117 protein-coding genes (1 of these 117 running past the window's edge) are annotated in these 109,144 nt (G+C 69.5%); 60 read left to right on the top strand and 57 right to left on the bottom strand.

Annotated features, from left to right (window positions below):
- Window positions 1-126: 126 nt before the first annotated feature.
- Window positions 127-291, top strand: a complete 165-nt coding sequence (locus BM310_RS21235) for a hypothetical protein (RefSeq protein ID WP_177232529.1) — start codon at window positions 127-129, stop codon at window positions 289-291.
- A gap of 42 nt (window positions 292-333) precedes the next feature.
- On the opposite strand, the gene BM310_RS04630 is transcribed toward BM310_RS21235, so the two are convergent.
- The 6 genes from BM310_RS04630 to BM310_RS04655 all read right to left on the bottom strand — a co-directional run bounded on the left by BM310_RS04630 (window position 334) and on the right by BM310_RS04655 (window position 5,835).
- Entirely contained in the window at window positions 334-753 is a 420-nt protein-coding gene (locus BM310_RS04630) for a Rieske (2Fe-2S) protein (protein ID WP_089805053.1), read from the bottom strand.
- A 65-nt stretch (window positions 754-818) separates the two neighbouring features.
- Entirely contained in the window at window positions 819-1,799 is a 981-nt protein-coding gene (locus BM310_RS04635) for an aminotransferase class IV (protein ID WP_089805055.1), read from the bottom strand.
- Window positions 1,792-2,379 carry an anthranilate synthase component II gene (locus tag BM310_RS04640; protein WP_089805057.1) on the bottom strand — a complete coding sequence of 196 codons (588 nt, stop codon included), beginning with the start codon at window positions 2,377-2,379 and terminating at the stop codon, window positions 1,792-1,794. The genes BM310_RS04635 and BM310_RS04640 overlap by 8 nt, the downstream gene beginning before the upstream one ends.
- Window positions 2,376-3,989, bottom strand: a complete 1,614-nt coding sequence (locus tag BM310_RS04645; RefSeq protein ID WP_089805059.1) for an anthranilate synthase component I family protein — start codon at window positions 3,987-3,989, stop codon at window positions 2,376-2,378. Before BM310_RS04645 ends, BM310_RS04640 begins: the two co-directional genes overlap by 4 nt.
- A 60-nt stretch (window positions 3,990-4,049) precedes the next feature.
- Window positions 4,050-4,982, bottom strand: coding sequence for a helix-hairpin-helix domain-containing protein (locus BM310_RS04650; protein WP_089805061.1), 933 nt, complete (start codon window positions 4,980-4,982; stop codon window positions 4,050-4,052).
- 52 nt (window positions 4,983-5,034) lie between these two features.
- The gene (locus tag BM310_RS04655) at window positions 5,035-5,835 is read right to left on the bottom strand and encodes a shikimate dehydrogenase (RefSeq protein WP_089807016.1); all 801 of its coding nucleotides are present in this window, start codon (window positions 5,833-5,835) and stop codon (window positions 5,035-5,037) included.
- Between the two features lie 201 nt (window positions 5,836-6,036).
- Between BM310_RS04655 and BM310_RS04660 the strand changes: the two genes are divergently transcribed.
- The 6 genes from BM310_RS04660 (at window position 6,037) to BM310_RS04685 (ending at window position 11,872) form a co-directional block, all read left to right on the top strand.
- Entirely contained in the window at window positions 6,037-6,996 is a 960-nt protein-coding gene (locus BM310_RS04660) for a calcium/sodium antiporter (RefSeq protein ID WP_089805063.1), read from the top strand.
- Between the two features lie 64 nt (window positions 6,997-7,060).
- A complete protein-coding gene (locus BM310_RS04665; protein WP_089805064.1) occupies window positions 7,061-8,380 on the top strand; it encodes a sodium:calcium antiporter in 1,320 nt (439 codons plus the stop codon).
- Window positions 8,381-8,424: 44 nt separating this feature from the next.
- A complete protein-coding gene (locus BM310_RS04670; protein WP_089805066.1) occupies window positions 8,425-9,747 on the top strand; it encodes a D-aminoacyl-tRNA deacylase in 1,323 nt (440 codons plus the stop codon).
- A 180-nt stretch (window positions 9,748-9,927) separates the two neighbouring features.
- Window positions 9,928-11,085, top strand: coding sequence for a cell division protein FtsZ (gene ftsZ, locus BM310_RS04675; RefSeq protein WP_089805068.1), 1,158 nt, complete (start codon window positions 9,928-9,930; stop codon window positions 11,083-11,085).
- Between the two features lie 165 nt (window positions 11,086-11,250).
- Entirely contained in the window at window positions 11,251-11,424 is a 174-nt protein-coding gene (locus tag BM310_RS04680) for a protein translocase SEC61 complex subunit gamma (RefSeq protein ID WP_089805070.1), read from the top strand.
- Window position 11,425: 1 nt separating this feature from the next.
- On the top strand, window positions 11,426-11,872 hold the full coding sequence (locus BM310_RS04685; RefSeq protein ID WP_089805072.1) for a transcription elongation factor Spt5: 447 nt from the start codon (window positions 11,426-11,428) through the stop codon (window positions 11,870-11,872).
- Window positions 11,873-11,989: 117 nt separating this feature from the next.
- Here the strand turns inward: BM310_RS04685 and BM310_RS04690 are convergent, their stop codons facing one another.
- On the bottom strand, window positions 11,990-12,292 hold the full coding sequence (locus BM310_RS04690; RefSeq protein WP_089805074.1) for a DUF7565 family protein: 303 nt from the start codon (window positions 12,290-12,292) through the stop codon (window positions 11,990-11,992).
- 203 nt (window positions 12,293-12,495) lie between these two features.
- On the opposite strand from BM310_RS04690, the gene BM310_RS04695 reads away from it, so the two are divergent.
- Window positions 12,496-13,230, top strand: coding sequence for a PHP-associated domain-containing protein (locus tag BM310_RS04695; RefSeq protein ID WP_177232530.1), 735 nt, complete (start codon window positions 12,496-12,498; stop codon window positions 13,228-13,230).
- 21 nt (window positions 13,231-13,251) lie between these two features.
- On the opposite strand, the gene BM310_RS04700 is transcribed toward BM310_RS04695, so the two are convergent.
- The 3 genes from BM310_RS04700 to BM310_RS04710 form a co-directional block, all read right to left on the bottom strand.
- Entirely contained in the window at window positions 13,252-13,527 is a 276-nt protein-coding gene (locus BM310_RS04700; protein ID WP_089805078.1) for a hypothetical protein, read from the bottom strand.
- A gap of 54 nt (window positions 13,528-13,581) precedes the next feature.
- The gene (locus BM310_RS04705; protein WP_089805080.1) at window positions 13,582-14,115 is read right to left on the bottom strand and encodes a metal-dependent hydrolase; all 534 of its coding nucleotides are present in this window, start codon (window positions 14,113-14,115) and stop codon (window positions 13,582-13,584) included.
- A gap of 64 nt (window positions 14,116-14,179) precedes the next feature.
- Entirely contained in the window at window positions 14,180-14,701 is a 522-nt protein-coding gene (locus BM310_RS04710) for a CinA family protein (protein ID WP_089805082.1), read from the bottom strand.
- Between the two features lie 108 nt (window positions 14,702-14,809).
- Here BM310_RS04710 and BM310_RS04715 point away from each other — a divergent pair, with 108 nt between their 5' ends.
- From BM310_RS04715 to BM310_RS04725, 3 genes are all read left to right on the top strand, one after another.
- Window positions 14,810-15,919, top strand: coding sequence for a pyridoxal phosphate-dependent aminotransferase (locus BM310_RS04715; protein ID WP_089805084.1), 1,110 nt, complete (start codon window positions 14,810-14,812; stop codon window positions 15,917-15,919).
- A gap of 65 nt (window positions 15,920-15,984) precedes the next feature.
- Window positions 15,985-17,232 (top strand): ArsA family ATPase, encoded by a 1,248-nt coding sequence (locus BM310_RS04720; RefSeq protein WP_089805086.1) that lies wholly within the window; start codon window positions 15,985-15,987, stop codon window positions 17,230-17,232.
- Between the two features lie 171 nt (window positions 17,233-17,403).
- Window positions 17,404-18,732 (top strand): methyl-accepting chemotaxis protein, encoded by a 1,329-nt coding sequence (locus BM310_RS04725; protein ID WP_177232531.1) that lies wholly within the window; start codon window positions 17,404-17,406, stop codon window positions 18,730-18,732.
- Window positions 18,733-18,737: 5 nt separating this feature from the next.
- Here BM310_RS04725 and BM310_RS04730 read toward each other — a convergent pair whose 3' ends face one another.
- The 5 genes from BM310_RS04730 to BM310_RS04745 all read right to left on the bottom strand — a co-directional run bounded on the left by BM310_RS04730 (window position 18,738) and on the right by BM310_RS04745 (window position 22,291).
- Window positions 18,738-19,580 carry an SDR family oxidoreductase gene (locus BM310_RS04730; protein ID WP_089807018.1) on the bottom strand — a complete coding sequence of 281 codons (843 nt, stop codon included), beginning with the start codon at window positions 19,578-19,580 and terminating at the stop codon, window positions 18,738-18,740.
- Window positions 19,581-19,655: 75 nt separating this feature from the next.
- Window positions 19,656-20,423, bottom strand: coding sequence for an endonuclease V (locus BM310_RS04735; RefSeq protein ID WP_089805091.1), 768 nt, complete (start codon window positions 20,421-20,423; stop codon window positions 19,656-19,658).
- 3 nt (window positions 20,424-20,426) lie between these two features.
- Entirely contained in the window at window positions 20,427-21,344 is a 918-nt protein-coding gene (locus BM310_RS04740) for a rhomboid family intramembrane serine protease (RefSeq protein WP_089805092.1), read from the bottom strand.
- 103 nt (window positions 21,345-21,447) lie between these two features.
- Window positions 21,448-21,594 (bottom strand): hypothetical protein, encoded by a 147-nt coding sequence (locus BM310_RS21240; RefSeq protein WP_177232532.1) that lies wholly within the window; start codon window positions 21,592-21,594, stop codon window positions 21,448-21,450.
- 163 nt (window positions 21,595-21,757) lie between these two features.
- On the bottom strand, window positions 21,758-22,291 hold the full coding sequence (locus BM310_RS04745) for an inorganic diphosphatase (RefSeq protein ID WP_089805094.1): 534 nt from the start codon (window positions 22,289-22,291) through the stop codon (window positions 21,758-21,760).
- Between the two features lie 310 nt (window positions 22,292-22,601).
- On the opposite strand from BM310_RS04745, the gene BM310_RS04750 reads away from it, so the two are divergent.
- Complete coding sequence (locus tag BM310_RS04750; protein WP_089805097.1) at window positions 22,602-22,958, top strand: PadR family transcriptional regulator; 357 nt, start codon at window positions 22,602-22,604, stop codon at window positions 22,956-22,958.
- A 27-nt stretch (window positions 22,959-22,985) separates the two neighbouring features.
- On the opposite strand, the gene BM310_RS04755 is transcribed toward BM310_RS04750, so the two are convergent.
- Entirely contained in the window at window positions 22,986-23,594 is a 609-nt protein-coding gene (locus BM310_RS04755) for a DUF7108 domain-containing protein (protein WP_231751523.1), read from the bottom strand.
- Window positions 23,587-24,180, bottom strand: a complete 594-nt coding sequence (rnhA, locus tag BM310_RS04760) for a ribonuclease HI (protein ID WP_089805099.1) — start codon at window positions 24,178-24,180, stop codon at window positions 23,587-23,589. The genes BM310_RS04755 and rnhA overlap by 8 nt, the downstream gene beginning before the upstream one ends.
- 99 nt (window positions 24,181-24,279) lie before the next feature.
- On the opposite strand from rnhA, the gene BM310_RS04765 reads away from it, so the two are divergent.
- The 5 genes from BM310_RS04765 (at window position 24,280) to BM310_RS04785 (ending at window position 29,343) form a co-directional block, all read left to right on the top strand.
- Window positions 24,280-26,157, top strand: a complete 1,878-nt coding sequence (locus tag BM310_RS04765) for a hypothetical protein (RefSeq protein WP_089805101.1) — start codon at window positions 24,280-24,282, stop codon at window positions 26,155-26,157.
- Between the two features lie 86 nt (window positions 26,158-26,243).
- Complete coding sequence (locus tag BM310_RS04770; protein ID WP_006056503.1) at window positions 26,244-27,227, top strand: transcription initiation factor IIB; 984 nt, start codon at window positions 26,244-26,246, stop codon at window positions 27,225-27,227.
- Window positions 27,228-27,441: 214 nt separating this feature from the next.
- Window positions 27,442-28,707, top strand: coding sequence for a DNA repair protein NreA (gene nreA / locus BM310_RS04775; protein WP_089805103.1), 1,266 nt, complete (start codon window positions 27,442-27,444; stop codon window positions 28,705-28,707).
- 48 nt (window positions 28,708-28,755) lie between these two features.
- The gene (locus tag BM310_RS04780) at window positions 28,756-28,944 is read left to right on the top strand and encodes a hypothetical protein (RefSeq protein WP_089805105.1); all 189 of its coding nucleotides are present in this window, start codon (window positions 28,756-28,758) and stop codon (window positions 28,942-28,944) included.
- 84 nt (window positions 28,945-29,028) lie between these two features.
- Window positions 29,029-29,343, top strand: coding sequence for a DUF7344 domain-containing protein (locus BM310_RS04785; protein WP_089807022.1), 315 nt, complete (start codon window positions 29,029-29,031; stop codon window positions 29,341-29,343).
- A gap of 25 nt (window positions 29,344-29,368) precedes the next feature.
- On the opposite strand, the gene BM310_RS04790 is transcribed toward BM310_RS04785, so the two are convergent.
- Window positions 29,369-30,022 carry a helix-turn-helix domain-containing protein gene (locus tag BM310_RS04790; RefSeq protein WP_089805107.1) on the bottom strand — a complete coding sequence of 218 codons (654 nt, stop codon included), beginning with the start codon at window positions 30,020-30,022 and terminating at the stop codon, window positions 29,369-29,371.
- 276 nt (window positions 30,023-30,298) lie between these two features.
- On the opposite strand from BM310_RS04790, the gene BM310_RS04795 reads away from it, so the two are divergent.
- The gene (locus tag BM310_RS04795; protein WP_089805109.1) at window positions 30,299-30,499 is read left to right on the top strand and encodes a hypothetical protein; all 201 of its coding nucleotides are present in this window, start codon (window positions 30,299-30,301) and stop codon (window positions 30,497-30,499) included.
- A gap of 11 nt (window positions 30,500-30,510) precedes the next feature.
- Here BM310_RS04795 and BM310_RS04800 read toward each other — a convergent pair whose 3' ends face one another.
- The 3 genes from BM310_RS04800 to BM310_RS04810 form a co-directional block, all read right to left on the bottom strand.
- Window positions 30,511-30,963, bottom strand: a complete 453-nt coding sequence (locus tag BM310_RS04800; protein ID WP_089805111.1) for a DUF302 domain-containing protein — start codon at window positions 30,961-30,963, stop codon at window positions 30,511-30,513.
- Window positions 30,964-31,034: 71 nt separating this feature from the next.
- On the bottom strand, window positions 31,035-31,724 hold the full coding sequence (locus BM310_RS04805) for a CPBP family glutamic-type intramembrane protease (RefSeq protein ID WP_143105107.1): 690 nt from the start codon (window positions 31,722-31,724) through the stop codon (window positions 31,035-31,037).
- Window positions 31,725-31,744: 20 nt separating this feature from the next.
- Entirely contained in the window at window positions 31,745-32,032 is a 288-nt protein-coding gene (locus BM310_RS04810; protein ID WP_089805113.1) for a DUF5789 family protein, read from the bottom strand.
- Between the two features lie 156 nt (window positions 32,033-32,188).
- Between BM310_RS04810 and BM310_RS04815 the strand changes: the two genes are divergently transcribed.
- Complete coding sequence (locus BM310_RS04815; RefSeq protein ID WP_089805115.1) at window positions 32,189-33,088, top strand: DUF7139 domain-containing protein; 900 nt, start codon at window positions 32,189-32,191, stop codon at window positions 33,086-33,088.
- A 36-nt stretch (window positions 33,089-33,124) separates the two neighbouring features.
- On the opposite strand, the gene BM310_RS04820 is transcribed toward BM310_RS04815, so the two are convergent.
- The 3 genes from BM310_RS04820 to BM310_RS04830 are packed head-to-tail and all read right to left on the bottom strand — an operon-like array spanning window position 33,125 to window position 35,858.
- Window positions 33,125-33,670: a Mut7-C RNAse domain-containing protein gene (locus tag BM310_RS04820; protein ID WP_089805117.1), complete on the bottom strand. Its 546-nt coding sequence runs from the start codon at window positions 33,668-33,670 to the stop codon at window positions 33,125-33,127.
- Entirely contained in the window at window positions 33,670-35,418 is a 1,749-nt protein-coding gene (gene polX / locus BM310_RS04825; RefSeq protein WP_089805118.1) for a DNA polymerase/3'-5' exonuclease PolX, read from the bottom strand. The genes BM310_RS04820 and polX overlap by 1 nt, the downstream gene beginning before the upstream one ends.
- Window positions 35,418-35,858 carry a DUF5788 family protein gene (locus BM310_RS04830; protein ID WP_089805120.1) on the bottom strand — a complete coding sequence of 147 codons (441 nt, stop codon included), beginning with the start codon at window positions 35,856-35,858 and terminating at the stop codon, window positions 35,418-35,420. Before BM310_RS04830 ends, polX begins: the two co-directional genes overlap by 1 nt.
- Before the next feature lie 209 nt (window positions 35,859-36,067).
- Between BM310_RS04830 and BM310_RS04835 the strand changes: the two genes are divergently transcribed.
- The gene (locus BM310_RS04835) at window positions 36,068-37,417 is read left to right on the top strand and encodes an alkaline phosphatase family protein (RefSeq protein ID WP_089805122.1); all 1,350 of its coding nucleotides are present in this window, start codon (window positions 36,068-36,070) and stop codon (window positions 37,415-37,417) included.
- A 214-nt stretch (window positions 37,418-37,631) separates the two neighbouring features.
- Here the strand turns inward: BM310_RS04835 and BM310_RS04840 are convergent, their stop codons facing one another.
- Window positions 37,632-38,717: a tubulin/FtsZ family protein gene (locus BM310_RS04840; protein ID WP_089805124.1), complete on the bottom strand. Its 1,086-nt coding sequence runs from the start codon at window positions 38,715-38,717 to the stop codon at window positions 37,632-37,634.
- 76 nt (window positions 38,718-38,793) lie between these two features.
- On the opposite strand from BM310_RS04840, the gene BM310_RS04845 reads away from it, so the two are divergent.
- The 12 genes from BM310_RS04845 (at window position 38,794) to BM310_RS04900 (ending at window position 52,127) form a co-directional block, all read left to right on the top strand.
- Window positions 38,794-39,249 (top strand): DUF7310 family coiled-coil domain-containing protein, encoded by a 456-nt coding sequence (locus BM310_RS04845; protein WP_089805127.1) that lies wholly within the window; start codon window positions 38,794-38,796, stop codon window positions 39,247-39,249.
- A gap of 1 nt (window position 39,250) precedes the next feature.
- Window positions 39,251-39,754: a DUF7311 family protein gene (locus BM310_RS04850; RefSeq protein ID WP_089805129.1), complete on the top strand. Its 504-nt coding sequence runs from the start codon at window positions 39,251-39,253 to the stop codon at window positions 39,752-39,754.
- 32 nt (window positions 39,755-39,786) lie between these two features.
- The gene (locus BM310_RS04855; protein WP_089805132.1) at window positions 39,787-41,754 is read left to right on the top strand and encodes a type II/IV secretion system ATPase subunit; all 1,968 of its coding nucleotides are present in this window, start codon (window positions 39,787-39,789) and stop codon (window positions 41,752-41,754) included.
- Window positions 41,751-43,469, top strand: coding sequence for a type II secretion system protein (locus tag BM310_RS04860; RefSeq protein WP_089805134.1), 1,719 nt, complete (start codon window positions 41,751-41,753; stop codon window positions 43,467-43,469). The genes BM310_RS04855 and BM310_RS04860 overlap by 4 nt, the downstream gene beginning before the upstream one ends.
- A gap of 64 nt (window positions 43,470-43,533) precedes the next feature.
- On the top strand, window positions 43,534-44,013 hold the full coding sequence (locus tag BM310_RS04865; protein WP_089805136.1) for a DUF7283 family protein: 480 nt from the start codon (window positions 43,534-43,536) through the stop codon (window positions 44,011-44,013).
- On the top strand, window positions 43,991-44,398 hold the full coding sequence (locus BM310_RS04870; protein WP_089805137.1) for a DUF7285 family protein: 408 nt from the start codon (window positions 43,991-43,993) through the stop codon (window positions 44,396-44,398). Before BM310_RS04865 ends, BM310_RS04870 begins: the two co-directional genes overlap by 23 nt.
- Window positions 44,395-45,267 carry a DUF7284 family protein gene (locus BM310_RS04875; RefSeq protein WP_245778432.1) on the top strand — a complete coding sequence of 291 codons (873 nt, stop codon included), beginning with the start codon at window positions 44,395-44,397 and terminating at the stop codon, window positions 45,265-45,267. Before BM310_RS04870 ends, BM310_RS04875 begins: the two co-directional genes overlap by 4 nt.
- A complete protein-coding gene (locus BM310_RS04880) occupies window positions 45,267-48,299 on the top strand; it encodes a DUF7286 family protein (protein WP_089805141.1) in 3,033 nt (1,010 codons plus the stop codon). The genes BM310_RS04875 and BM310_RS04880 overlap by 1 nt, the downstream gene beginning before the upstream one ends.
- A 35-nt stretch (window positions 48,300-48,334) precedes the next feature.
- The gene (locus BM310_RS04885) at window positions 48,335-48,766 is read left to right on the top strand and encodes a DUF5791 family protein (RefSeq protein ID WP_089805143.1); all 432 of its coding nucleotides are present in this window, start codon (window positions 48,335-48,337) and stop codon (window positions 48,764-48,766) included.
- Window positions 48,767-49,675, top strand: a complete 909-nt coding sequence (locus tag BM310_RS04890; protein ID WP_089805145.1) for an SDR family oxidoreductase — start codon at window positions 48,767-48,769, stop codon at window positions 49,673-49,675. It abuts the gene before it with no gap.
- Window positions 49,676-49,755: 80 nt separating this feature from the next.
- Window positions 49,756-50,949 carry a DHH family phosphoesterase gene (locus BM310_RS04895; protein ID WP_089805147.1) on the top strand — a complete coding sequence of 398 codons (1,194 nt, stop codon included), beginning with the start codon at window positions 49,756-49,758 and terminating at the stop codon, window positions 50,947-50,949.
- An 83-nt stretch (window positions 50,950-51,032) separates the two neighbouring features.
- Entirely contained in the window at window positions 51,033-52,127 is a 1,095-nt protein-coding gene (locus BM310_RS04900) for an aldo/keto reductase (protein WP_089805149.1), read from the top strand.
- A 4-nt stretch (window positions 52,128-52,131) separates the two neighbouring features.
- Here BM310_RS04900 and BM310_RS21245 read toward each other — a convergent pair whose 3' ends face one another.
- A complete protein-coding gene (locus BM310_RS21245; RefSeq protein WP_177232533.1) occupies window positions 52,132-52,302 on the bottom strand; it encodes an HVO_0758 family zinc finger protein in 171 nt (56 codons plus the stop codon).
- 184 nt (window positions 52,303-52,486) lie between these two features.
- Here BM310_RS21245 and BM310_RS04905 point away from each other — a divergent pair, with 184 nt between their 5' ends.
- From BM310_RS04905 to BM310_RS04925, 5 genes are all read left to right on the top strand, one after another.
- Window positions 52,487-53,683 (top strand): MFS transporter, encoded by a 1,197-nt coding sequence (locus tag BM310_RS04905; protein ID WP_089805151.1) that lies wholly within the window; start codon window positions 52,487-52,489, stop codon window positions 53,681-53,683.
- Window positions 53,684-53,792: 109 nt separating this feature from the next.
- The gene (locus BM310_RS04910; protein ID WP_089805153.1) at window positions 53,793-54,893 is read left to right on the top strand and encodes a glycosyltransferase family protein; all 1,101 of its coding nucleotides are present in this window, start codon (window positions 53,793-53,795) and stop codon (window positions 54,891-54,893) included.
- Window positions 54,890-55,366, top strand: coding sequence for a DUF7109 family protein (locus BM310_RS04915; protein ID WP_089805155.1), 477 nt, complete (start codon window positions 54,890-54,892; stop codon window positions 55,364-55,366). The genes BM310_RS04910 and BM310_RS04915 overlap by 4 nt, the downstream gene beginning before the upstream one ends.
- 59 nt (window positions 55,367-55,425) lie before the next feature.
- Window positions 55,426-56,025 carry an NUDIX hydrolase gene (locus BM310_RS04920; RefSeq protein ID WP_089805157.1) on the top strand — a complete coding sequence of 200 codons (600 nt, stop codon included), beginning with the start codon at window positions 55,426-55,428 and terminating at the stop codon, window positions 56,023-56,025.
- A gap of 213 nt (window positions 56,026-56,238) precedes the next feature.
- Window positions 56,239-57,021 carry a DUF7388 family protein gene (locus tag BM310_RS04925; RefSeq protein ID WP_089805159.1) on the top strand — a complete coding sequence of 261 codons (783 nt, stop codon included), beginning with the start codon at window positions 56,239-56,241 and terminating at the stop codon, window positions 57,019-57,021.
- A 34-nt stretch (window positions 57,022-57,055) separates the two neighbouring features.
- On the opposite strand, the gene BM310_RS04930 is transcribed toward BM310_RS04925, so the two are convergent.
- Entirely contained in the window at window positions 57,056-57,592 is a 537-nt protein-coding gene (locus BM310_RS04930; protein WP_143105108.1) for a hypothetical protein, read from the bottom strand.
- A gap of 138 nt (window positions 57,593-57,730) precedes the next feature.
- On the opposite strand from BM310_RS04930, the gene BM310_RS04935 reads away from it, so the two are divergent.
- Both BM310_RS04935 and BM310_RS04940 read left to right on the top strand, forming a co-directional pair.
- Window positions 57,731-58,510: a creatininase family protein gene (locus BM310_RS04935; RefSeq protein WP_089805163.1), complete on the top strand. Its 780-nt coding sequence runs from the start codon at window positions 57,731-57,733 to the stop codon at window positions 58,508-58,510.
- Window positions 58,507-59,709 (top strand): NAD(P)/FAD-dependent oxidoreductase, encoded by a 1,203-nt coding sequence (locus BM310_RS04940; protein WP_089805165.1) that lies wholly within the window; start codon window positions 58,507-58,509, stop codon window positions 59,707-59,709. Before BM310_RS04935 ends, BM310_RS04940 begins: the two co-directional genes overlap by 4 nt.
- 6 nt (window positions 59,710-59,715) lie before the next feature.
- Here BM310_RS04940 and BM310_RS04945 read toward each other — a convergent pair whose 3' ends face one another.
- The 3 genes from BM310_RS04945 to BM310_RS04950 form a co-directional block, all read right to left on the bottom strand.
- Window positions 59,716-60,351 (bottom strand): Hsp20/alpha crystallin family protein, encoded by a 636-nt coding sequence (locus BM310_RS04945; protein WP_089805167.1) that lies wholly within the window; start codon window positions 60,349-60,351, stop codon window positions 59,716-59,718.
- Between the two features lie 2 nt (window positions 60,352-60,353).
- Window positions 60,354-60,512 carry a DUF7559 family protein gene (locus BM310_RS21250; RefSeq protein ID WP_177232534.1) on the bottom strand — a complete coding sequence of 53 codons (159 nt, stop codon included), beginning with the start codon at window positions 60,510-60,512 and terminating at the stop codon, window positions 60,354-60,356.
- A 79-nt stretch (window positions 60,513-60,591) separates the two neighbouring features.
- A complete protein-coding gene (locus BM310_RS04950; RefSeq protein ID WP_089805169.1) occupies window positions 60,592-61,188 on the bottom strand; it encodes a GNAT family N-acetyltransferase in 597 nt (198 codons plus the stop codon).
- A 111-nt stretch (window positions 61,189-61,299) separates the two neighbouring features.
- On the opposite strand from BM310_RS04950, the gene BM310_RS04955 reads away from it, so the two are divergent.
- Window positions 61,300-62,214 carry a DUF429 domain-containing protein gene (locus tag BM310_RS04955; protein WP_177232535.1) on the top strand — a complete coding sequence of 305 codons (915 nt, stop codon included), beginning with the start codon at window positions 61,300-61,302 and terminating at the stop codon, window positions 62,212-62,214.
- Between the two features lie 86 nt (window positions 62,215-62,300).
- On the opposite strand, the gene BM310_RS04960 is transcribed toward BM310_RS04955, so the two are convergent.
- A complete protein-coding gene (locus tag BM310_RS04960) occupies window positions 62,301-63,689 on the bottom strand; it encodes a hemolysin family protein (RefSeq protein WP_089805173.1) in 1,389 nt (462 codons plus the stop codon).
- 156 nt (window positions 63,690-63,845) lie between these two features.
- On the opposite strand from BM310_RS04960, the gene BM310_RS04965 reads away from it, so the two are divergent.
- Window positions 63,846-65,573 (top strand): radical SAM protein, encoded by a 1,728-nt coding sequence (locus tag BM310_RS04965; protein WP_089805175.1) that lies wholly within the window; start codon window positions 63,846-63,848, stop codon window positions 65,571-65,573.
- 39 nt (window positions 65,574-65,612) lie between these two features.
- On the opposite strand, the gene BM310_RS21635 is transcribed toward BM310_RS04965, so the two are convergent.
- The 5 genes from BM310_RS21635 to BM310_RS04990 form a co-directional block, all read right to left on the bottom strand.
- On the bottom strand, window positions 65,613-66,071 hold the full coding sequence (locus BM310_RS21635; RefSeq protein ID WP_218156417.1) for an SHOCT domain-containing protein: 459 nt from the start codon (window positions 66,069-66,071) through the stop codon (window positions 65,613-65,615).
- Between the two features lie 242 nt (window positions 66,072-66,313).
- A complete protein-coding gene (locus tag BM310_RS04975) occupies window positions 66,314-66,721 on the bottom strand; it encodes a TRAM domain-containing protein (protein WP_089807026.1) in 408 nt (135 codons plus the stop codon).
- 73 nt (window positions 66,722-66,794) lie between these two features.
- On the bottom strand, window positions 66,795-67,613 hold the full coding sequence (locus BM310_RS04980) for a YkgJ family cysteine cluster protein (RefSeq protein WP_089805177.1): 819 nt from the start codon (window positions 67,611-67,613) through the stop codon (window positions 66,795-66,797).
- Between the two features lie 36 nt (window positions 67,614-67,649).
- Window positions 67,650-68,477, bottom strand: coding sequence for an MBL fold metallo-hydrolase (locus BM310_RS04985; protein ID WP_089805179.1), 828 nt, complete (start codon window positions 68,475-68,477; stop codon window positions 67,650-67,652).
- Between the two features lie 88 nt (window positions 68,478-68,565).
- On the bottom strand, window positions 68,566-68,838 hold the full coding sequence (locus tag BM310_RS04990) for a MarR family transcriptional regulator (protein WP_089805181.1): 273 nt from the start codon (window positions 68,836-68,838) through the stop codon (window positions 68,566-68,568).
- 137 nt (window positions 68,839-68,975) lie between these two features.
- On the opposite strand from BM310_RS04990, the gene BM310_RS04995 reads away from it, so the two are divergent.
- The 3 genes from BM310_RS04995 (at window position 68,976) to BM310_RS05005 (ending at window position 71,204) form a co-directional block, all read left to right on the top strand.
- Window positions 68,976-69,368: a PPOX class F420-dependent oxidoreductase gene (locus BM310_RS04995; protein ID WP_089807028.1), complete on the top strand. Its 393-nt coding sequence runs from the start codon at window positions 68,976-68,978 to the stop codon at window positions 69,366-69,368.
- Window positions 69,369-69,493: 125 nt separating this feature from the next.
- Window positions 69,494-70,210: a class I SAM-dependent methyltransferase gene (locus tag BM310_RS05000; RefSeq protein WP_089805183.1), complete on the top strand. Its 717-nt coding sequence runs from the start codon at window positions 69,494-69,496 to the stop codon at window positions 70,208-70,210.
- Window positions 70,211-70,301: 91 nt separating this feature from the next.
- Window positions 70,302-71,204, top strand: coding sequence for a glycosyltransferase family 2 protein (locus BM310_RS05005; protein ID WP_089805186.1), 903 nt, complete (start codon window positions 70,302-70,304; stop codon window positions 71,202-71,204).
- 19 nt (window positions 71,205-71,223) lie between these two features.
- Here the strand turns inward: BM310_RS05005 and BM310_RS05010 are convergent, their stop codons facing one another.
- Entirely contained in the window at window positions 71,224-72,054 is an 831-nt protein-coding gene (locus BM310_RS05010; protein WP_089805188.1) for an amidohydrolase family protein, read from the bottom strand.
- A gap of 251 nt (window positions 72,055-72,305) precedes the next feature.
- On the opposite strand from BM310_RS05010, the gene thsA reads away from it, so the two are divergent.
- A complete protein-coding gene (gene thsA, locus BM310_RS05015; protein WP_089805190.1) occupies window positions 72,306-73,868 on the top strand; it encodes a thermosome subunit alpha in 1,563 nt (520 codons plus the stop codon).
- Window positions 73,869-73,972: 104 nt separating this feature from the next.
- On the opposite strand, the gene BM310_RS05020 is transcribed toward thsA, so the two are convergent.
- Complete coding sequence (locus BM310_RS05020; RefSeq protein WP_089807029.1) at window positions 73,973-74,590, bottom strand: trimeric intracellular cation channel family protein; 618 nt, start codon at window positions 74,588-74,590, stop codon at window positions 73,973-73,975.
- A gap of 34 nt (window positions 74,591-74,624) precedes the next feature.
- Window positions 74,625-75,161 carry a nicotinamide-nucleotide adenylyltransferase gene (locus BM310_RS05025; RefSeq protein WP_089805192.1) on the bottom strand — a complete coding sequence of 179 codons (537 nt, stop codon included), beginning with the start codon at window positions 75,159-75,161 and terminating at the stop codon, window positions 74,625-74,627.
- 169 nt (window positions 75,162-75,330) lie between these two features.
- Here BM310_RS05025 and lonB point away from each other — a divergent pair, with 169 nt between their 5' ends.
- From lonB to BM310_RS05040, 3 genes are all read left to right on the top strand, one after another.
- Window positions 75,331-77,421 (top strand): ATP-dependent protease LonB, encoded by a 2,091-nt coding sequence (gene lonB / locus BM310_RS05030; protein ID WP_089805195.1) that lies wholly within the window; start codon window positions 75,331-75,333, stop codon window positions 77,419-77,421.
- A gap of 6 nt (window positions 77,422-77,427) precedes the next feature.
- On the top strand, window positions 77,428-78,417 hold the full coding sequence (locus BM310_RS05035; RefSeq protein WP_089805197.1) for a CPBP family glutamic-type intramembrane protease: 990 nt from the start codon (window positions 77,428-77,430) through the stop codon (window positions 78,415-78,417).
- Between the two features lie 66 nt (window positions 78,418-78,483).
- Window positions 78,484-78,810: a hypothetical protein gene (locus tag BM310_RS05040; RefSeq protein WP_089805199.1), complete on the top strand. Its 327-nt coding sequence runs from the start codon at window positions 78,484-78,486 to the stop codon at window positions 78,808-78,810.
- 4 nt (window positions 78,811-78,814) lie between these two features.
- Here BM310_RS05040 and BM310_RS05045 read toward each other — a convergent pair whose 3' ends face one another.
- Window positions 78,815-79,273: an MGMT family protein gene (locus tag BM310_RS05045; protein ID WP_394328042.1), complete on the bottom strand. Its 459-nt coding sequence runs from the start codon at window positions 79,271-79,273 to the stop codon at window positions 78,815-78,817.
- An 84-nt stretch (window positions 79,274-79,357) separates the two neighbouring features.
- Here BM310_RS05045 and trpC point away from each other — a divergent pair, with 84 nt between their 5' ends.
- The 5 genes from trpC (at window position 79,358) to BM310_RS05070 (ending at window position 84,159) form a co-directional block, all read left to right on the top strand.
- The gene (trpC, locus tag BM310_RS05050; RefSeq protein WP_089805201.1) at window positions 79,358-80,140 is read left to right on the top strand and encodes an indole-3-glycerol phosphate synthase; all 783 of its coding nucleotides are present in this window, start codon (window positions 79,358-79,360) and stop codon (window positions 80,138-80,140) included.
- Window positions 80,137-81,384 carry a tryptophan synthase subunit beta gene (trpB, locus tag BM310_RS05055; protein ID WP_089805203.1) on the top strand — a complete coding sequence of 416 codons (1,248 nt, stop codon included), beginning with the start codon at window positions 80,137-80,139 and terminating at the stop codon, window positions 81,382-81,384. The genes trpC and trpB overlap by 4 nt, the downstream gene beginning before the upstream one ends.
- A 1-nt stretch (window position 81,385) precedes the next feature.
- Window positions 81,386-82,270: a tryptophan synthase subunit alpha gene (gene trpA, locus BM310_RS05060; RefSeq protein WP_089805205.1), complete on the top strand. Its 885-nt coding sequence runs from the start codon at window positions 81,386-81,388 to the stop codon at window positions 82,268-82,270.
- A 38-nt stretch (window positions 82,271-82,308) separates the two neighbouring features.
- Entirely contained in the window at window positions 82,309-83,103 is a 795-nt protein-coding gene (locus BM310_RS05065) for a 2-amino-3,7-dideoxy-D-threo-hept-6-ulosonate synthase (RefSeq protein ID WP_089805207.1), read from the top strand.
- 300 nt (window positions 83,104-83,403) lie between these two features.
- Window positions 83,404-84,159: a DICT sensory domain-containing protein gene (locus BM310_RS05070; RefSeq protein ID WP_089805209.1), complete on the top strand. Its 756-nt coding sequence runs from the start codon at window positions 83,404-83,406 to the stop codon at window positions 84,157-84,159.
- Window positions 84,160-84,349: 190 nt separating this feature from the next.
- Here the strand turns inward: BM310_RS05070 and BM310_RS05075 are convergent, their stop codons facing one another.
- Window positions 84,350-84,718: an SHOCT domain-containing protein gene (locus tag BM310_RS05075; RefSeq protein WP_089807033.1), complete on the bottom strand. Its 369-nt coding sequence runs from the start codon at window positions 84,716-84,718 to the stop codon at window positions 84,350-84,352.
- Between the two features lie 391 nt (window positions 84,719-85,109).
- On the opposite strand from BM310_RS05075, the gene BM310_RS05080 reads away from it, so the two are divergent.
- Window positions 85,110-86,294, top strand: coding sequence for a 3-dehydroquinate synthase II (locus BM310_RS05080; protein WP_089805211.1), 1,185 nt, complete (start codon window positions 85,110-85,112; stop codon window positions 86,292-86,294).
- A 114-nt stretch (window positions 86,295-86,408) separates the two neighbouring features.
- On the opposite strand, the gene BM310_RS05085 is transcribed toward BM310_RS05080, so the two are convergent.
- From BM310_RS05085 to BM310_RS05095, 3 genes are all read right to left on the bottom strand, one after another.
- On the bottom strand, window positions 86,409-86,846 hold the full coding sequence (locus BM310_RS05085; RefSeq protein WP_089805213.1) for a DUF7575 domain-containing protein: 438 nt from the start codon (window positions 86,844-86,846) through the stop codon (window positions 86,409-86,411).
- A 58-nt stretch (window positions 86,847-86,904) separates the two neighbouring features.
- Entirely contained in the window at window positions 86,905-87,591 is a 687-nt protein-coding gene (locus tag BM310_RS05090; RefSeq protein ID WP_089805215.1) for a type I 3-dehydroquinate dehydratase, read from the bottom strand.
- Between the two features lie 112 nt (window positions 87,592-87,703).
- Entirely contained in the window at window positions 87,704-88,669 is a 966-nt protein-coding gene (locus BM310_RS05095; protein WP_089807035.1) for a transcription initiation factor IIB, read from the bottom strand.
- A 310-nt stretch (window positions 88,670-88,979) separates the two neighbouring features.
- Here BM310_RS05095 and BM310_RS05100 point away from each other — a divergent pair, with 310 nt between their 5' ends.
- Window positions 88,980-89,816 carry a cobalamin-binding protein gene (locus BM310_RS05100; RefSeq protein ID WP_089805217.1) on the top strand — a complete coding sequence of 279 codons (837 nt, stop codon included), beginning with the start codon at window positions 88,980-88,982 and terminating at the stop codon, window positions 89,814-89,816.
- A 36-nt stretch (window positions 89,817-89,852) separates the two neighbouring features.
- Window positions 89,853-90,359 carry an inosine/xanthosine triphosphatase gene (gene yjjX / locus BM310_RS05105; RefSeq protein ID WP_089805219.1) on the top strand — a complete coding sequence of 169 codons (507 nt, stop codon included), beginning with the start codon at window positions 89,853-89,855 and terminating at the stop codon, window positions 90,357-90,359.
- On the opposite strand, the gene BM310_RS05110 is transcribed toward yjjX, so the two are convergent.
- The gene (locus tag BM310_RS05110; RefSeq protein ID WP_089805220.1) at window positions 90,356-92,188 is read right to left on the bottom strand and encodes a flippase-like domain-containing protein; all 1,833 of its coding nucleotides are present in this window, start codon (window positions 92,186-92,188) and stop codon (window positions 90,356-90,358) included. The genes yjjX and BM310_RS05110 overlap by 4 nt on opposite strands.
- A 251-nt stretch (window positions 92,189-92,439) precedes the next feature.
- Between BM310_RS05110 and BM310_RS05115 the strand changes: the two genes are divergently transcribed.
- Complete coding sequence (locus BM310_RS05115; RefSeq protein ID WP_089805222.1) at window positions 92,440-92,688, top strand: DUF7123 family protein; 249 nt, start codon at window positions 92,440-92,442, stop codon at window positions 92,686-92,688.
- 138 nt (window positions 92,689-92,826) lie between these two features.
- On the opposite strand, the gene BM310_RS05120 is transcribed toward BM310_RS05115, so the two are convergent.
- From BM310_RS05120 to pyk, 7 genes are all read right to left on the bottom strand, one after another.
- Window positions 92,827-93,447 carry a winged helix-turn-helix transcriptional regulator gene (locus BM310_RS05120; protein ID WP_089805224.1) on the bottom strand — a complete coding sequence of 207 codons (621 nt, stop codon included), beginning with the start codon at window positions 93,445-93,447 and terminating at the stop codon, window positions 92,827-92,829.
- Window positions 93,448-93,601: 154 nt separating this feature from the next.
- Entirely contained in the window at window positions 93,602-94,828 is a 1,227-nt protein-coding gene (locus BM310_RS05125) for an SPFH domain-containing protein (RefSeq protein WP_394328052.1), read from the bottom strand.
- A 155-nt stretch (window positions 94,829-94,983) separates the two neighbouring features.
- Window positions 94,984-95,586, bottom strand: a complete 603-nt coding sequence (locus tag BM310_RS05130; RefSeq protein ID WP_089805228.1) for an NfeD family protein — start codon at window positions 95,584-95,586, stop codon at window positions 94,984-94,986.
- A 61-nt stretch (window positions 95,587-95,647) separates the two neighbouring features.
- Window positions 95,648-96,847 (bottom strand): restriction endonuclease, encoded by a 1,200-nt coding sequence (locus BM310_RS05135; RefSeq protein WP_089805230.1) that lies wholly within the window; start codon window positions 96,845-96,847, stop codon window positions 95,648-95,650.
- Window positions 96,848-96,884: 37 nt separating this feature from the next.
- Complete coding sequence (locus tag BM310_RS05140; protein ID WP_089805231.1) at window positions 96,885-98,783, bottom strand: DUF7282 domain-containing protein; 1,899 nt, start codon at window positions 98,781-98,783, stop codon at window positions 96,885-96,887.
- A gap of 127 nt (window positions 98,784-98,910) precedes the next feature.
- Window positions 98,911-99,210, bottom strand: a complete 300-nt coding sequence (locus BM310_RS05145) for a DUF7312 domain-containing protein (protein ID WP_089805233.1) — start codon at window positions 99,208-99,210, stop codon at window positions 98,911-98,913.
- 91 nt (window positions 99,211-99,301) lie between these two features.
- A complete protein-coding gene (pyk, locus tag BM310_RS05150) occupies window positions 99,302-101,062 on the bottom strand; it encodes a pyruvate kinase (RefSeq protein WP_089805236.1) in 1,761 nt (586 codons plus the stop codon).
- A 142-nt stretch (window positions 101,063-101,204) separates the two neighbouring features.
- Between pyk and BM310_RS05155 the strand changes: the two genes are divergently transcribed.
- On the top strand, window positions 101,205-102,017 hold the full coding sequence (locus BM310_RS05155; RefSeq protein ID WP_089805238.1) for a cytochrome b family protein: 813 nt from the start codon (window positions 101,205-101,207) through the stop codon (window positions 102,015-102,017).
- A gap of 25 nt (window positions 102,018-102,042) precedes the next feature.
- Here the strand turns inward: BM310_RS05155 and BM310_RS05160 are convergent, their stop codons facing one another.
- A complete protein-coding gene (locus tag BM310_RS05160) occupies window positions 102,043-102,375 on the bottom strand; it encodes a hypothetical protein (protein ID WP_089805240.1) in 333 nt (110 codons plus the stop codon).
- Window positions 102,376-102,534: 159 nt separating this feature from the next.
- On the opposite strand from BM310_RS05160, the gene BM310_RS05165 reads away from it, so the two are divergent.
- Window positions 102,535-102,771, top strand: a complete 237-nt coding sequence (locus tag BM310_RS05165; RefSeq protein ID WP_089805242.1) for a hypothetical protein — start codon at window positions 102,535-102,537, stop codon at window positions 102,769-102,771.
- 36 nt (window positions 102,772-102,807) lie between these two features.
- Here BM310_RS05165 and metG read toward each other — a convergent pair whose 3' ends face one another.
- A complete protein-coding gene (metG, locus tag BM310_RS05170; RefSeq protein ID WP_089805244.1) occupies window positions 102,808-104,874 on the bottom strand; it encodes a methionine--tRNA ligase in 2,067 nt (688 codons plus the stop codon).
- A 334-nt stretch (window positions 104,875-105,208) separates the two neighbouring features.
- Between metG and BM310_RS05175 the strand changes: the two genes are divergently transcribed.
- Window positions 105,209-105,721, top strand: coding sequence for a CNNM domain-containing protein (locus BM310_RS05175; protein ID WP_089805246.1), 513 nt, complete (start codon window positions 105,209-105,211; stop codon window positions 105,719-105,721).
- A gap of 40 nt (window positions 105,722-105,761) precedes the next feature.
- On the opposite strand, the gene BM310_RS05180 is transcribed toward BM310_RS05175, so the two are convergent.
- The 3 genes from BM310_RS05180 to ppsA all read right to left on the bottom strand — a co-directional run.
- Window positions 105,762-106,343: a YqaA family protein gene (locus BM310_RS05180; protein WP_089807037.1), complete on the bottom strand. Its 582-nt coding sequence runs from the start codon at window positions 106,341-106,343 to the stop codon at window positions 105,762-105,764.
- A 123-nt stretch (window positions 106,344-106,466) separates the two neighbouring features.
- Window positions 106,467-107,528, bottom strand: a complete 1,062-nt coding sequence (gene mfnA, locus BM310_RS05185) for a tyrosine decarboxylase MfnA (protein WP_089805248.1) — start codon at window positions 107,526-107,528, stop codon at window positions 106,467-106,469.
- 182 nt (window positions 107,529-107,710) lie between these two features.
- Window positions 107,711-109,144, bottom strand: the 3' portion of a protein-coding gene (gene ppsA, locus BM310_RS05190) for a phosphoenolpyruvate synthase (protein WP_089805250.1). Its footprint extends 855 nt past the window's final position; the window shows 1,434 of its 2,289 coding nt (coding positions 856-2,289); its start codon lies off the right edge, out of view; it ends in the stop codon at window positions 107,711-107,713.

The raw sequence follows: 109,144 nt of genomic DNA on the forward strand, positions 1-109,144 counted from the left end.
CGTCGGGCCCGTTCGAAGAGCGACGGGGGGTGCGACCGGCGTCGAACCGACTCCCCGAACGGCACCCACCCGACATCCGCGTCCGTTACGTCAACACTTACGTCCGGCCCGACTAGAGAATCGAGTATGTCTGCAATATCAGAACGTCACGAAGTGAGAAAGAACGCGGGCATGGTGAGTCTCGGAATCGTCGTCGGTGCTGTCGCGGCGTTCCTGACCGAGATTCCGACCGCCGCCGTCTTCGTCATCGCGTTCGCGGCGTTCGCGGTTCAGAAGTACGCCGAACCGTGACCGACCGCGCGTCCGCCGGCACGAACCGCGGCGACGACCGTCTCAACTGCCGGTGAAGTCGATTCGACTGCCCGACGACAGGTCGTCGTCGCCGGACCCGCCGAGTCCCTCGAACGCGAACGCGTCGTCGGTCAGGTAGACGTCGCCCTCCTCGACGGTCACGTCGAACGTCGAGAGGATCGACCCCTCGCAGGGGCCGAAGTCGCAGTACCCCGTGTCGCGTTGGAACGTCGCGCCGTGCTTCTGGCAGACCAGTTCGCCGTTTCTGACGTACGCCCCGGACCCCTTGTCGAGGCGGACGTCGGTCCAGTGCGGGCAGGCGTTCTCGAAGGCGACGATGGCCCCGTCGTCGAGTTTCGTGAGGATGGCTTCGACTGTTTCCGACCCGTTCCGGAGCGTGAAGAGCACCGTCCCGTCCGACGGCACCTCGTCGGCGGCGACGATGCGTCGCGCGTCGTCCATACCCCGCGTAAGGGGGTGGGCGGTTCAAAGGTAGCGGTATCGGCGGTCGCTGCGCCTCGCCTCCCTCAGTCGCCGTAGTGCGCCCGTTCCACGCGGGCGTCGAACAGGCGCGAGAGGAGCGTCGTCACCGGACCTCCGGGGGACGAGGTCCCCCGTGCCTCCGACCCCGAGGGCTCGGAGACGCCGCCGAGTTCGATGCCGTCCACCGCGGCGACGGGGCGGAGTTCCCACGTCGTGTTCGTGACGAACGCCTCCGTCGCCTCGCGCAGGTCGTCCGGGCGGTAGCGACCTTCTCGGACCGGAATCCCCTCCTCGCGGGCGATGTCCAGCACCTCGGCGCGGGTGACGCCCGGCAGGACCGGGCCTTCGAGACTCGGCGTGCAGAGGGCGTCGTCGCGGACGAAGAAGAGGTTGCTCGTCGCGCCCTCGGCGAGGTGGCCGTCGTCGTCGAGCATCACCGCCTCGTCGGCGTCGCTGACGCGGAGTTCCAGACGGGCGAGGATGCCGTTCAGGTAGTTGTGCGTCTTCGCCCGCGCGGGAATCGCCCGGTCGGGGACGCGCCGCGTCTTCACCGTCTGCAACGTCGCCGGCGCGTCCCACACGGGGTCGCTCCCTCGGCCGCCGCGGGGCAGGGGTTTCACCTGCACGACGACGGTCGGGTCCACCTCGGGGTCCGGGGTCAGCTTCCCCGGTTGGACGCCGCGCGTCACCGAGAGTTTGACGTAGGCGTCCGAGAGGCCGTTCGCCGCCAGCGTCTCGTCCACGCGGCGCTTCAGGTCGGCGTCCGACAGTCCGTGGTCGAGTTGCAGGGCGCCGGCGCCCTCGTCGAGGCGGTTCGCGTGCGCCTCCCAGCGGAACACCTCGCCGCCGTAGGCGCGGAGCGTCTCGAACAGGGCGTCGCCGTACGCGAACCCCCTGTCGCGCACGTTCACCGTCGCCTCGGACGCGGGGACGAGTTCGCCGTCCACGTGGAACAGGAGTCGGTCTCCGTCTCCGCTCTCGCCGGCAGCGTCGGCGTCGCCGGTCGAGTCACCGCCGTCAGTCATCGTCTCCCCCGCAGGCCGCGACGAAGTTCTCGACGATTCGCTTCCCGCCGTCGGTGAGGATGCTCTCGGGGTGGAACTGGACGCCGACGTGCGGTCTGTCGCGACGGCGGACGCCCATCACGACGCGCCGGTCGTCGTCGGTCCACGCCGTCTCGACCAGTTCGTCGGGGACGTCCGCGCGTTCGACGGCCAGCGAGTGGTAGCGGCCCACCTCGAACCGGTCGGGGAGGCCGGCGAACACGCCCTCGCCGTCGTGGCGTATCTCCGACGGCTTGCCGTGGACCACCTCCGGGGCGTGGCCGACGGGCGCGCCGAGGGCCGCACAGAGCGCCTGATGGCCGAGACAGACGCCGAGCGTCGGGTACGAGAGGTCGCGGAACACCGGGACGGAGACGCCCGCGTCCGCCGGCGTGCCGGGGCCGGGCGAGACGACGACGCCGTCGGGGTCCAGTTCGCGGATTCCCGCCACGTCGACGGCGTCGTTGCGGCGGACGACCACCCCGTCCGCGAACTCGCCGACGTACTGGACGAGGTTGTACGCGAACGAGTCGTAGTTGTCCACGACGAGGACGGTGGTCATTCCGCACCTCCCGTGGGAGCGCCTCGCTCTCGGTCCCCGTCCGCGTCGCCGTCATCGACGACCCGCATCCCGCGCCCCTCCGCGGCGAGTGCCTCGTCGACGGCGTTCACGAGGGCGCGGCCCTTCGCCATCGTCTCGTCGTACTCGGCGTCGGGGTCCGAGTCGTGGACGACGCCCGCGCCGACACGGAGGTGGTACTCCTCGCCGACGCGGACGAGCGTCCGGATGACGATGTTGAGCGTCGCCCGGTCGTCGAAGCCGAACGCGGCGATGCTCCCCGTGTAGGGCCCGCGGCGGGTCGATTCGACCTCGTCGATGAGTTCCATGGTGCGCGGTTTCGGCGCGCCGGTGATGGTGCCGCCGGGGAAGACGGCCGCCACCGCGTCGGCGACGGAGACGTCCGGGCGGCGACGGCCCGCCACGACGCTGACGAGGTGCATCACCTCGGAGTAGCGGTCCACGCGGCGGTACTCGGACACCTCGACGCTGCCGTACTCGCTCACCTTCCCGAGGTCGTTGCGTTCGAGGTCCACCAGCATCGCGTGTTCGGCGCGTTCCTTCTCGTCGGTCGTCAGGTCGCGTTCCAGTTCGGCGTCCTCGGCGTCGGTCGCCCCGCGCGGCCGCGTCCCGGCGATGGGTTCGGTGACGAGTCGGTCGCCCGCGACGTGGACGAGCAGTTCCGGACTCGCGCTCACGAGGTCCGCCTCGGGGAACTCCACCAGCCCGGAGTACGGCGCGGGGTTCACCCGTCTGAGGGCGTCGTAGGCCGCGACGGGGTGGACGACGGCGGGAGCGACCAGACGCTGCGAGACGTTCGCCTGGAACGTGTCGCCGTCGCGGACGGACCGCTTGATTCGCTCGACGCGGTCACGGAACGCCGCGCGGCCGCAGTCGCTCTCGAACGTCGCTTCGTCGCCCGCGACGGGCGCGTCCGGAACGCTCGAATCGCCGGCCACGGCCCGGTCGGCCAGTTCGCGCGCCCGTTCGACGGCGCGGTCGTACAGGTCGTCGAGTCGCCCGTCGGCCGGGTCGTCGCAGCCGTCGGGGACCGTCGGACACGCCGTCACGCGGAGCGTCGTCGCCTCCTCGTCCCGCGGTTCCTCCCACGCCGCGACGCGGTCGAACAGTCCCAGCCGGAGGTGCGGGAGGTTCCGGTCGTCGGCCGCCAGCGACGGCAGCGATTCGAGTTCGCGCGCCACGTCGTAGGAGAGCCACCCGAACAGGCCGCAGGGGTACGGCACCTCGACGCCCGTCTCGCCGCGGACCAGCGACTCCGCGTCGAGGGCGGCGTCGAGCGTCGAGAGCGACGGCGACGCCGCCGCGGTCGGCCCTCGCCCCTCGTCACCGTCGGCCACCGTCTCCGCGTCGGGGCCGACGCGGATTCGCTCCACGGGGTCGACGCCGAAGTAGCCCCACCCCGACTGGCCGCCGGTCGTCTCCAGGAAGAAGCCGTCGCCGTCGTCGTCGCGGGCGCGGCGGTACGCGTCGAACGGGTCGTCGACCGTGCGGTGGAGTTCGACGGGGACCCGCGCACCCGCGGGGGCGTCCGCGGCGGCGGCGCGGAACGTCTCCCGTCGGGTGACGACGCTCGGCGCGGACGAGTCGGTCATGTCCAGAGGTACGCGGGTACGGAGTAAACGGTTTCGCGTTCGCGGCAGGCGGAGCCGTCTCTACGCGCCGTCGGTCGCGCGGTCGATCCACCGCTGGACGCGCTTCTCGGAGACGTCTATCTCCTCGGCGAGCGACCCGGCGTCGGCGTCCGCCAGGTCGGCCACCGTCTCGACGCCGGCGTCGGCGAGGCGTTCGGCGTAGGCCGGTCCGATGCCCTTCAGGTTCTCGACCGGTTCGCCGGCGGCACCGCCGTCGTCGGCCGTCTCGTCGGCACCCTCGCTCTCGTCCGTCTCGGGTTCACCCTCGGCACCGGCCGCCTCCTCTCCGGTCGGTGGCTGTCCGGCGGCCTCCGCGGGTTCGGCCCGTTCGGTCGGTTCGTCGGCGTTCTCCTCGTCCACGAGCGACTCGGTGGACGCGGCGGCGTCCGTCTCGGCGGCGACGGACTCCTCGGACGTCTCCTCCGTGCCGTCGGCCGCCTCGGCGTCGGCCTCGACCTCCTCGACGGACGACGTCTCGCCGACGGCTTCGGCGGGTTCGGCGGCCTCTGCGGGTTCGGTATCGTCGTCCACCATGGAGTCCGTGGACGCGGCCGACTCCGCCTCGCCCGTCGCGGCCGCCTCGTCCTCGGCGGCCGTGTCGCTCTCGGCGGCCGTCTCGCCGTCGTCGCCGGCGGCGTCGGCGGGTTCGGCCTCCTCGATGACGTCTTCGGTGCCCGCATCCTCGCCGACGCCCGTGCCGTCGTCGACGCCTTCGACCGCTTCGCCGGGTTCGCGACCCGCTTCTTCGTCCACCAGCGTTTCCGTCGACGCCGCCGCGTCCGTCTCCTCGGAGACGGGTTCTTTCACGGCGGATTCGGACTCCGTATCGACCTCCTCTCGCGTGTCCCGTTCGACGGAGACGCGGGTTTCTCGCTGGGACGACGCGGTAGAAGACCCTTCGTCGCGGCCGAGAAGCGACCGCAGCGACGACTTAATCGAGTCGAATATGCCCATTGTGTTCCCGTATGAACGCCGATTATTTAAAAATCGTTACCTCGCCGTCTCTTCATTCGAGGGCGGCGCGAAGCGCGTCGTTCATCGCGTCGACGGGCGCGTCCCGCCCCGTCCACCGCTCGAACGCCTCGACGCCCTGAAACAGGAGCATCCACGCGCCGTCAATTGCCGTCGCCCCGGCGGCCGCCGCGTCGCGGAGGAGGCGCGTCTCCACGGGGGAGTACACCGCGTCGAGGACGGCCAGTCTCTCGTGGAGGTGCTCCCGCGGGACCGGCGTCTCGTCGGACTCCATCCCGACGCTGGTCGCGTTCACGAGGACGTCGGCCCGTTCGATTCGGTCCAGTTCGGCCAGTCCGCTTCCGGTGGCGCCCGGAACGTCTTCGGCGAGTTCGACGGCGCGTTCGGCCGTCCGGTTCGCCACGTGGACCGCCGCGCCCGCGTCGGCGAGGGCGAACGCCGCCGCCCGACCCGCGCCGCCGGCGCCGACGACGACGGCGTCCCGCCCGTCGAGTTCGACGCCGTGGTGGGCGAACGACCGGCGGACGCCCGCCGCGTCGGTGTTGTACCCCCGCGGCGTCTCGCCCCCGAAGTCGACGGTGTTCACCGCGCCGATTCGCGCGGCGAGTTCGTCCGGTTCGACGACCGAGAGGACGTCCTGCTTGAACGGGATGGTCACGTTCAGGCCCGCGATACCGAGGGCGTCCGCGCCCGCGACGGCCGCCTCGACGTCGTCGGGCGACGGTTCGAAGGTGACGTAGCGCGCGTCCATCCCGCAGACGTCGTACGCCGCCTCGTGCATCGGCGGCGACAGCGAGTGGCCGACGGGGTTGCCGACGAGTCCGAACACCTGCATGCTCATGGTCGGACTGGGGCCGGGCGCGGATTAAAAGGAACCGAGGCGGCCGGACTTGCGGCCACGTCTGCCGCGGCACCGAGGACGGTCGGTTCGTCGCGCGGATGCGACGCGCCGCGGGGAGACCGTGCGACGAGTTGACGAACCGGGCGCGGACCGGCGGACTTTTTCTCCCGTGCCGCCTCCGTGCGACTCCGAACAATGGCCTCGTCCGTCCTCCTCTCCGTCGACACGGTTCTGCTCCTCCTCGGTGTCGCCGCACTGTACGTCGGGGCGGAACTGCTGGTGCGCGCCGCCTCCCGACTCGCCATCGGCTTCGGCGTCCGCGCCGCCGTCGTCGGCGTCACAGTCGTCGCCTTCGCCACGACGGCCCCCGAACTGGCCGTCGCCCTCCTCAGCGGATTCTCCTACTCGACGGACCTCGGCATCGGCGCCATCGTCGGGTCCAACATCGCGAACATCGGCCTCGTCCTCGGCATCTCCGCGCTCGTCAGGCCGCTCGACGTCGACGAGGGCGTCCTCGTCCGGCACGTCCCGTTCATGGTCGCGGCGGCCGCGCTCCTCGTCCTCCTCGGGATGGACGGCCGACTCGGCGCGTTCGACGGCGTCGTCCTCCTCGCGGTGCTCGCCGTCTTCACCGGCTACCTGCTCTACCGCATCCGGGCGAGCAGACCCGACGCGATACCCGTCGAGGAGGTGGACGTCGACGGCGTCAACACCGTGAGCGCGCGGGACGTGGCACTCCTCCTCGCGGGCCTCGTCCTCCTGCTGGTCGGGTCGCGCTGGCTCATCCAGGGCGGACAGAGCGTCCTCCAGGCGTACGGCTTCGACGAACGGTTCGTCGGTCTCACCGTCCTCGCCTTCGGGACGTCGCTCCCGGAACTCGCCGCCAGCATCGTCAGCGCCGTCAAGGGCGAGTCGCAGTTCAGCATCGGCAACGTCGTCGGGTCGAACATCTACAACGTCCTCGCCGTCCTCGGCGTCCTCTCGGTGCTCGTCCCCGTCGGCGTCCCCGTCGAGACGCTCGCGTTCGACTTCCCCGCCCTCGTCGCGTTCACCGTCGTCGGCGTCGCCCTGATGGCGTACGGTCGGACCGTCTCGCGCGCCGACGGCGCCGTCCTCGTCGTCGGCTACCTCGCCTTCTTCTCGCTGCTCCTGTGACCCGCCCCGGCGGGGAGCGCCGAAAGCACAAGAGATAGGCGTGGTGGGCCTCGTACCACGGACGATGAGTTCACGTCTCAGCCATCCGCTCACCGCCGTCGCCGTGGCGGTGGTGCTGTCGCTCCCGTGGGTCTTCACGTGGGCGACCGGCACCGTGTCGGGGCTCTCCCACCTCGGGACCGTCGCGGTAAGCGGGCTGGCGGTCCTCGGCGCATCGTTCCTCCTCGCGTGGGGAGCAGAGACGGCGGAGAAAGACGTCCCCCGCGCGTTCGCACTCGCCGTCCTCGCCGTCCTCGCCGTCGCCCCCGAGTACGCGGTGGACGCCCTCTACGCGTGGCAGGCGGCGTCCGACCCCTCGAAGGCGAATCTCGCCGTCGCCAACATGACAGGCGCGAACCGCATCCTCATCGGACTGGGCTGGTCGGGCATCGCCCTGTTCTCCATCTACAAGGCCACGCAGGGCCGCGACGACTCGAGCGTCGTGAACCGCGACGGCTACCTCCGCGACGCCGTCAGACTCGACCCCAGCATCTCGACGGAGATTCTGTTCCTGTTCGCCGCCACCCTCTACGCGTTCTTCGTCCCCTTCAACGGGGGCATCGACTGGGTCGACATGGTCGTCCTCGTCGGCCTCTACTTCACCTACATCGGCATCATCGTCCGCGGCGACGTGGACGAACACGACGAGCAGGTGGGCGTGCCCGCGTACTTCCAGGCGAAGTCGCGGGCCGTCCGGACCGCCGTCGTCCTGACGCTGTTCGCCTACTCCGCGTTCCTCATCATCACCGCCGTCGAACCGTTCGCGCACGGGCTGGAGGCGCTCGGCCTGCAGTTCGGCATCCCCGAGTTCTTCATGATACAGTGGATCGCGCCGCTGGCCTCCGAGAGTCCCGAACTCATCGTGACGGCCTACCTCGTGAACAAGGCGCGTTCGACCGCGGCGTTCAACGCCCTCATCTCCTCGAAGCTGAACCAGTGGACGCTGCTCATCGGGACGCTCGTCCTCGTCTACAGCGTCGCGCTCGGCCGCTACGGAGCGCTCCCGTTCGACTTCAAGCAGTCGGCCGAGATATGGCTCACCGCCGCGCAGAGCTTCTTCGCGCTGGCGGTCCTCGTGAACTTCCGCATCGACGTGCGCGAGGCCGTGACGCTCTTGGTCCTGTTCGTCTCGCAGGTGGTGTTCGAGTTCGCCATCATCCAGACGGTGCCCGAGCCCACCGCCACGCAGTACTCCATCGACCTCCTCCTCGGCTACACGGCGCTCTACCTCCTCATCGGCTCCGGGTTGCTCGTCAGCCGGCGGACGGACCTGCGTCGGCTGGCCCGCCTGACGGTCAGGAACGTCCGCGGCGAACCGACGCCCGAACCCGGCCGGGCGGACTGACCGGCTTCGACGCGTTTTAGCCCGTCGCCCGGTCACTCTCGCTCGTGATTGCCGTCGTCGTCAGTCGCGCCGACAGCGCATCGGTCCACATCGGCGAGCGACTGCTGGAACTCGGCGAGTGGGAGGAACTGACCGACGAGTCGCGCCCCGACGAGGCGGGGGGCGGGACGTACTACCGCCGCGGCGAGTTCGAACTCCGCGAGTTCGACGCGCTCCACCTCGAACTCGACGGCGTCGCCGACGCGTTCTCCGAGTCCCCGGCGTTCGTCGCGTTCGTCTCCAGACACTCCGGCGACACCGGACCGCTCCTCACCGCCCACTTCACCGGGAACTTCGGTCCCGCCGAGTACGGCGGCGAGTCGGGCGCGTTCGCCCGCGCCTGCCCGAACGCCCAGAAGGCCGTCGTCGAGGCGTTCGACCGACACGCGCCGGACGGCTACGAGGTGGGAATCGAGTGCACCCACCACGGCCCCACGGACGTCGGCGCCCCCGCGATGTTCGTCGAACTCGGGAGCGACGAGGAGGCGTGGGCGGACCCCGACGGGGCCCGCGCCGTCGCCCGGGCCGTCCTCGACCTCACGGGCGTCGCCGCCGACCGGGACCGCCACCTCGTCGGCTTCGGCGGCGGCCACTACGCCCCGCGGTTCGAGCGCATCGTCCGCGAGACGGACTGGGCCGTCGGCCACGTCGGCGCCGACTGGCCCCTCGACGCGATGGGGTCGCCCGCGGCGAACCGCGACGTGCTCCGCCGCGCGTTCGAGGCGTCGGCGGCCGAGTACGCCGTCGTCGAGGGCGACCGACCGGAACTGGTCGAGACGCTGGCGTCGCTCGGCTACCGCGTCGTCAGCGAGACGTGGGTCGTCGAGAGCGAGGGCGTCGCCGCGGACCGACTGGAGACGCTGGAGGCCGACCTCTCGCCCGTCGAGGAGGGGCTTCGCCTCGGCGCCGACGCCGACGCGGACGACTACGCGGTCGTCTCCCTGCCGGACGACTTGCTCGTCGAGGCGGCGGGCATCGACCTCGACGCGGCCCGCGAGGCGGTCCACGCGAACGCCGTCGCCTACGAGACGAGAGAGGGCGGGACGAAGGCGTCGGGTCGCGCGGCGGTCGCCGACGAGGACCGGTACGACGCCGTGGTCGACGCCCTCGCCGCGATTCTCCGCGAGAAGTACGACGAGGTGCGGCGCGAACGGACCGCCGTCGTCGCCACCCGCCAGTCGTTCGACGCCGCCGCGGCCGCCGAGTTGGGCGTCCCCGAGGGCCCCGCGTTCGGGAAACTCTCCGCGGGCCGGTCCGTCGAAGTCGAGGGGCGCGAGGTGACTCCCGCGGACGTTCGTTCCGAGGAGACGGTCGCGTTCAAAATATAGTCGCGGCCGGGAGCCAGTCGGCGGCGCGCCGGACGCAGTCGGTCGGCGGAGCCGGCGAGCGCGCCGAACTCGCCGGTTGGGGTCAATCGGCAGACAGGTAGCGACTCCCGCGAACGTCGGACAGGCGTCCGACGTGAGGGGGAAAGATAATTAGGCTCCATTCGGTAAGGACGCTCATAAATGGACTCGATCGTCGACGAAGCAATAGACGAGGCCGAGGAGACGGGGGATGGGAGGACCGTCGACGGGCTCGAAGACGAACAGGTGCGACGCAGCGGAACGATGACCGACGACGAACTGAAGGACGTTCTGCAGGACCTGCAGACGGACATCACCGTGGTCGGCTGCGGCGGTGCGGGCGGGAACACCGTCAACCGCATGCAGGAAGAGGGAATCAAGGGCGCGAAACTGGTCGCCGCCAACACCGACGTGCAACACCTCGTCGAAATCGAGGCCGACACGAAGATACTGATGGGCGAGCAGAAGACGCAGGGCCGCGGTGCCGGGTCGCTCCCCCAGGTCGGCGAGGAGGCCGCCCTCGAATCTCAGGAGGAGATTTACGACGCCATCGAGGGTTCCGACATGGTGTTCGTCACCGCCGGTCTCGGCGGCGGCACCGGAACTGGGTCGGCCCCCGTGGTCGCCAAGGCCGCCCGCGAGTGCGGTGCGCTCACCATCGCCATCGTGACGACGCCGTTCACCGCCGAGGGTGAGGTCCGTCGCACGAACGCCGAAGCCGGTCTCGAACGTCTCCGCGACGTGGCCGACACGGTCATCGTCGTCCCCAACGACCGCCTCCTCGACGCGGTGGGCAAACTCCCCGTTCGGCAGGCGTTCAAGGTGTCCGACGAGGTGCTGATGCGCTCGGTGAAGGGCATCACAGAACTCATCACCAAGCCCGGTCTCGTCAACCTCGACTTCGCCGACGTGAAGACGGTGATGGAACGCGGCGGCGTCGCCATGATCGGTCTCGGCGAGTCCGACTCCGACTCGAAGGCGCAGGACTCCGTCAAGAGCGCCCTCCGGTCGCCGCTTCTCGACGTGGACATCTCCGGTGCCAACTCCGCGCTCGTGAACGTCACGGGCGGGTCCGACATGAGCATCGAAGAGGCCGAGGGCGTCGTCGAGGAGATTTACGACCGCATCGACCCCGACGCGCGCATCATCTGGGGCACGTCCGTCGACGAGGAACTCGACGGCACGATGCGGACGATGATAGTCGTCACCGGCGTCGAGTCACCGCAGATATACGGTCGCAGCGACGGCGGCGAGGAGATGCACAACGCGCCGCAACCGCAGGCGGCCCAACAGGGACAGGACATCGACTACGTCGACTAACGGACGCCGCGCCGGCCTCCCGTCTCGTCGCCCGGTCCCCGTCTCCCGGGTTCGTGACCGACTCGGATTCTCCCGCGGAGCGACGTCTGTGACGGTTTCTCGTACCGCAGGTCTCCCGATTGCATCAATAGATAGAAAAAGCCCGGCGTACAAGCCACGGCTAACATGGACGTCAAGTACGACCTGAACAGTTACGTGCGGGTGCTGAAACTGGCGAGCACCCCCTCCTGGGAGGAGTTCTCCCAGATCGGTCTCATCGCCGGCGCCGGCATCTTCCTCGTCGGCTTCATGGGGTTCGTCATCTTCGCACTCATGAGTTTCCTCCCCGGAGGTGTCTAGGGTGCCCATCTTCGCCGTCAAGACGACCGCGCGACAGGAGCAGACTGTCGCCGACATGATAGCCACCCGTGAGGAACCGGAGATACACGCCGTCCTCGCCCCCGACTCGCTGACGAGTTACGTGATGGTCGAGGCGGACAACAACGCGGTCATCAACCGCGTCCTCGAAGAGATTCCGCACGCCCGCGGACTCGTCGGCGACGGGCAGGCCACCTCCAGCATGGCCGAAGTCGAGCACTTCCTCTCGCCGACGCCGGACGTGGAGGGCATCGCGGAGGGCGACATCGTCGAACTCGTCGCCGGCCCGTTCAAGGGCGAGAAGGCGCGCGTCCAGCGCATCGACGAGACGAAAGACCAGGTCACCGTCGAACTGTACGAGGCGACGGTCCCGATTCCGGTCACCGTCCGCGGCGACCAGATTCGCGTGCTGGATAGCGAGGAGCGCTGAGAGCGCACCTCGGGCGGTGCGAGCGGCGTCCCCGCGCGTTTCCAACGCCGACCGTTTCTGCGGGTGACTCCCCGTCTCGTTCTCGACCCTCACCACGAGCGTCGCCGCCGGCGACGGCTACAGTGCGCCGCGCTCTTTCAGCGTCTCCACGACCGACTGCAGGTCGGCCTCCGACTCCACCTCGCGCTTGACACGCTCCCGTTCGCGCACGTCGGAGGAGTTGGCGTCGTACGCGCGGACGAACTCGGCGCGGGAGTGTTCCTCGAACGCGTGGCGGATGGCGAAGTAGCCTTCGGGGACGATGGTGCCGCACACCTTGCACTCGTGACGCTCGTGTTCGACCGTCTGGTGGATGATGGCGTCCTCCACCTCCTCGAACCGCCCGTCACACTCGGCGACGCCGCACTTCCACAGGGACATACTGGCGGAGACGGATACCGGGGACTAAACCGTTCCGCAGGCCGGCCGGACGCCCCGTCGGCCGACTGTCACGTGCCGCCGCCGGGACCGACGGACGCCACCCGCCAATCGGTCGGAAGATAGTAATGACTAACCACGACGGCACCGCATCGGGAGACGTGACCGCTACGTCCGCGTCTCCCCCTGCGTCCACGCGCGTCGATATGCACGTGAAGATTCTGGACGAGCGCGTCGCGTCCCGGGCGAAAGCCCGCGGCATCGACGTGCTGGTGTACGCTCCGCACTTCGAACGCCTGCCCGACATCCGGGAGACGGCCGCGAAGTTCACCGACGACGAGTTGCTGGTGGTTCCGGCGCGGGAGGTGTTCACCGGGACGTGGCGGCAGCGTCGGCACCTCCTCGCCCTCGGCCTCTCCTCGCCCGTGCCGGACTTCATCACGATGGAAGCCGCGTTCGCCACCTTCGCGCGGCAGGAGGCGGCGGTCCTCGTCCCTCACCCCGGCTTCCTCAACGTGAGCCTCGGCCGCGAGGAGGTCCGCGCGCACGCCGACGAGATACACGCCATCGAGACGTACAACGGGAAGCTGTTCTCCGGGCAGAACCGACTGGGGCGGGAGTTGTCCGCGGCGTTCGGCATCCCCGGCTTCGCCTCCTCGTACGCCCACCTCAGCGGTAGCGTCGGCGAGGCGTGGACGGAGTTCGACCGGGCCATCGAATCGACCGAGGACCTCGTGACGGCCCTTCGCGAGGGCGCTCCTCGACGCGTCATGTACCGCTCGGGCGTCGGCCACGGCCTGCGCACCGCCCTCGAGTTCGCGCACCTCGGGTTCGAGAACTCGTGGGGGAAGATAGACCGACTGTTCCTCTCGGGGATGGAGCCGACCCACCCCGGTCACATCGCCTACGACGGCGACTTCGACGACGTGCGGGAGTACTGACCGCGACGCCGGCGGGGCGGGCTACCGTCGAGCGACGACGAGGTAGAGGACGAGGACGATGCCGGCACCGACGAGGTTGCCGACGAGGCCGGCGAGGAACGTCGCCGCCGTCCACGCGAGGCGGTTCGGAACACGGTTTCGCTTGGCGTCGTAGTAGACGAACAGCGCCGGCGCGATACCGACGAGGACCAGAATCAGGAACAGGACGAGCAGTTCCGGACCGCCCGGGAGACCCGGGAACAGCGGTATCGACCGGAACGCGGCGACCGACTGGAGGGACTGTAGAACGACCGACATACTCGCGCCGTTCACGAGCGTCGTGTTAATGGGTGGCGATACGGAACCGTCGCCTCAGAACAGGCCGAGGAGCGCGGCGGCCTCCGCGAACGACGTGTCGAGGGCGAACACGTAGTAGTGGACGGCGGCGAGGACGGCGAGTTCGACGGCGGTGACGACGAACGTGACCGGGTTGGCCCACTTGCTGGAGGTGGCGACGCCCGTCGGCAGGTCGTACTCCTGCGAGGAGAGCGGGTAGAACAGCGCGATGCCGCGCTTGGACCCCACCACGTCGAGGACGTAGTGCGTCGCCACGCCCACCCAGACGAACTGCAGGTTGCCGAAGACGTACGGGAAGGCGACGAAGACGGCGAGGACGGGGAGGTTGTGTAGCGTCTTGCGGTGCTTGCCGAACGCGGTGTCCACGTCGGGGAACAGTGCACCGAGGATGACCGGGAGCGACAGTTCGGCGACTCTCGTGCCCGCTTCGAGGGCGAGGGCCGCGGGCGTCTCCTCGACGAGGGGTCCCGACGTCGGGTCGACGGCGAGGATGACGCCCAGTCCGACGGCCAACAGCGCGCCGTTCGTCACGTGCCCTTCTTTGTTCATGAAGCGACTGTCTGCGCGCCGAGAACACAAGCGTTGTGCCACGGCCGGAATCGTCTGCCGTCCGTCAGACGCCCCGCGATTCGACGGCGGTCAGCACCGTCTCCAGCGCTCGGCGGGCTATCTGCTCCTTTATCGCCGTTCTGTCGCCGTCGAACTCGTGTCGGTCGACCGTCGTGTACGACGCGCCCGTCCCCCAGTCGCCGCGGTGCGCCAGTCCGACGAACACCGTCCCGACCGGTTTCTCCTCGGTGCCGCCCTCGGGGCCGGCGATGCCCGTCGTCGCCACCGCCCAGTCCGTGCCGGCGGTGTCGCGGACGCCGGCGGCCATCTGTCGGGCGACGGGTTCGGAGACGGCGCCGTGTTCGTCCAGCGACTCCCGTGAGACGGCCAACGCGCGCAGTTTCGCGTCGTACGAGTAGGTGACGACGGAGCGGTCGAAGTAGTCCGACGACCCCGGCACGTCGGTGAGCAGCGACCCGACGAGTCCGCCCGTGCACGACTCGGCGACGGCCAGCGTCTCCCCCGCCTCGCGGAGGGCGTCGCCGACGCGGACTTCGACCGGCGGGTCCGTTGCGAACTCTCGCATACGTGCGTCGAGGGGCGGCGTCGACAAAAAGGCCCTCCGCCGGCGGCCGCGCGCCGACCTGCCGATGGCGAAAGAGCCACGACCCTCCACTCCGAGCACTCGGACGAGATGGGCGACGACGCTTACGACGAACCGCTGTTCTTTCAGGTGATGCAGTACGCCGCGCGGGCCGACAGAGACGTCGTGGGCATGGTCTCTGGCGACCCCGACTGGGAACCGCCGCAGGCGCTCCGAGACGGCCTTCGGGAGTACGCCGACGCCGACTCCGACCAGTTCCAGTACCCGCCGAGCGAGGGCCTCCGCGAACTCCGAGCGGAGATAGCGGAGCGACGGAACGTCGACCCCGCGCGCGTCGTCGTGACGAACGGCGCGGGCGAGGCGAACTACCTCACGATGGCGCGCGCGATGGAGCGCGGGTCGGGGTCGGAGTTCCTCCTCACCGACCCGGTGTACCCGTACTACCCGGGGAAGGCGACGATGCTCGGCGGCGAGGCGACGAAAGTGCCGGTGCTGGAGAGCGGCGACCCGGACGTGGCGGCGATGCGCGAGGCGGCCTCGCCGGAGACGGCGGCCATCCTCGTCAACACGCCGAACAACCCGACCGGCGCGGTGTACGACCGCGAGACGGTCGAGGCGCTACACGACGTCGCCGCCGAGAACGACGCCCTCCTCCTCGTCGACGAGGTGTACGACCACTTCGACTTCTCCGGCGACTTCGAGAGCGCCCTCACCCTCGACTCCGACCGGGTGCTCGTCACCTCGGGCTACTCGAAGTCGATGGCGATAACGGGCTTCCGCGTCGGCTACGCCGTCTTCCCCGAGGAACTCGTCCCCGAGGCGAAGACGCGGCACATGCTGGTGAACGTCGCAACGAACCGCCCCGGGCAGGTGGCCGTCCTCCGCGCACTCCGGGAGACGTCCCCGGACTACTACGAGGGGACCCGCGACATGCTCCGGGAGCGAATCGGCTCGTTCACCGACGCCCTCGACGCGGCGGGGGCCGCCTACACGAGTCCGCGGGGGGCGTTCTACGTGCTGGCGCGCTTCGAGGACTTCCCCGGGACGCTGTCGAACGTCGAGACGCTGATAGACGAGGCGGGCGTCGCGGGGATGCCCGGCGAGGCGTTCGGCGACGCGTACGCGGACTGGATTCGGTTCGCCCTCGTGACGCCGCGGGCGGACGAGGCGGCGTCGCGTCTCGCCGACTACTTCGCCTGAGAGACTGCCGACAGGTCGCTCCGCGGACCGACGAGTACACAAGTCCCCACCGCGTGCGTCCCGCTATGACGAACATCGACGTCGAACCCGTAGACCACGTCGAAGGCGAAGGCGACGGCTCCGACGGCGACGACGCGGCGGCCGACGACACGGAACTCTCGGTGGACGTGGAGACGCGGACGACCGACGAGACGGACCTGCCGGAGTACGTCGACGCCCCCGAGTACGTCCTCTACGGCGGGAAGGGCGGCGTCGGTAAGACGACGATGGCGGCGGCGACGGCGCTCTCCTCGGCCGCCGCCGGGACGGCCACGCTCGTCGTCTCGACGGACCCGGCGCACTCCCTCTCGGACACGCTCGGGACGCCGGTGCCCGCCGAACCCGCGCAGATACGCGACGACATGCCCCTGTACGCCGCCGAAATCGACCCCGACGAGGTTATCGAGGGCCCGTTCGCCACCGAGGAGGGCGCGGGCGGGTTCGACGCCGCCGACCTGGACGCGGACGACAACCCCTTCGAGGACGACGGCGACGACGCCGCGAACGACGGCCCGTTCGGCGGGCCGGGCGGACAGGCCGGCGACGCCGGCGCTGGGAACCCCTTCGGGATGGACATGGGCGGGATGGAGGACGTCCTCGGCGACATGATGGGGCCGGGGTCGATGCCCGGCGCGGACGAGGCGGCGGCGATGCAGCAGTTGGTGGCGTACCTCGACGACCCGCGGTTCGACCGCGTCGTCGTGGACACCGCGCCGACGGGCCACACGCTCCGCCTGTTGGAGTTGCCCGAACTGATGGACTCGATGCTCGGCCGCATCGCCCGCATGCGCCAGAAGTTCTCCGGGATGATGGACAACCTCAAGGGGATGTTCGGCGCGGGGGGCCCCCAGCAGGCGGGGATGGCGGACTTGGACGAGTTGCGCGAGCGAATCGAACGCCTGCGCGCGGTCCTCCGCGACCCGGAGCGGACCGACTTCCGCGTCGTGATGATACCCGAGGAGATGAGCGTCGTCGAGTCGAAACGCCTCGTCGACCGACTCGACGACTACGACATCCCGGTGCAGACGCTCGTCGTCAACCGCGTCATGGAGAACCTCGCGGACGTGACGACGACGCCCGTCGACTCGGAGTGGGTCGTCTCGCCGAACCTCGAGGAGTGCGAGTTCTGTCAGCGGCGGTGGAGAGTCCAGCAGAACGCCCTCCAGCGTGCGACCGACCTGTTCCGCGGGCGGAACGTCAAGCGCGTGCCCCTCCTCGCCGACGAGGTGAGCGGCGAGGCGGCCCTGCGCGTCGTCGCCGCCTGTCTGGCGTAGGTCCGATCTGGAGTCCCTCCTATCAGCGGTGATATTCGGTACCAAGCTTTATCAACGTACTCGGTGACGGAGAGTCGAAAGTGGGGGATTACCACTTTTTCGACGACAGGTGCAAACATGCTACGACGTATTCAGAGGCTCTTTCGGGGCGCGAGACGCGACCCGTCAGAGATGGGAAACGACGCACAGAGGGGGACAGCGAGGGGAAAAACGAAGGGTGACCTGCGGAACGACGGCGGTGCCGTAACGGCGCAACCGACAGACGGCGCCGACGACCGGGCCGACGTAGAATTGCTCGTCGAGTACCAGTCCGCCGTCCTCGACAGTCTCGGGCGGGACGCTGAACGCCTCGCGAAGGGGGACCTGACCGTGACGTTCGACCTCCCCGACCCGCCGACGGACTCGGGCGCTCTGACGGACGCGCAGGCCGACTTCGACCGTTTCGCGGGCGACCTACGGACGGCGACAGAGAACGTCCGCGCCGTCGTCGACGACGCCACCGCGGTGTCCGAGGGCGTCGCCGTCGCGGGCGAACGGGTCGGGTCGACGACGGAGGAGGTGACGAACTCCATCGAGGAGATAGAGTCCTCGACGACGGAACTCGCGACGGGGGTGGACGGACTCGCGGACCAGTCCGAGGAGGTGACCGAGACGGTGGCCGACCTCTCGGCCTCCATCGAGGAGATAACGGCCTCGACGGAGACGATTCGACGGCAGTCCGACGAGACGACCAGCATCGCCGCCGAGGGGGAAGCGGAGGTCGACCGGGCGCTCACGCGAATCCGGACGGCGACGGAGTCGTCGGCCTCGGCGGCCGACGAGATGGACCAACTGGAGACGCGCATCGCCCGCGTCGAGGAGATACTCGACGTCATCGCCGGCATCGCCGACCAGACGAACCTGCTCGCACTCAACGCGAACATCGAGGCGGCGCGGGCGGGCGACGCCGGCGAGGGGTTCGCCGTCGTCGCGAACGAGGTCAAGACGCTGGCGACCGACTCGCAGGCGTCGGCGGACGAGATAACGAGCATCATCGAGGACCTCCGCGACCAGACCAACAGGGTCACCGACCGCATCCGGCAGGCGAACGACGAGATACGCGACGGGACGACGGCAGTCGCCGACGCGGCGACGACGCTGGACACGGTCCGCGAGACGGTCGACGCCACCGACGACGGCCTCGAAGAGATAGCCGAGGCGGTGTCGCGACAGGCCGACAACGCGCAGGCGGTGAGCACGCTGGTCGACGACGTCTCGACCACCGCGAACCAGATGAGCGCCTCGCTCCAGCAGGTGGCCGCCGGGGTGGACGAACAGACGACGGCGATGGACGCCGTCGCACAGGTCGCGGTGGGCCTCGGCGACGACGGCGAACTGCTCCACGAACTGGTCGACGCGTTCAAAGTCGACGACGACGAGTCGGCCGCCCTCGACGAGGTGGACCTCGACGCGGCGGAGACGAACATCGAGGCGGAGTCGGAACTACTCGAAGAGGTCTAGCGCTCTCACGCGAGTTTTCTGAGGTAGCTGTACGCCGTGTCGAGCCACGAACGCGGGAGGAAGCGCGCAAGCGCGGCGACGCGCGCGGGCGTGCCGGGGTAGTAGCGAGCGCGGGGTTTCGTCGAGGACGCGGCGTCGACGATGTCCTCCGCGACCCGTTCGGGGGGGATGGCCGCCGGCCCGCCGCCGCCGAGCAGTTGCGTGTCCGAGAGCAGTTCGTAGAACGACTCGTACGCGCCCGAGCGCTCGATACCGGGAATCTCCTCGCCGCCGTCCACCTCCGTCTCGACGCGGTCCGTGAAGTTCGTGGCGACAGGCCCCGGTTGGACGAGGACGGCGTCCACGTCGTACTCCGCCACCTCGTTCCGGAGCGCGTCGGTCATCGCGCCGAGCGCCGACTTCGACCCGGCGTAGACGCCGCCGCCGGGGAAGGAGATGTCGCCGGCGACGCTGGAGACGTTCACGACGGTGCCCTCGCCCTGCCGGCGCATGTGGGGCAGGGCGGCGCGAATCAGGCGATGCGGGCCGTAGACGTTCACGTCGAACTGTCGGTGGACTTGTTCGGTCGGCACGTCTTCCAGCGGGCCGAACTGGCCGTAGCCCGCGTTGTTGACGACGCAGGTGAGATGTCCCTCCTCCTCGACGATTCGGTCGACGACGCGTTCGACGTCGTCGTCGTCGGTCACGTCGAGCGTCGCCAACTCACAGCCCTTCTCGCCCAGCGTCTCGATGTCTGCCGGGTTGCGGGCCGTCGCGTAGACGCGCCAGTCCTCCTCGAGGAACGACAGCGCGGTGGCGCGACCGATGCCGGACGAACAGCCGGTGATGAGGACCGTCTTCGGATGCACGTTCACGCTGTCTCCCCGCGGCGAGTTAATTGTACGCGGTTCGGCGACGGCGTGCGACGCGGCCGCAGCGACTGCCTATCGGTACTCTGCCTTCGCCTCGTCGGCGTACGCGTCCGCTCGCCGGGTCGGTTCCGGGAGCTTGTAGCCGCCGCAGAGGCGAGAGACGAGGTCCGTCGCCGTCGGCACGGAGACGCGGTGGCCGGGGCTGACGTACAGCGGGTTGATTATCGGCTCCGAGTCGTACTGCCGGGACTGGTAGGCGTGGCCGATGACCTCGCCGGGGTCGGCGTTCTCGACGGTGTCGTCGGCGACGACGTCGGTCCGCCAGCCCTCGGGGCGGCCGTCCACGTCCTCGGTCGGGCGGCCGCACAGCAGGCTCTTGGCGACGCCGACGCTCGGCCTGTCGAAGACGACGCCGAGGTGGGTGGCGAGGCCGGCCTGCCTGAAGTGGATCCGGCCGCTACCGTCGAACAGCAGCAGGTCCGGGTCGCAGGAGAGTTTCTCGAGGGCGGCGACGATGGGCCCGCCCTCGCGGAAGGAGAGCAGACCGGGGACGTACGGGATTTCGAGGTCTGTCACGGCGTGGACGCGTTCGACTACGGTGTCGCCGCGGGAGACGACGACGGCGCTCACGCCTCTGTCGCCGAGGAACGCCTGGTCGACGCCCGCGACGAGGGGTCGCTCGCCGGTCAGCGACGCCTCGGTGCCGAGCGACACGTCGCGCGGGTCGAAGTCGAACGCGTCGGTCCAGTCGGCGGCCGCGGCGACGTCGAACTGGAGCGTCTCCATCTCCTCGCGGGAGAGCGCGGGGTCGGGGAGGAACTCGGGGCGGACGGGTCGCATCGGTCAGAACCTGCGGCCGGGGCCGCCCATCCCGCCGCCGCCACCGCCGCCGCCGAAGGAGAGCTTGTTCGGCACGCGGAAGCGACCTTTGACCCGGCGGCCGTACGCCAGTCCGATGACGAGGCCGACGAGGTGGGCGAAGTGGGCGACGTTGCCCTGTCCGAGGTTGCCCGCCGCGCCGGGTTGGAGGAAGAACACCACCGAGATGCCCGCGAACCCGAGGGTGAACAGCCAGAGCGGGACCGGGATGAGGAAGTAGAGGTATATCTTCAGGCTCGGGTTCAGCACGGTGAGGACGCCGAGGACGGCGAATATCGCGCCGGAGGCGCCGAGGACGGCCGTCGGGACGCCGGGTTCGAGGAGTATCCCGATACCGACGTGCGACAGGCCTGCGAGGATACCGCTCCCGAGGAACAGCGCGGCGAACTTCCGGGAGCCGATGTACTTCTCGACGAGTGGGCCGAAGAAGTACAGCACGATGCTGTTGCCGACGATGTGGAAGAAGTTGTACGGACTGTGGGCGAAGACGGACGTGAACCACGTCCAGACGTAGAACGGATTCGACGAGGAGAGCGCGAAGATGTCGATGAACGTCCGCTGACCGGCGAGGAGGAGGACGACCCACTCCAGGGCGAACGTCACCCACATCAGGCCGAGGAAGACGAACGCCATGTTGTCGCGGAAGTAGCCCAACGGGCCGCCGGTGCTGGTCAGTCGCTCGACGACGCCTTCGGAACCGCCGGCGTCGTTCACCGAGTCGTCGAAACCGCTGTCGAACACCCCCGAGGGGTCGTCCCACTCCGAGAGGCCGGGACAGGCGTGGTTCTCCGGCAGTCGGTGCTCCGCGCAGAACGTCTGCCCGCACCGCCGACACTGGTACGGCAGATTCTCGTGCTTCCCACACTCGTCGCACGTAGCCATTGTGCAGGGCTAGTCGCGGCGGGCTAAAAGCGGTTCCCCTCTCGCGTCCGGCGGTCGCACAGGCGGTTCCCGGGGGCGTCGCCGGTCTCGGGCGCGCGGGCCGTCAGGCGTCGCCGTCGGCGACGGGGTCCGTCCCGTCCGTTCCCGTCCCCTCGGTGGCGTCGCCGCCCGGACGGTAGTTGCTCGGGACGACCGTCGCGTGTGCGATGCCGACGCGGTCGTCGCGGTCGGTGGGCTGTTTCGTTGCCATCTCTACTCGAACGTTGCCGCGCCACCGCCTAATAATTACCCATGCGCATAATTCATTCCGAACGCGGGAACGGATAACTCGTGCGTATGACTCCCGGCGGCGACTCGGCGCGCGTCGGGGGCGGCGCCGTCGCTGGCGGCGTGAAAAAACGGAGAGAGGGCGGTTACGCGAAGTTCTCTTCGTAGAGGTCCATCGCGTGTTCGATGGCGTCCTTGGCGGCCTGCGCGTCCTCCCAACCGAGCGTCTCGACTTCCTTGCCCTTCTCGAGGTTCTTGTACGTCTCGAAGAACTCCGCAATCTCGCGCTTCTGCTGGTCCGAGAGGTCGTCGACGTCCTGCACGTCGTCGTAGCGCGGGTCCTCGGTGGGGACGGCGATGACCTTGTCGTCCTTCTCGCCGTCGTCGTCCATGCCCATCAGCGCGACGGGGCGGGCCTCGATGACGCACCCGGGGAACGTCTGGTCCTCGACGAGGACGAGGACGTCGAAGGGGTCTTCGTCGTCGTAGTACGTCTGCGGCATGAAACCGTAGTCGGAGGGATAGTGGACGTTGGAGTGGAGCACTCGGTCGAGGACGACGCCGGGGACGTCCTTGTCGTACTCGTACTTGTTGCGCTCTCCCTTCAGGCACTCGACGACCGCGTAGACCACGTCGGGTGCGTCGGGACCGGTCTCCAAGTCTTCCCAGAGATTCGTCATACGTCTTGCCTCTCGCACAACGCGGAAAAAGTCCTTTCGCATCCCGTACTGACGGGCGACCGCACACGCGCAGGTGAAAACCACCGGACAGTCGTTGCTGAACTGCCTAGCGGACGTGGAATAATCCCCGTGGAATCTCCGGGTCGTATCGATTAATGAACGGATAAGCGCACAGATAGTCGAAATGAGGCATCAGCGACGGTTACTGTGTATCGTCGTCCTGAAATCATCTCGGGGGAATCCCGAAATAATCTCTGCAACAAAGCGTCAGTTGAGAAGCGTTAAATAGTTAGGTGACATTTCCCCGACTATGTCAGAGGCACAAACAGTCAACGACTCGGGCCTGGCACGCGATCTGACCGCGTTCCAGCAGAACATCCTCGTCATCCTGGCCGAGGAACCGATGTACGGACTCGCTATCAAGCGCAATCTCGAAGACTACTACGGGACGGAGGTCAACCACGGCCGCCTGTACCCCAACCTCGACGACCTGGTCGAGATGGGTCTCGTAGAGAAGAGCGAACTCGACAAGCGGACGAACCAGTACGAACTGACCGAGAAGGGCCACGACGCGGTCCTCGACCGCTTCGCGTGGATGCTCGACAAGTTCGTCACCGACGAGACGCGCGCGGACGAAGTGCGCGAACTCATCGACGCCAACCTGTAACGACGACGCGACCGAAGGGAGAGTTCGTCAGAACTCGGGCACGTCCGCGTCGGCGGCTTCGAACACGCGTTCGACGCTCTCGCGGACGACGGTTTCCTGTTTTTTCGACGGCCACGCGTTCCGTGGATAGTACTCCGTGAGGAACTCCTGTATCTCGTCGCGCGAGGCGGCGTCGGCCCGGCGCAGGTAGTGGTTGCCCATGAAGTCCGCGAAGATACGGGCGTTCGCGGCGTGCGTCGCGCCGTCCTCCGCCTCGACGGCGTCGACGAGTTCGGCGTTGTGTTCCTCGACGGCGTCCCAGTCGCCGTCCACGTCGGCCCCGGTCAGCGGAATCTCGTACGCCCGGCCGGTGTCCTCGATGCGTTCGACGCGGACGACGCCATCGTCCATCCACTCGGCGGGGTGCAGTACCAGCGTCTCGTCCTCCTCGCGGATGCGGGACGTGAAGTCGTGGTCGGCCAGCATCTCCGCGCGCCGGCCGCGGTACGCCGCCGCCTCGTTCTCGTCCACCGCGTCGCGGGCGAGTCGGGTCAGGCGCGCCGCGCCGTCCACGACGGCCTCGGGTAGTTCGCCCGTCTCGCTGTCTGCCGCCTCGCCGTCCGTCGCTTCGCCGTCTCTCCGTGTCTCCTCATGCATGGTCGAGGGCCTCGTTCGCTAGTGAGTCGGCGCGGTCGTTTATCTCTCGCGGAACGTGTTCGAGCGACCACCGGTCGAACTTCTCCAGCAGTTCGCGGACGCGCACGCGACGTTCGCGGAGTTCGGGGTTGTTCGTGTCGTACTCGCCGCGCACCTGTTTGACGATGAGTTCGGAGTCTCCGCGGACGTCCACCTCGTCGAAGCCGTACTCCGCGGCGACTTCGAGGGCGCGGACGAGCGCCTCGTACTCCGCGCGGTTGTTCGTCGTCTTCCCGATGGTGTCGGAGCCCTCGCCGACGATGCCCTCGGAGGTGACGATGGCCCATCCGATGGCGGCGGGGCCGGGGTTGCCCCGACTCGCGCCGTCGAAGTAGACGTGCGCCCGCCCCCCACGTTCCTGCAGGAGAGCGAGGAGGTCCGACGGCCGCGCCCCCTGCACGACCACCTTGTCGTCGTACGCGACGGCGTTTGCGTCGCCGCGGGACGCCCGCCAGCGTTCGTACTCGGTGTGTCCCTCCTCGACGGTGACGCCGGCCTCGGTCAACCGTCGTCGGGCCTCCTCGGGGTCGCAGTCTACGGTCGGCATACCGGACGAAGACCGAGTGCAGAAAAGAAGGGTTCGGTCCACCCCGACCGTCCGCGGTCGACGCAAACGGTTATGTGCGGCCATTTCACACTACGTGCAATGAAAACAGAAAGTACGGGGAACGACGATATCCTCGAACTACTCTCCCGGCGGGACGAAGTCGCCGACGACGTCGAACGCCGGGGGGAGGTGGTCGTCGACCGGACGGAGACGGCCGAACTGACCCGACACCGACGGGTCCACGTCGTGGAGTCGGAGTCGTCGGAGACGCTGCCGCGGTCGACGTACGAGAGCGAGCGACGCCGGCGGACGCTCCGACCGAACCGGTGGGAGCACGCGCCGTCGAAGTTCCGTTCGATGGACATCGACTACGTCACCGACGAGTCGCCCGACGAGTGTTCGGGGTGCGGCGGTGCGGGACGGACTCCGTGTCCGACGTGCGACGGGTCGGCGGAGGAGACGTGCCCCGACTGCGACGCGACGGGCGTCGTCGACTGCGAGGGATGCGGGGGTGCCGGACGGAACGACTGCAGTACCTGCCACGGGTCCGGGACGGTGACCGAACGGGTCGACCGGCCCTGCGGACAGTGCGACGGCAACACGTCGATACGCTGCCCGTCGTGCCTCGGCGACGACGACGACTGTCTCAAGTGTACCGGTGACGGGGTCGTCTCGTGTCCTCGGTGCCGCGGACGCGGAACGGAGACCGAGGCTCGGGACCGCCGGTGCGGCAACTGCGAGGGCACGGGATGGCGGACTTGCGGGGATTGCGGTGGCGAGAAGACGCAACGATGCGGCCGGTGCGAGGGCGGCGGCCACATCACGTGCCGGGAGTGTTCGGGCGCGGGCGACGTCGAGTGCGAACGGTGCGAGGGAGACGGCGAGACGGTGACGGCGACCCTCGGAACGATGGCCTTCTCGAGTTCGAAGGAGTTCGAGGTCGACGCCGCTCACGTTCCCGAGTCGCGGTTCAAGAAGACGGACGGCGACGGCGTCTCGACGACGTGTCCCGTCGACGGCGACCGACCGCCGGCCGAGAACTGGTCGGGGACCCACCTGTACCGACACGAGACGAGTCGGTCGAACGCCGACTGCCAGCACCTCGTGTACGCGTACGACGACGACCGGTACACCGCGTCGCTCGTGGACGGGGAACTCCGGTACGACGACTTCCCGAACGACCCCGACCACCTCGACGAGATGATATCGTCGGCGTTGAACCGCGGTTACTTCGATCTCCTCTCGCCGACGGACGACCCGGACGGAGTCGCGGCCGCCTTCCGCCGTGCTGTCGGCGACGCGGTCAAGTTCCTTCTCGTCTCCGCCCTCGCTTTCGGCGCGCTGTTCGCCGCGACGACTCTCGCCGGGGCGGACCTGTTCACGGCTGTCGGCGTCGTCGTCCTCGCACTCGTCGCGGTCGCCGTCGCCGCCATCCTCGTGGGCGACCGCGACTACTCGGGACACGGTACCGATCGGAGTTCACCCGTGTGTTCGCCCCTGGACTTCGCGCCGTCGGCCCTCGCTGGTCTCGGGGCGGCCCTCACCTTCGTCCTCGACGTGGGGTCGGTACAGGACCGGTGGCTGGTCGTCGCGTTCGCGGTCGGACTCTGGGCCGCGCACGGCAGGCGATGGCTCGATTTCGAGGCGCGGAGACTCGCGTTCAGATCCGCCCGGCGCGCTGCGTTGCTCGACCGTCTCACGACGGACGAGGAGACGCTCTCGAAGTTCGCTCTGGGCGACCGGCTCCCGCCCGCGAACCCGACTCCCGGCGCGTGGTTCTACGACAGGTCGAGTACCGCCGTCTTCACCGTCGGCTGGATGGGGAGCGCCGTCTGTTTCGCGGCCGCTCTCGTCGCGGGGGGCGACGGGGGGACGGCGACCGGAGCGGCGAACGGCGTCCTGTCGCTTCTGGCCGTCCTCGCCGTCGCCGTCGCCGTCGCGCTCTCGACGGTACTGCTCGGAGAGTCCGACGATTGAGGAACGGCGGCGTCCGACGGTCGACCGCCCTACCCGAAATCCGGCCAAGGGTTTAAGTTCGACGCGACAGCGAATATAAAAATGCGATGACACGGCCTACTCGCCAGCGGGAGCGAGACAGTGATAGAACACGGTGGCAGGGTGAACGCGAGGAGGACGCTGCCGAAGACGAGGACGATATCGACATCGAGGACATGGACGAGGAGGACCTCGTCCGGACCGGGGACGGTGAACTCATCCACGAACCGACCGGCATCGTCGTCGAGGAAGAACAGATAGACCCCGGTCCGGAGTGGCGGGCGTTCAACCACTCCGAACGCCAGTCGAAGTCCCGCGTCGGCGCGCCGACGACGCAGACGATGCACGACAAGGGACTGACGACGACCATCGACTGGAAGGACAAAGACGCCTACGGTCGGTCTATCTCCTCGCGGAAGCGCTCGCAGATGCACCGCCTCCGCAAGTGGCAGGAACGCATCCGCACGAAGGACGCGGGCGAGCGCAACCTGCAGTTCGCGCTCTCCGAAATCGACCGGATGGCCTCCGCGCTGGGCGTCCCCCGGTCGGTTCGCGAGGTGGCGTCGGTCATCTACCGCCGCGCCCTGAACGAGGACCTCATCCGGGGACGCTCCATCGAGGGCGTCGCCACCTCCGCGCTCTACGCCGCCTGTCGGAAGGAAGGTATCCCCCGTTCGCTCGAGGAGATTTCCGACGTCTCGCGGGTCGAACGGAAGGAGATCGGTCGGACGTACCGCTACATCTCGCAGGAACTCGGCCTCGAGATGAAGCCGGTCGACCCCAAGAAGTACGTCCCGCGGTTCTCCTCGGAACTGGACCTCTCGAAGGAGGTGCAGTCGAAGGCCAACGAGATAATCGAGACGACGGCCGAGAAGGGTCTGCTCTCGGGCAAGTCCCCGACCGGGTACGCCGCCGCCGCCATCTACGCCGCCTCCCTGCTCTGCAACGAGAAGAAGACCCAGCGCGAAGTCGCCGACGTGGCGCAGGTGACCGAAGTCACCATCCGCAACCGGTATCAGGAACAGATCGAAGCGATGGGCATCCACGGCTGACCGACGCCGTTCGAACACCGCTCGCGTTCTCCGCGTCTCTCCGTTCTCCGCGTCTCTCCGTTCTCCGCGTCTCTCCGTTCTCCGCGCCTCTCCGTTGCTCCGTTTTCTCTCTGGCCGGTCTCCGACGCGCACCGACGCCGAACGGTCGCGTCGCCGTCGTTCGGCGCGTCCGCGACAGGTTCAAGCGACTCCCGTCGCTACCTCCGACGAGTAGATGCGCCTCGACGAGTACATGGACATCGCGGCGGAGTCCGACCGCGCGAAGCGTCGCCGCCTCGCCCAGGAGAAGTCCTACGACGTCCTCGACCACCTGGAGACGTTCCAGAACCGGTTCGAGGAGACGGTACAGGGTGACTCGCTGTTCGGGAGCGTCTCCCCGTCCATCTTCGTCGGCCGGTCGAACTACCCGAACGTCTCGACGGGCATCCTCTCGCCCGTCGGCCGCGAGGAAGACGCCGCGAAGTTCGAGACGTCCGCCGGGTGGTACGAGGAGGGCGTCTCCATCGGCGACGTGTTTCAGCGTCGGACGAGTCTCCTGAACTCCAACCGACCGACCGAGGTGCAGAACGTCGACGACGCGTGGGACGGCTTCCTCGGCGTCCAGCGCGAAGTCGCCATCGCCGACCGGCCGGTGAGCGTCGAAATCGGGCTGGACGGCCGCCCGGACGTGGACTTCGACGTGAGTCCCGACGACGTGGGCACGCCCGTCGGCCCGCGCGCCCGCGCCCAGTCGGCGGACCTGGCGGAGAACCCGCACGTCCCCCGGCCCGTCCAGAAGACGCTGGAGGACGACGACTGGAACGCGCAGGGCGCGATGAACTACCTGTACCGGCGCGGGTTCGACGTGTACGACATCAACACCATCCTCTCGGCCGGCGCACTCGGACGCGGCGAGAACCGCCGTCTCGTCCCCACGCGGTGGTCCATCACCGCCGTGGACGACACGGTGGGGCAGTTCCTCCGGGGACGCATCCGGACGAACCCGAGCGTCGACGCCGTCGAGATTCACCGCAACGAGTTCCTCGGCAACGCCTTCTGGGTGATTCTCGCGCCCGGCGACTGGGAGTTCGAGTTGGTCGAGATGAAGGCGCCGGGCAGCGTCTGGAACCCCGACCCGGCGGCGGGGATGTATCTGGCCGCCGACGGCGAGGGGTTCGAGGGGCGGACGGGCTACGTCGAGGAGACGGCGGGCGCGTACCACGCCTCCCGTCTCGGCGTGTTGGAGCATCTCGACGGGCGGGGGCGACAGGCGAAGGTACTCGTCCTCCGCCACGTCTCCGACGACTACTGGGGGCCGGTCGGCGTCTGGCAGGTTCGCGAGTCGGTCAGGGACGCCTTCGACGGCGAACGCGCCGAGGCGGAGACGTTCGCCGCCGCCGTCCGGCAGGTGACGGAGTACCTCCCCGTCACTCTCGGCGACTTGCGCAGGAAGTCCACGATGGCCTCGGGTCTGCAGACGAACCTCGGCGACTTCTCGTGACGTTTCTGACCACCAACAGTTTTCCCGCCGCCCGTCGTCCCCTCCCGCATGGTCCCGTTCGTCCTCCAGTTCGGCGTGCCCGGCGGTGTCGAGATACTGATTCTGTTCCTCGTGTACGGCCTGTTCGGACTCATCCCCGTCGTCGCCGCCCTCGTGGTGGTCTACTACATCTACAAGATTCGACAGGACACGAACCGGATGGCCGAGTCACTCGAACGAATCGCGGAACGACTGTGACTGGTTGCGATTGTGGTGCCATTTCAATATCATGGTCTACCATGGTGTGAAAATATGTACGCGGAGGGCGTCCCTCGATTCGAGATGGACGACCTCTCTCAGGAGTTCGGCATCCTTTCACAACGACGCCGGCTCACCGCTCTCGTCGTTCTGAAGGAGTTCGATAGACCGATGACACTGTCCGAACTCGTCACGGAAGTAGCGGTCAGGGAGTTAGAGGTTCCACGTGACGATATCAGCGACGATCAGCACAGGCAGATACGCTCGTCGTTCCACCACGTCCATCTTCCGAAACTGGTCGACGCCGACCTCGTTCAGTACTCGACGACCGGGGAGATGCTTCGACTGAACGATTCGGCCGCGACCGTCGGTCGAATCATCGACGCCGTCTTCGCGTGACGACGCGCCCCCGAGCGCCGTGTTTTTACTTCGACTCCACTTCCAGCAGTGCGTTCGTCACCAGGGTGACGATGGCCCGCCGCAGGCGTTCGGTCACCGCCTGGTCGGAGACGCCCAGTCTGTCGGCGAGTTCGACCGTGGTGATTCGACGCGGAATGTCGTAGTACCCCTCCTCGACGGCCAAGAGGAGCGTCTCTCGCTGTCGAATCGTGAGGCCGTACCACGGGCCAGCGTCGGGCTTCGTCGGGTTGTAGATGCGGTGTACGTCGACGTCGATTCGCGCGTCGCGGCACGACTGCTTGAAGTCGTTCAAGTCCTCGTACTTCTCGAACCGGCACTCGAACTCCCACGTGTCCGTGGTGCCCGTCGCTTCGAGGATGTGGCCGGCGTTCTCGTGGATGCTCCGAAAGACGACGTCGTCGGCGATGTGCCAGTCGAGGCCGAACAGAATCTTTCCATCGTGTTCGTCCACTTCGGTGATGCTCTCGACGGCGTCGTGCGAGCGCACCGAGTCGAGAAATCGGTCCTTGTCGGCGTCGTACACCCAGAAGAACGGAACCGCCTTCTCACCGATGGGGACCAGCGTTTCGAGTTCGATACTCGTCTCCGACCGCATCGAGAGAATCCGACCTAGCGCGAACTGAGAGGAAGGGATACGAAGGTCTGCGATAACGCTCATGATAACTCGACAGTTGTGATACCCGACCCGGCCGTATCATTTGGTGGCTTGGTACACCATGTAGTAGCCGTTCCAGAGGGATAAACCGTCGTTCCCTCGTTCTGACAGGGAGAGATGCATGGTATACCAAGTTACAGTTGGAAAGTCTACAATAGTGTTAACCGTGCATAGTTCATCCTGTGAGACACGTTCCTGATGCGTGTCGATTCTGTTCAGGGCGTCTTCGGACGGTCCGGGACTCCGCGTCGGTCACCGGATGTCGTCTCACAGCATACCATGACATCTCCGCCCTCTTCGGACGAGTCGATACAGACGAGCGAACGGTTCGCTACCGCCCTCGAACGAATCGTCCGAGAAGCGCATCGGAACGGCGTCGACGTCGAGGGGGGATGGGAGTGCTCCATCCAGGACGCCGACATCGAGTACGACGTCGTCGTCACCAGAATCGGTCGCAGAGCGGAGACGGCAGAAGAGTAAGCGGTCGGTCGTTACTCGGCGGCGTCGAGGTTCGAGAACGCCTCGTCGACGAGTTCGCCCGTGTCGGCGACGATGTCGGCCATCGTCTCGTCGTCGGGCGCCATCCCGACGAGGCGGGCGATGCGCATGATGCTCACGTGGTAGACAGTCTGGACGCCGGGTTCCTCCTGCCAGACGACGACGTTGCAGGGGAACAGGCCGCCCATCTTCTTCTCGGAGGCGTCGAGCGCTCTGTCGGCCATGTTGGGGTTGCACGCCCCCAGCACGTAGTAGGGGTCGCGGCCGGCGTCGACTTTCTCGTTGAGCATGTCCGAGGCGGAGAACTCGGTGGCGACGCCGAACCCGGCGTCGGTGAACGCCTCGCGGACGTGTTCGACGGCCTCCTCGTGGTCCATGTTGAGCGTCGCGCGTTCTTCGCCGATGTCGGACGAACTGACGGCTGACGGGTCGATGGGAAGCGTCATCGCTCGACGCTACGACGCGGACGCTGGAAAAGGTATGGAAGTGTCCGGAGCGCACACGACCGGCTCGTCGCTCAGAGCGGAATCGGGAGCCAGCGAAGCCACCCGAGCACCGTCTCCGTGGGGATGAGTGGGTCGTGCAGGACCAACCAGTCCAGCAGTCCCAGCCCCAGTCCGTGTGCGACGATGGACGGGAGGATGGAGTCGCTGTCGTAGTCGACGGCGCCGAACAGCACGTCCGTCGGCGCAGACAGCACCAGTTCTATCGGCGGCTTGCCGACGTGGTGGAAGGCGTAGATGACGGGACTGATGAAGACGCTCTTGAAGCCGAACTCCTCGCCGACGCCGACGCAGAGGAGGCCGCGGTAGTACGTCTCCGCGGCCACGACGACGACCAACTGCTGGAGGGCGTGCGGCAGGAACGCCGCGAGCGCCGGACTCGTCTGCCACATCGGGTAGTACGCGCGGATGCTCGGCAGCGACGACCCGACGACGTAGAACGGGAGGACGATGGCCGAGATGACGAGGGTGTTCCGTATCGCTCGCCGGTTCACCCGCCACCCGAGGTTGCGGCCGTGCGTGACGGCCAGCGCCATCGGGAGTACGAGGAAGACGACGGCGTCGCGGAACGCGCGGTAGGTCAGGTCGCTCGTCGGGACGGTCCACGCCCCCCACAGAATGCTCAGAAACAGCCCCCACAGTAGCGACTTCTGGAGCCACGAGAGGCGACTGATGGTATCGCGGAGGCGGGAGTACCCGGACACGAGAATGCTCGGCGGCGCGGCTACTTCGTCTCGACGGGGCCGGTGCCGACGACGGACTGTACCGCTTCGACGAAGTCCTGCCGCGTCTCGAAGTAGTCGGCGTCGACCCGTTCGAGCACGTCCGAGAGCGTCTGCGGGCCGGACGCCGTTCGGACGACGCTGTCACCCTCCTGGTCGAGGATGCGGGGCTTCTCGTGCGGCCACGTCAACCGCGAGGCGACCCGTGCGAGCGGTTGGCCCTCGACGGGCGTCTCCTCGCCCAGTTCGACGACGGGTCCCTCGTCCTCGTTTTCGTCCTCGTCTGCCATGTCGTGCGCTTTGCCACCGCCGGCAATAATCCCTTCGACACGCCGGAGGCCGCCGTCGTCCCCGAGTCGCCGGCGACTGGCTTCTCGCGAGCACCGCTCGGCGTCACACGTGCGTCTGACGCATCGTTTTGTGTGTTGGGGAACAACCCCACGCGCATGACCAGTCTCTCGGAGGCCTATCACAGCGGAGAGCGCGCCGGGCCGAGCCTCCGGCGACTGACTCTCGGACTCGGAACGTTCCTCGTCGGCGTCCTCCTCGTCCTCGCCGGCATCGTCGTCGCGACGACGGGCGTCCTCCGCGGCGACGGCATGACGCTCGGCGACGTGCGCGAACTGGGCGGCATCCTCGCGGGCGTCGGCGTCCCGATGGTGTTCCTCGGCATCTTCACCGTCACGCCGTCGGGGCGACTGACGAAGGCCGCCGCCGTCGTCGGCGCGGGCATCGCACTCGTCGGCGTCGCCCTGTTCTGGCACGCCTACCCCTGCCAGTGGTCCGGTTCGACGTGCGGCGCGGGCCTGCAGGACCTGACGCTCCTGACCGTGAGCGTCTACTTCCTCGGCACGCTGACGACGTTCTGGTGTCTGTTCGTCGGCGTCGCCAACTTCAAGACGCGCAACGCGCCCGGCGGCACCGCCACCGTCGAGGTGACGAAGAAGGGCGAGACGCGGTACGTCGAAGTCGACCGCTCCCGCGGCGGCCTCGGCGGCATCGGCTTCCTCGGCGGCACCCCCGACGGGGAGACGGAGACGCAGACGGCCGCCGAACGAGGGTCGCAGTCGGGCACCGTCTCCGACGGCGGCACCGACGCGGACGCCATCGCCTCGCCGGGCGGCCGGCAGTCGTCGCCGCAGTCCCAGCAACGCGGCCCGCAGTCCCAGTCACCGTCGCGGCCACAGTCCCAGTCGCAGATGTCGGGCGACGCCTACTGCGGCAACTGCGCGCACTTCGACTACGTCCGAACGGAGGACGGCATCCAACCCCACTGCGGCTACCACCAGGAACTCATGGACGACATGGACCCCTGCGAGGAGTGGACGAGCAAGGGCGGCCGCTGACGCCGACCGACGACTGCCGTTCTCTCACCCCTACTCTCACTCTCCGGCGTCGATTCTGCGCGCCACGTCGTCCCAGTGACTCCCCTTCCAGAACACCTGTCCGCAGTCTCGACACCGCCAGAGCGACCGGTCGCCGGGGTCGGGTGCGTACGCCGGGACGGACTCGTCGGGACCGACGGCGTCGAGGGGACCGTTGCACGCGCCGCACCGCACCGGACCCTCCCGCAGTTCGACCGCGTACCCCGCCGCGGCGAACTCGTCGAGTTGGTCCGTCACCGCCCGCGCCGTGACGAGGACGCCGTCGTCGGCGCGTCCGGCGAGTTGCTCGTCCCGCGTCACGAGCGTCCGGCCCTCCGTCCGCGCCCGTTCGAGGAGCGCTTCGTCGCCGGGGTCCGGGCCGTCGTCGAGGACGTAGGCCGTGTCGTAGCCGCACATCCGCAGGTACGTCGCCAACTTGCCGAGCATCGCGTCGAGGAGGAGTCGGTCGGTCACGTCGTCGTCTTCGGCCCCGTCGCCTTCGGTTCTGTCGCCGCCGACCCCGTCGCCATCCCGGGTCTCGCCGCCGCCGGGCGCGTCGACCATCAGTGGAGGAACGACCGGACGTCTTCGAGGAGTCGGGCGTTCAGCACGTCGTCGGCCTCGCACCACCCGCGCCGGGCGGTGTGGACGCCGTACCGGACGTAGTCGAGTGCGCCCGGCGCGTGCGCGTCGGTGTTCGCGACGACGGTCGCGCCGGCTTCCAGCGCCACCTTCACGAGTTCGCCGCGCAGGTCCAGTCGCGCCGGGTCGGCGTTGATTTCGAGGGCGACGCCGTTCGCCGCGGCGGCCTCGGCGAGTCGCTCCACGTCGACGTCCAGCCCCCGTCGCTCGTTGATGAGGCGACCGGTCGGGTGGCCGAGGATGTCGACCGCGGGGTGTTCGACCGCCCTGACGAGTCGGTCGGTCGCCGTCTCGCGGTCCTGGTCGAGTGCCGCGTGCGGCGAGGCGACGACGAGGTCGAGTTCGTCGAGGACGTCGTCGCCGACGGAGATGCCCCCCTCGGCGTCCACGTTCGCCTCGACGCCGTGGAGGAGTTCGAGGCTCGCGTCCGCGGCCACCTCGGCCACGGCGTCCATCTGGTCGCGGAGTTCGTCGTCATCGAGGCCGACGCCGCCGACCATCCCCGGCCCCGTGGCGTGGTCGGCCACGGCGTAGTAGTCGTAGCCGCGTTCCTCGGCGGCGGCGACCATCTCCGATAGGGAGTACCGCCCGTCGGACCAGTCGGTGTGCGTGTGCAGGTCCCCGCGCACGTCGCCCTCCTCGACCAGCGTCGGAAGCGTGCCCTCCCGGGCCGCCTCCACCTCGCCGGTGTTCTCGCGGAGTTCCGGCGGGACGAACGGCAGATCGAGCGCCTCGTACATCGACGCCTCCGTCTCGCCGGCGACTCGGTCGCCCGCGCGCTGGTCGGCGTCGGGGTCCTCGACTTCGCTCACGTCGAAGACGCCGTACTCGTTCATCTTCAGCGCCCGGTCGATGGCGATGTTCCGGAGAACGACGTTGTGGTCCTTGTTCCCGGTGAAGTACTGCAGGGCCGCGCCGAACTCCTCGGGGACGACGACGCGCAGGTCCACGCGGATGCCGTTCGACCGGACGCTCGCCTTCCCAGTGCCCGCCTCGATGACGGTGTTGGCGGCGGGCCAGTCCGTGAACGCTTCGACGACGGCTTCGCCGGACTCGCTGGCGACGAGGACGTCCACGTCGCCGATGGTGTCGCGCCAGCGCCGAATCGACCCGGCGACTTCGGCCCGCCGGACGTGTTCGTCGTCGCGGAGGTACGCGAGGACGTCGTCGGCGAGGGGGCGGGCGTCGCCGAGGCGTTCGCGCTCCTGCGACTCGCGGGCGAACGGGACGTTCTCGCGGATGTTCTCCTCGGTCTTCGGACCGAACCCCTTCACCTCGCGTATCTTCCCCTCCTCGGCCGCGCGTTCGAGTTCGTCCAGCGTCGTGACGCCGAGTTCCTCGTACAGTCGCCCGACGGTCTTCGGGCCGACGCCCTCGACGCTGGTGAGCGTCGCCATGTCGACGGGCAGTTCCGCGCGGAGTTCGTCCAACTCCTCGATGGACCCGGTCTCGAAGTACTCGACGACTTTCGCCGAGATGGCGTCGCCGACGCCCTGTATCTCGCCGACGGCGTCCCCGCCCTCGGCGGCGAGTTCCTCGACGGGTCGCGGGTAGTCGCGGATGTTCTCCGCGGCCCGCCGGTAGGTGTTCGGCTTGTACTCGACGTCCTGCGCCTCCAGGAGGTCCGCGAACTCCTCGAACAGCGACGCGACTTCGTCGTTTCGGCTCACTACCGACCGCCTCGCTTCGACGCGCCGCCGTCGCGGCCGAGCGCCTGTTTCAGGAAGTTCATCCACCGCTTCTGGTCCTGCGCCTCCTGCAACTGCGCCTCCTGTTCGAGGTTCGCGGGTCGCAGTTGTTCGAGGGCGTTCAGCGCCCGGTCGATGCCGACGATGCTCTCGACCAACCGCCGACCCTCCTCGTAGCTCACCTCGTTCTCCTCGATTCGCTGGAGTCGCTGGAGGCGTTCGCGCCGGAGGTTCTTCTTCGCCCGGTCGACGCGTTCCTTCTCGCCGTCGGGAACCGTCTCGCGCCGCTTTATCTCGAAGACGAAGTCGCGCAGTTCGACCTCCTCGCCCTGCACGTCGATTCGGTCGGGGATGTCCACGCCGATGGTCGCCCCCTCGCGGTTGACGCGTTCCAGCAACTGCTTTCGTTCGAACTCCTTCACGGCTCTCGGTCCACGGTAGGGCGGGGCGACACTTCGCTCCTTCGCCCCGGGCCCCCTCGGCGCGTGGCCGTCTCCAGTCCGCCGACGGACGCATCCCCCTCGTCTCGGCGTCGACGGCGCTGGACTCTTCGATTCTCTGCTCGTCGCAGTCGGCGGCAGCCGTTCGGAAGTAGAAGAAGGTTCTTATGCGTCTCCACGGAAGGGAGCGTATGGGTTTGTTCGACCGACTACGCGGACAAGACGACCCGCGTGTCGCTTTCATCGGAATCGACGGCGTCCCATTTAGTCTCCTCGCCGACAACCCCGACGAGTTCCCCAACATGGCCGCGTTGGCCGAGTCGGGGAGCGCCGGCGCCATCGAGAGCATCGTTCCGCCGGAGTCCTCCGCCTGTTGGCCCTCGCTCACGACCGGGGTCAACCCCGGCGAGACCGGCGTGTACGGATTTCAGGACCGCGAGAACGGGTCGTACGAGACGTACGTCCCGATGGGTCGCGACGTGCAGGCGACGCGCGTCTGGGACCGCGTGACGGAGGCCGGCCGGAAGGCAACCGTGATGAACGTCCCCGTGACGTTCCCGCCGCAGCGAAACGTCCAGCGGATGGTCTCGGGCTTCCTCTCGCCGAGCGTCGACAAGGCCGCCCACCCCGACGACTTCCGCGACCAACTGGAGTCGATGGACTACATCATCGACGTGAACGCGAAACTCGGGCACAAGGACGACAAGACCGAGTTCGCCGAGAACGCCCACAAGACCATCGACCGGCGGTTCGAGGCGTTCAGCCACTACCTCCAGCAGGACGACTGGGACCTGTTCTTCGGCGTCTTCATGACGACCGACCGGGTGAACCACTTCCTGTTCAAGGACTACGAGAACGGCACGTCGGACCGGGAGGCGTTCATGGAGTTCTACCGCAAGGTGGACGACTACCTCGGACAGATTCGCGAGATGCTGCCCGACGACGTGACGCTCGTCGTCGCCTCCGACCACGGCTTCACCTCGCTGAACTACGAGGTGCACTGCAACGCGCTCCTCGAACAGGAGGGGTGGCTCTCCTACGAGGACGACGACCACGAGCAACTCGAGGACATCTCCGACGACACGCTGGCGTACTCGCTCATCCCCGGCCGGTTCTACCTCAATCTGGAGGGCCGCGAACCGGACGGCGTCGTCCCCGAGGACGAGTACGACCAACGTCGCGACGAACTGAAGGAGATGCTGGAGGACCTCGAAGGGCCCGACGGCAACAAAGTCGCGGCGCGCGTCGTCGAGAAGGAGGAAGCGTTCCGCGGCGACCACGACGACATCGCGCCTGACCTCGTCGTCGTTCCCAACCACGGCTTCGACCTGAAGTCCGGCTTCAAGGGGAAAGACGACGTGTTCGGGCAGGGCCCCCGCAACGGGATGCACAGTTTCGACAACGCGTCGCTCTACATCGACGACCCCGACGCGACCATCGAGGACGCCGACCTGTACGACATCGCGCCGACCATCCTCGACCTGATGGAAGTCGAGTACAGTCGCACCGACTTCGACGGCGCCAGTCTCGTCACGCAGTAGGTCCGTCCCGCGGTAGATCCGTCGCGCAGTAGTTCGCCCCGTCTTTTTTGCCCGCGTTGGCTCGTCGAGAGCGCCTGCGCCGGCGACGTCGGCGGTTCGCTCGGACGGTCGACGATGCGCTCAGACGCTCGGTAGTCCGCTCAGACGGCCGCGCGGCGAGGACGGCCGCGTCGCTCCGACGGCCCCCGAGCGAGGACGGGTGCCGACCGCTCCCCTAGATGAGGTCGTCGAGTTCGTCGTTACTCCACGCGCTGGCGGGGTCCTCGCGTTCCTCGGCCGCCTCGGCCTCCTCGACGGCGTCCTTCGCTCGCTGCATGAACGCTTCGAGGCGGTCCGACCGCTCGACGCCGCCGAGGAGGATGAGCGAGGCGATGCGCCCGGAGTCGAGGGGGAAGTCGCCGCCGCGGACCTGGAGGCTGCCCGTCTCCTCCTCGACCCAGCGACGGGCGCGTTCGACGCCCTTCCGCGGTATCGTGTCCGGTTTCCCGGCGACGACGAGGAGCGCGGCGTCTGCCTCCGTCGCCTCGGGCAGACTCGTGCCGGTGAGCAGGGCGCGCCGCGTCGTGCTCATCACGGCGTTGATGTTGCCCTCGGCGTCCTCGGCGGACTCGGCGGCGGCGTATCCGAGTGCGGCGATGCCGCCCGACCGGAGCGTGTTGATGACCTCCGAGGAGTCCACGACGCTCTCGGCGACGCCCTCGACCGCTTCGCCGGAGGCGAACAGGAGGCCGATTCGCTGCGCGATGGCCTCGTTGATGGCGTCGAACCCCTGTTCGAGGCTCTCGCCGGAACTCCGGAAGGCGTCGTTGTCCACGAGGAGCAGCGAGTCCGCCTCGCGGGCGACGGTCTTCAGCGACCGACCCGCGTTCACCTGATACATCGCCCCCTCGTCGTCCCCGGGGAGGATGCCGAGGGCGTAGACGGGCACGTCGTAGATGCGCTTGAGTTCCTTCACGAGGACCGGCGCGCCGCCGCTCCCAGTGCCGCCGCCGAGTCCGGCGACGACGAAGATGGCCTCCGCCTCGGCGGTGACGCGGCCGTCGAGGGCGGACAGCACCTCTCGCTTGTCGGCCTGCATGACTTCCGCGCCGAGTTCGTTGTCGCCGCCGACCCCGTGGCCCTTCACGCGGTCCTGCCCGACGAGAATCGTCTCGAACGGGATGTCGCGGAGGTCGGCCTCGGCGGAGTTGACGGCGACTGCGTCGAGTATCGCGCCGAACCCCATTCGATCGTCGAACGCGACCAGTTCGCGGGTGAGTTTCCCGCCGGCCTGGCCGACGCCTATCAGGACGGTCTTCATATCCGACGAATCGGGAGTACCTACCTTCAACTTTCCCCACCGAGGCCTTTTATGGGATGACGGGGCCAGTCGCCCCATGCCCGACGACACGACCGACCTCGCGACGCTCGCCTCCCGCCTCGACGCCGTCGAACGCGCCCTGACCGACGAGAACGCCGCGGCGCGTTCGACCACCGGCGGCGACTCGGCTGCCGACCCGTCGACGGACGCTCCCGCGACCGTCGCGGAACTCGAACGCTCGGTCGCGGAACTCGAACGCTCGGTCGCCGACCTGTCCGCCGAACTCGACGCGGTTCGGGGACTGCTGGGCGGCGTCCGGGCGGTGAACGACTCCGTCGAACGCCGCGCGGACCTCGCACTCTCGCTCGTCGAACGCCTCGATCGGGACCGCGAGGCGGACGGGCTGGTCGCCGAACGCCTGCCGGACGAGGCGGCGGCGTCGGTGGACCCGGCGGACGCGTTCGGCGACGCCGCCGACGCGGACGAGTCCGACGTCGAGTCGCTCGCCGCCCGCCTGCGCGAGGCGCTGTGAAGTGATTCGCGCCGTCCTCGCGGCGGTTCTCACCACGGCGGTGCTCGCCGCGTCGCTGCCGGCGGTCGAGGACGCGCGGGCCGACCGGACGGCGACGGCGATAGACGCCTCGACCGAACGGCTCTCGGCCGCCGGGTCGGCACTCGCGTTCGAGTCCGACCCGACGCGGGACCCCGCCGTCGCGCCGACGCGCGCGGTGACGTTCTCGCTCCCGCCGCCGACGTGGACGACTGCGGGCGTCGGCTTCGTCGCCGTCGGCGGGCCGCCGGACGGCCCCGGCAACCGGTCGGTCGTGACGTACGCCGTCGGCGACGGCCGGCCGACGACCCGGCGACTGTCGGTGCCGCTTCCGCTCCGGACGCCCGACGGACCAGTCGTCCTCCGGGGGCGCGGCGACCGGTCGGTGACGGTGTCGCTCCGGCGAACGCCCGCCGGTCCCGCCCTCGTCGTCGGCCGCCCCACCGCCGACGGGGCCGCCGAGTCGGCGGGCCGCGCCGCCGCCTGAGATTTAAGTACGGAGACGCGGCCAGCGCCCCCATGTCACTCGACTTCACCGGCGTCGTCGCCGCCGCGAGTGCGGCGCTCTCGACCGTCACCGGTGCCGCTGGACCGGACGCCGACCGCCGCCGCGACGCCGCCCACGCCTCCTGCCGGTGTCGGCACGCGTTCGAGACGCCGACCGGGCGGTCGACCGACCGGACGGAACTCGTCGTGGACGCCGCCGACTGCCCCGGCGGCGGCGACCTGGCGCGCGCCCCGGCGTGTCGCGCCGCCGTCGTCGGCGCACTCGCCGACAGGGACGCCGACGTGGTCCGCGTGCGCGCGGACGGATTCGAACGGACGTACGACGACGACGCGGCGGGCGTCCTCCTCGCGGCGGGCCGGTTCGTCGAACGCGTCGCGTTCCACGACGAGTCGCTGGCGGACCGCGCCCGCCGCGACCCGGTGGCGGCGGTCCGCCGCGCGACGGGGCGTGCGGGACCGGTGGCTCGAATCGCCGCCGAGACGGGCCTCGCCGCGGGCGTCGAACGCGCCGACGACTACGAGACCCTCCTGCGGAGTTACGTCGGCCCGTCGGTGGCCCGGTCCCGCGTCGCCCGCCGCCCGCCGGCGGACGCCGTCCTCCTCGACCGCCGCGAACTCGACACCGGCGCGACGGTGCGACTCTACGACACCGGGGCAGGCCAGCTATACCACCTCACGCCCGTCGCCCACGAACTCGACGCGGCGGCGACGGCGACGCTCTCGGCGGCGCACGAGTGCCTCGCGCGCGGCGTCGTGCGGGGCGGCGAACGCGCCCCGGGCCGGGCGGTACGCCACGTCGCCGACGAGGACGACCCGGTCGAGGCGCTGTCGGCCGTCCTCGACCGCCACACCCGCGGCAACGGCGTCCTCGACGACCTGTTCGCCGACCCGCGGGTGACGGACGTGGTCGCGTCGGCGCCGGTCGAGTCGACCCCCGTTCGCGTCGCTCTCGACGGCGAACGCGTCCGCACGAACGTCCGTCTCACCCCGGACGGCGCCGCCGCCCTCGCCTCGCGGTTCCGACACGCCAGCGGTCGCGGGTTCTCCCGCGCCTCGCCCGCACTCGACGCCGCCGTCGACGCGCCGGACGGGTCCCGAGTCCGCGTCGCCGGCGTCACCGCCCCCGCCAGCGACGGCATCGGGTTCGCCTTCCGCGCCCACGGCGACGGCGCGTGGACGCTTCCGGGCCTCGTCGCCGCCGGGACGCTCCCGGCGGAGACGGCGGCGTTCCTCTCGCTCGCCGTCGAACGCGGCGCGACCGGACTCGTCGCCGGAACCCGCGGGGCCGGCAAGACCACGCTCCTCTCCGCCCTCCTGTGGGAACTCCCCGCGACGACGCGCCTCGTCACCGTCGAGGACACCCCCGAACTCCCCGCCGAAGCGCTCAGAGACGCCGGGCGCGACGTGCAGGCGCTCCACACGGACCTCGCGGACGACGGCTCGTTCTCGCCGACAGACGCGGTCCGCACCGCGCTCCGACTCGGCGACGGCGCTCTCGTCGTCGGCGAGGTGCGCGGCGAGGAGGCGAGCGCCCTGTACGAGGCGATGCGCGTCGGCGCGCACGGTCACGCCGTGCTGGGGACGATACACGGCGACTCGCCCGCGGCCGTCCAGGAACGCGTCGTCTCGGACCTCGGCGTCCCCGAGTCTTCGTTCGCGGCGACTGACCTCGTCGTCACCTGCGCCCGCGACGGCGGGGACAGGCGCGTCGAGACGGTCGCCGAAGTCCGACGGAGCGACGACGGCGTCCGCTTCGAGTCGCTGTACGAACGCGACGGTGACGACGTGTGCGAGACGGGCGTCGTCGCCCGCGGCGACAGTTCGCTGGTCGCCGCGCTCGCCCGGCACGACGAGTCCTACGCGGACGTGCTGGACGCGCTCGACCGCCGAACCGCGACGCTCGCCCACCTCGCGGAGACGGACCAGACGCGCCCGGACGACCGGTCGAACGTCGGCGGCGACGACGGAGGGCGTCGATGACGGACCTCGCTCGCGCGGCGGCGTCGCTCGCGCGCCTGTACCCGCGACCGGTCGAACCCGCGGACGACGTTCGCGCCGCGCTGTCGTACCTCGGGAGCGACGCCGACGCGGCGACGGTCGTTCGCGCCGGCTACGCGCTGTCACTCCCGCTGGCCGTCGCCGCGTTCGCCGTCGTCGTCCTCGTCGCCCCCGGTGCTTCGCTCGTCGCCGGTCTCGCCGGCTCCCTCGCCGTCGGCCTCGCGGCCGCGCACGCCGCGCATCGACTGCCGGTCGTCGCCGCCCGACTCCGCCGGACGCGCGCGCTGGGCGAGTCGGCGGCGCTGGTTGGTCGCGCGACCCTCCGGATGCGACTCGGGCCGACGCCGGAACGCGCCGCGTCGTTCGCCGCCCACACCGCGGACGGACCGCTGGCCGACAGCCTCGCGGCGCACGTCCGGCGCGCGCGCGGCACTCCGGACTCCGGGTTCGAGACGTTCGCCGCCGAGTGGCGCGACCGGTTTCCGGCGCTGGACCGCGCCGTCTCGCTCCTCCTCGCCAGCGCCGACGCGCGGGCCGAGGACCGCGAACGCGGCCTCGACCGCGCGCTCGACGCCGTTCTCGACGGCACGCGCGACGAACTCGCGACGTTCGCGGCGGACGTCCGCGGTCCGACGACGGGCGTCTACGCCTTCGGCGTCCTCCTCCCCCTCGCCCTGGTGGGCGTCCTGCCGGCGGCCCGCGCGGGCGGCGTGTCGGTTCCGACGGCCGCCTTCGTGGCCGTCTACGACCTGCTCCTCCCGGCCGGACTCGTCGCCGCGAGCGCGTGGATTCTGCTCCGCCGCCCCGTCGCCCTCGCCCCGCCGCGCGTCGACGCCGCGCACCCCGACGTACCGTCGTCGCTCCTCCCGGCCGGACTCGTCGCCGTCGTCGCCGCCGGCGTCGGCTGGGTCGTCGGCGCGACAGTCGCGCCGTGGGCCGACGCCCTCACCGCCGTCGGCGCGGGCGTCGGGTCGGGACTGGTCGCGCGGTACTACCCGATGGCGCGGGTCAGAGCGCGCGTGCGCGCCGTCGAGGACGGACTCGACGACGTGCTCTCGCTCGTCGGGCGGCGCGTCACGGCGGGCGACTCGGTGGAAGTCGCCGTCGAGTCCGCGGCGGACGCGGTGTCGACGCCGGCGGGCGACGTGTTCGCCGACGCCGCCGGCGTCCGCCGCCGCCTCCGCGTCGGCGTCCGCGAGGCGTTTCTCGGGCGTTACGGCGTCCTCTCGGACCTCCCCAGTCCGCGGGCGCGGAGCGCCGCCGCACTGCTCGCCGTCGCGGCGACGGAAGGGCGGCCCGCGGGGCGGGCCGTCGTCGCCACCGCCGACCACCTCCGCGAACTCCGACGGGTCGAGAGCGAGGCTCGTCGGGAACTCGCGTCGGTGACGGGCACGCTGTCGAACACCGCCGCCCTGTTCGCACCGCTGGTCGGCGGCGCGACGGTGGCGATGGCGGCGCGGATGGGCGCCGCAGAGACGGCGCTGGTCGAGGGCGGCGCGAGGACGCTCGGTCCGTCCCTCCTCGGCGTCGCCGTCGGAGCCTACGTCCTCGCTCTGGCCGTCGTCCTGACCGCGCTCTCGACGGGTCTCGACCGCGGACTCGACCGGACGCTCGTCGGCTACCGCGTCGGCCTCGCCCTCCTGTCGGCGACGGCGGCCTACCTCGCGGCGTTCCGCGGGGCGGCGCTGGTGTTCTGACTACCCCTGGCCGCGCCGGGGACTCGCACGAGTGTTTATATACCGAACCGCGGCCAGACGGCCCATGCTCGACCTCCCACTCGACTCGTGGTACGCGTGGCTGGGCCTCTCGCTGGCGGGCGTCGCTCTCGTCGGCGCGGCGTCCGGACTGCCGACGGTGCCGCCGCCGAACGCTGACTCGGCGGCCGCGACGGTGGACCGCGTGGCCGCCGCCGAGTACGCGGCGACGGCCGAACACCCGCTGGACGCGACGGCGGTCAGACTCGGCACGCGCCGCCTCGCACTCCGGAACGACGCCGGCACCGCGCACGCGACGCTCGCGTTCGGTCCGGTCACGCCCGTCCCGACGAACGACTCGGCGCTTCGGGACGTGGTTCACGGCGCGCACCCCTCGACCGCGTTCGACACGCCGGAGGCGTTCCGGCAGGCGATAATCGACGCCCGCGCCCGCGGCGGCGACGCGCCGTGGCGCGCGGTGGACCGCACGCTTCTCGTCCGCAGAACGACCTGGGAGGGGGTCGATGTCGTCCTCGTGGACGCGTGAGGCGCGCCGCAGGGCGCAGGCCTCGCCGATAGCCGCGCTGGCCGCCCTGTTCGCCGTCTGCGCGGGGCTGAGTCTCTACGCGACGGTGCTCGGCGGGTCCGTGCCCCTCGTTCAGGGGGGCGGCGTCGCCGACCCGACGCTGGACCGCGTCCACGACGCCGCGACGGACGGCGGCGTGGCCGCCCCAGACCGACTCGACCGGGCGGCGACTCGGGGACCGGACGGTCACCGTCTCAACGTCTCGCTGACCGTCGCGGACGAGGCGTGGACGGTCGGTCCGTCCGTCCCGGGAGGCGCGACCGACCGCGCGAGTCGCCTCGTGAGCGTCCGTCTCGCGCCGGGCCGGGTCGAACCCGGTCGCCTGTCGGTGGTGGTGTGGTCGTGAACGCCGCCGTCGACGCCGCCGTCTTCCTCCTCCTCCTCGGAGCGGCCGTCGTGGGCCTCACCGCCGCCGACGCGGGGCCGGGAGCGGCCGACGCCGACGCCGACGGCGACGCGGACGCCGTCGCGAACGTCCTCGCGACCAGTACCGCGACGGTGAACTACACGCTCTCGCCCGGCGCGCGACGCGCGGCCGAGAGCGGGGCCGACTTCGAGCGAACCGCCGGCCCGGAGTTCGAACGGACCACGCACGGGTCGCTCGCGGGCCTCCTCGCTCGCGCCGCCGTCGGAACCGCGGGGTTCGGCGACGACCCCGTGACGCACGCCCGCGACGACTTCCGGTCGGCCGTCCGGGACGCCGTGGCCGCCCGTCTCGAACCGGTCGGCCTCCGCGTCGACGCCGTCTGGCGCCCGTATCCCGATTCACCGGTCGAGGGACGCGTCGCGGTGGGTGAGGTCCCACCGGCGACGGCGACGACCGACACGGCGACGCTGTCGGTGCCGGCGGGGACGCGATCGCTGGCCGCGAACGAGACGCGCGACTTCTCGTCGCTGTCGAGCGCCGTCGCCCGCCGTACCGTCGAGACGCTCGCGCCCGCCGGACAGATGCGACTCGCCCTCCGCGGCGACGCGCCCGTCTCCACGCTCGTCGGGTATCGATACGACCGCCTCGCCGCGGAACTGAACACGTCCGTCGACTCGCGGACGGCCGACGCCGACACCGAGGCGGCGAACCGGCGTCTCGCGGCCGCCCTCGCGCCGCGCGTCGAGTCCGACCTGCGGGCGCGCTACGACTCCCCCGAGGACGCCGCGGCCGCCGTCGGCGTCGCGGAGGTTCGAATCGTCGTCCGGACGTGGGAGGCGGGTCGCTGATGCGTCTCGCTGACGACGAACGGGCGCGCGTGCCGTTCGCCCTCGTCGGCGTCCTCCTCCTCGTCGGCAGTTCGACGTTCGCCGCGTCGCTGGCATCGCCCGACGCGGGCGTCGTGGACCGCTCGACGGACGTGGCGATGGACCGCGCGGACGCCGAGACGACCGCAGCGCTCCGCGTCGCCGCCCGCGAGGCGGCCCGCGCCGCGGCGAGGGACCCCGTGACGACGCCCGCGAACAACTCGGTCGGGCGAGCGCTCGGACCGAACGAGACGTTCCGGAACTACCTGCGCCTCCGCGTCGCAGTCGCCGCCCGCGACGCCCTCTCGACGGTCGAACACCGGCGCGGCACGACGACGGCGCGGGCGTCGCTGCCGCCCCTGTCGAACGGCCCCGGCGCGGCGATTCGGAACGTCTCCGTCGCGGGCGAGGACGGCCGCCGCGCCCTCTCCGTGACGGTTCGCAACGTCTCGCTGGTCGCGAGCAGAGACGGGCGCGTCGTCGCCGACCGGACGGTGACGCGGCGCGTGACCGTCGCGGTGCCGGTGCTCGCACTCCACGCGCGCACGACCGACTACCAGAGACGGCTGAATCGGTCGCCCGTGTACGCGCCGGGACTGGCCCGCCGGACGACGGCCGGACTCCTCGCGGTCACGCAGGCGCGTGCGGTCGCCCAGTACGGCGGCGTCCCCGTCGAGAACGTCCTCGCGAACCGGCACGTCGAACTGTCGACCAACGCCGGCGTCCTCGCGGCCCAGCGCGCGTCGTTCGGCCGGGTGGACCCCGACGCCGAACGCGGCGTTCGCGCGGCCACGCTCCGCACCGGCGTCGCCGACGTCGGTGCCGTCGCCGGCGGCGGCCCGGCGACCGGCCGCGTCGTCTCGGCGATGCCGAGTCCGAACCCGCGCCCCTCGCCCCGGCAGTTACCGACGCAGACGCTCGCAGTCGGCGTGAACGAGACGGCGGACGACGCCTTCCTCGCGTTCCTCCGCGGGTCCGACGCGCCGACGCGGCCGGGACTGGACGCCGTCGTCGGCGACGGCTACGCACCGAACCTGACCGTCGTCGCGGCGGTGACCGAGGCGCGCGAGGGGCACCGACCGGCACCGGACGCGCCCGGTCCGTCGTGGTCGCTCGTCACCGAGGACGTGGCGACGACGGTCACCGTCGACGACGCCGAGGGGGCCGCGACGCCGCCGGCCGTCGGCGTCGGCGAACGAGCGTTCGAGACGACGGCCCGGCGGGTCCACAGCAGCCACACGGTCACGCGGACGTGGCGCGCGGCGAACCGGTCGCGGCGGACGACGACCGCCGAGTGGACCGACCGCCATCGCGTCCGCGTGGCCGTCGTCGGGTCGCTTCGGACGCTCCCCGGTCCACGTCGGCCGGTCGACCCCCTGTTCGACCGCGGCGGCGCGCTCTCGGGGCCGAACCTCGAGTCCGTCCCGCGTCGCGCCCGCGCGGAACTCGCCTCTCGGGGCGGCGCGGACGCCGTCGCCCGGCGGGCGGTGACGGGCGACGCGAACCGCGCGCCGGCACCGGTCGCCGCGCCCCGGCCGTCCGGCCTCCGCCCGTGGGTGTACGAGGACGTGGCGACACTCCGCGAGACGGTTCGGAACGTCTCCGTGGAGGTGGACGCGCGCGACACCGCCACCGGCCGGGCCAACGCGGCGGCCGAACTCGCCGCGACCCTGCGGGACCGCAGAGCGGAACTCGTGGGCGCGCCGGCGACGTACGACGGCGTCGCGGACCGGGTTCGCGTCGCCGCGCGGGCGGCGTACCTCGACGCGGTCCTCGCGAGACTCGACGAACGCGCCGCCGCGGCCGACGGTCGGAACGGCCGTCTCCGCGACGCCCTCGCGTCTCGCGGCGTGAACGCCACCCGGGTGAGCGCTCACCTGTCGAGTCGTATCGACGCCGGTGGTCGCGGTTCGGCCGCGCCGAACGACTCCGCCGCACCGAACGACTCCGCCGCGTTCGTCCCCGACGGCGACCCCGCCTATCTCTCGCTGTCGGGCGTGGACGGACGCGCGGTCGACGGCGTCGCCGACGGCGCGACGTACACCCCGCTTGCGACCCGCAACACGAACCTGTTCACGCTCCCGTACGGCGACCTCGCGAACGCCGTCGTCGGGAGCGCCCTCGGCCCCGGCGGCGACGTGTCGCTCAGAACCGCCGGCCGCGCCCTCGCCGCCGCGAACCGGACGCTCGCGGTCCGCGACGACGCGACGCTCCGCGCCAGACGCGACGGACTGCAAGACGACGTCGAACGCTCGTTCGGGTCCGTCAGTCGGACGGCCGCCGCGACGGTCGAACGCGAGACGGACCTGACGCGCGCGGAGAGCGAGAGGGTCGTCGCCGCCGGACTCGCCCGGTGGGACGGCGTCGGCCGCCGGGCCGTCGCCGCGGCGAACGGGTCGCTCGCGGCCGCCGTCGCCGCGGAGTCTGGGGTGCGCGGTGTGATGGCTCGCGACCGACTGGCGACGACGCTGCGGGTCGACCTGCGGGAGGCGACGACGGCGTCGCGGGTTCGCGTCTCCGAGGCGGCCGTGAACGACACCGTGACGCGGACCCGAACCGTCGCGAAGGAACTCGCTCGGGAGGCGGCCTCCCGCGCCGCGGACCGGGCCACCGGTCGCGTCCTGAACGGGACGCTCGGCGCCGTCCCGGCGGGCCTGCCGCTCTCGCCGACGCTGAGTCCGTGGGTCGCCACGACGAACCTCTGGGTGGTACAGGCGCGCGGCGCGTACGCGCGGTTCAGTGTCTCCGCCGGCGACGGGGCGGTGCCGACGACGTACGTCCGCGACGGCAGCGCGGTCCGTCTGGACGCGGACGGGGACGGTAGCCGAGAACTCGTCGGGTCGAACGACCGCGTCGGATTCCGGTTGCGGACCGTCGTCGTCGCGGCGGTCCCGCCCGGCGGGAACGGCGTCGGCGACGTGGACGGCGTCGCGTCCGAGACGTCTCCGGCGTGGACCGGCCCCGCGCCCGGGCCGCGGTGCGACACGTCGACGGGGCGGTGCCGGCGGGAGTGAGAAACCGTTTTGCCCGAGGCGCGGCGAGTGCAGGTATGCTCTACGACGCGGCCGACGACCCGGCGTCGCTATCGAGGACCGAGTTGCGAGAGGCGTACGAGCGACAGATTCGAGACGTGGTCGACGGCGTCGGCGTCGAGACGGCGGCGGCCGAGTCCGGCGTGGACGCGGACCTGGTCGCCGACGTCGCCGCGGGCGAAGTCCCCGAGATGCGCGTCGAGGAGGCGGCGGCCCTGTTGGCGCTGTCGGACGACTATCCGGACAGCGAGGCCATCGTCCTCGAACTCCGCGACCACCTCCTGCTGGGGATGACGACGGGCGTGCTGGACGTCGACACCATCGCCTCGAACGTCGAGTTGGGGCTCTCCGGACAGGAGATTCAACAGGCCTTGGAGGGCCGCAACCCGATGACGCTCGAACAGTTGGCGGCGATCCACCGCTTCATCGCCGAGCGAAACGACCGATAGATGGCGCACGCAGTCGTCCTCGGATGCGGGTACGTGGGCCTCGAACTCGGCCGCCAACTCGTCGACGAAGGCCACGACGTGACGGGCGTCCGTCGCTCGGACGACGGTCTCGCGGCCGTCGAGTCGGCCGGACTGACGGCCGCACGCGCCGACGTGACCGACCCGGACTCGCTGGCCGCCCTCCCGGACGCCGACTGGGTCGTGTTCGCCGCCAGTTCCGGGGGGCGCGGCGCTGACGCCGCCCGGCGCGTCTACGTCGAGGGGTTGCGGAACGCCGTCGACGAGTACGGCTCCCGAGCGTCGCCGCCGGACCGACTCGTCTACACCTCCTCGACCGGCGTCTACGGCGACCACGGCGGCGACTGGGTCGACGAGGAGACGCCGCTGGACCCGACGACGGAGAAGACGCGGGTGCTTGCGGAGGCCGAACGTGCGGCCGTCGAGGACGCGGGCGAGGCGGGTATCGACGGCACCGTCGCGCGCTTCGCGGGGTTGTACGGGCCGGACCGCTACCGACTCGACCGCTACCTCACGGGGCCGGTCACCGAGGGCTACCTGAACATGGTCCACCGCGACGACGCCGCCGGAGCCGTCCGGTTCCTCCTCGACGCCGACGCCGCCCGCGACGACGCGGTCCTCGTCGTGGACGACGAACCGGTCGAGAAGTGGGCGTTCGCGGACTGGCTGGCCGACGAGTGCGGCGTCGACCGCCCGCCCAAGCGGACGAAGGAGGACCGACTCGACGACCCGGACCTCTCGGAGGCGGCGCGACGGCGCATCCTGACGAGCAAGCGGTGCTCGAACGACCGACTCCGCGAACTCGGCTACGAGTTCGCCTACCCGACGTACCGCGAGGGCTACCGCGCGGCCGTCGACGCCTACCGCGAGTCGGCGACCGGGAGCGAGTAGGGCGCGTCGCGGCACATCCTGTCGCCGTTCGAGCGTCGAATCGAAGGAATCTTCATACGTATGGCTCTGGACCACAGCGTATGGATTCGAGCGCGACCGCCGGTGCGGCGGACGTCGCCGCGCAGGTGGTGGGCGGGGCCGAGTCCGTCTTCGGGACGCATCCGGAGTTAGTCGCCGCGCTCATCGTGGGGACGGTGGCGTTAGTCGGTGGGCTGTACGCCATCCTGCGGTTCAAGCGACCGATGGGGACGCGATTTCTGGAACGCCTCTCGGAGTTGGACGAGGTGGCGGTGTTGATGCACCCGAACCCGGACCCCGACTCGATGGCGGCCGCCATCGGCGTCGCCTGTCTCGCGGAGCAGGTCGGGACGACGGCGCACATCCAGTACTCCGGACAGATACGGCATCAGGAGAACCGCGCGTTCGAGACGGTGCTGGACCTCGAACTCGACGCCATCGACCACGTCACCGACCTCGCGGCCGAACACGTCGTCCTCGTGGACCACAACCGCCCGCGCGGGTTCGCGGGTGCCGACGGCGTCCTCCCGTTCGCCATCGTGGACCACCACCCCGGCGAGGGGACGGGCGAGCAGTTCACCGACGTGCGGACGAACTACGGCGCCAGTTCCAGCATCGTCGCCGAGTACTTCCGCGACGTCGGCGCGAAGCCGGTCCCGCCGGACCGCCACGCGAGCGAAGTCGGCTCCGAGTACACCGTCCCCTCGACGGTGGCGACGGGCCTGCTCTACGGCATCCTCACCGACACCAAACGGCTCACCGCGGGCTGTTCGGACGCCGACTTCTCCGCCGCGGGCTACCTCTACCCCGGCGTCAACGAGGACATCCTCGACCGAATCGCCAACCCCGAGGTGTCGAAGGAGGTGCTCGAACTCAAGGCCCGCGCCATCGCCGGGCGCGACGTCCGCGGGCCGTTCGCCGTCAGCGACATCGGGACGCTCTCGAACGTGGACGCCATCCCGCAGGCGGCCGACGAACTCATCCAGTTGGAGGGGGTCACGGCCGTCGTCGTCTGCGGCGAACGCGACGGCACCCTCTACCTCTCCGGTCGCTCTCGCGATGACCGCGTCCACATGGGCCGGACTCTCGAACACGCCCTCGGCAACGTCCCCGGCGCGTCGGCCGGCGGGCACGCGCGCATGGGCGGCGGGCAGATTCCGCAGCGAGACGGTCACATCCTCACCGACGGCGGCGACGCCCTCACCCGGACGACGCTGTGCGAACGCCTGTTCGACGCCATGTCCGGCGACGTGTAGGGCCGTCGCCCGAGTCGAGAGCGAGGGGCGTTCGCGCCGTCGAAGCCGGAGCGCGTTTACGCCGCCGACCCGTACCGCGCCGCATGGCGACGACATCCGGCACGTGGGGGTACCGCGACCAGTTCGGCGACGCGTTCGCGCGGACGTTCTTCCGCCGGTTCGGCCCCGGCGTCGTGTCGAGCATCGGCGTCGGGACGTACCTCGGCGACCCGACGGACGACGCCGACGCCCGCTACCGCGAGGCGCTGACGACGGCACTCGAATCAGGCCTGAACCTCGTCGACACGGCCATCAACTACCGCTGTCAGCGGAGCGAACGCGTCGTCGGCGACGCGGTGCGCGCGGCGGACGTCTCTCGCGAGGAAGTCGTCGTCGCCACGAAGGGCGGGTTCGTCCCGTTCGACGGCTCCCGCCCCGAGAACCCCGGCGCGTACGTCCGCGACGAGTTCGTCCGCACCGGCGTCGTCGAACGCGAGGACCTGGCTCGCGGGAGTCACGCCATCTCGCCCGCGTTCCTCGCTGAGTCGCTCGACCGGTCGCTGTCGAACCTCGGCCTCGACAGCGTGGACTGCTACTACGTCCACAACCCCGAGACGCAGTTGGCCGTCCGGTCGCGCGAGGCGGTGTACGACCAGTTGGAGGCGGCGTTCGAGACGCTCGAAGAACGGCGATTGGCGGGCGACGTCGGCGTCTACGGCGTCGCTACGTGGGAGGCGTTCCGCGTCCCGCGCGACCACGACCGCTACCTCTCGCTCCCCGAAGTCCACGCCCGCGCCGAACGCGCCGCCGAGTCGGCGGGCGCCGACGACTGCGGACTCGCGGCGATTCAGCTCCCGTTCAACGTCAGCATGGCCGACGCGTTCGGCGTCGAGGCGCACCGCCACCCGACCGAGGACAGAGACGTGAGCGCGCTCTGGTACGCACAAGAGGCCGGACTCGACGTGTTCGCCAGCGCGAGTCTCGCGCAGGGGGACCTCGCGGCGTCGATACCGGAGACGGTGGACGCGCAACTCTCGGGGGAGACGCCGGCCCAACGGGCCATCAACTTCGCGCGGAGCGCACCCGGCGTGACGGCCGCACTCGTCGGCACCGGGTCACCCGACCACGTCGCGGAGAACGTCGCCGCGGGGACGTTCGAACCGCTCGGCGCCCGCGCGTTCGACGCCGTCTTCGAGTAGCGCGTTACCGCAGTTCCTTCCACTCGCTGCCGCACTCGGGGCAGGTCCGCACGGAGAACACCTCGTCGGGGTCGTTCCGCTTCTTGAGCGACTCGCCGCACTCCGCGCAGGTCAGTCGGTCGTACGTGTCTTTCTCCAGTTCGCCGTCGCGCAACCCCTTCCGCGTGCTCTTCATCCTGCCTCGGCTTTCGCAAGGCGCGTGTAAAAACCCGCGGTACCGAGTCTCACACCTGATACGGGGGCCGTTCGGCGGCGAACGCCGGCAAGACCCGCCGCAACGGCGTTCCGGAACGCTTGAAGTGCCGGGGGCGGAATCGGAGAGCGTGTCACGAGGCCGGCTGTTCGGAACGCTGTGTTCGATGGTGTTGCTCGTCAACCTCGCGCGGGTGGTGTTCGCCCCGTTACTGGAGCAACTCATCACCGTCTTCGGCATCGGCGAGGGCACCGCCGGCCTCATCGCGACGCTCGTCTGGGTCGGGAGCGCGATTCCGCGCATCCCAACCGGGTGGGTGCTGACCCGCGTCCCCAGACACCGCGTCGTCCTCGGGACGGGCGTGATTCTGACCGTCGCGTCCGCGTTCACCGCCGCCGCGAACTCCGTCGCCATGGTCGCCGTCGGCGCCCTCCTGATGGGGCTCTCCTCCGGCGTCTACTTCGTCTCCGCCAACCCCCTCGTGAGCGAACTCTACCCCGAACGCGTCGGGCGCGCGATGGGCATCCACGGGATGGCCAGCCAACTGGCGGCCGTCGTCGCCGCGCCGTTCGTCACGCTCGTCCTCACGCTGTTCGTGGAGTGGCGCGTCGTCTTCGTCTGCATCGGCGTCGTCGCGTTCGTCGCCACCCTCGCACTCTACTGGACCGCGCGGCGGACCGACCTGCCGGAGGCGGGCAGCGAGGACCGGAACCTGCTCGCCGCGGCGGTGACCCAGTGGCGCGTCATCCTCCTCGGCGTCGTCATCCTCGGCTTCACCGGCTTCGTCTGGCAGGGGCTGTTCAACTTCTACGAACTCTACATGCAGACGAAGGAGGTGGGCGACGCGACGGCGAAGAACATGCTGACGCTCATCTTCGCCGCGGGCGTCCCCGCCTTCTTCGTCTCGGGGCGACTCGCCGACCGACTGCCGCGCGTCCCCTACCTGCTCTCTATCGTCGCCGCCTTCGTCGTCGGCGTCCTCGCGTTGACCGTCGCGGAGGGTCTCGTCGCCCTGCTGGTCCTCACGGCGTTCGTCGGCTACGTCATCCACAGCCTGTTTCCGGCGCTGGACACCTACCTGCTCGACACGCTGCCCGACGAGAACCGCGCGAGCGCCTACGCCGTCTACTCGGCGGGCATGATGGTCGTGCAGGCGTCCGGCTCCTCGGTCGTCGGCGCTCTCCGCGAGGGCGGCGCCGTCTACGAGGTGTTTCGAAGCGTCACCGCCGGGATTCCGCTGCTCGGCACGCTCCCGGCGGGCGGCCTCTCGTACGACGCCATCTTCACCGGCTTCGCCGTCGGCCTCGCCGTCGTCGTGACGACGCTGCTCGTCCTCCAGCGAGCGAACCGCCTCCCGCAGTAGCGGGCGGCCTCGTTCTCGCGGCGATGTCCTCGTTGCGGCCGCCGGAACCGACCCCGCACACGCGCTGGAACCCTCCCGTTTTTCTGCCGTCACTCCTCACGAACGACTGATGGAGTACGTTCAGGAGCGGGTGGCGACGCTGCACGACCTGACCGACCCGATTCCGGACGCGCCGACGGAACGGGCGGCGGTGGTCGTCCCGATGACCGAACGCGAGTACGCCGGCCTCGCCGCCGACCGCGTGCTCTCGGTCCTCGAACGCGTCTCGCCCGCCCGCGTCGTCGTCCCCCTCCGCGCGCCGCGAGAGCGCGTCGGCCCGTTCCGCGAGTGGCTCTCGGAGTACGACCTGCCGCTCGAGGTGTTGTGGTGCGACGGGCCGCGCGTCGCGGACCTGCTCGAACGCGTCGGCGCGGACGGTGACCGCGGGAAGGGGCGGGACGTGTGGCTGGCGCTGGGCCGCGCCGCCGAGGAGGAGTTCGTCGTCGTCCACGACGCGGACACGAAGACGTACGACCGCTCGTACGTCTCTCGCCTCCTGTTCCCGCTGGCCGAGGGCTACCGGTTCTCGAAGGGTTACTACGCCCGCGTCGAGGACGAACGCCTGTACGGACGCCTGTTCCGCCTGTTCTACGCGCCGCTCGTCCGCGCGTTGCTGGACGAGACGGACGCCCCCCTCCTGCGCTACCTCGCGTCGTTCCGGTACGCGCTGGCCGGCGAGTTCGCCATGACGAGCGACGTCGCGCGGTCGATTCGCGCGCCGCGGTCGTGGGGGCTGGAAGTCGGCGTCCTCGGCGACGCGTTCGACGCCGCCGGGTTCGAGGGCACGGCGCAGGTGGACCTCGGCGCGTACGAACACGACCACCGCGCCGTCTCGGGACCGACCGGGCTGTCGGACATGAGCCGGTCCGTCGGCGAGACGCTGTTCCGGACGCTCGCGGACCACGGCGTCGCGCCCGACTTCGACACGCTCCCCGACCGCTACCGGGAGGCGGCGCTCACCCTCGTCGAGCAGTACGCCGCGGACGCGGCGTTCAACGGCTTCGAGTTCGACCGGGCGGGCGAACGCGAACAGGTGGCGACGTACGCCGAGGCGGTGGCCGAACCCGCCGGCGAGGACGGGCGACTCCCGCCGTGGTCGGACGCGCCTCTGTCGCCCGACGACGTCGTCGCCGCCGCCGTCGCCGACGCCGAGGAGGTGTCGTCGCGATGAAGGAGTCGGTGTACGACGAGTTGGCGGGCATCGCGGACATGTTCGACGTGCTCACGCGCGCGGAACTGGAACGCGCCCTCGACGAACTCGCGTTCAAGAAGGGGAAGAACATGGACGACGAGGCGGTGGCGGCGGCCGTCGAGAGCGCGGTTCGGGACTACTACCTCGTCACGTACGACGACGCGGACGGCGAACGCGTCGTCGCCGGCCCCGTCGCGTTCCCGACGCTCCCCGAGAACGCCGAGGACCTGCCGCACATCCTCGACGTGGACGACCGGACGCCCGACGACGAGGCGGTGACCGAGGCGACGGCCGACCGCCTCCGGGCCGACGCCGAGGCGGCGATAGCGTCCGGCGACGACGAGCGAATCCGGCACCTCCTCGACGTGACGTACGACGTGGAACTGTGGGCGGCGCGCGACGTGGACGTGACCGAGGTTCGGTCGCGTCTCGACGCCGAACTGGACGACTGACCGACTCGCGGCGGTGCCGCGAGAGCTAAACATAAGCGTCTCCGACAGTTCGAACCAGTATGGACCTCTCGCGGGTGGCGTCGCGCGACGCCGAGACGGTGACCGACGCGGGCCGGCAAGCGGCGGTCGTCGCCCCGGTTCTCGTCCGCGACGGCGAGGACCACGTCCTCTTCACGAAGCGCGCGGACCACCTCGGCGAACACCCCGGACAGATGAGTTTCCCCGGCGGGTCCCGCGAACCGAGCGACGACGACCTGCGCGCGACGGCCCTCCGCGAAGCCTACGAGGAGATCGGCCTCGGAGCCGACGAAGTGGAGTTCTTCGGCCGCCTCGACGACATCGAGACGATCACGGACTACTCCGTGAGGCCGTTCGTCGCGCGGATTCCCGACCGCGAGTACGAACCCGACGAACGCGAAGTCGCCGAGATAGCCGTCCTCGCCGAGTCCGACCTCACGGACCCCGACAACTACGAGTCCGAACTGCGCGTCCGCCCGCAGTACGGCGAACTCCGCATCCACTTCTTCCACGTGGACGGCTACACCGTCTGGGGGGCGACCGGCCGGATGCTCGTCCAACTGCTGGAACTCACGACCGACTGGCGGATGCCGGCGGAACCCGACCGGGTGGTCGACCCCGACGCCGAACTCCCCCTGTGAGCCGATACCGAACTTCCCCTCTGACCCGACGCCGAACTTCCCCTCTGACCCGACGCCGAACTTCCCCCCGTTGGTCCGACGGGCGTCGCAAATTGTAGTCACGAACGACGCGTTTATGCTGACCGCTCGGTAACAGGAGTCCATATGGTCGCACAGACGATTGATCGCGTTCCGCGACGACGGTAGTTCTCCTCCCGTGAGTGGTGATACACGATGTTGACCGGTGAGCGTAGCGTCTCGCAGACGGGTCTCGACGCGGTGGCCCTGAAGCCGAAAGAGTGCGACGTGCGGGCGGCCCTCGACACGCCGTTCGACACCGTCGCCGTCGACTACGAGGGTCGCGAACACCTCCCCGATGCGGACGTCCTCCGCGAACTCGCCGCCGACCGGGAGGTCCGCCTCACGACGCCCGTCCGCGCCGACGGCTTCGACCCGACCGGCGACGACGAACTGTGGGACTGGATTCCCGATGGGGTCCGCCGCGTCCTCGTGGCGGGCCACGGCGCCTACCTCACCGAGGCGGAGGCGAAGCGAGCCGTCTCCCCGCGCCTCGCGGCCGGCGTCGAACGCGCGCCGGACGCGTGGGTCGGCACCGAGGGCATCGAACGCGTCGCCCTCGCCGTCGGCGGGACGCAGTACGAACTGCTCTCGCGGCGGACCGTCTCGAACCTCCGCGCCCTCCGGGCCACGGGCTACGACGGCGAGATAGCCGTCTACGCGCCGACCGTCCTCACCGACGACGAGGACGCCATCCTCGACGCCGTCGGCGCGTACGCCGCGCGGCGGCGACCCGTCGCCAACGCGTTGCCCGAGGGGGCGGCGACGGACTCGAACGCCGCGGGCCGCGCCCGCGAGGTGATGACCACCGCCGTCCGCGACTACGCCCTCGTCGGTGACGTCGACACCGTGAGCGAACGGGTCGCGGCGTTGAAGGACGCGGGCGCGGACCTGGTCGTCGGCTACCCCGCCCGCGGCCCGGCGGAGTTCGCTGAGTAGCGGCGTCGAGCGTCGAGAACGGCACTCCGCGCCGTCACCACGAACAGCCGAGCGTCGTCGACCGCAGTTCCGACGCCACGCCGTCGGGGCGAACGACGGCCGCGGTGGTCGAGTCGTTGCAGTCGAACGCCGACCGGTCGACGTCGACGGTGCCGCCGACGCCGTCCGCCGCGAGGCTGAACCGGTAGCGGCCGGGGTCGTCGAGTCGGTAGGCGACGCGGCGTCCCGCGTCGAGTTCGAACGTCCGCGAGGTGACACTCCGCCACGACCCGAACCGGCGTCGGGATAGCGCGACCGATATCTCGCGGGTCGCGTCGAACCCGTTGGCGACGAACACGGCGTGCGGACCGTCTCGCAGACCGTCGTCTATCGGCGTCCGACGGCCGACGGCGAACGCCGCCGTCTTCGGACCGTCCGCCTCGCCGGAGACGAAGTGGCCGTCGGAGACGGCGGCGGGGGCGAGTCGCTCCACGGGCGTCGGAGCGAGTTCGGCGACGGCGACGCCGCCGACACCGACGCCGAAGGCCCCCGCCAGAGCGACCAGTACTCGCCGCCTCGTCGGTCCTGTCACGCTCGTGCGTTTCGGCACGCGAACAAGTATTTTCCGCAGAATGTAGCGCTCCGCTACCGGTTCTCACGTCGGCGCGCCGTCGCGGACCGACCGCCTCGGCTCGTGTCCATATAAGTGCCGTCCCGACGACCCACGGATATGTCACGGGACGACTCGACACACCTCCACGAACACACGACGACCACCGCGGCGGACAGACTCGACGCCGCCGCCGTCGCCCTCCTGCCGACGGGCGCGATAGAGCAGCACGGGCCCGCCCTCCCGTTGGGCACGGACTACCTCGCCGCCCGCGCCGTCGCCGACGCGGTGGACCGGTCGGACGTGGTCGTCCTGCCGCCGGTTCCGGTCGGCGTGAGCGCGCACCACCGGCAGTTCCACGGCACCCTCGCCGTCTCGCCGGAGACGTTCGCCGACTACGTCGCGGAGACGGTGGAGAGTCTCGCCGGCCACGGGGTCCGAAAGGCCGTCGTCGTCAACGGGCACGGCGGGAACGACGACGCCCTGCACCGCGCCGCCCGCCGCCTGCGACGCGCGGAGACGGCGTTCGCCGTCCCGTGGAACTGGTGGTCGAACCTCGCGGACCTGACCGAGGACCTGTTCGGCACCGACGGCATCGGCCACGCCGACGAGGTGGAGACGAGCATGGTGTACGCCGTCGCCGAGGAGTTGGTCCGCGGGGGCGCCCTCGCGGACGCCGAGGACCGCGGGGCCGACTCGTGGGGCGTCGACGTGGCGGGGGCGTCGCTCCCGTACGACACCGCCGACTTCACCGACAGCGGTGCCGTCGGCCGACCAACCCGCGCGTCCGTCGAGGCGGGCGAGCGACTGTTCGAGGCGGCGACCGACGAGTTGGAGACGCTGGTCGAGTGGCTCGCCGACCGGCCGTTCGAGTCGCTCCTGCCCCCCGAACACCGATGACGGGCCGCGAACGCGACACGGCGTCCGGCGACGGCGGCGTCGACGACGAACTCGCCCGACCGTTCGACGTGCCCGACGGGTCGGGCAGACGAGTCGCCGTCGTCGGCGCGGGCGCGGTGGGTCTGACGGCGGCGGCGGACCTCGCGACGGCGGGCGCGTCGGTGACGGTGTACGAACGCGGCGACGTGGGCGCGGGGTCGTCGGGCCGCGCGGCGGGCGTCCTCTACGACGCGTACGCCGAGGACGTGGACGCGCGGATGGGCGCCCGCGCCCTCGCCCGGTTCCGCGCGTTCGACGGCGAACGCGGCTTCTCCGTCACGCCCTGCCCGTACGTCTTCCTCGCGCACGAGTCGGACGAGCGAACCGGCGACGCCATCGCCGAGACGGCCGGGCGGATGCGCGTCCACGGCCGCGACGTGACGACGACGGACGGCGACGGCCTCCGCGACCGGTTCGGCGACGCCCTCCGCACCGCCGACGTGGGAACCGCCGCCGTCGCCGCCGGCGCGATGTGGACCGACCCGGCGTCGTACGTCGCCGCGACGGCCGCCCGCGCCCGGGAGGCGGGCGTCGAGATTCGCACCGATACCGAAGTCGGCGTCCGCACCGACCCGCCGGGCGTCGTCCGCGACGGCGCGGTCACCGAACGCTACGACGCCGTCCTCGTCGCGGCGGGCGCGCACACGGGACGGATGCTCGCCGACGCGGGCGTCTCCCTCGCCACGAAACCCTACCGCGTGCAGGCACTCGTCAGCAGACGCCGGTACGACGGGCCCATCTGCTACGACGCCACCGAGGGGGCGTACTTCCGGCCGCACCCCGAGGGCCTCCTCGCGGGCGACGGGACGGAGACGGTGGCGGCCGACCCCGACGCGTGGGACCGCGCGGGCGACGACTGGTTCGTGGCGGACGCGACGGCCGTCCTCGAAGCGCGGGCGGGGCACGACGCCGACGTGGCGCGGGCGTGGGCCGGTCTCTGCACCGCGACGCCCGACCGAAAGCCGTTGCTCGGCGCCGTCGCCGACGGCGTCTACGTGGCGACCGGGTGGCACGGCCACGGCTTCATGTGGTCGCCGGCGTCCGGAGAGGCGGTCGCGGCGGCGATGCTCGGCGGCGACGCGTTGCCGGACGCGTTCGACCCGCGCAGGTTCGACGGGTCAGAAGAGTTCGAGGTGGTGGAGGGGATGGCCGTCGAGTGAGCGGCGTTACCGGTCCAGTCCGGCGTCGTTTCCGTCGTCGTCCTCGCCGTCGGCGGCGTCGTGTTCGCCGTCCGTCTCGGCCGTCCCGTGTTCGTCGTGTCCGTCGTGTTCGCCCTCGCTGCCGGCGGCGTCCTCGTCCGCGTCGGTCGAGTCGGTCGACTCGACCCCCGAGTCCGTCGCGTCGATGTCCGTCGCGGAACCCGTCGCCTCGACCCCCACGTCGGTCGTCTCGTCCTCGTCGGTGACTTCGACGTTTCGCGCCTGTTCGTCCTTCGGTATCTCGACGCGGAGCGTCCCGTTGGCGCCCAGCGTCGCCGTCGCGCCGCGGGCGTCGACGGCGGCGTCGTCGGGGAGTTCCGCGCTTCCGTCGAGCGACAGGCCGCGACCCGGGAAGCGCATCTCGAACCCCTCGTGGAAGTCGCGGAAGCGGTCGATTCGGACCTGCACCTCGCCGTCGAGGAAGCGAACCTGCACGTCGCTTCGCTGGACCCCGGGCGCGTCGAAGACGACGAGGTAGGCGTCGTCGCTCTCCAACAGGTCGTACGGCAGGGGCTTTCGCTCCTGCACGCGGCTGACACCGCGGCCGATGCGTTCGAGGACGCTCCGTGCGGCGGATTCGCCGAACTCTTTGAGTCCGCTCATGATTACAGTTCGATGGCTTCGAGGCAGTCGGTCCCTCGGCAGTACGGACAGGCGAAGTCCTCGACGCTCACGTCGTCCGGCATGTCGTACGTGTAGTGCATCTCGAACATGTCCAACTCGCAGTCCGAATCCGTACACTTCACTTCGAGGGTCGCAGGCATGGCCGTACGTTGTTCTCCCACGATGATAAACACGCGGGCTTCGGCTCACCTCGCCGCGGTAGTTCGGTCTTCGCGGCGTTCAGTCGTCGCCGAACGCGGGGTCGGCGGCCGAGACGGGACGCGGCGGGTCGGGGTCGGCGGGCGCCTCGCGCAGGGGCCTTCGGTACCACTCGATGTCGTGCCACGCGCCGAGTTTGAACCCCGCGGCCGGGAAGCGGCCGAGGTGGTCGAAGCCCACCGCCTCGTGGAACGCCGCGCTCTCGGGGTTCGGCGCCGCGAGGGCGGCGTAGGCGGCGACGTAGCCCTGTTCGCGGAGCGTCTCGAACAGGCGGCCGTACAGCGCGCTCCCGACGCCGCCTCGCTGGACGGCCGGGTCCACGTAGACGGACGTCTCGACGGCCCACTGGTAGGCGTCGCGTTCGCGGAGCGACCCGCCGTAGGCGTAGCCGACGACGCGCCGGTCGGCGGCGTCCGTCTCCAGCGTCGCGACGTACCACGGGTAGGCGTCGGCCGACAGTTTGCGGCGTATCTTCTCCCGCATCGCGTCGACTGACGGCACCTCGGTGGCGAACGTGACGGGCGTCTCGCGAACGAACGGGGCGTAGATGTCCCGTATCGCGCTCGCGTCCGCCGGCTCGGCAGGACGGACGGTCACCGTCGGCTCCTCGTCGCTCATACGTCTCTGAGGGACGTGGCCCGGGATACGTCCCCCGATGACGGCAGGACTGACGGCCCGCCGGTGACGACGGGACTGACGCGGGGTCGGCGACGACCGGGCGGAGGAACCGTGAGCGCTTTCTCCGTCCCGTCCTCCCACTCCGGCGTGACCGCGTTCCACCCGCCGACCACCGTCTACGGCGTCGACTTCAGCGGCGCGCGCCGCGCCGGCGACTCGACGTACCTCGCCGAAGCGACGGCCGACGGCGACGTCCTCCGGGTCGAATCTGTCGCCGCGGCACCGTCGCGACTGGGGACGGACGCCGCCCGCGAGTCGGTCCTGCCCGCCCTCCGGTCGTTCGTCGCCGAGGCAGGGCCCCGGGCCGCGTTCGGTCTGGACTTCTCCTTCGGTCTCCCGGCGTTCCTGCTCGACGCGGCCCACGTGGCCGACTGGGACGCGTTCGTCCGCTGGTTCCCGGACGGCTTCGCGGACCCGAGCGCGTTCGCCGACTGGGCTGGGTCGGTGGCCGCCGACCGAGACGGCGACCGGACGTACTACCGCCGCGAGACGGACCGTCGGGTCGGCGCCACCTCGCCGTACCACTTCTTCGTGAAGGCCCAGACGTTCTACGGGGTCCGCGACGTGTTGAAACCCCTCGTGACGGACGGGTCGGTCCGCGTCCTGCCGATGCACGCCCCGGACCCAGCGACGCCGTGGGTGCTCGAAGCCTACCCCGCGGCGACGCTCGAACGCCTCGGCGGGCACCGCGAACGCTACAAGACGGCCGACGCGGCGGGCCGACGGCGGCGCGCGGCGAATCTGGACGCCCTCGAATCGGCGGGGGCGACGGCCCCGGGCACGGTGACCGTCGCCCCCGACGTTCGGACCGCGGCCGTCGACGACGCCGACGGTGACGCCCTCGACGCCGTCGTCGCCGCGGTGGCGGCGTGGCACCACACCCGCGACGCGGGGCGACTCAGTCCCGACGGGACGGCGTGGCGGCGCGAGGGGCACATCTTCGCCGGACCGTCCCGAACCGAGTGACCGCCTCCGCGACGGGCGCTTCGGTTCCGGGACTGTCGTGGCCGTGACCGGCGTGGAGTGCACGCCTCTCTCGGCGACGCCGCCGGTCAGTCGGTGTCGTCCTCGCCGTCCGGTGACTCCGCTTCGACGGCCTCCGCGCTGGGGCGGTCGACGGTCACGCGGACCTTCTGGATGCGGGTGTTCTCCACCTGCTCGGCCCGCAGCGTCACGTTCTCGTAGTCGAACGCCTCGTTCTGTTCGACGAGGCGGCCCGCGCGGTTGAACAGGAAGCCCGCGATGGTCTCGAACTCCTCTCCCTCCGGCAGGACGATGTCGAGGGCCTCGTTGACCGCGTCGACGTTGACCGACCCGTCCACGACGGCGGTGTCGTCGTCGACGAACTCGATGGGATGCTCCTCGTCGCCCACCAGTATCTCGCCGACGATCTCCTCGAGCACGTCTTCGAGCGTGATGAGGCCCTCGGTGGCGCCGAACTCGTCGATGACGATGACCATGTGCAGGCGGTTCTCGCGCATCTCCGAGAGGAGTTCGTCGACGTTCTTCGACTCGGGGACGTGGAGCGTCGGACTGACCACGTCCGCCACCTCGAGGTCGTCGAAGGAGCCGTAGTCGGACTCCTGCAGGTCGCGGATGTCGAAGACGCCGACCACGTTGTCGAGCGACCCGTCGTAGGCCGGCAGACGGGCGTGCCCGGACTGGATACACTCCCTGATGGCAGCGTCGACGGTCAGGTCCGTGGGGATGGCCGCCATGTCGAGGCGAGGGGTCATCACCTCCTTGGCGGAGGCGTCGGTGAACCGCAGGGTGCGCTGGAGCATCTGGCGTTCCTCCTCGTTGAGGATGCCCTCGCGTTCGCCCGTCTTTATCATGTTCCGAATCTCCTCGCGGCTGACGTACGACGACTCGATGGACGCCCCGCCGCCGGTGAGCCTGTTTATGAACGTCGTCAGGTAGTAGAACAGGGTGATGAGCGGCCACAGCACCTTCTCGACGACGCGCAGTCCCCGGGCGACGCGCCGTGCGTGCAGTTCGGTGTTCTCGACGGCGTAGGATTTCGGGGCGCTCTCGCCGAATATCAGGACCATCGAGGTGATGCCGAACGACGAGACGAGGACCGCGGTCCCCGGGTCGAAGTAGAAGCCGACGAGGGTCGTCGAGATGGAGGACATCGTGATGTTGACCATGTTGTTGCCGACGAGAATCGTCACGAGCAACCGGTGGGGGTCCTCTTTGAGGGTCTTGACCGCCTGCGCACCGCGTTCACCCCGCTCGACCATCGCGTCTATCTGGTGCGTCGGCAGCGAGAACAGCGCTATCTCCGACGAGGAGAAGAACCCCGACCCCATGAGGAGCAGCAGAATCAGGAGGATACCGATCGCGGTTATCTCCCCTTGCCCCAGTTCGACGCCGAGGATCGGCACGGTGAACTGTGTGATACCGGCCTCGTATGCGGCTGTGAGTACAGGCGACCCCATACCACCGCCTAGTCTTGAACGAAGAATTAATCCTTTGTAACGGACCAGAGCCGAAACGTCTTCCATTCGAGCGGCCCGTATGGGTCGAGGCTCGCCCCCGGAGTCGCCCGCTCCGAGGTAGTCACCGTTTTACCCGTCCGCCTACTTCTGTCGTCCATGACCGACCCGGCCGACCTGTCCGTGACGCTCGTGGACGGGTACGTCGACGAACCGGCGCACTTCGGCGTGCCGCCGTACATCTCGACGTACCCCCGCTTTACGGCCGGTGCCCTCGTCGACGCCGGCGTCCCCGAGGAGAACGTCACCTACCACACCATCGACGAACTCCGCGACGACAGACAGAAGTGGGCCGACGTGGCCGACGCGGACCTGCTGCTCTACATCGGCGGGATGACCGTCCCCGGGAAGTACGTCGGCGGCACGCCGGCCGAACCGGACGAGGTGCGCGAACTCGCCTGGACCGCCGACGGCGTCAGCGTCATGGGCGGCCCAATCCGCTTCGGCGTCGGCGAGGAGAACGCCGGCGCACAGGAGATGACGCGACAGAACCTCGACTACGACTACCTCGCGATGGCCGACGTGGAGGCGGCGGCGTACGACCTCGTCGACAGCGGTCTGGAGGGGTTCGACAACCGCTACCGCGACAACGAGGAACTGGACCGCTGGGCCGCCAAGGGGGCGTTCGTCGTCGAACAGCACCCGAACCACCCTGACTACCTCATCTGCGAGATGGAGACGTCTCGGGGCTGTGCGTACCGGTGTTCGTTCTGCACGGAACCGATGTACGGCAACCCCGCGTTCCGGTCGGCCGAGTCGGTCGTCAAGGAGGTGGAGAACCTCTCGAACAGGGGGGCCAAGCACTTCCGCCTCGGCCGGCAGGCCGACATCCTCGCGTTCGGCGGCGACGGCGAGGCGCCGAACCCCGACGCCCTCCGCCGACTGTACCGGGGGATTCGCGAGGTGGCTCCCGACCTGGAGACGCTCCACCTCGACAACATGAACCCCATCACGGTGGTGGAGTGGCCCGAGAAGTCCCGCGAGTGCATCCGCATCATCGCCGAGCACAACACGCCGGGCGACACCGCGGCGTTCGGCCTGGAGTCGGCCGACCCGGTGGTGCAGGAGCAGAACACGCTCAACGTCACCGCCGACGAGTGCTTCGAGGCGGTGAAAATCGTGAACGAGGAGGCCGGGTGGCGGCCGGGCGAGGACCCCGCGGACGCGCCGACGCACGGCGCGGACGCCTCGAACCGCCTGCCGAAACTCCTCCCGGGCATCAACCTCCTGCACGGACTGAAGGGCGAACGCGAGGAGACGTTCGCGCACAACAAGCGCTTCCTGCACCGCGTCTACGACGCCGGTCTGATGGTTCGCCGCATCAACATCCGGCAGGTGATGGCGTTCGAGGGCACCGAGATGGCGGAGGAGGGCGCGAACATCGCCGAGAACCACAAGCAACTGTTCCAGGAGTACAAGCGGGAGGTCCGCGAGGAGATAGACCGACCGATGCTGAAGCGCGTCGCCCCCCTCGGAACCGTCCTCCCGAACGTCCACCTGGAGTACCATCAGGACGGGCGCACGTTCGGCCGGCAGTTGGGGACGTACCCCCTCCTCGTCGGCATCCCGGGCGAACGCGAACTCGGGCGGACCATCGACGTGGCCGTCGTGGACCACGGCTACCGCTCGGTCACCGGCGTCCCGCATCCGCTGGATCCCAACGAGGCAAGCATGGACGAACTGACGGCCATCCCGGGCATCGGCAAGCGCACCGCGGGCGACATCGTCGTCAACCGGCCGTACGCCTCCGCGGACGAGGTGACGGCCGCCGACGTGGACCTCTCGAAACTCACCGGGAGCTATCCGGTGGAACCGCGGGCGGACTGAACGCGCCCGCTCGCTCCCCCGGCCGAACCGGCGTCCGCGCTACCGACGTGACGACTCGACTTCTCCGGACGCCCGCGTCCGACCGCGACTCGACCGCGTTCCGCGCGTCGCGCCCTCGCTCGGACGCTCGGTCTCGACGAGGGCGTCCAGCCGTCGCTCGAACTCCTCGTCGCCGATCTCGCCGGCGGCGTACCGCCGCTTGAGCGTCTCCACCGAGTCGGCGTCGCGGGAGGGCGTCGCGCGGGCCGATTCGGAGTCGGGCGCGAGCAGTGCGGCCACCGCTACCGCGGGGAGCGTCAGCGCGAGGAGCCCAAACACCGCGATGAGAAGATTGTACACGATGCCGGACTTCACGCCGGAGACGATGGCGAGTGCGGCGTAGGCCGCCAGCGGTGCCGTGACCGCCGCGACGACGGCGACCCGACGCCGCCACGTCCGACTGTCGGGCGTGTATCTGGCGAGCGTTCCGCCGGTGCCGGCGGAGAGTGGAGGGCTCATACCGGAAGCTGTCGTCCGAAAGACAATAAAACCGTGTTCGGTACCGACGCACGCGGCGCGTCGTCCGTCGTCGCGGCGACCGAGGGGTCGGCGTGCGTCGAACGCAGAGAAGCACCGGGCGGTGAGAAGCCTCTGTACCGCGCCGAGTGAGCGAGCGCGAACGAGGCGCGGGAGCTCTTTGGTCCAGCTTTTTGCGACGAGCGGTCGCGCTCCGCGCGACCCGAGTCAGCAAAAAGGTGGGTTTAGAAGTCCTCTTCGATGACTTCGCCGACGGCGAAGTTGGACTTGACCTCGGTGACCTCTATCTTCACGCGGTCGCCCACCTCCGCGCCGGGGACGATGATGACGTACCCGCGTTCGACGCGTGCGATGCCGTCGCCCTGCTTGCCGATGTCCTCTATCTCGACGTAGCGGAGTTCGCCCACCTCGACCGGCGGTTGCGGTTCGGACGAGGGCGTCGACGTGCTACTCGACTCGGACGATTCGGCCTCCTCGATTGCCTCGCGAGAGATGAGAGCGACGCGATACGTTTCGCCGGGTTCGACGGTCCCGGATTCGACTTCGCGCTTCGGAATCTCGACCACGTACCGGTCGTCCTCCGCGCGCACGTCGGTGTTGAACAGACACAGGAGTTTATCTGAGATTTCCACCGTGTAGACCTCCACGCGAAGGTCACGCGGAACTGTTAAATGTGTACCGCCGCGGTCGGGTGTTCCAGCGCCCTCAGTCGTCCACGCTCGTCCCGTCCGGGCGCTTGGCGCCCTCGGAGTCGTGGACGACCACCTCTCCCGGGCCCGGCCGGGCGGGTTCGTACGTGTCGCGGACGCCGACGGCCTCCGTCAGTTCCCGGACCGCCCGTTCCTTCAGCGCCGCCGCGAGTTCCTCGGCGTCGGCCCGGGAGATGTCGCGGCCGAGGCCCTCACACTCGTGCGCGCGGACCGTCTCGGCCGCGTCGCCGGCCTCGTCGGCGTCCCCTCGCGCCGGCAGGGTCACGCTGTCCACGGCCTCGCCCATCGGTTGGCTCGTGCCGTCGAGGGCGACGCTGAAGGGATACGTCTCGCAGATGAGGGGGCGGTCCGCGTGGACGGAGCAGGCGCCGGTCGTCTCGCCGTCCGTCTCCGTCTCCTCGTAGAAGACGCAGTCGCCGCAGGCGTCCGTCTGAAGCGCCCACTCGAACGTCTCGCCCTCCGGGCCGTCGTCGCCGTCGGTGAGGCCGTACGGCATCGGACGGGCGACGTCGCGCCACTCCGTCGACGCGTCGGCGGGGGCGTCCTCGTCCCTCCCCGCGCCGTCCGTCTCGTCGCCGGCGTCACCCGTCTCGTCGCCGGCGTGGTCCGCCGTCGCGGCCTGTAGCTCCCGCACCTCGTCGGGGAACACGGTCGCCGTGTGCGGTTCCCGGTCCGCTTCGGGGCCGTGGCCCGTACAGCAGGCGCCGCAGCGAGTGCACTCGAAGCCGATGGACTCGATGGCGTCCGCGAGGTCGGAGACGGAGAGGTCGCGGGCGCGTTCGAGTTCCTCCTCCAGCGTCGGGCTCTGGCTCACGTCCGCGCTTGGCCGCGCGGCGGCAAAAGCGCTCGCTTAGTGAGGGGTGACGCGGCCCGTCGCCGCGTCGTGGCGGACGCGCCCCTCGGTGGCGAGTTTCTCCACGTGAGCGAGGACCGTCGCGCGGGCGAGGTCCCGGACGCCGGTGAGGTCCTTCTCGTAGGCGGCGTCGAGTATCGACTCAACGTCGCGGGCGCCGTCGGTCACGGCGGCGAGCACGCGCCGTTCGCGGTCGATGCGGTGTCGAATCAGGCGCTCGCACGTCGCGCGCGGGTCGTCGATGGCGGGGCCGTGTCCGGGGTGCATGGCGTCGGGATTCCGGGCGTGGATGCGACGCAGGGAGACGAGATACGCGCGGACGCTCCCCTCGGGCGCGCCGACGACGACGCTCCCCTCGGCGACGGCGAGGTCACCGCAGAGGACGCCGAAGTCGCCCTCGAACGCGACGTGGTCGGCCGCGTGGCCGGGCGTGTCGAGGACGGTCACGCCGCCGACCGCCGTCCCGCGGGCCGCCGAACGCGACTCGGCGGCGCCGTCACCGACGGGTATCACGTCGCCCTCGGCGAACGTCCGGTCGGGTTCGACGCCCGTCTCCGCGGCGAACCGCGCCTCGCGGCCGCGGCGACACCACACCGTCGCGCCAGTCTCCGCGGCGTAGGCCGCGACGGCCCCGGTGTGGTCGGGGTGCGTGTGCGTGACGGCGACGTGTTCGACGTTCGCTTCGGCGACCAGTTCGTCCAGTTCGTCGGTCCGACTCGCCGGGTCGACGAGGAGTGCGCCCTCGGTGCCGACGAGGTAGGCGTTCGTCGCGCCCGTGGGCGCACGGGTCACGACGGGGACGGAGACGCGTCTGAGCGGAGTCACGACTCCGGATTGGCGTGGGTTCGAGAAAACGGTACTGCCGTGGACGACAGCGAGCGGCTTGGTCAGAGCCCGCCGTGTGCCACGCGGTCTACGTGTTGAGGAAGTAGACCTGCTTGCGCGCGTCCTTGAAACTGTAGCGCGAACTGACGAGTTCGGACTCTTCGAGTCGATTGAGCGCGTAGCGAACGGTGCGGTCGGGGAGCAGTGACTCCTCGGCGAGTTCCCCCTGCGAGAGCGGTGCGTCGCCCTCCAGCACTTTGGCGACGAGTTTCGCGCTCGGAGGCAGTTCGCGGAGTCGCTCGCGGTATTCGCCCTCCGAAAGGGGGTCCTCACGGTTCATCTCTGCGGTACTGGTGCTCATACCACAGGAGATTACGTCGGTCTTGGTAAAGGTTGGCTACAAGTGTGTCAAAACAATCCAGACACATTAAACACAAACAAGGCCATATAATGTCGACCGACGAACCCCTTTTGTCGCCGCCCCGCGAGACGCGAGACGTGATTCCGGAATCCCACCACGACATCTTCGAGAAGGAGTCGTTCGCCCACTTCGCCACGGTCATGCCCGACGGGACGCCGCACGTCACGCCGGTGTGGGTGGACCACGAGAACGGTAAGTACGCCCTCCTCAACAGCGCACGCGGCCGACAGAAGGTTCGGAACGTCGAACGGAACCCCCGAGTCGGCGTCTCCGTGACGGACCCCGACGACCCGTACCGGTACGTCTCCGTCCGCGGCGAGGCGGAGTTGATAGACGAGGGAGCCGTCGCCCACATCGACAAACTCGCCCAGAAGTACATGGACGTCGAGGAGTATCCGCACCACGGCGAGGAGTCGGGCGCGCGGGTCATCGTCCGCATCCCCGCCGACACCGTCGTCACCAACGGCTAGTTCGGTCCACCCCGCCGTCGTACCGCGTCGTCGACCCCACCGTCTCGCGATTGGCGCCGGTGCGCGGCGACCGTCGGACCGCATCCAGTACGGTTTTAGTCCGTGGGTGTGCAGTACGGTGTAGTGTGAAAGGAAAGGAGTGGTACCAGGCGGACGACGTCGCCCAAGAGTACGACTCGAAGCGGTTCTCTCGCGGCGGCCGACTCATCGACCACCGGGAGAAGCAGGCGGTCCTCGACGCGGTCGGACCCGTCGAAGACAAGGAGATTCTCGAAATCGCCTGCGGAACGGGTCGCTTTACAGTCATGCTCGCCGAACGCGGCGCCGACGTCGTCGGCCTCGACATCTCGCGGGCGATGATGCTGCAGGGGCGCGAGAAGGCGAGACAGGCGGGCGTCGCGGACAACGTCGAGTTCCTCCGCGGCGACGCGGCGCGCCTGCCGTTCCCCGACGACCACTTCGACGCGGTGTTTGCGATGCGGTTCTTCCACCTCGCGGACACGCCGGCGAAGTTCCTCGCGGAGATGGCGCGCGTCTCGAAGGACGTGGTGTTCTTCGACACGTTCAACGACACGAGTGCGCGCGTCGTCTACAACTGGTTGCTCCCGATGGGGTCGCGTCTCTACGGCGAATCGGAGGTGGACGACCTCCTCCGCGACGCCAACCTCGAACTCACCGACGCGACGCACGACTTCGTCATCCCGTACGGGTTGTACCGGAAGATTCCGAACGGCATCGCGGGCGAACTGCGCGGATTCGACACCTCCGTCGGCGACACCGCCGTCGGCGAACGACTCGCGTCGGTGTCGTACTGGGCCGCGTCCGTCGGCTCCGGCGACTGACCTCGACCCCGACGCGGTCGGACGCTGTCAACCCGTTGCACGGCCCGTCGCGAGCGACGACATTTAAGGTTCTCCGTGGATATCTGCGGGTATGGACCTCTCGGTAGTGGTCCCGACGCTCAACGGTCGGGACCGACTCGCGGCCAACCTCGACGCCCTAGCCGAGGCCGCCCCCGACGCCGAAGTCGTCGTCGTCAACGGGCCGTCGGCGGACGGCACTACCGGGATGGTACGGGACCGAGACGACGTGGGCGTCCTCGTCGAACTCTCGGACCGAACGCTGAACGTCTCTCGAAACGCCGGGATTCAGGCCGCCTCGGGCGACGCAATCGCCTTCGTCCGCTACGACGTCGCGGTCGAAGACCGGTGGCTCGACGGCGTGACCGACGGACTGGAGGAGGCCGCCGTCGTCACCGGCCCGTCGCACCAGACGCTCCGCGCCGGGATGACCACCGAGACGCTCGAACGGCGGACCATCTGCGGCCGCGACGTGACCTACTTCAACGGCGGCAACGTCGCCTTCCACCGCGACGCCCTCGACGAACTCGACGGCTTCGACGAGTACCTCAAGACGGGCGGCGCGCGCGACGCGGCGCACCGCCTCGCGGGCGCGGGTTACGACGTGACGTGGCGCCCGGAGATGAGCGTGCGGACGGAGTACGAGGCCGATGGCGGCGTGACGGAACGCGACTGGGGGTGGAAGTACCGCGCCCTCGGCTACCGACTGGCGAAGAACTACGGGTTCCGACCGACCGTCGTGCGCCGGACGCTCCGACACGCCCGCACGGACGCCGTCTCCGCCGCCCGCGACGTCGTCCGCGGCGACACGACGCCGACGGGGTGGCTCGGGACGGGACGGGACGTCCTCGCGGGGATGGCGACCGGCATCTCGGACGGACTCGTCGCCCGCGCCAGAGACCAGTCGCCCACGCGGAACCCCCACGGCCGTTCGAAGCGGGCCGACCGCGCCGTCGCCACGTACGACTGGCGCTGACGCCGCACCTCGTTCTCGCTCACTGCTCGCCGGGCGCGAGTTCCGGCACTAGCCGCGCGGCGTTCTTCGAGAAGGCCCGCCGCATCACGTCCTCGCTCACGTCCAGCGTCAGGAGTTCCATCACGCCGACGTTGGGGTGTGACTCGGGCGCTCCGCTCCCGAACATGACCCGGTCGGGATGCTCCAAGAGTGCGCGCTCCATCACGCCGCGGAAGCGGACGAAACTCGTGTCGAGGTAGAGGTCGTCGTACTCGTCCAACAGGTCGATGCTCCGGTTCATCAGGTCGCGGTTCAGCGGGTAGCCGCCGAACCCCGCGAGGACGACGGGGAAATCGCGGCCGAGAAGCGTCTCGACGGCGTCGTCCGGCGTGAACGCGTCGCCGGCGTGGACGACGACGGGCAGGCCGACGTTCTCCAGTTGGGTTATCGTCTCCTCGTCGGGGAGGCCGTCGACGGCGGGCGCGAGGGTGAACCCGTGGAACCGGTCGTCGTAGGCGTACTGCTCGACGTCCTCGGGGTCGGCGTGGCTCTCGTCGCGCGAGGCGGTGAGGTTCCGCAGGCGCGCGGAGGCCCGACTGCTCGGGTCCCGGGGGCCGTCGATGCGAGCGAACGCGACGAACGGTCGGTCGACGCTCATGCGGGCGACGGCGTTGTTCGCGCGGAGGTACCCCTCCCCCTTCGGTCGCCGCCCCGGCGCGACGACGGCGCGGACGACGCCCGCTTGGTGGAGTTCTCGCTCCAACCGTTCGGGGCTTATCTCTCGCCCGCGCGTGGCGACCGCCTCCTCGCTGTCGGGGTCCAACCGCGCGTGTACGTCCACCACCCGGAACCCGTGGTTCAGTTCCAGCATCGTTCGACCGTTCTCACACGAGATAAAATAGCTTGCAGAACGCGCGCGCCGGACTCGGAGGCCCCGGTGACCGTCTCGCTCGACAGGCAAAGAGTTTTATATCAGATGTTGTATCTCGGTACGGAGTGAGCGACGAGATAGCACGGCTACACCCGTTCTGTCGTGCGATTTGTCGACACGCGCTCAGCGAAACGTATTTATAGAACCGCTTGCGTCTACAGCGGTGAGGTTTCACAATCATGTCGTCACGAATGCAGCAGCCCCTGTACATCCTCGCCGGTGGAAGTTCCCGAACGCACGGTCAGGCCGCGCAGGACTCGAACATCCGAGCCGGGAAGGCCGTCGCGAATGCGGTACGAACCACCCTCGGTCCCCGCGGGATGGACAAGATGCTCGTCGACTCCTCGGGAACGGTCGTCATCACCAACGACGGTGCGACCATCCTCGAGGAGATGGACATCGAACACCCCGCCGCGCAGATGATCGTCGAAGTGGCCGAGACGCAGGAGGAGGCGGTCGGTGACGGCACGACCACCGCGGCCGTCCTCACGGGCGAACTCCTCGTCCACGCCGAGGACCTCCTCGAACAGGACCTCCACCCGACGGTCATCGTCGAGGGGTACACCGAGGCGGCCCGCCTCGCGCAGGAGGCCATCGACGCGCAGGTCCTCGACGCGACCCTCGACGACGACCTCTTGGAGAAGGTCGCCGAGTCGAGCATGACCGGCAAGGGAACCGGCGACGTGACCGCCGACGTCCTCGCCACGCACGTCGTGCGGGCGGTCCGCATGGTCCACGAGGAGAACGACGGCCGGTTCGACAGCGACGACGTGCGCGTCCTGACCCGCACGGGCGCGTCCTCGTCGGCGACGGAACTCGTCGAGGGCGTCGTCATCGACAAGGACCCCGTCAACGACAACATGCCCCGGTCCGTCGAGGACGCCACCGTCGCGGTCCTCGACGCCAAACTCGACGTGCGCAAGGGCGAGGTGGACACCGAGTACAACATCACCTCCGTCGAGCAACTCGACGCGGCCATCAAGGCCGAGGACGACGAACTCCGCGGCTACGCGAAGGCGTTCGCCGACGCCGGGGTGGACGTCCTGTTCTGCACGAAGTCCGTCTCGGACCGCGTCGCGGGCTACCTCGCCAAGGAGGGCGTCCTCGCGTTCAAGAACGTGAAGCAGTCCGACACGCGCGCCATCGCCCGCGCGACGGGCGCCAAGCGCCTCGGCTCCGCCACCGACGTCGACGAGTCGGACTTCGGCCACGCCGACGCCGTCTCGCTGAAGACGTACGGCGACGACGACCTCACGTTCGTCGAGGGCGGCGCGGCGTCGAAGGCCGTCACGCTGTTCCTCCGCGGCGGCACCGAACACGTCGTGGACGAACTCGAACGCGCCATCGAGGACGCCATCGGCGTGGTCGTCGCCGCCCTCGACAAGGGCGGCGTCGTCCCCGGCGCGGGCGCGACCGAAATCGCCATCGCCGACCACGTCCGCTCCGAGGCGGCGGGCATCGAGGGCCGCAAGCAACTCGCCGTGGAGGCGTTCGCGGACGCCGTGGAGGCCCTCCCGCGCACCCTCGCGGAGAACACCGGCATGGACCCCATCGACGCTCTCGTGGACCTCCGCGCGCGCTTCGAGAAGGAGGGGGTCGCGGGCGTCATCTCGTCGGGTCGCGCCGGCGAAATCGGCGACCCCGTCGAACACGGCATCCTCGACCCCGCCGCGGTCAAGCGCGAGGCGGTCGAGTCCGCCACCGAGGCCGCGACGATGATCGTCCGCATCGACGACGTCATCGCCGCCGAGTGAGCCGATAACCCGGTCGGCCGCGCCTCGTTTCCCTTCCGTTTCCCCCTCGCTTCCCCCTCGTTTTCACACTGTCTCCACGTCGTCGCGACCCGCGAGCGACCGCGTCAGTTCTCCCCGCCGCCCTCGACCCGAATCCGCGGCAGGTGCCAGTCGTACCGGAGGGCGAGCATCCGCGTCGCGAAGACGAGACCGGCGCAGACGCCCGCCTGGACGCTCGACGGGCCACCGAGGGAACCGACCGCCCAGAACGCGACCCCGCCGAGGACGGCGGGCGTCGCGTAGAAGTCCTCGCGGAGGACGACCGGGACGCGCCCCACGAGGAGGTCCGCGAGGGACCCGCCGCCGACGGCCGTCACCGTCGCGAGGACGACGACGCCGTACGGGGTCAGTCCGGCCCCGGTGCCGACGAGTGCGCCCGTGGCGGCGAAGGCGGCGAGGCCGACGGCGTCGCTCACGAGGAACGCGGGGGTGTCGCGGACGCGGACGTGGTCGGGGGTGCGGCGAATCAGGAGGACGGCGAGGGCGACGCCGACGAGGGCGACGGACACGTCTCCCGTCGTCGCCAACGAGGCGGGGATTCGGTCGACGAGGACGTCGCGCGTCGTCCCCCCGCCGAGCGCGGTCACCACGCCGAGGACGGTCACCCCGAAGGCGTCGAGTCCGGCGTCCGCGGCCTTCAGCGACCCGGCGACGGCGAACGCGAGGAGGCCGACGACGTTCATCGCGGCGAACGGGTCCACCGGCGTCGCCACCGTCTCAGGAGGGGTCGGCGGTGGCGTCGCCGCCGTTCGAGTCGGTCTCCGAGACGCGTTGCAGTCGTTCGATGCCGCCTATCTCGTCGATGACGCGTTCGACGGGGCCGGGGACGAGGCTCCGCCAGTCCTCGTCGTGTATCATCCGGTCGCGGAGTTCGGTCCCCTCCAGCACGTCGCGGTTGAACATCGGCGACTGTCTGACCTCCACGCCGGCCTCGGTGAACAGTTGGATGACGAGGGGGTTGTTCGAGTAGGCGACGTCGAACGTGGGCGACATGCTCTGGACGTGACTCACCCAGACCGAGTTGCGGTCCAGGTCTTCGATGGGGACGGCGTACGTCGTGACGTCGAAGTCGGCGACGGACTTCGTCACCATCATGATTCGCTCGCCGGCGGTGAACGGGTTTCGCGGCGAGTGCGAGTCGCCCGCGGACCCGATTCCGAGGACGAGTTCGTCCACTTCGTCGGCTATCTCCTCGACCATCCGGTGGTGGCCGTTGTGGTAGGGCTGGAAGCGACCGATGTAGAACCCCCGCATGCTTCGCTTTTCACCGGCAGCATTTATAAACCCGGCGAGTCGTGCGAAACCACGAATTCGCGGTGTACGATGGGGGAATACACCGGATGCCGGCTTGGTAACTGAGCCGCATTTGGGGAGAAAGTATATCAGTCGTGCAACCTTCATTTGAGGTAGCGAAACCAGTTCTATGAGTAACGATATGGATACCGACGAAAACTCCCGGGAACAGGGGGACGACGTGCCCGACGAGTCCCCTCACTCGCCGTCCGAACGGGACGACGAGACGTTTCCGGAGTCCGGGCCCGACCAAGGGGCCGACGATAAACGGACTATCGACGACCTCGGGAGCGACGTCGAGGTCACCGCCGACGTCGCAGACGACGTCGACGAAGACGACCTCCTCGGTGGACTTCAGATCGACTCGACGAACGAGATAGAAGTCCCCGACCGACTCGTCGACCAGGTCATCGGTCAGGAGCACGCCCGCGACGTGGTCATGAAGGCCGCGAAGCAGCGGCGTCACGTGATGATGATCGGCTCGCCGGGGACGGGCAAATCGATGCTCGCGAAGGCGATGTCCGAACTCCTGCCGAAGGAGGAACTTCAGGACGTCCTCGTCTACCACAACCCCGACGACGGGAACAACCCCAAGGTCCGAACGGTCCCTGCCGGAAAAGGCGAACAGATAGTCGAGGCCCACAAGGAGGAGGCGCGCAAGCGCAACCAGATGCGCTCGTTCCTCATGTGGATCATCATCGCCATCGTCCTCGGCTACTCGCTCATCATCGCCGGGCAGATTCTGCTCGGCATCCTGGCAGCGGGTGTCATCTACCTCGCCTTCCGCTACGGCTCTCGCGGGAGCGACGCGATGATTCCGAACCACATCGTGAACAACGCCGACACGACGACGGCGCCCTTCGAGGACGCGACGGGCGCGCACGCCGGCGCACTGCTCGGCGACGTCCGGCACGACCCGTTCCAGTCCGGTGGGATGGAGACGCCGAGTCACGACCGGGTCGAACCCGGCGCCATCCACAAGGCGAACAAGGGCGTGCTGTTCATCGACGAGATAAACACGCTCGACATCCGCTCCCAGCAGCACCTGATGACGGCCATCCAGGAGGGCGAGTTCTCCATCACGGGCCAGTCCGAGCGCTCCTCGGGCGCGATGGTCCAGACGGAACCCGTCCCGACGGACTTCATCATGATCGCCGCCGGGAACCTCGACGCGATGGAGAACATGCACCCCGCCCTGCGCTCGCGTATCAAGGGCTACGGGTACGAGGTGTACATGGACGACACCATCGAGGACACCCCCGAGATGCGGCGCAAGTACGCGCGCTTCGTCGCGCAGGAGGTCAACAAGGACGGCCGCCTGCCCGACTTCAGCTCCGAGGCCATCGAGGAAGTCATCCTCGAAGCCCGGCGCCGCGCGGGCCGCAAGGGGCACCTCACGCTCGAACTGCGTAACCTCGGTGGGCTGGTGCGCGTCTCCGGCGACATCGCTCGCGCGGAGAACGCCGACCTGGTCACCCGCGACCACGTGCTGCAGGCGAAGGGCCGCAGTCGCTCCATCGAGCAGCAACTCGCGGACGACTACATCGAGCGCCGCAAGGACTACGAACTGCAGGTGGCCGACGGCTACCAGGTGGGCCGCGTCAACGGCCTCGCGGTCATGGGCGAGGACTCCGGTATCATGCTCCCCGTCATGGCCGAGGTCACGCCGTCGCAGGGCCCCGGCGAGGTCATCGCCACGGGTCAGCTGAAGGAGATGGCGCAGGAGGCCGTCGACAACGTCTCCGCCATCATCAAGAAGTTCTCGGACGAGAACATCTCCGAGAAGGACATCCACATCCAGTTCGTCCAGGCCGGACAGGGCGGCGTCGACGGCGACTCCGCCTCCATCACCGTCGCGGCGGCGGTCATCTCCGCCCTCGAAGACGTGGGCGTCGACCAGTCGCTCGCGATGACCGGCAGCCTGTCGGTGCGCGGCGACGTCCTCCCGGTGGGCGGCGTCACGCACAAGATAGAGGCCGCCGCGAAGTCCGGGTGCACGAAGGTCATCATCCCGCAGGCGAACATGCAGGACGTGATGATCGAGGACGAGTACAAGGAGATGGTCGAAATCATCCCCGTCTCGCACATCAGCGAGGTGCTCGACATCGCACTCGAAGGCGAACCGGAGAAGGACTCCCTCGTGGACCGCCTCAAGAGCATCACCGGCTCCGCGTTCACCGAAGGGAAAGTGTCCGGGCCGTCGAGCCCGAGTCCGCAGTAACGCCGAATGCCCGACTGGGCGACGTTCGCCGCGTTCGCGGCCGTCGTCACGACGGGTCTCCTCTTGCTTTCGTACGCCTCGCAGGGCGTCGTCTCCTCGACCGACGAGCGAGAGCCGTCTGCGCCCCGCGACGACCCGACCCGGACGCCCGGAGAGACCGCGTTCGACGGGTCGCGGGCGACGGAGACGGCCGCCGACGCCGAGGGCGACACGGTCCCCGCCGCCGCGGGCGCTGACACCACTCCCGCCGCGGACGCTGACACCGCTTCCACCGACACCGACGCGGATTCCTCTCTCGCGGCCGACCGCCGCGACCCCGACAGGGAACTCGTGCTGCCGAAGTCGGGCGTCCGCTACCGGCCGCCGCCGCGCGAGGAGACGCCCGAACTCTCGACGGCGGCGCTGTTGGCCAACGTCGCGTTCTCGCAGGGACTGTTCGGCGTCGCCCTCCTCGCCGGCGCGTGGTACGCGCAGATTCCGGCCGCGGCGTTCGGCGCGGGTCCGGCGACGCTCTCCGTCTCGGGCCTCCTCGTCGGCGTCGCCCTCGGCCTGTCGCTGTACGCCGTGAACGAAGTCGGCGCGGCCGTCGGGGCGGCGTACGGTCTCGGTCGCTCGGAGGACCTCCGGGAGTCGCTCGCGCCCGACTCCCGCGCCGGGTGGGCCGCGCTGTTTTTCGTCGTCCTGCCCGTCATCGCCGGCTTCGAGGAACTGCTGTTCCGGGGGGCGCTGGTGGGCGTCCTCGCGGCCGGGTTCGGCGTCTCTCCGTGGCTTCTCGCCGTCGTCTCCTCCGCCGCGTTCGCCCTCGGCCACGGCGCGCAGGGCCGTCTCGGCGTCCTCGTCACCGGCGGACTGGGGTTCGTCCTCGCGGCGGCGTTCGTCCTCACCGGGAGCCTGTTCGTCGTCGTCGTCGCCCACTACCTCGTGAACGCGCTGGAGTTCGTCGTCCACGAGGGACTCGGCGTCGAGTGGGGCGGCGGCGCGGACGGAGTCGAGTGACCGCTCGGTCGGGACGGGCTGACGCGCGTCCCAACGACTTTACGGACCGTCTGCGTCGGTCACGGTATGTCGTCATCGGAACAGCGAATCGGTCAGGTCGTCCTCGGACTCTTCTTGGTCCTGATACTGGCCTCGCTCCTGTTCGACAACGCGCTGGTGGACCTCCTCGTGGAGATCGGGTTCGCGCTCGTGGCGTTCTACTTCGGCTACACGACGTACATGGACGGCAGTTACCCCGAGGGACCGACGAAGACCGGCACCGCGGCGGCGTTCATCCTCGCCGGTATCGCGCAACTCGGCTTTCTCGTCACGAACCTCACGGCCGTGAACCTGGTCGGGACGGTGTGCTTCGTCGGCGGCTTCATCGGTTACGTGCTGTTGAACCGTCGCTGACGCGTCAGTCGCGTTCGACGCCGCGGAGTCGGCGGGCCACCTCGTCGGGCGTCGCGCCCGACGCGTCCTCGACCCGGTGGTCCGGGACGAACAGGAGGACGGGGTTCTCGCGAAGGGCCGTCCGCGCCGTCGCCACGTCGTCGTCGTCCTCCGGGTCCATGCCGGCCATGCGAACCACGCGCCGGAAGTCGACCGTCTCGCCGTACGGGAGTTTCCGCACCGCGTCGAGGACGCGCCGGTGGTCGGTGGGGACGGTCAGCGCGACGGGCACGTCGTCGAAGTGGTCCTCGTCGCCGTCGAGGTAGGCGAACGCCCGGTCGAGAAGCGGGTGGTCCGCGTCGGCGTCCGCGGGAGCGGTCTCGGGGAACGAGACGCTGATGACGTTCCCGCTGGCGACGCCTATCTGTATCGCTCGCCCGAGTCGGTCGGAGTCGCGGGCGAAGACGCCTGCGTCCACGTTCATGACCTCGGCTTGGCCGCGCCCGCTCTTGAACCTTGACGACGACACGCAAGCCTTATGTGCAAATGAGTCCGTTAATGCACAACGATGAACGCTAGTGAGGATTCGCTCGCGCCCGAGGTCCGGTCTATCCTCGACGCCGCGCGAGAGCGACCCGGCGGCGACGAACGCGTGGCCGTCGCGGCGCGGTCGTTCCCCGACGCCGTCGCGGAGGCGGAGGCCGAGGGTCGCGTCCCCGTCGTCGCGGAGGTAAAGCCCACCAGTCCGACGACGGCGGGCGAACGCACCGACGACCCGGTGGAACTGGCCCGCGAGATGGTCGCGGGCGGCGCGACGGCGCTCTCCGTCCTGACCGAACCGGAGCACTTCGGGGGGTCCACGGAGAACCTCCGGCGCATCCGCGAGGCGGTTGACGTGCCGGTGCTTCGCAAGGACTTCCTCGTGACGGAGTCGCAGTTGGACGCCGTCGCGGCCGACCTGGTGCTGGTCATCGCCCGGTTCGTCGGCGACGACCTCTCGGACCTCGTCTCGGCGGCGCGAGAGCGCGGCTTCCAGCCCCTCGTGGAGGTTCACGACCGCGCGGAACTCGAACGCGCCCTCGACGCGGGCGCCGAGATAATCGGCGTGAACAACCGCGACCTGGCGAAGTTGGAGGTGGACCTCGAAACGTTCGAGTCCGTCGCGCCCCACGTCCCCGACGACGTGACGCTTCTCGCCGAGAGCGGCGTGACGACCACCGCGGACGCGCGCCGGATGCGGGCCGCGGGCGCGGACGCACTCCTCATCGGCACGGCCATCATGGACGGCGACGCGCGCGCGAACACGGAGCGATTCACACAGGCGACAGCGGAGACGGAGACATCAGAATGAGCAAGACGACGTTCGACGGCAAGTTCGGCGACTACGGCGGACAGTACGTTCCCGAGGCGCTCATGCCCGCCATCGAGGAACTGGAAGACGCGTACGAGCGGTACGTGTTGGAGAACGAGGACGGCTTCATGGACGAGTTCCGGCGACGGCTCCGGGACTTCGGCGGGCGGCCGACGCCGACGCAGTACGCCGAACGCCTCTCGGAGCGGTACGACCGCGACGTGTACATGAAGCGCGAGGACCTCCTGCACGGCGGCGCGCACAAACTCAACAACGCCCTCGGGCAGGTCCTCCTCGCGAAGTACATGGGCAAAGAGCGCATCGTCGCGGAGACGGGCGCGGGCCAGCACGGGACGGCGACGGCGATGGCCGCCGCACATCTCGACGTACCCTGCGAGGTGTACATGGGCGAACGCGACATCAACCGCCAGCGTCCCAACGTCTTCAGGATGCGGCTCAACGGCTCCGAGGTGAACCCGGTCACCGTCGGCCGCGGGACGCTGAAGGAGGCCATCTCCGAGACGATGCGCGACTGGGCGACGAACGTGGAGGACACCCACTACGTCATCGGGAGTATCGTCGGTCCGCACCCGTTCCCGGCGATGGTACGGGACTTCCAGTCGGTCATCTCCGAGGAGGCGCGCGAGCAGATGCGCGACCGAGCGGGGACGCTCCCCGACTCCGTCCTCGCCTGCGCGGGCGGCGGGTCCAACACCATGGGCGCGTTCGCGGAGTTCGTCGACGACGAGGGCGTCGACCTGTACGCCGTCGAAGCCGGCGGCTCCACGCTCGAAGTCGACGAGGAGGCGGGCGTCGCGCCCAACTCCGCGTCGCTGTCGACGGGGTCGGAGGGCGTCCTCCACGGCGCGCGGACCAAACTCCTGCAGGACCGCGACGGACAGATAATGGAGAGCCACAGCGTCTCCTCCGGACTGGACTACGCGGGCGTCGGCCCCGAACTCGCGCACCTCGTCGACGAGGGACGCGTTCGGGCCGTGAACGTGGACGACGACGACGCGCTCACCGCCTTCCACCGCCTCTCCCAACTGGAGGGGGTCATCCCCGCCCTGGAGACGGCGCACGCGTTCGCCTACCTCGAAGCCCACCACGAGGAACTGGGCGACACCGTGCTGGTGAACGTCTCGGGCCGCGGCGACAAGGACCTCGAATCGGTCATCGAGGAGACGGCGCAGCGAGACATCGACATCGCGCCGGACATGGACGCGTTCGCGGGGGGGTTCTGAGATGGGCAACCCCGAACTCGACGCCGCCTTCGCGGACGCGGCGGCGTTCGTCCCCTACCTCGCCGCGGGCGACCCGGACTTCGAGTCGTCGATAGCGTACGTCGAGGCCCTCGAACGCGGCGGGGCCGACGTCATCGAACTCGGCCTGCCGTTCTCCGAGCCCATCGCCGAGGGGCCGACGATTCAGGAGGCCGTCGTGCGGTCGCTGGAGGGCGGCATGACGCCCGACCGCTTCTTCGAGTTCGTCGAGGCCCTCGACGTGGACGTGCCGTTGGTCTGCATGACCTACTACAACCTCATCTACCGGTACGGGGGCAGCGAGGCGCAACGCGCCTCGAACGCGAGCGGGGAAGCCGCGAGCAAGGGGCCGCGGCCGTTCGTCGAGAAGGCCGCCGAAGTCGGTCTGTCGGGCTTCGTCGTCCCGGACCTGCCCGCCGAAGAGGCCGGCCCCCTGCGGGAGGCGTGCGACGAGTTCGGACTGGACCTCGTGTTCATCGTCGCGCCGACGACGACGGGCGACCGACTCGCCCGCATCATGGAACAGGTGTCCGGCTACGTCTACGTGCAGGCGCGCCTCGGGGTCACGGGCGCGCAGGACGACGTCTCCGGACAGACGGAGTCGAGCCTCGACCGACTCAGCGAGTACGACGTGCCGAAGGCAGTCGGCTTCGGCATCAAGACCGGCGACCACGCCGAGCGAATCGTCGCCGCGGGCGCCGACGGCATCATCGTCGGGAGCGCACTCGTCGACATCGTCGCCGAGGGCCACGAGAACGGCGACGACGCCGAGACGGTCGCCGACCGACTGGAGCGGAAGGCGCGCGAACTGAAGGACGGTGCCGAACGCGGATTGGCGCAACGTGCGCCCCAAGCGGAACGCACATAACGGACGATTTGTTACAGACTAACATACCCTCTCCCAACATGGACGTAGGAATCACATCACGACTCGAACGGATATCGACAGGGGGGCGATACCTCGTCGTCCCGATGGACCACGGAATCACGCTCGGCCCGGTGAAGGGCCTCGTCGACCTGGAGACGACGGTCGACGCCATCACCCGCGGCGGTGCGGACGCCGTCCTCACGCAGAAGGGCGTCGCCCGGCGCGTTCACCCGAACAAGAACGGCAAAGGCTACATCGTCCATCTGAACGGCTCGACGGTCATCGGCCCGGACTCGAACGACAAACGGATCACCGGCTCGGTCGAGGAAGCGCTTCGCGTCGGCGCCGACGCCGTCTCCTTCCACATGAACGTCGGCAGCGAGTTCGAACCCGACCAGATGACGAAACTCGGCGAACTGACGGAGACGGCCCACCAGTTCGGCGTGCCCGTCCTCGCGATGAACTACGCGCGCGGCCGCGACACGGACGAACACGACGCCGAGAACCTCGCCCACGCCGTCCGCCTCGCCGAGGAACTCGGCGCCGACGTGGTGAAGACGGCGTACACGGGTGACGCGGAGACGTTCGACCGCGTCTGCGAGGCGACGCGCCTCCCCGTCGTCATCGCGGGCGGCAGTCGCGGCACCGACTACCAGACGGTCGAGATGGTTCGCGGCGCGATGGACGCCGGCGCCGCGGGCGTCTCGATGGGTCGTTCCATCTTCCAGCACGACGACCCCGAGTCCATCACGCGCGCCGTGAGCGCCGTCATCCACCGCGACGAGGACGCGGAGACGGCCCTCCACGAGGCGGGACTCGAACTCGAAGCGTAGGAGCGTCGACGCGGCGTCGCTCCGCCGGCCCTCTTCTCTCCTCCCTCGGTCGAGGAGGAACGACGCCAGTTCCTCGCGGGAGGCTTCCGGGCGGTCCTGCATCACCCAGTGGGTCGCCCCGTCGAGTCCGCGCACCTCGCCGCCGTCGTCTGCGAGTCGGTCGGCGTACGAGACCGGTTGGAGTTCGTCGGCGGCGCACCTCGCACTCGACGCCGGCGCGGTCGTACTCGTGTTCGAGACCGTTCGACGGAACCGGCAGTATCAGTCACTTACTTACGATTTCTCGCACAAATTACTGTCGTGAGACTACAGCAGTTCGTCGAATCGGCCGACGAGCGAGCCCTCTCGCTCGTCGTGGTGAATCGGGAGTCGCCGAGGCCGATTCAGACCATGCTCGAAGGGTTGTTCGACGGCCAACCCGTCGAAGTGGACGAGCGACGACTCCCCGACGGGGACGACGACGCGGTCCTCCTCGTCGACGACGGCGAAATCGTTGCCTCCTCGCCGCTGGCGGCGTTACAGGAGTCGATTCTCCTCGTGAACTCCGATCTGTACATCACCGGCACTCGCGCCGCCACCGACGTCGAGATTCCGGACGTCGTCGCGGCCATGGAGAACGTGCGGTTCACGTTGCGGGGGTACCCCGAGTCGAACAAGGAGAAGCTACTGCTCATCACGATTTCGCGGTACATCGAGCGGTTGGCGCTGGAGAGCGACGGCGGCACGCACCGCGCGTCGTTCCAGCGACTCTCCCGCATCGACGACGAACTCGGAACGCGCCGGGTGTACGAACGACTGGCGGCGTCGGCGGTTGACACGCACGTCTACGGCGTCCCCGACTGGACGCCGCCGCCGGACTTCGAGGTCACGATGCACGGTGGATGGACGCCGACGTTCCGCGACTCGTGGTTCGTCACCTTCGCCTCGGAGTCCACGGACGGTCCGCACGCGGCACTCGTCGCGTTGGAAACCGAACCGCGCGTCTGGGACGGGTTCTGGACGTTCGATTCGGGAGACACGCGGCGTATCTCGCGGTACATCGAACGGAGACTGTGACGCACCGCCGCTTCGACCGGAACGCACTTCGATATAGCGCGATGCGATACATGCAATCTCGACAGAACTTCTCTACAGAGAGTATTCTCCCGCGAGGAGACTGAACGGCGTGTCGTCGCGAAGCGGTCCGACCGCGTGGCCCGATGCGAGAGCGCGGCACGGCGTCGACCGCCGTCCGCCGCCTCGGAAGCTACGAATCCCGTTCCAGCGCCTCCCGGCGGTTCTCGTACTCCTCCTCGGTCAGGTCGCCGCGCGCGTACGCGAGACGGAGTTCTTCGAGGGCGGCGTCGCCGCCGTTCGACGACCCCGCGACGGCACGATAGACGAGGTAGCCGACGCCGGCGAGGACGGCCAGGAACAGCAGTTGCACGCCGACGCCGACGAGGGGCATCCACGCCGGGCCGCCGCCGCCCCACGTTCCGCCCCACATACCTCCGCGCATCATCGACCCGTACCCCATCATCCCGAACCCCATGAACAGGGCCGGAAGCAGGACGAGTGCGCCGAGTGCGACGAGGGCGAGCGCGACGAGCCGTCGGTCTGTCGTATTCGTGGACATGATGATCACCTGAACCCCGGTGAGACCGGGGGTCTCACCTAGTACTACACCGTCCCGATTCAATGCAGTTGCCGTTACGTACCCACAGCGAGCGGTGGCCGTGAGCTTCGAATCCAAAGCCACACGCGTTGATTCGTTCGCACGCACGGAGTCGCGTCCGACACGAAAATGCCGTCGGCGACGAGAGCAGTCTGTGGTCCCCCGGTCGTCCTCACCGACGAAAACACCGTTTCGGCCGGTTCTCCGTCGGGTCTGCGCTCCTTGCCGAAACCGGTCGGAAATAGTGAATAAACCCGCTGTCGCGATATAGAATCGTCCGTGCGGCCCTCGCGCCACGGCAAACCTCGGGAGAGTCGCCACGCTTTAACCCCGCCCCCGACTCTCTCCGACGATGACACGGAGCGTCTGGCTGAAGGCCGACGACAGCGTCGGCGACTGGGAGGCGCGGAAGCGACGGATAACCGCCGGTCTCGAATCGGGCGTCGATTGGGTGCTCGTGGACGAGTCGGACGTCGAACGCGTGCGGTCGTTGGGCGACGTGAACGTGGCCGCCTTCAGGACGGACGCAGACGCGAGCCTCATCGACGACGTGGAAGAGGCGGAGGGCGGCGACGACGGGGCCGTCGCCGACGCCTACGTCGTCGGGAAGAACGGCGAGGGCGACGGCACCGTCGACCTGCCGGGCGACTTCTCCGGGTCCGCGGACATGACGACGCTCCGACGCGAGGACGACCGGGCCAACGCGGCGTACGTCCGCATCCTCTCGAAGGACCACGAGACGTTCGCCGAGGCGGCCGCACAGGACGCCGACTACACCATCGTCGTCGGCGAGGACTGGACCATCATCCCCCTCGAGAACCTCATCGCGCGCATCGGCGAGGAGACGGACCTCATCGCCGGCGTCACCACCGCCGAGGAGGCGCGGACGGCGTTCGAGACGCTCGAACTCGGCGCGGACGGCGTCCTCCTCGACAGCGACGACCCCGACGAGATTCGCAAGACCGTCGAGGTCCGCGAGGCGGCCGAACGCGAGTCGCTCGACCTCCAGTGGGCCGAGGTGACGGCCGTCGAACGCACGGGGATGGCCGACCGCGTCTGCGTCGACACGGGCAACCTGATGGAACACGACGAGGGAATGCTCGTCGGGAGCATGGGCCGCGGCCTGTTCTTCGTCCACGCGGAGACGGCCGAGTCGCCGTACGTCGCCTCCCGGCCGTTCCGGGTCAACGCCGGCGCCGTCCACGCCTACGTCCGGACGCCCGAGGGTGGCACGAAGTACCTCTCGGAACTGAAGAGCGGTGACGAGGTGCAGGTCGTCGACACCGAGGGTCGGACCCGCGAGGCCATCGTCGGCCGCGTGAAGATAGAGAAGCGACCGATGTTCCGCGTCGAGGCCGAGGTGGAGGACGACCGCGTCGAGACGTTGCTCCAGAACGCCGAGACCATCAAGGTGCAGACGCGCGAGGGCCGGACGGCGGTGACGGACCTCGAACCCGGCGACGAGATTCTGCTCTACTACGAGGACACCGCGCGCCACTTCGGCGAGGCGGTCGAAGAGAGCATCATCGAGAAGTAGTCGAGCCGACCGCCCGCGCTCCGCTTCGCTCCGTTCTCGCGACGGCCGGACCGATTCTCCTCGCGACGTGACGCCGCCGAGAGCGCGGACTGCGCTCCCGTCGTGCCGCCTCGCTCACTCCGCCTTCGACCGTCCCTCGTCGGCGTCGAACTCCGCCGGCGAACGCGGTTCGTGCCCGAACTCGGTCGCACACCACGGACAGAACGTCATCTCCGGGTCGAGTTCGCCGCGGCAGGCGGGACACCGCACGCCGTCGTCCGTCTGCGGACCGCGCACGCCGACGTAGTAGGCGTCGAACGTGCTGAGAAAGAGGAGGACGAACAGCGGTGCCGTCACCACGGACGGCAGGTCACCGATGGACTCCCACGTGAGCGCCGCGGGGTCGGTGAACACGGAGAGGAGGACCAATCCGACGCCGAGGACGAACGTGAACCACGCCACGGCGCGTCGCCACTCGCGGAGGTAGACGTGTCCCGCGCCGGCGATGCCGACGCTCGCGCCGACGACGCCCACGACCGCGGCCACCACCGCGCGACGGCGTGTATCCGACATGTGCGTCTTCGGTATCCTCGCTCCTTCTTAAGTGTCGGGTTTCGCCGACGCCGCCGTCTCAGCGGCTCCCGAGTCGCTCGACGAGGCGCGCCAGCGTCGCGAGGTCGTACTGGCCCGGCGCCGTCGCCTCGTCCTCGTGGACCGGCGCGTAGCCTATCTTCGACCCGTAGACGGGCGCGACGGCACGCGTGTGTCGGCCAGCCTCGCCCATGCCCATCGTGGCGACGGCGTCGCCCCACGCCGTCGCGGCGTGCGTCGCCTCCAGCAGCCTGAGCGCGTCGCTCCGGTTGGTGGTGGTGACGGCGACTTTCCCCACGTCCCCGACGCTCGCCGCCTCGTGCAGCAGGCCTCGGAGTTCCGACGTGGCGGGCGTTCGCTCGAAGTCGTGGACGGAGGCGACGACGGCGGCGTCCGCCTCGCGGGCGCGTTCCGCGGCGCTCACGCCGCGTCTCGTCTCCAACGCGTCGAGTTCCACGTCCACCGCGGCGACGGCGTCGTACCGGGCCGCGCGTTCGAGCGACGCGAGTCGGGCCTCCTCGTCCGCCTCGGACTCGCCGCCCTCCCACGACGCCCGGTTCGTCGCCAGGACCGGCAGGCGCCCGTCGTAGTCGTCGAGTTCGACGAACGGGTCCGCGGCGAGGTCCATGCGGAACTCGACCGCGTCGGCGTGGTCGCGCGCCGCGGGTTCGGCGTCGAGCGTCGCGGTACTTGCCGCGAGGACGAACGAGTCGAACGAGAGAGACATGCGACAGTGTGGCACGTCCCGGAACTAAACCCTTTCTCGACGGAGCGAGGGCTCGGCGGGGCGAAGAAATCGAGAAACGGCGTGCGCTCGCGACGAACGAGAGCGGCCGAACTCAGGCGAGGCCGAGGCTCTCCTCGGCTTCGAGCAGTTCGTGGTAGCGGTTGCGGATGGTCACTTCGGAGATGTCGGCGACGTCGCTGACGGCGGCCTGCGTCGTCTTCTCGTTCGTGAGGAGGGCCGCGGCGTAGACGGCGGCGGCCGCGAGGCCGACGGGCGACTTGCCCGAGTGGACGCCCTTCTCCTTGGCGTTCTTCAGGAGTTGGCGGGCGCGCATCTTCGACTCGTCGGAGAGGCCGAGTTCCGACCCGAAGCGCGGGACGTACTGCTCGGGGTCGGCGGGCTTGACCTCCAGCGAGAGTTCGCGGGCGATGTAGCGGTAGGTGCGGGCGACTTCGCTCTTCTCGACGCGAGAGACCTCCGAAATCTCGTCCAGCGAGCGCGGGACGCCGGCCATCCGGGCGGCCGCGTAGACGCAGGAGGTGGCGACACCCTCGATGGACCGGCCGGGGAGCAGGTCGTCGTCCAGCGCGCGGCGGTAGATGACAGAGGCCGTCTCGCGGACGTTCTCCGGCAGACCCAGCGCCGACGCCATCCGGTCGATCTCGCCGAGCGCCTGCTTCAGGTTGCGCTCTTTGGAGTCGCGCGTGCGGAAGCGCTCGTTCCACTTGCGCAGACGCTGCATCTTCTGGCGCTGGTTCGACGACAGCGAGTTGCCGTAGGCGTCGCGGTCGCGCCAGTCGATGTTGGTCGACAGCCCCTTGTCGTGCATCGTGTTCGTCGTCGGCGCGCCGACGCGGGACTTCTGGTCTTTCTCCGCGGCGTCGAACGCGCGCCACTCCGGCCCGCGGTCCACGGAGTCTTCGGTGACGACGAGGCCGCAGTCGGCGCAGACGGTCTCGCCGTGTTCGTCGTCGACGACGACGTTGCCGTCGCACTCGGGACAGGAGAGGTCCTCGCTCGTGTTCTCCGACTCGGACTCGGTCTCCTCCTCGTCCTGCCGACCCCACTTCTGGCCCATCGACTGTCGGTTCTCGCTCTCGTTACTCTCGCTTCGTTGCTCTCTCGTTCTCGCGTTCCGGCGAGTGAAGGTGCTCTTCTCGCTCATGGATGTATGCGACGAATGCTCCAGAGCGCAGACACGGCTGCGGAAAAGGCCCGGAGCGTTCCGTACCTCATAGACCGACGACGAGTATATAAGACGTTCGGAATCGTTCGCGCGAACGGAACGCACAGCCTCTCGAATCGGCGTTTGTGAACGAATGTCGTACACGTTTATATACGACTTGCGACGCGGAACACACTTCGGCGGCGAGGGCAGTCGTTCTCCTATGGCAGAGCGAACCAGTGACGGCGCGGCGTCGACGCCGCGGGTCGTCTCCCTCGCCCCGAGTTCGACGGCGACGCTGACCGCGATGGGTGCCGGCGACCGTCTCGTCGGCGTGACCACGCACTGCGACGCCGACGCGCCGGTCGTCGGCGGGTGGTTGAACCCCGACTACGACCGCATCGCCGAGAGAGCGCCGGACCTAGTCTGCACCAGCGACGCCCTCCAGTCCGCCGTCCGGGACGAACTTCGGGACCGAGGGTACGAGGTGTGCCACGTCGAACCCGCGCGGTTGACCGACGTGCTGGCGTCGTTCGAGACGCTGGGTGACGCCGTCGGCCGGCCGGACGCCGGGCGGCGACTCGCCGCCGACTGTCGGGACCGACTCGCGGCCGTCGACGCGCGCACGCCCGACGGCGGCGACCGACCGGTCGTCTACTGCGAGGAGTGGTCGGACCCGCCGATGGCCGCGGGCAACTGGGTCCCCGACGCCGTCAGGGCGGCGGGCGGTACTTGCCCGTTCGTCGACCCGGGCGAACGCTCGCGGGAGGTGTCCCGCGAGGTGGTCCAGGCCGCCGACCCCGACCACGTCGTCCTGCACCTCTGCGGGCACGGCGACCGGGCGTCGGCCGAGTCGTTCCGGGACCGGGAGTGGGACGTGGACGCCGCCGTCCACGTCGTCGACGACGACCTGTTGAACCAGCCCAGCCCGAACCTGATTGCTGGAGTCGAGACGCTCGCCGACCTGCTTCACGACGGCGTCGACGCGCCGGACCGCGGCGACGACGGGTCGAAGCACCGCGACGACGACGGGTCAAAGCACCGCGACGCCGACGCGTAACGACAGGCCCAAACCGGTCGCCGTCCACGTCCCGGCATGCGAATCGCAGTCGGCAGCGGAAACCCCGTCAAGCGCGACGCGACGGCGCGCGTCTTCCCGGCCGCGACGGTGACGGCCGAACCGGTCCCCTCGGGCGTCGCGGGGCAACCGACCGGCCACGACGAGACGCGGACCGGCGCGGAGAACCGCGCGGCGGCGTCGCTCGACGCCGGCGCGTACGACCTCGGCGTCGGCATCGAGGGCGGCGTCGCCCGCTTCGAGGGCTCCGACGACCTGTTTCTCGTGATGTGGGCCGCGGTGACCGACGGCGACCGGTGGGGTCGCGGGGCCGGTCCGAGCCTCCGCCTCCCGGACGGCGTCGCGGACAGAGTCGCGGCGGGCGAGGAACTCGGACCGGTGATGGACGACGTACTCGGGACAGACGACGTGGCGAAGAAGGGGGGTGCCGCGGGCGCGTTCACCGACGGCCGCCTCTCACGAACGGACGCGCTCGAATCCGCCGTCGTCGCCGCGGCCGCACCGTTCCTGTCGGACCGCTACTAGTCCAGTTCGACCGGGTCGCCGTCGCGTGACTCTCTGACCTCTCTGGTCTCCTCGACGGCCGTCGTCAGCGAGACGTTCAGCCCGAGCATCGACCCGTACCCGCCCACGACGGTGACGAGGTTCTTCACCGCGTGGTCGAGGACGGCCGCGCCGATGGCGACGGGGTAGCCCACGGGCGTGAGACCGATGACGAGGAGCGTGAACGCGCCCTCGTACAAGCCGACGCCCCCGGGCGAGAGGGGGAGCACCTTCGCGAGGTTGCCGACGCTGACGGCGAAGAAACTCACCGAGACGAGTTCGACGGTGGCGAGTCCGGGGTCGAACGCGGCGAGGACGAGCATCGCCGTCACCACGTCCAGCGTCCAGATTACGAGACTGGAGACGCCGACGCGGGCGAACCCCCGGCGGGTCCCGGCGACGGCCTGTAAGTCGCCGACGAACTGCTCGACGATGCCGGCGACGAACTCGGCGTAGGAGTCCGAACTCGCGCGGCGGACCAGCGACCCCGCGAGGTTGCCGTCCGACTGCGCGGAGGCGACGATGGTCGCCACGGCGAGGATGGCGACGAGGGCGACGAACCCGGCGACGAGGACGGCCACCTGTCCCGCGCCGTCGGCGCCGACGACGGTCCGGGCGAGTTCGGCCGTCTGCCCGGTGACGGTGTAGCCCACGAGGACGATACCCGCGAGCGTCGTGATGGTCAGCAGGTCGAAGACGCGTTCGGCGGCCAGCGAGGCGAACCCGGAGGGGTACGGAATCCCGCGTCTGGCCTTCACCACGTAGGCGCGGATGAAGTCGCCCAGACGAGCCGGGAAGACGAGGTTCCCGGTCTGACTGATGAACACGGCCCCGGTGAGGAAACTCGCCTTCTCGTGGAACCCCAACTCCGCGAGGATGTCGCGGTAGCGGATACCGCGAAGCGGCCACGAGAGCACGTAGACGAGCGTTCCGACCGCCACGAGTACGGGGTCGGCGGTCCGCATCTCGTCGACGACGGCGCCGAAGTCGAGATACTGCGTCATCAACAGCAACGCGAGGACGGTGAGGACGGCGCCGGCGGCGAGACTGACGCGGCGGGTGATGCGCGGACGCACCATCAGTTGCCACCAGGTGCGCAGTATCTGGCTCCCCATGCCGAACACGTCGCGGACCAGGTCCACCTTCGTGTCGCCCTTCGGCGTCCACCGGACGGGGAACTCGTCGACGCGGTAGCCCGCACGCTGGGCGCGGACGAGCATCTCGGTGTCCCAGAACCAGTGTTCGTCCTCGACGTCGCCGCGCAAGTCGTCGAACACCTCGCGGCTGAACGCCTTGAACCCGCACTGGTGGTCGCGCAGCGACGACTGGAGGAACGTGCGCACGAGGAGGTTGAAGCCGCGACTCGGCACGCCCCGTTTCGCGGGGCGGTCGGCGACGTTGCCGGGCATCCACCGCGACCCGGTGGCGACGTCGCTCTCGCCCGACCGGACCCGTTCGACCAACTCTTCGAGGTGGTCCATGTCCGTCGCGAGGTCCGTGTCGAAGTAGACGAGGACGTCGCCGTCGGCGGCCGCGAACGCGTGTTCGAGTGCGCCGCCGCGGCCGAGTCGGTCGTCGCTGTGGAAGTGACGGACCCGACTGTCGCCGGCCGCCATCTGCTCGGCCAACTCGGGCGTCCGGTCGTCGCAGCCGTCTTCGGCGACGATGACCTCGAAACTGCCCGCCGGGAGGAACGACGAGAGCGTCCGGAGCGTCGTCTCCACGGTGTGCTCGATGGTGTCGGCTTCGTTGTACGCGGGGAGGACGACGCTCACCACTCCGTCCGCGCGTTCGTCGGGCGGGCGACCCATTGACTCCCTATCGCCCGCCGTCGCGTATGTATTTTCTGCCTTCAACTCGTCGCTCGGGGCCGGAGACGCGGCTTCAGCCCGGAAAGTACCGAGAAAAACACGTTCACGAAAACGTGTATGTTAGGCAACCGTACCGAACCTCCCCTTCAGGGGTCCGTTTCGACCGTAATGGTGGGCTTAAATCGACAGACAGCGGAGTGTTAAGCGGTCGTACCAAACCCCTCATACTCGCCCCACCCATCCGTGGAGGTATGAGCGCCACCGCCTCGAACGCCGCACCGACCGCAGACCTCTCGGAGAAACAGCGGAGCATCCTCCAGTACCTCCGCACGAACGCGCCCGACCAGACGTACTTCAAGTCGCGCCTCATCGCCGAGGAACTCGGTCTGTCGGCGAAGGAAGTCGGTGCGAACATGCGCGCCATCATCGACGGCGAGTTCGACGTGACCATCGAGAAGTGGGGCTACTCGTCGGGCACGACGTGGAAAGTCACGGTCTGACGGCCGAGAACAGACTTTCCAACGACCGAACGCGTGGAACGAGTCGCAAGCGGCGTCTCGTCTCACCGCGGGACGGTTCGGTTCGGCGCTGACGCTCACCTCTCGAATCTCTGGTTGTGAGTGCCGACGGCGGCCGATTCAGGGGTCGTACCGGATGAGACTCGCGGCGTCGTCCGCGAGGGCGACGGCCGCGGGGCCGAACGAGTCGGCGTAGCGGACCAGTAGAGTGATGACCGTCTCCGGTCGGGTGACGGCGTAGCCGTCTTCGCGCGAGAGCAGACCCGCGTCCTCCAGTTTCCGCGCGTAGTTGCTCACCGTCGCGCGCGAGACGTCCAACTCCGAGGCGAGTGCCGACCCGGTGGCGTCGGGGTTCTGCAGGAGGGCGACCAGCATCCCCCGCGGCGTCGCGCGGCGGAGGTACCCGAGCGTCGTCTGCTCGAAATCGGTGAACCGACCCGCGGGGAAGAAGCGCTTGTAGTCGCCGTCCCGGCGGAACTCGACGACGCCGTCCTCGACCAGTCGGCGGAGGTGGTACTGCGTCTCGCCGGTGCCGAGTTGCAAGTCGTCCCGTATCTTCGAGAAGTGCGCCCCCGGCGTCGAGGCGATGTAGCCGACGATGGCGTCGCGCGTGTCGTTGCCCGAGTCGTCGGCGTCGTCCGTCTCCGCCGACGCCATGCCGACGAACGGCGTCGCCGCACCGAGTGCCGCGAATCGGCGGAGCGTCGCGCGTTTCTCTTCGTCTACGCCTCGATTGGTCATCTGTTCGTACCCTCAGATGGTAGGTTCTCCGACAAAAGCGCTTCGCTCCCGCGGGTCGTGCGCACGTATCACGTTTCGAGAACGTTATTCGACGGTAGCGTCTTCATACTGGCCCGAAAACGGTCGGCGAACGATTCAGTCGGCTCCGAGGGGACTAGACTTCTTTCTCCGTCTCGCGCTCCTCGGTGCCGTCCGCGTCGCCCGTCCCGTCGGCGTTCGTCGTCCCACTCTCGCCGTCCGCCTCGGCGACGACGTCGTCGGGGTCCTTGATGTCGGACTTGTCCTGCGCGTCCGCCTCGGCGACGACTTCGTCCGCGCTCTTGATGTCGGGGTCGGCCCCCTCCTTGATGGCCTGTGCCTCCTGTTCGAGTTCCTCGACGTTCATCTCCGCGGCCTCGTCTATCTGGCCGAGAATCTCCTCGATGTCGTCGAGGCCGATGAGTTCGCGCGTCTCCGCGTCGAAGTCGAGGCTGTCGAGTCCCGCCGACTCCTGCACGTCCGAGTCGGTGAGTTGCCGGCCGTAGCGGCCGAGCAGACTGGTGAGTTCCTGCGGGAGGACGAACGTCGTGGACTCGCCCTGCCCGATGTGTTCGAGCGTCTCCATCCCCTTCTCGATGATGGCGCGTTCGCCCATCGACTCGGCGGACTTCGCGCGGAGGACCGTCGAGATGGCGTCACCCTGCGCTTCGAGAATCTGACTCTGCTTCTCACCCTGCGCGCGGATGATGTTCGACTGCTTTTCACCCTCGGCCTGTTCGACGGCGGAGCGCCGTTCACCCTGCGCTTCGAGGATCATCGCGCGGCGGCGACGTTCCGCGGAGGTCTGTTGCTCCATCGCCTGCTGGACGTCCTGCGAGGGGTTGACCTCGCGGACCTCGACGGACTCGACGCGGACGCCCCACTCGTCGGTGGGTTCGTCCAGTTCCTTGCGGATGCGCGCGTTGATCTCCTGCCGCTTGTTCAGCGTGTCGTCGAGTTCCATGTCGCCGAGGACGGCGCGGAGCGTGGTCTGTGCGAGGTTCGAGACGGCCCGCTTGTAGTCGTCGACTTCGAGGAACGCCTTCCGGGCGTCCATCACCTTGATGTAGACGACGGCGTCGGCGGTGACCGGCGAGTTGTCCCGCGTGATGGCTTCCTGTCGCGGCACGTCCAGCGTCTGCGTCCGCATGTCGAACGCGTACGTCCGCGCGACGAACGGCGGGATGAAGTTGATACCCGGTTCGAGCAGCTTTCTGTACTCACCGAAGACGGTGAGCGCTTTCTTCTCGTACGCGTCCACGATCTCGACCATCTGGTAAACGGTCACGACCGCGAGGAGGAGGACTAACAGCCCCACCACGTAGGCGCTAATAACTCCTACCTGCAGTGCTACGGGGTCCACTAGCATAGACGGAGCTTAGTGTGTCGGTCAAATAAGGGTTCGCACGTGACAACCGCGTCGGCCGTTCGCGTCGAGTACGCGTGGCGTTCGTGTCGCGCTCGCATCGCGTTCTCACCGTGCCTCGCGAGACGCGCGGACGCCGTCGCCGTCGGCTCTCAGGCCCGTTCGGTCTCCGTCTCGGTGTCGCGGTCCTCGTCCGCGGCGTCTCGCCTCTTTCGCCCCCGTTCCCGGGCGAGTTCCCTGTCGATGTCGTCCAGCGAACTCTCCAGCGATTCGACGGTGACGACGTTGCCGCCGCCGGGGTCGACGACCATCACCTCGCTCCCCTCCGGAATCTCGCCGTCCACCGACCGGGCCGCGTAGTAGGGGTTGAATCCGCCGCCCTCGTCGAGTTTCACCTCGCCTTGGGTCGGCGTGACGCGTTCGGTGACGCGGGCGGTCCGCCCCCGCAGCGACGAGGAGTCGCTCGTCTTCCCGGAGCCCTTGCCGCCGTACAGGTCGAGTTCGCGGTAGCCGTACAGGGCGAGGGCGCCGAACACGAGGACGAGGACGCCGAGGACGATGGGTCCGGCGGCCGGTCCAAGGAGGAGTCCGACGAGACCGGCGGCCAACAGGGCGACGCCGAGGACGACGAGGTGAGCGCCGGGGGCGAGGGCTTCCGCGAGCGAGATGCCGATGCCCGCGACGATGAGCAGGTACGGCAGCGTCTCGGGTGGCACGCCGAGTTGTAGGAACGCCGTGAGCGGCGACCGGGACATACCCGAACTTAGGAACGGCCGCGATTAAGCGTTGTCACGCGACGCCGGCCGTACGCGGCGTTCACGGCTCCATCGCTTCCGGGGCGATGCTGCGGTCCCGGACGAACCGGACCGTCGGTTCGTCGGCGACGACGACGAGCGTTCCGCTCGCCGCGTCCGCGGGGACGGAGAACGCGACCCAGACCGCTCTGGTGTCGTCCGGCGCGAACAGGCCGCCTTCGGCGAATCCGGTCGTCCCGTTCAACGGCTGGTAGCCGTACCGGTCGCCGGCGACGTCCAGCGCGAGCGACGACTCGTCCAGCGACATCGGCGAGTCGCCGGTGTTGGTCACGTTCATCCTGACGAGGACGAACGTCTCGTTCGCCGGCGCGTCGTACGTCGTCCCGTTCACCGTCAGCGTCTCCGTCGTCCGCGCGTTCCACCGCGCCTCCGCCGTCGCGTTCGCGCCGGCCGTCGAGAGCGCGGAGACGGCCATCGCCTCCCCGCCGGACCCGGACGTTCCGCCGACGACGGGGAGCCCGAGCGCCGGCCCGACGGCCGACCCGACGAGGAAGACCACGAGGACGAGGAGCGCGACGGGCAGGACCACGTCGGGCCGCGGGATGCTCGTCAGCGGTCCGGGGAGCGCCGGGCCGCCGTCGTCGTCACCGCCGTCTCCGTCGCCTCCATCGCCTCCCGTCGCCGACTGCGGCGTCCCGCCGGCGTCCCCGTCTGCGTCGGCGTCTCCGGTCGCGCCGTCGTCGCCGTCACCGAACGGCAGGCGGTCCAGCAGGGGTTGGAGGTCGACCGACGGGAGGTCGAACGGGAGTGCCTCGGGCACCGGAATCCCGTACGACCGGAGCGTGGCGAGCACGCCGGCCAGCGGACTCGACCCGCCGCCCGCGTACTCGCGGAGGACGTGTTCGAACCCGCCCTCTTCGACGGTGCCGGCCAGCGTCTCGCGGTCCAGCAGGTGGATGCCCTTCGACTCGGCTAGCTTCCGCGCCGGGTCGGCGTACGCGCCCTGCGTCGCCACGACGCCGACGTCGATGCCCTTCTTCCGGCAGAAGCCGACGAACTGCTTGACGTGCTTCTGCTTGACGTGCGACTCGAGCGTCGGGAAGACGTACAGGACGCCGCGCTTCCCGTCGCCGCGCTTCCCGACGATGAAGTACGACTCGTCGGGGCGCTGTTTCACCGACGTGTCCCACCCGCGTTCCTCCCAGAGGTCCGCGAGGAACGAGACGAACGCCTCGGGCTCCAGTTCCGGTAGTTTGTCCATCACGCGCCCTCCGTCTTCGGTTCGGTCTGGCTTGCTCTCATTCGTCGTCTCCCCCCTCTGCGCGTCGGACGAGGAGTCCGGCGGCCGCGAGAATGGCGACCACGGCCACGGCTGGCGACAACGGGACGCCCGTCCCCGACGCCGCGCCGGCGGGTTCCAGCGGAGCCTCCGACTGCACGGGGTACGGCGTCGCGGTGGGCGTCGGCGTCGCGGTGGGCGTCGGCGTCGCCGTCGTCGTCGTCGTGGCACTCGGCGTCTCCGTCGGCGGCGACCCGAACGAGACGCGCGCGGTGTCGTTGACGACCCACCCCGACTCCCGGTACGCGCTGTCGTTCTCGGAGTACGCCGCGTCGCCGTCGTCGGCCACGAGTTCCGCGCGGAGCGTCTGCTCGTCGTACAGCGGAAGCGACAGTTCCGCGGTCACGTTCCGGTGTCGCCCGGCGGCGAGGTAGCTCGACCGCCCGACGGCGTTCCCGTCGGCGTCGCGGACGCGGACGAACCCGCCGTCGGGGAGTTCGGCCTTCGCCACCCGAACCCGCGCCCCGTCCGGCGACTGGTTCTCGAACCGCACGTGCGGGTTCGGCGCGACGAGCGACACCTCCTGTGCGGTCTGCAGGAAGAACGGGTCGCTGTCGCGGACGCCCTCGGTCCAGAGCGTGGCGTTCACGCCGCGGGTCACGCCCTCTAAGTCGAACGTCGCCCGGTACTCGCGGTTCCCGTCCACCGTCGCGTCCTCGATGAGGAGGAAGGCGTCAGGCTTCGGCGACCGGAGGCGCACTTCGAGCGTCGTGTTCGGCGCGCGCGTCGTCGTCCCGCGCACGGCGAAGGTGTCGTTCTCCCACGGGTAGTGTACAGAGTCGTTCGCCGGCGACAGCGTCGCCTCCGGCGCGACGAGTTGGAACGTCGTCGTCGCGAGAGTCGTCTCCTCGTCCACCATGCCGTTCTCCGTCGTCAGCGTCAACTGCATCTCGTAGGCGTTCCGCTCGGTCTGGTCGTAGACGGAGAGGTCGGAGGTGTCGAGGACGAAGTAGACGGTGTCCCGTTCGAGGACCGGGAGCACGGTGACGTTCGCCTCGGCGTCCTCGGTGACGACGTACTCCTCCGCGTCGCGGTTCGGCCCCGGCGAGGCCTGCGTGAGGTTCAGCTTCACGCCGTTCGACGCGGCGTCCCCGGACAGTTCCGACGGATTCAGCGCCGTCTCCAGCCCGGATTCGTGGACGCGCATCACGTGGTACTCGCCGCTGGCGAGGCGGTTGCTCGCGGTCATGACGCCCGTGAGTTCGCCCACGTTCGCGTCGCTCTCCGTCCCCGTGGCGGACGCGGGCGGTTCGAAGGAGACGGGCGCGATGAACGACTCCGCGGACGTCTCGCCGCGCGGGACGACGGTGAGCGTCGTCACGGCGCGTTCGTCGCCGCCGACGGAGACGTTCATGAAGTAGTCCGCCGGTTCGACCGGTTTCGACAGGGGGTCCGACACCCACTCGGCGTCGCCGCCCTCGACGAACTCGTCGGCGTCGGCCGCCGTCGTCGCGTACGTGTCGATGGTTATCTCCGAACTCCCGCCGCCGCCGAGGGCGACGCGGACGTTGAACCCGTTGTTCGGGCCACCGATGGTGAGGTTGGCGGGACCGGAGTGCTTCACCGTGAACGTCACTTCGTCGCCGCGGGTGACGGTCACGTTGTCGCCGCCGAACGACCCGGAGGCGTCTTCCTGTGCCGCGAACGTCGGTCCGCGCCCGGCGGCCGTCACCGCCCGTCGCGGGTCGGCGGGTGCGTCGGACGCCGTCCGGTCGGTGGCCGCGACGGAGTCCGTCCGCGCGTCGACCGAGACGGGTCGCGTCTGCTCGTCGGTCTGGAGGGCGAACGCGGGGGCGGGAGCGGCGGCGACGAGCAGCAACACCGCGGCCAACGCCGTGAGAGTGCGTGTCGAATGCATCGGGGGAGCGGCAGTTACCACCCACTACCGAGCATCTCACATAAAAGACTGCGGTCGAGTATTCAGAACTGATAATTTCCCCGTCGAGAGCGGTGCGCAGTCGGGAACTCGGGCGCGCCGAACCGGGTCAGAGCGCGGTTACGAACAGGAGGACGGTGGCGACTGCGCCGAGCACCACGAACAGGGCGTTCTCGACGGTGGGCGAGCCAGGTTCGAGCGGTCCGAGTCGGCGGCCGTCGTCGCCGAACTGCGCGCCGAGCGTCGCGTCGTCGTCGGTTTCGGACGGGGCCGTACCCGACGTCTCGGTGGTCGCGGGCTCCGCGGACCGGCCGTTCGCGGCGTCCGCCGACTGGCCGTTCGCGGACCCGGCGGACTGGTCGTCGCCGACACCCCGTCGTTCTTCGACGCCGTCGTCGCGGGTATCCATCGACCGGACCTACGCGACGGGCGGGCAAAGGCCTACCGCCGCAGCACGGTCGCTCGGTTCCCGTCCGCGCCTCGCCGCGGTGGCGTCCGACCTATCGGTCGGGGTCGGACTGGTGTTTGATGACGTTACCCTCGTAGACGACGCCGCGTTCGGCGTGGAGCGTCACCTCCGTGCCGGGTTCGACGCTCTCGGGCAGCGGTGCGCCGGATATCATCGGAATGTCGAGTTCGCGGGCGACGAGGGCCGGGTAGCCCGTCATGCCGGGGCGCGCGTCGATGATGCCGGCGAGTTTCTTCGCGTCGCCGTCGAACTCGCCGTCGAACTCCGCGGGGAGGGCGAGCACCGCGCCGTCGGGGACGTCCGAGAGGTCGCCGTCCGGCGAGACGGCCAGCGGACCGGCGACCCGGCCGCCGACGACTTTCCGCCCGGTGGCGATGGCCTCCGCGGCGACGTGGACCTTGAGCATGTTCGTCGTGTTCGTCCCCTCTAGCTCCGTCATCATCCCCGAGAGGACGACGAGGGTGTCGCCCGACTCGGCGACGTCGGCGTCGAGGGCGGCGTCGACGGCGTCGTCCATGATGTCGTCGATGCCGTTGCGGTAGGCGGCGTACTTCGGGATGACGCCCCACGAGAGGGCGAGTTGGCGGCGCACCCGGTCGTTCGGCGTCGTGGCGACGACGGGCACGCCGGGGCGGAACTTCGCCGTCTTCCGCGCGGTGTACCCCGACTCGGAGGCGGCGACGATGGCGGTGGCGTTCACGTCGCGCGAGAGGTAGCGGGCGGCGCGGGACAGCGCCTCCGTCCGGGAGTCGTCCTCGGCCGCGGGGACGTGTTGCTCTCTCGTCTCGTCGTACTCCGCGCTGGATTCTATCTGTCGGACGATGCGGTCCATCGTCTGGACGACTCGGACCGGGTTGTCACCGATAGCCGTCTCGCCCGAGAGCATGACCGCGTCCGTCCCGTCGAGGACGGCGTTCGCCACGTCCGACGCCTCCGCGCGGGTCGGCCGTCGCGAGTGGACCATCGAGTCGAGCATCTCCGTCGCGGTGATGACGGGCGTCCCCGTCGCCTGACACCGCCGGATGATGCGCTTCTGGATGATGGGCACCTCTTCGAGTGGCATCTCGACCCCGAGGTCTCCCCGGGCGACCATCACGCCGTACGACGCCTCGATTATCTCCTCCAAGTTCTCGACGGCGCCCGCGCGCTCTATCTTCGCGACGACGGGGATGTCAGCGCCGAGGTTCTCGAGTGCGTCGCTGATGGTGTAGACGTCTTCGGCCGAGCGAACGAACGACGCCGCAACGAAGTCCGCGCGCTTCTCGGCGGCGACTTCGAGTTCCCGCCGGTCGCCCTCGGTGATGAGGTCGATGTCGAGTTTGACGCCGGGGAGGTTGACGCCCTTTCGACTGTCGAGTTCGCCGCCCGAGTCGATGCGGGCGACGACGGTGTCGCCCTCGACGCGTTCGACCGTCGCCTCGATGCGGCCGTCGTCGAGGAGGACGGTGTCGCCGGGTTCGGCGGCGGCGATGGAGTAGGAGAGACCGACTTCCTCGGGCGTCGCGTCGTCGCTCTCGACGAATCGGACTTCGCTGCCCGTCGCGAGGTGAATCGGCTCGTCGATGGGTGCGGTTCGCACTTCGGGGCCCTGCAGGTCCACCATCGCGGCGAGGGGTTCCTCGGTGCCGGCGTCGACCGTCCGGATGCGGTCGATGACCTCCGCTCTGTGCTCCGGCGTGCCGTGACTGGCGTTGAGGCGGGCGACGCTCATCCCCGCGTCGGAGAGTGCCCGAATCGTCGATTGGTCGTCGGACGCCGGGCCGAGCGTACAGACGATTTTCGCGTTTCTCATGACACGGACTACAGGCGAACGCGTAAAAAAGCCCGACGATGGACTACTCTCGTGGTAAAAACTACCATCTATAGCGCTCCCCCTACCGCTCCCCCGTTCGCCCCTGCGGCGAGGTTATCTCCGTTCGCCGCCTACCCTCCGCATGGATTCGACGGCACGACGCCGCCCCGCCGGGGGTGAGACGACGACGGGGCGGCCGGAGACGGACGGCGGGAGCACAGACGTGCGCGGCGACGGCGGCGGTATCGTCCCCGCGGACCGGACGCCGACGTGGGCCGAACGGAAGGCGCGGACGACGGGGCTGGCCCGCCTCACGTACGAGTACTTCGAGCGCTCCCGGCACGAGGACGAGGTCCTGCGAGAGGAGTCCGACTACGTCGAACGGGACGTGCTCGCGTTCCCGACGTGGCCGCACGAAATCGTCCGTAACTCCGCCATCGCGAGTTTCTTCGTCGGGATGATACTGTTCCTCTCGGCGACGCTCCCGCCGCACATCGGCCCGCCGGCGAACCCGAGTTCGACGCCGGCCATCATCCTCCCCGACTGGTACCTCTACTGGTCGTTCGGACTGCTCAAACTCGACCCCATCAACCCCGAGTTGGCCGTCCTCGGCGGGCAGAAACTGATGGCCGACCGGACGTTCGGCGTCGTCGCCAACGCCATCGTCGTCGGCGTCATCGCGTTGGTTCCGTTCCTCAACAAGGGGTCGGCGCGACGACCGGTCGAGGAACCGTTCTGGGCCGCCGTCGGCGTCGGCGGCGTCCTGTTCGCGTTCACCGTCAGTATCCTCGCCATCAAGAACCTCGTTCCCATGAACCCGAACGTCCTGTTCGACCTGACGTTCATCGCGCCCGTCGTCGGCGGCGTCGTCACCTACGCGGTGCTGAAGACGATGCGCGAGGGGTACATGTACGACCTGAACCGCCGGTACTACCGCCTCCGCCCGCCGAGGTGAGCGCCCGGCGTCGAACCGCGCCGGTTCAGTGCTCGGCCATCGACGCCGGAATCCAGTCCGGTCGACGCCCCTCCCAGGAGGCGCGCCACCGGCCGTACTCGTCTTCGGCCTCCAGCGAGGCGACCACCGCTTCGAGGACGACGCGGTCCACGACGTACGCGCCGTCCGTCTCGCCGGTGAACCGCACGTCGAACGAGCCGTCGTTCTGGTCGTGAACGGCGACTCGGTGGATGCCGTCGCGGATGCCCCGGGGAACGTCCGAGACGAACCGGAAGGTGGCCGCGGCGAGGCGCGGCGAGAGCCGAATCGGCGGACCGCGTTCGAGTGCCACGTCGGCGCTCGTGAGACCGAAGTACATCGACGCTCACTCTCTGGGTCGGGGTAAAAATCGTTATGGTCGCCGCGCCTTCGTGGCAACCGCTTGAACGGTCGAGCGGCGTCGACCCCCGGACCGCCGTCCGGCGTCCGGTCGCACCCCGCCATCAGTCTTTAGCGCCGCGCGCGACTCGGCCGAACCGTGCAACACGTCACGGACGACATCGTCGGCAAACACGTCGTCGGGCCGAACGGCGACCGAATCGGCAAAGTGACCGGCGTACAAGACGACGAAGCGATACTGAAGGGCGAGACCGGACTCTCGGCGGAGATGGAGGACGCGTTTCAGAACGGCGACGACGGCGCGCTCTCGGTCACCGCCGACCAGATCGTCGAAGTGACCGACGACGAGGTTCGGGTCGCCGTCGAGTCGCGGTAACGGCGCCGTCTCGACGCGTTGCCGTCGCGCGCTTCCTTACTTGACCCGCGTCCCGGGTTCGGCGTCGTCGTGCGTCGTGAGCAGGTCGGCCTGTTCGCCCGCGGCCAGCACCATCCCGTTCGACTCGACGCCGAACAGTTCGGCCTGCTCCAAGTTGGCGACGACGACGACCTTCTTCCCGGGCAGGTCGTCGAGGTCGTGCAGTTGCTTGATGCCCGCGACTATCTGGCGTTCCTCGACGCCGATGTCGACGGTCAGTTTGGCGAGTTTGTCCGCGCCCTCGATACCCTCGGCGTCGAGAATCTCGCCGACGCGCAGGTCGAGTTCTTGGAACTCCTCGAAGCCGATTCGGTCTTCGAGAAGCGGTTCGAGTTCGTCTGTCACGTCCGCTTCGCTCTCGTCGTCGGACTCGTCACTTTCGGTTTCCTCCGCCGTCGCGGCGACGCGCGACTCGAGTTTCTCGTTGAGTTCTTCGACGCGTTCGTCGGCTATCTTGTCGAAGAGTTCCGAGGGTTCGTCGAACGACGCCGCGGGCGCGTCGAGTGCCGCCGCCACGCCCACGTCGTGGACGGTCCCGTCCTCGTTCAGGTCGTCCCAGAGCAGTTCGGCCTTCCCGGGGGCGACCGGTTCGAAGAGGACGGCGACGGCCTTCGCTATCTGGACGCAGTCGCGGATGACCTGTCGCTTCTCCGCGCCGTCGTCGAGTTTCCACGGTTCGTGCTGCTGGATGTACTCGTTGCCGAACTGGGCGAGTCGGACGACCGCGTTACCGACTTCGCGGACGGAGTAGTCGTTGACGCCCGCGGCGAAGTCGTCGATGGCTCCCTCGATGCGGTCGCGCACCTCCTCGGAGAGGTCCGCGTCCGGCGTTCCCTCGTACTCGCGGTGGGCGAACAGCAGCGACCGGTAGAGGAAGTTGCCGACGGTGCCGACGAGTTCGTTGTTCACCCGGTCGCGGAACTTCTCCCACGAGAAGTCGACGTCCTGTTGGAACCCCCCGTTCGTGGCGAGGTAGTAGCGGATGAGCGCGGGGTCGAACCCCTCTTCGAGGTACTCGTCGGCCCAGACGGCGCGGTTGCGCGACGTGGAGAAGCCCTTGCCGTTCAGCGTGATGAACCCCGACGCCATGACGGCGCGCGGTTCGACGTAGCCGGTCGCGCGCAGCATCGCCGGCCAGAAGACGGTGTGGTGCTGGATGATGTCGCGGCCGATGATGTGGACGACGTCGCCGTCCTCACGCCACGCCTCCTCCCAGTCGAACACGTCCGCGCCGACGCGTTCCGTGTACTGCTTGGTCGAGGAGATGTACTCGATGGGCGCGTCGACCCAGACGTAGAGGACCAAATCGTCCTCGTTCTCGCCCGGGTAGTCGATGCCCCAGTCCATGTCGCGGGTGATACACCAGTCCTGCAGTTCGCCCTCGACCCACTCGCGCGGCTGGTTCTGCGCGTTGGAGGTCCCCTCCAGTCGGTCGAGGAACTCCCCGAGATACTCCTGCAGTTCGGAGACGCGGAAGAAGCGGTGGCTCCGGTCGCGGTACTCCGCGGCGTTGCCGGTGATGGTCGAGACGGGCGCTTCTATCTCGCCGGGTTCGAGGTGGCGACCACAGCCCTCGTCGCACTCGTCGCCCCGGGCGTGTTCGCCGCAGTACGGACAGGTGCCCTCCACGTAGCGGTCCGGGAGCCACTGGTCGGCGTCGGGGTCGTAGGCGATGGGTATCTCCTTCTCGTAGACGTAGCCCTCCGCCTCCAGCGTGCGGACTATCTCCTTCGTCAGTTCCGTGTTCGTCTCGTCGTGCGTGTGGCCGTAGTTGTCGAACTCGACGTCGAACTTCGGGAACGTCTCCTGATACGTCTCGTGGTGGCGGAGCGCGAACTCCTCGGGCGTGACGCCCTCCTTCTCGGCGTTGACCGCGACGGGCGTCCCGTGCATGTCCGACCCCGAGACGAACGCCGTCTCCTGGCCGAGTCGTTTCAGCGCGCGACTGTAGATGTCGCCGCCGACGTACGTCCGGAGGTGGCCGATGTGCAGGTCGCCGTTCGCGTACGGCAACCCGCAGGTCACCACCGCCGGGTTCTCCGTGGGGAAGTCTTCGTGGCTCATTATCGTGTCTGGTGGTTCTCGTGGGCGGGACCAAAACCCCGTCGGGAGAGTTCTGACTCGCTTCGCTCGTCTTCGCTCTCCCGACGTGTTCGTCCGCGTGCGTCCCGCTGGTTTCGCGACTATCGGCCGGCGTCTGTCGAACCGTAGTTTCACCGGCGCGGACGGCGACTCGTGGACCGAGTCGGCGTCGCGCGGCGGGTCCACCCGGCGCTAAAACGGCGGCGTACGCATCGAACGGGACGGGTGGCTCGTCACGCCGGGACGTAGTGCGCGGCGAGGCATAACTCGCTCGGGTCTCACCAGCGTTCTTCCCGCCTCGCGGCGAACGTCGCCCATGGACCTCCCACTCGTCGCGTTCGGCACCGCCTCGGTCGTCGTCCTGTTGCTGTTCAGCGCCTTCTTCTCCAGTTCGGAGACGGCGATATTCTCCCTCCCGGTCGCGTGGATAGACGACCGGGCCGCGACCGGGGACCGACGCGCCGTGACGCTGCGACGACTCCGCGAGGACCCGCACCGACTGCTCGTCACCATCCTCGTCGGCAACAACCTGGTGAACGTCGCCATCTCCAGCATCGTCACCGTCCTCCTCGTCGAGCACGTCTCCGCGGGCGTCGCCGTCACCGCCGCGACGCTGGTCGTCGGGTCCGTCGTCCTCGTGTTCGGCGAAATCGTCCCGAAGTCGTTCGGGCTGGGTAACGCGCGGCGCTGGTCGCTCACCGTCGCCCGTCCCGTCTCGCTGGTCGAGCGAAGCATCTCACCGCTCGTGGGTCTGTTCGACGCGCTCACGCGCCGACTGACGGCGTGGCTCGGCGGCGAGACGGACATCGAGAAGCCGTACGTCGAGTGAGCGAGGGCCGGCCCGCGGCGACGCGAGTCGACGGCGAATCTCAGAACGTCACTCCGACGCCCGACAGGGTGACGACGGTGAACACCAACCGGCCGACGCTGCCGACGAACGTGGCGAGGGCGAACTTCAGGTAGTCCTCCTCGAGGACGGAGAACGCGTATATCGACAGCGTGTCGGGGAACCCCGGCACGCAGAGCGCGGCGGCCAACCCGGCGTAGCCCCACTTCTGGGCTATCTCGAGCGTCTTCCGCTCGGTCCACTCCATCACGTCGAACCGGGACCGGCGGAGGCGTCGCTCCACGAACCCGGAGCTCTTGGCCTCCTGTCCGATGTGGAACGCGAAGACGCTCCCGGCGGCCTTGCCGACGCCGCTGACGAACATGATGAGGGCGAGGCGGGCGGTGTTGGACAGCCCCAACTCCAGCGGGGCGAACAGGACGATTTCGCTCACGCCGGGGAGGGCGAAGGCGATGAGGAAGGAGTAGACGAAGATGATGGCGAGCCCGAACCACCCCGTCGCCGTCTCGACGGCAGTGGAGAGCCAGCCGAAGTCCGGCCAGATGCTCGGCAGTCCGCCGGACGCGAGGAGTTCGGAGACGCCGCTCGCGAGTACCGGTAACACCGTCGTCGACGAGAGGGCGTCGAGGGCGACGAGCGACACGATATCGGAGTTCCCCCACGGGTCGACGTAAGTCTTGAGATTCGGGACGACGACGAATCGTCGGTCCGCGACGACGAGGGCCGGTCAGCGTACTGCGTCCACGTCGGCGAGGAACGACGAGAGCGCCTCGCGGGTGACGTGCGGCATGCAGACGACGCGGAGGTGGCCCGCGTCGGTGCGCGAGACGCGCCACTCGCGGTCACGAAGCGCCGCGAACAGCGAGTCGGAGACGTCGGCGGCGACCAGCGGCAGTTCGGGGTCGACCACGTCGAACCCGCGCGACCGGAGTTCGCCCGCGAACCACGAGGCGAGGTCGGCGGCGCGTTCGTACTCGCGGCGGTAGCCGTCGGGCCAGAGTTCGTCCATCGCCGCCGCGGCGGAGGCGACGCCCGCACCGCTTCGGGTGCCCGTCAGCGTCGCCTGCGAGGTGGATTCGAGGTACGGCGTCTCGACGGCCAGCGAGTCCAGCCCGCTCCGGTCGCGGAACAGGAGGCCGCCGGCGGGGATGCACGCCTGCCCGCACTTGTGCGGGTCGACGGTGAGCGAGTCGACCGGCGCGTGCGCGAAACTCCACGCGCGGTCGGTGAACGGGAGGAGGAACCCGCCCCACGCGGCGTCGACGTGCAGGAAGGCACCGGCGTCGTGGGCCACGGCGGCGAGTTCGGGGATGGGGTCCACGCGGCCGAACTCGGTGGTGCCGGCGACGCCGACGACGAGGACGGTGTCGTCGTCCACGGCGGCGCGGACGGCCCCCACGTCCGCGCGGTGGTCGTCGTCCGTCGGGACGAGGCGGAGTTCCACGTCGAGTACGTCGGCGGCCTTGTTGAACGAGAAGTGCGCGCTCTCGGGGGCGACGACGTTCGGGTCGGAGACGTCGCCGCGGCGTCGGTTTCGCGCCGCTCGGACCGCCTGCACGTTGGCCTCCGTCCCGCCGCTGGTGACGTAGCCGTGCGGGTCGGCGAGGCCGGTCATCTCTCCGAGAGTGGCGACGGCGTCGGCCTCCAACTCGGCGACGTCGCGGTACGTCGCGGGGTCGCCGGGGTTGGTGGCGAGAAACCGCTCCGCGGCGGCGCGGGCCGCCGGGTGCGGGTCGGTGCACATCGACGAGAGGACGCGGTCGAACGTCTGCGGCACGGACCGCTGCATAGTCCCCGGGTGGCCCCCGCCGCGTTTATGGATTCCGTTGTGTGTCGCGTCGGCCGACCGCTCGGGCCGGCGGCGGCCGGCGTCGAGGACGGGAGAGACGGACGAAGCGACAGCACGGTCGAGGCGACGGAACGGACGAGACGGACGAAAGGGGAGAGAGCGGAGAACGACGGTGCGAGCGACTAGCGCACCGAGTCGAGGACGAGTCGCTGTTCGACCCGCTTGACCTCGTGTTGCACGTCGCGCACGGCGTCGATGTTCGCGGAGATGGAAGAGATACCCTCGTTGACGAGGAACTGGACCATCTGCGGCTTCGACGCCGCCTGTCCGCAGATGCTCGTCTTCACGCCCACCTCGCGACAGGTCTCGATGGTGTCGCCGATGAGTTTCAGGACGGCGGGGTGCAGTTCGTCGAACCGGTCGGCGACGTTCTCGTTGTTCCGGTCGACGGCGAGGGTGTACTGCGTCAGGTCGTTCGTCCCGAACGAGACGAAGTCGAGTCCCGACTCGGCCATCTCCTCGACGCCGAGTGCGGACGCGGGCGTCTCTATCATCACGCCCCACTCGCGCTTGTCCGGGTCGATGCCGGCCTCCGCCATCAGGTTCTTCGCCTGCAGGACGTCCTCGGCGTCGTTGACGAGGGGGAACATCACCTCGACGTTGTCGTAGCCCATCTCGAACAGGCGGCGGAACGCCTCCAGTTCGTGCTTGAATATCTCGGGCTTGTCGAGACTGCGGCGGATGCCGCGGTAGCCGAGCATCGGGTTGTGCTCGCGCGGTTCGTCGTCGCCGCCCTCCAACTGTCGGAACTCGTCGGTGGGCGCGTCGAGGGTGCGGACGCGGACGGGTCGCGGGTAGAACTCCTCGGCGACGCCGCGGACGCCCTCGACGAGTTCTTCGACGAAGGCGCGTTCGCCGTTGTCGGCGATGTACTTCTCGGGGGTCTTGCCCAGTGAGAGCACCATGTGCTCGATGCGGAGCAAGCCGACGCCGTCGGCGCCGGTGGCGGCGGCGCGTTCGGCGGCCTCGGGGATGGAGACGTTCACCTTCACCTCCGTGGCGGTCATCGGCTTGACGGGCGTCTTCGGCCGCGCCTCCTCGATGGGTTCGCGTTGCTCCTCTTTCAGTTCGGCCCCCTCTCTGACGGTCCCCTTGTCGCCGTCGATGGTGATGGGCTGACCCTCCTCTATCTCGCGGGTGGCCGACCCGGTGCCGACGACGGCGGGGACGCCGAGTTCGCGCGAGACGATGGCCGCGTGCGAGGTCATCCCGCCCTCGTCGGTGACGATGCCCGCCGCGCGCTTCATCGCGGGTACCATGTCCGGCATCGTCATCTCGGTGACGATGATGTCGCCGTCCGACACCTGGTCGAGGTGGTCGAGTTTGGTGACGATGCGGGCGTTGCCGGCGGCGATGCCGGGACTCGCGCCGAGGCCGCGGAGTATCATGTCTCCCGACGTCTCGCCGGCCTGTCCGTTCGCGGCCCCGCCGTCGCCGGCGGCCGCCTGCGCCGCCTCCTCCTCGCCGTCGGAGATGGTCGTGATGGGCCGCGACTGGAGCATGTACACGTCGCCGTCGTAGATGGCCCACTCGACGTCCTGCGGTTCGCCGTAGTG

It is taken from the genome of Halogeometricum rufum, from assembly GCF_900112175.1.
Classification (GTDB): domain Archaea; phylum Halobacteriota; class Halobacteria; order Halobacteriales; family Haloferacaceae; genus Halogeometricum; species Halogeometricum rufum.

What these genes read in the sequence shown, in the direction of transcription:
- BM310_RS21235 (WP_177232529.1), top strand. Translation starts at nt 127, where the DNA reads ATGTCTGCAATATCAGAACGTCACGAAGTGAGAAAGAACGCGGGCATG.
- BM310_RS04630 (WP_089805053.1), bottom strand. Translation starts at nt 753, where the DNA reads ATGGACGACGCGCGACGCATCGTCGCCGCCGACGAGGTGCCGTCGGAC.
- BM310_RS04635 (WP_089805055.1), bottom strand. Translation starts at nt 1,799, where the DNA reads ATGACTGACGGCGGTGACTCGACCGGCGACGCCGACGCTGCCGGCGAG.
- BM310_RS04640 (WP_089805057.1), bottom strand. Translation starts at nt 2,379, where the DNA reads ATGACCACCGTCCTCGTCGTGGACAACTACGACTCGTTCGCGTACAAC.
- BM310_RS04645 (WP_089805059.1), bottom strand. Translation starts at nt 3,989, where the DNA reads ATGACCGACTCGTCCGCGCCGAGCGTCGTCACCCGACGGGAGACGTTC.
- BM310_RS04650 (WP_089805061.1), bottom strand. Translation starts at nt 4,982, where the DNA reads ATGGGCATATTCGACTCGATTAAGTCGTCGCTGCGGTCGCTTCTCGGC.
- BM310_RS04655 (WP_089807016.1), bottom strand. Translation starts at nt 5,835, where the DNA reads ATGCAGGTGTTCGGACTCGTCGGCAACCCCGTCGGCCACTCGCTGTCG.
- BM310_RS04660 (WP_089805063.1), top strand. Translation starts at nt 6,037, where the DNA reads ATGGCCTCGTCCGTCCTCCTCTCCGTCGACACGGTTCTGCTCCTCCTC.
- BM310_RS04665 (WP_089805064.1), top strand. Translation starts at nt 7,061, where the DNA reads ATGAGTTCACGTCTCAGCCATCCGCTCACCGCCGTCGCCGTGGCGGTG.
- ftsZ (WP_089805068.1), top strand. Translation starts at nt 9,928, where the DNA reads ATGGACTCGATCGTCGACGAAGCAATAGACGAGGCCGAGGAGACGGGG.
- BM310_RS04680 (WP_089805070.1), top strand. Translation starts at nt 11,251, where the DNA reads ATGGACGTCAAGTACGACCTGAACAGTTACGTGCGGGTGCTGAAACTG.
- BM310_RS04690 (WP_089805074.1), bottom strand. Translation starts at nt 12,292, where the DNA reads ATGTCCCTGTGGAAGTGCGGCGTCGCCGAGTGTGACGGGCGGTTCGAG.
- BM310_RS04695 (WP_177232530.1), top strand. Translation starts at nt 12,496, where the DNA reads ATGCACGTGAAGATTCTGGACGAGCGCGTCGCGTCCCGGGCGAAAGCC.
- BM310_RS04700 (WP_089805078.1), bottom strand. Translation starts at nt 13,527, where the DNA reads ATGTCGGTCGTTCTACAGTCCCTCCAGTCGGTCGCCGCGTTCCGGTCG.
- BM310_RS04705 (WP_089805080.1), bottom strand. Translation starts at nt 14,115, where the DNA reads ATGAACAAAGAAGGGCACGTGACGAACGGCGCGCTGTTGGCCGTCGGA.
- BM310_RS04710 (WP_089805082.1), bottom strand. Translation starts at nt 14,701, where the DNA reads ATGCGAGAGTTCGCAACGGACCCGCCGGTCGAAGTCCGCGTCGGCGAC.
- BM310_RS04715 (WP_089805084.1), top strand. Translation starts at nt 14,810, where the DNA reads ATGGGCGACGACGCTTACGACGAACCGCTGTTCTTTCAGGTGATGCAG.
- BM310_RS04720 (WP_089805086.1), top strand. Translation starts at nt 15,985, where the DNA reads ATGACGAACATCGACGTCGAACCCGTAGACCACGTCGAAGGCGAAGGC.
- BM310_RS04725 (WP_177232531.1), top strand. Translation starts at nt 17,404, where the DNA reads ATGGGAAACGACGCACAGAGGGGGACAGCGAGGGGAAAAACGAAGGGT.
- BM310_RS04735 (WP_089805091.1), bottom strand. Translation starts at nt 20,423, where the DNA reads ATGCGACCCGTCCGCCCCGAGTTCCTCCCCGACCCCGCGCTCTCCCGC.
- BM310_RS04740 (WP_089805092.1), bottom strand. Translation starts at nt 21,344, where the DNA reads ATGGCTACGTGCGACGAGTGTGGGAAGCACGAGAATCTGCCGTACCAG.
- BM310_RS21240 (WP_177232532.1), bottom strand. Translation starts at nt 21,594, where the DNA reads ATGGCAACGAAACAGCCCACCGACCGCGACGACCGCGTCGGCATCGCA.
- BM310_RS04745 (WP_089805094.1), bottom strand. Translation starts at nt 22,291, where the DNA reads ATGACGAATCTCTGGGAAGACTTGGAGACCGGTCCCGACGCACCCGAC.
- BM310_RS04750 (WP_089805097.1), top strand. Translation starts at nt 22,602, where the DNA reads ATGTCAGAGGCACAAACAGTCAACGACTCGGGCCTGGCACGCGATCTG.
- BM310_RS04755 (WP_231751523.1), bottom strand. Translation starts at nt 23,594, where the DNA reads ATGCATGAGGAGACACGGAGAGACGGCGAAGCGACGGACGGCGAGGCG.
- rnhA (WP_089805099.1), bottom strand. Translation starts at nt 24,180, where the DNA reads ATGCCGACCGTAGACTGCGACCCCGAGGAGGCCCGACGACGGTTGACC.
- BM310_RS04765 (WP_089805101.1), top strand. Translation starts at nt 24,280, where the DNA reads ATGAAAACAGAAAGTACGGGGAACGACGATATCCTCGAACTACTCTCC.
- BM310_RS04770 (WP_006056503.1), top strand. Translation starts at nt 26,244, where the DNA reads ATGACACGGCCTACTCGCCAGCGGGAGCGAGACAGTGATAGAACACGG.
- nreA (WP_089805103.1), top strand. Translation starts at nt 27,442, where the DNA reads ATGCGCCTCGACGAGTACATGGACATCGCGGCGGAGTCCGACCGCGCG.
- BM310_RS04780 (WP_089805105.1), top strand. Translation starts at nt 28,756, where the DNA reads ATGGTCCCGTTCGTCCTCCAGTTCGGCGTGCCCGGCGGTGTCGAGATA.
- BM310_RS04785 (WP_089807022.1), top strand. Translation starts at nt 29,029, where the DNA reads ATGGACGACCTCTCTCAGGAGTTCGGCATCCTTTCACAACGACGCCGG.
- BM310_RS04790 (WP_089805107.1), bottom strand. Translation starts at nt 30,022, where the DNA reads ATGAGCGTTATCGCAGACCTTCGTATCCCTTCCTCTCAGTTCGCGCTA.
- BM310_RS04795 (WP_089805109.1), top strand. Translation starts at nt 30,299, where the DNA reads ATGACATCTCCGCCCTCTTCGGACGAGTCGATACAGACGAGCGAACGG.
- BM310_RS04800 (WP_089805111.1), bottom strand. Translation starts at nt 30,963, where the DNA reads ATGACGCTTCCCATCGACCCGTCAGCCGTCAGTTCGTCCGACATCGGC.
- BM310_RS04810 (WP_089805113.1), bottom strand. Translation starts at nt 32,032, where the DNA reads ATGGCAGACGAGGACGAAAACGAGGACGAGGGACCCGTCGTCGAACTG.
- BM310_RS04815 (WP_089805115.1), top strand. Translation starts at nt 32,189, where the DNA reads ATGACCAGTCTCTCGGAGGCCTATCACAGCGGAGAGCGCGCCGGGCCG.
- BM310_RS04820 (WP_089805117.1), bottom strand. Translation starts at nt 33,670, where the DNA reads ATGGTCGACGCGCCCGGCGGCGGCGAGACCCGGGATGGCGACGGGGTC.
- BM310_RS04835 (WP_089805122.1), top strand. Translation starts at nt 36,068, where the DNA reads ATGGGTTTGTTCGACCGACTACGCGGACAAGACGACCCGCGTGTCGCT.
- BM310_RS04840 (WP_089805124.1), bottom strand. Translation starts at nt 38,717, where the DNA reads ATGAAGACCGTCCTGATAGGCGTCGGCCAGGCCGGCGGGAAACTCACC.
- BM310_RS04845 (WP_089805127.1), top strand. Translation starts at nt 38,794, where the DNA reads ATGCCCGACGACACGACCGACCTCGCGACGCTCGCCTCCCGCCTCGAC.
- BM310_RS04855 (WP_089805132.1), top strand. Translation starts at nt 39,787, where the DNA reads ATGTCACTCGACTTCACCGGCGTCGTCGCCGCCGCGAGTGCGGCGCTC.
- BM310_RS04860 (WP_089805134.1), top strand. Translation starts at nt 41,751, where the DNA reads ATGACGGACCTCGCTCGCGCGGCGGCGTCGCTCGCGCGCCTGTACCCG.
- BM310_RS04865 (WP_089805136.1), top strand. Translation starts at nt 43,534, where the DNA reads ATGCTCGACCTCCCACTCGACTCGTGGTACGCGTGGCTGGGCCTCTCG.
- BM310_RS04870 (WP_089805137.1), top strand. Translation starts at nt 43,991, where the DNA reads ATGTCGTCCTCGTGGACGCGTGAGGCGCGCCGCAGGGCGCAGGCCTCG.
- BM310_RS04880 (WP_089805141.1), top strand. Translation starts at nt 45,267, where the DNA reads ATGCGTCTCGCTGACGACGAACGGGCGCGCGTGCCGTTCGCCCTCGTC.
- BM310_RS04885 (WP_089805143.1), top strand. Translation starts at nt 48,335, where the DNA reads ATGCTCTACGACGCGGCCGACGACCCGGCGTCGCTATCGAGGACCGAG.
- BM310_RS04890 (WP_089805145.1), top strand. Translation starts at nt 48,767, where the DNA reads ATGGCGCACGCAGTCGTCCTCGGATGCGGGTACGTGGGCCTCGAACTC.
- BM310_RS04895 (WP_089805147.1), top strand. Translation starts at nt 49,756, where the DNA reads ATGGATTCGAGCGCGACCGCCGGTGCGGCGGACGTCGCCGCGCAGGTG.
- BM310_RS04900 (WP_089805149.1), top strand. Translation starts at nt 51,033, where the DNA reads ATGGCGACGACATCCGGCACGTGGGGGTACCGCGACCAGTTCGGCGAC.
- BM310_RS21245 (WP_177232533.1), bottom strand. Translation starts at nt 52,302, where the DNA reads ATGAAGAGCACGCGGAAGGGGTTGCGCGACGGCGAACTGGAGAAAGAC.
- BM310_RS04905 (WP_089805151.1), top strand. Translation starts at nt 52,487, where the DNA reads ATGGTGTTGCTCGTCAACCTCGCGCGGGTGGTGTTCGCCCCGTTACTG.
- BM310_RS04910 (WP_089805153.1), top strand. Translation starts at nt 53,793, where the DNA reads ATGGAGTACGTTCAGGAGCGGGTGGCGACGCTGCACGACCTGACCGAC.
- BM310_RS04915 (WP_089805155.1), top strand. Translation starts at nt 54,890, where the DNA reads ATGAAGGAGTCGGTGTACGACGAGTTGGCGGGCATCGCGGACATGTTC.
- BM310_RS04920 (WP_089805157.1), top strand. Translation starts at nt 55,426, where the DNA reads ATGGACCTCTCGCGGGTGGCGTCGCGCGACGCCGAGACGGTGACCGAC.
- BM310_RS04925 (WP_089805159.1), top strand. Translation starts at nt 56,239, where the DNA reads ATGTTGACCGGTGAGCGTAGCGTCTCGCAGACGGGTCTCGACGCGGTG.
- BM310_RS04935 (WP_089805163.1), top strand. Translation starts at nt 57,731, where the DNA reads ATGTCACGGGACGACTCGACACACCTCCACGAACACACGACGACCACC.
- BM310_RS04940 (WP_089805165.1), top strand. Translation starts at nt 58,507, where the DNA reads ATGACGGGCCGCGAACGCGACACGGCGTCCGGCGACGGCGGCGTCGAC.
- BM310_RS04945 (WP_089805167.1), bottom strand. Translation starts at nt 60,351, where the DNA reads ATGAGCGGACTCAAAGAGTTCGGCGAATCCGCCGCACGGAGCGTCCTC.
- BM310_RS21250 (WP_177232534.1), bottom strand. Translation starts at nt 60,512, where the DNA reads ATGCCTGCGACCCTCGAAGTGAAGTGTACGGATTCGGACTGCGAGTTG.
- BM310_RS04950 (WP_089805169.1), bottom strand. Translation starts at nt 61,188, where the DNA reads ATGAGCGACGAGGAGCCGACGGTGACCGTCCGTCCTGCCGAGCCGGCG.
- BM310_RS04960 (WP_089805173.1), bottom strand. Translation starts at nt 63,689, where the DNA reads ATGGGGTCGCCTGTACTCACAGCCGCATACGAGGCCGGTATCACACAG.
- BM310_RS04965 (WP_089805175.1), top strand. Translation starts at nt 63,846, where the DNA reads ATGACCGACCCGGCCGACCTGTCCGTGACGCTCGTGGACGGGTACGTC.
- BM310_RS21635 (WP_218156417.1), bottom strand. Translation starts at nt 66,071, where the DNA reads ATGAGCCCTCCACTCTCCGCCGGCACCGGCGGAACGCTCGCCAGATAC.
- BM310_RS04990 (WP_089805181.1), bottom strand. Translation starts at nt 68,838, where the DNA reads ATGAGCACCAGTACCGCAGAGATGAACCGTGAGGACCCCCTTTCGGAG.
- BM310_RS05005 (WP_089805186.1), top strand. Translation starts at nt 70,302, where the DNA reads ATGGACCTCTCGGTAGTGGTCCCGACGCTCAACGGTCGGGACCGACTC.
- BM310_RS05010 (WP_089805188.1), bottom strand. Translation starts at nt 72,054, where the DNA reads ATGCTGGAACTGAACCACGGGTTCCGGGTGGTGGACGTACACGCGCGG.
- thsA (WP_089805190.1), top strand. Translation starts at nt 72,306, where the DNA reads ATGCAGCAGCCCCTGTACATCCTCGCCGGTGGAAGTTCCCGAACGCAC.
- BM310_RS05020 (WP_089807029.1), bottom strand. Translation starts at nt 74,590, where the DNA reads ATGAACGTCGTCGGCCTCCTCGCGTTCGCCGTCGCCGGGTCGCTGAAG.
- BM310_RS05025 (WP_089805192.1), bottom strand. Translation starts at nt 75,161, where the DNA reads ATGCGGGGGTTCTACATCGGTCGCTTCCAGCCCTACCACAACGGCCAC.
- lonB (WP_089805195.1), top strand. Translation starts at nt 75,331, where the DNA reads ATGAGTAACGATATGGATACCGACGAAAACTCCCGGGAACAGGGGGAC.
- BM310_RS05035 (WP_089805197.1), top strand. Translation starts at nt 77,428, where the DNA reads ATGCCCGACTGGGCGACGTTCGCCGCGTTCGCGGCCGTCGTCACGACG.
- BM310_RS05040 (WP_089805199.1), top strand. Translation starts at nt 78,484, where the DNA reads ATGTCGTCATCGGAACAGCGAATCGGTCAGGTCGTCCTCGGACTCTTC.
- BM310_RS05045 (WP_394328042.1), bottom strand. Translation starts at nt 79,273, where the DNA reads ATGAACGTGGACGCAGGCGTCTTCGCCCGCGACTCCGACCGACTCGGG.
- trpC (WP_089805201.1), top strand. Translation starts at nt 79,358, where the DNA reads ATGAACGCTAGTGAGGATTCGCTCGCGCCCGAGGTCCGGTCTATCCTC.
- trpB (WP_089805203.1), top strand. Translation starts at nt 80,137, where the DNA reads ATGAGCAAGACGACGTTCGACGGCAAGTTCGGCGACTACGGCGGACAG.
- trpA (WP_089805205.1), top strand. Translation starts at nt 81,386, where the DNA reads ATGGGCAACCCCGAACTCGACGCCGCCTTCGCGGACGCGGCGGCGTTC.
- BM310_RS05065 (WP_089805207.1), top strand. Translation starts at nt 82,309, where the DNA reads ATGGACGTAGGAATCACATCACGACTCGAACGGATATCGACAGGGGGG.
- BM310_RS05075 (WP_089807033.1), bottom strand. Translation starts at nt 84,718, where the DNA reads ATGTCCACGAATACGACAGACCGACGGCTCGTCGCGCTCGCCCTCGTC.
- BM310_RS05080 (WP_089805211.1), top strand. Translation starts at nt 85,110, where the DNA reads ATGACACGGAGCGTCTGGCTGAAGGCCGACGACAGCGTCGGCGACTGG.
- BM310_RS05085 (WP_089805213.1), bottom strand. Translation starts at nt 86,846, where the DNA reads ATGTCGGATACACGCCGTCGCGCGGTGGTGGCCGCGGTCGTGGGCGTC.
- BM310_RS05090 (WP_089805215.1), bottom strand. Translation starts at nt 87,591, where the DNA reads ATGTCTCTCTCGTTCGACTCGTTCGTCCTCGCGGCAAGTACCGCGACG.
- BM310_RS05095 (WP_089807035.1), bottom strand. Translation starts at nt 88,669, where the DNA reads ATGGGCCAGAAGTGGGGTCGGCAGGACGAGGAGGAGACCGAGTCCGAG.
- BM310_RS05100 (WP_089805217.1), top strand. Translation starts at nt 88,980, where the DNA reads ATGGCAGAGCGAACCAGTGACGGCGCGGCGTCGACGCCGCGGGTCGTC.
- yjjX (WP_089805219.1), top strand. Translation starts at nt 89,853, where the DNA reads ATGCGAATCGCAGTCGGCAGCGGAAACCCCGTCAAGCGCGACGCGACG.
- BM310_RS05110 (WP_089805220.1), bottom strand. Translation starts at nt 92,188, where the DNA reads ATGGGTCGCCCGCCCGACGAACGCGCGGACGGAGTGGTGAGCGTCGTC.
- BM310_RS05115 (WP_089805222.1), top strand. Translation starts at nt 92,440, where the DNA reads ATGAGCGCCACCGCCTCGAACGCCGCACCGACCGCAGACCTCTCGGAG.
- BM310_RS05120 (WP_089805224.1), bottom strand. Translation starts at nt 93,447, where the DNA reads ATGACCAATCGAGGCGTAGACGAAGAGAAACGCGCGACGCTCCGCCGA.
- BM310_RS05130 (WP_089805228.1), bottom strand. Translation starts at nt 95,586, where the DNA reads ATGTCCCGGTCGCCGCTCACGGCGTTCCTACAACTCGGCGTGCCACCC.
- BM310_RS05135 (WP_089805230.1), bottom strand. Translation starts at nt 96,847, where the DNA reads ATGGACAAACTACCGGAACTGGAGCCCGAGGCGTTCGTCTCGTTCCTC.
- BM310_RS05140 (WP_089805231.1), bottom strand. Translation starts at nt 98,783, where the DNA reads ATGCATTCGACACGCACTCTCACGGCGTTGGCCGCGGTGTTGCTGCTC.
- BM310_RS05145 (WP_089805233.1), bottom strand. Translation starts at nt 99,210, where the DNA reads ATGGATACCCGCGACGACGGCGTCGAAGAACGACGGGGTGTCGGCGAC.
- pyk (WP_089805236.1), bottom strand. Translation starts at nt 101,062, where the DNA reads ATGAGAAACGCGAAAATCGTCTGTACGCTCGGCCCGGCGTCCGACGAC.
- BM310_RS05155 (WP_089805238.1), top strand. Translation starts at nt 101,205, where the DNA reads ATGGATTCGACGGCACGACGCCGCCCCGCCGGGGGTGAGACGACGACG.
- BM310_RS05160 (WP_089805240.1), bottom strand. Translation starts at nt 102,375, where the DNA reads ATGTACTTCGGTCTCACGAGCGCCGACGTGGCACTCGAACGCGGTCCG.
- metG (WP_089805244.1), bottom strand. Translation starts at nt 104,874, where the DNA reads ATGAGCCACGAAGACTTCCCCACGGAGAACCCGGCGGTGGTGACCTGC.
- BM310_RS05175 (WP_089805246.1), top strand. Translation starts at nt 105,209, where the DNA reads ATGGACCTCCCACTCGTCGCGTTCGGCACCGCCTCGGTCGTCGTCCTG.
- mfnA (WP_089805248.1), bottom strand. Translation starts at nt 107,528, where the DNA reads ATGCAGCGGTCCGTGCCGCAGACGTTCGACCGCGTCCTCTCGTCGATG.